General features: G+C 71.7%; 104 protein-coding genes, 3 tRNA genes and 1 pseudogene. 81 read left to right on the top strand and 27 right to left on the bottom strand.

Translation table 11 applies throughout. The annotated features are described in order from the left end of the window. The first annotated feature begins 74 nt into the window (after positions 1 to 74). Positions 75 to 1703 carry an IS1634 family transposase gene (locus AOM05_RS09750; protein ID WP_062521702.1) on the top strand — a complete coding sequence of 543 codons (1629 nt, stop codon included), beginning with the start codon at positions 75 to 77 and terminating at the stop codon, positions 1701 to 1703. Between the two features lie 105 nt (positions 1704 to 1808). Then, positions 1809 to 2228 carry an acyltransferase gene (locus AOM05_RS14730; RefSeq protein ID WP_082097423.1) on the top strand — a complete coding sequence of 140 codons (420 nt, stop codon included), beginning with the start codon at positions 1809 to 1811 and terminating at the stop codon, positions 2226 to 2228. A gap of 41 nt (positions 2229 to 2269) precedes the next feature. Here AOM05_RS14730 and AOM05_RS14245 read toward each other — a convergent pair whose 3' ends face one another. Continuing rightward, positions 2270 to 3256, bottom strand: a complete 987-nt coding sequence (locus AOM05_RS14245; protein WP_156165141.1) for a glycosyltransferase family protein — start codon at positions 3254 to 3256, stop codon at positions 2270 to 2272. A gap of 220 nt (positions 3257 to 3476) precedes the next feature. Between AOM05_RS14245 and AOM05_RS09745 the strand changes: the two genes are divergently transcribed. The 9 genes from AOM05_RS09745 (at position 3477) to AOM05_RS09710 (ending at position 11457) form a co-directional block, all read left to right on the top strand. Then, entirely contained in the window at positions 3477 to 4700 is a 1224-nt protein-coding gene (locus AOM05_RS09745; RefSeq protein WP_062521701.1) for an IS256 family transposase, read from the top strand. A 260-nt stretch (positions 4701 to 4960) separates the two neighbouring features. Continuing rightward, positions 4961 to 6451, top strand: a complete 1491-nt coding sequence (locus AOM05_RS09740) for a tyrosine-protein kinase domain-containing protein (protein ID WP_062521700.1) — start codon at positions 4961 to 4963, stop codon at positions 6449 to 6451. Between the two features lies 1 nt (position 6452). Then, a complete protein-coding gene (locus AOM05_RS09735) occupies positions 6453 to 7850 on the top strand; it encodes an arsenate reductase/protein-tyrosine-phosphatase family protein (RefSeq protein ID WP_062521698.1) in 1398 nt (465 codons plus the stop codon). After that, positions 7847 to 8164 carry a hypothetical protein gene (locus AOM05_RS09730; RefSeq protein WP_062521695.1) on the top strand — a complete coding sequence of 106 codons (318 nt, stop codon included), beginning with the start codon at positions 7847 to 7849 and terminating at the stop codon, positions 8162 to 8164. The genes AOM05_RS09735 and AOM05_RS09730 overlap by 4 nt, the downstream gene beginning before the upstream one ends. Then, complete coding sequence (locus tag AOM05_RS09725) at positions 8161 to 9117, top strand: nucleotidyltransferase family protein (protein ID WP_062521693.1); 957 nt, start codon at positions 8161 to 8163, stop codon at positions 9115 to 9117. Before AOM05_RS09730 ends, AOM05_RS09725 begins: the two co-directional genes overlap by 4 nt. Next, positions 9114 to 9392: a PqqD family protein gene (locus AOM05_RS14415; RefSeq protein WP_062521691.1), complete on the top strand. Its 279-nt coding sequence runs from the start codon at positions 9114 to 9116 to the stop codon at positions 9390 to 9392. The genes AOM05_RS09725 and AOM05_RS14415 overlap by 4 nt, the downstream gene beginning before the upstream one ends. Positions 9393 to 9467: 75 nt before the next feature. Next, positions 9468 to 9617 carry a hypothetical protein gene (locus tag AOM05_RS14240; protein ID WP_156165140.1) on the top strand — a complete coding sequence of 50 codons (150 nt, stop codon included), beginning with the start codon at positions 9468 to 9470 and terminating at the stop codon, positions 9615 to 9617. Positions 9618 to 9734: 117 nt separating this feature from the next. Beyond that, positions 9735 to 10319 (top strand): hypothetical protein, encoded by a 585-nt coding sequence (locus tag AOM05_RS14600; RefSeq protein ID WP_228373254.1) that lies wholly within the window; start codon positions 9735 to 9737, stop codon positions 10317 to 10319. Positions 10320 to 10485: 166 nt separating this feature from the next. Continuing rightward, a complete protein-coding gene (locus tag AOM05_RS09710; protein ID WP_062521686.1) occupies positions 10486 to 11457 on the top strand; it encodes a hypothetical protein in 972 nt (323 codons plus the stop codon). 42 nt (positions 11458 to 11499) lie between these two features. Here the strand turns inward: AOM05_RS09710 and metX (AOM05_RS09705) are convergent, their stop codons facing one another. After that, on the bottom strand, positions 11500 to 12702 hold the full coding sequence (gene metX, locus AOM05_RS09705; protein WP_082097421.1) for a homoserine O-acetyltransferase MetX: 1203 nt from the start codon (positions 12700 to 12702) through the stop codon (positions 11500 to 11502). Then, positions 12699 to 14051, bottom strand: a complete 1353-nt coding sequence (locus AOM05_RS09700) for a bifunctional o-acetylhomoserine/o-acetylserine sulfhydrylase (protein ID WP_062521684.1) — start codon at positions 14049 to 14051, stop codon at positions 12699 to 12701. The genes metX (AOM05_RS09705) and AOM05_RS09700 overlap by 4 nt, the downstream gene beginning before the upstream one ends. A 583-nt stretch (positions 14052 to 14634) precedes the next feature. Between AOM05_RS09700 and AOM05_RS09695 the strand changes: the two genes are divergently transcribed. The 4 genes from AOM05_RS09695 (at position 14635) to AOM05_RS09680 (ending at position 17844) form a co-directional block, all read left to right on the top strand. Continuing rightward, positions 14635 to 14979, top strand: a complete 345-nt coding sequence (locus AOM05_RS09695) for a hypothetical protein (RefSeq protein ID WP_062521682.1) — start codon at positions 14635 to 14637, stop codon at positions 14977 to 14979. 231 nt (positions 14980 to 15210) lie between these two features. Further along, positions 15211 to 15981 (top strand): hypothetical protein, encoded by a 771-nt coding sequence (locus AOM05_RS09690; protein ID WP_156165137.1) that lies wholly within the window; start codon positions 15211 to 15213, stop codon positions 15979 to 15981. Positions 15982 to 16321: 340 nt separating this feature from the next. Beyond that, complete coding sequence (locus AOM05_RS09685; protein WP_062521678.1) at positions 16322 to 17074, top strand: SGNH/GDSL hydrolase family protein; 753 nt, start codon at positions 16322 to 16324, stop codon at positions 17072 to 17074. After that, positions 17071 to 17844: an SGNH/GDSL hydrolase family protein gene (locus AOM05_RS09680; protein WP_062521676.1), complete on the top strand. Its 774-nt coding sequence runs from the start codon at positions 17071 to 17073 to the stop codon at positions 17842 to 17844. Before AOM05_RS09685 ends, AOM05_RS09680 begins: the two co-directional genes overlap by 4 nt. 134 nt (positions 17845 to 17978) lie before the next feature. Here AOM05_RS09680 and AOM05_RS09675 read toward each other — a convergent pair whose 3' ends face one another. The 4 genes from AOM05_RS09675 to AOM05_RS09660 form a co-directional block, all read right to left on the bottom strand. After that, complete coding sequence (locus AOM05_RS09675; protein WP_062521674.1) at positions 17979 to 18299, bottom strand: DUF2283 domain-containing protein; 321 nt, start codon at positions 18297 to 18299, stop codon at positions 17979 to 17981. Between the two features lie 141 nt (positions 18300 to 18440). Beyond that, positions 18441 to 19457, bottom strand: coding sequence for an acyltransferase family protein (locus AOM05_RS09670; RefSeq protein WP_062521672.1), 1017 nt, complete (start codon positions 19455 to 19457; stop codon positions 18441 to 18443). A 208-nt stretch (positions 19458 to 19665) separates the two neighbouring features. Then, complete coding sequence (metX, locus tag AOM05_RS09665) at positions 19666 to 20862, bottom strand: homoserine O-acetyltransferase MetX (protein ID WP_082097420.1); 1197 nt, start codon at positions 20860 to 20862, stop codon at positions 19666 to 19668. Between the two features lie 69 nt (positions 20863 to 20931). Beyond that, entirely contained in the window at positions 20932 to 21708 is a 777-nt protein-coding gene (locus AOM05_RS09660; RefSeq protein WP_062521670.1) for an SGNH/GDSL hydrolase family protein, read from the bottom strand. Between the two features lie 251 nt (positions 21709 to 21959). On the opposite strand from AOM05_RS09660, the gene AOM05_RS09655 reads away from it, so the two are divergent. Continuing rightward, positions 21960 to 23357, top strand: coding sequence for a C40 family peptidase (locus AOM05_RS09655; protein WP_156165136.1), 1398 nt, complete (start codon positions 21960 to 21962; stop codon positions 23355 to 23357). 280 nt (positions 23358 to 23637) lie between these two features. Here the strand turns inward: AOM05_RS09655 and AOM05_RS09650 are convergent, their stop codons facing one another. Then, the gene (locus AOM05_RS09650) at positions 23638 to 24162 is read right to left on the bottom strand and encodes an inorganic diphosphatase (protein ID WP_062292687.1); all 525 of its coding nucleotides are present in this window, start codon (positions 24160 to 24162) and stop codon (positions 23638 to 23640) included. 110 nt (positions 24163 to 24272) lie between these two features. Between AOM05_RS09650 and dacB the strand changes: the two genes are divergently transcribed. From dacB to AOM05_RS09575, 15 genes are all read left to right on the top strand, one after another. Then, entirely contained in the window at positions 24273 to 25673 is a 1401-nt protein-coding gene (dacB, locus tag AOM05_RS09645; protein WP_062521665.1) for a D-alanyl-D-alanine carboxypeptidase/D-alanyl-D-alanine endopeptidase, read from the top strand. A gap of 46 nt (positions 25674 to 25719) precedes the next feature. Then, positions 25720 to 26682 carry a tRNA lysidine(34) synthetase TilS gene (gene tilS / locus AOM05_RS09640; RefSeq protein ID WP_228373253.1) on the top strand — a complete coding sequence of 321 codons (963 nt, stop codon included), beginning with the start codon at positions 25720 to 25722 and terminating at the stop codon, positions 26680 to 26682. 30 nt (positions 26683 to 26712) lie between these two features. Beyond that, the gene (hpt, locus tag AOM05_RS09635) at positions 26713 to 27249 is read left to right on the top strand and encodes a hypoxanthine phosphoribosyltransferase (RefSeq protein WP_062522017.1); all 537 of its coding nucleotides are present in this window, start codon (positions 26713 to 26715) and stop codon (positions 27247 to 27249) included. Positions 27250 to 27490: 241 nt separating this feature from the next. Beyond that, entirely contained in the window at positions 27491 to 28318 is an 828-nt protein-coding gene (locus AOM05_RS09630) for an endonuclease domain-containing protein (protein WP_082097419.1), read from the top strand. A gap of 195 nt (positions 28319 to 28513) precedes the next feature. Beyond that, positions 28514 to 30580 (top strand): ATP-dependent zinc metalloprotease FtsH, encoded by a 2067-nt coding sequence (gene ftsH, locus AOM05_RS09625; RefSeq protein WP_062521661.1) that lies wholly within the window; start codon positions 28514 to 28516, stop codon positions 30578 to 30580. Next, positions 30577 to 31149 carry a GTP cyclohydrolase I FolE gene (folE, locus tag AOM05_RS09620; protein ID WP_062522015.1) on the top strand — a complete coding sequence of 191 codons (573 nt, stop codon included), beginning with the start codon at positions 30577 to 30579 and terminating at the stop codon, positions 31147 to 31149. The genes ftsH and folE overlap by 4 nt, the downstream gene beginning before the upstream one ends. A gap of 10 nt (positions 31150 to 31159) precedes the next feature. Next, a complete protein-coding gene (gene folP, locus AOM05_RS09615; protein ID WP_228373251.1) occupies positions 31160 to 31978 on the top strand; it encodes a dihydropteroate synthase in 819 nt (272 codons plus the stop codon). A gap of 5 nt (positions 31979 to 31983) precedes the next feature. Next, a complete protein-coding gene (gene folK, locus AOM05_RS09610) occupies positions 31984 to 32997 on the top strand; it encodes a 2-amino-4-hydroxy-6-hydroxymethyldihydropteridine diphosphokinase (protein ID WP_062521659.1) in 1014 nt (337 codons plus the stop codon). Positions 32998 to 33028: 31 nt separating this feature from the next. Further along, the gene (locus AOM05_RS09605; protein ID WP_062521657.1) at positions 33029 to 33505 is read left to right on the top strand and encodes a DUF3180 domain-containing protein; all 477 of its coding nucleotides are present in this window, start codon (positions 33029 to 33031) and stop codon (positions 33503 to 33505) included. A 241-nt stretch (positions 33506 to 33746) separates the two neighbouring features. Beyond that, the gene (locus tag AOM05_RS09600) at positions 33747 to 34223 is read left to right on the top strand and encodes a PH domain-containing protein (RefSeq protein ID WP_062521655.1); all 477 of its coding nucleotides are present in this window, start codon (positions 33747 to 33749) and stop codon (positions 34221 to 34223) included. A 15-nt stretch (positions 34224 to 34238) separates the two neighbouring features. Then, positions 34239 to 35777 (top strand): PH domain-containing protein, encoded by a 1539-nt coding sequence (locus tag AOM05_RS09595; RefSeq protein WP_062521653.1) that lies wholly within the window; start codon positions 34239 to 34241, stop codon positions 35775 to 35777. Continuing rightward, positions 35770 to 36699: a Rossmann-like and DUF2520 domain-containing protein gene (locus AOM05_RS09590; RefSeq protein WP_062521651.1), complete on the top strand. Its 930-nt coding sequence runs from the start codon at positions 35770 to 35772 to the stop codon at positions 36697 to 36699. The genes AOM05_RS09595 and AOM05_RS09590 overlap by 8 nt, the downstream gene beginning before the upstream one ends. After that, positions 36699 to 37571, top strand: a complete 873-nt coding sequence (gene panC / locus AOM05_RS09585; RefSeq protein ID WP_156165134.1) for a pantoate--beta-alanine ligase — start codon at positions 36699 to 36701, stop codon at positions 37569 to 37571. Before AOM05_RS09590 ends, panC begins: the two co-directional genes overlap by 1 nt. 37 nt (positions 37572 to 37608) lie before the next feature. After that, positions 37609 to 38076 carry an aspartate 1-decarboxylase gene (gene panD, locus AOM05_RS09580; RefSeq protein WP_062521649.1) on the top strand — a complete coding sequence of 156 codons (468 nt, stop codon included), beginning with the start codon at positions 37609 to 37611 and terminating at the stop codon, positions 38074 to 38076. Positions 38077 to 38239: 163 nt separating this feature from the next. Continuing rightward, complete coding sequence (locus AOM05_RS09575; RefSeq protein WP_062521647.1) at positions 38240 to 39934, top strand: L-aspartate oxidase; 1695 nt, start codon at positions 38240 to 38242, stop codon at positions 39932 to 39934. A gap of 4 nt (positions 39935 to 39938) precedes the next feature. On the opposite strand, the gene AOM05_RS09570 is transcribed toward AOM05_RS09575, so the two are convergent. The 3 genes from AOM05_RS09570 to AOM05_RS09560 all read right to left on the bottom strand — a co-directional run bounded on the left by AOM05_RS09570 (position 39939) and on the right by AOM05_RS09560 (position 43155). Continuing rightward, the gene (locus AOM05_RS09570) at positions 39939 to 40715 is read right to left on the bottom strand and encodes an alpha/beta fold hydrolase (RefSeq protein WP_062521645.1); all 777 of its coding nucleotides are present in this window, start codon (positions 40713 to 40715) and stop codon (positions 39939 to 39941) included. 356 nt (positions 40716 to 41071) lie between these two features. Next, positions 41072 to 42754 (bottom strand): FAD-dependent oxidoreductase, encoded by a 1683-nt coding sequence (locus tag AOM05_RS09565; protein WP_062521643.1) that lies wholly within the window; start codon positions 42752 to 42754, stop codon positions 41072 to 41074. Between the two features lie 140 nt (positions 42755 to 42894). Continuing rightward, positions 42895 to 43155 carry a metal-sensitive transcriptional regulator gene (locus AOM05_RS09560; protein WP_082097458.1) on the bottom strand — a complete coding sequence of 87 codons (261 nt, stop codon included), beginning with the start codon at positions 43153 to 43155 and terminating at the stop codon, positions 42895 to 42897. A 105-nt stretch (positions 43156 to 43260) separates the two neighbouring features. Here AOM05_RS09560 and nadC point away from each other — a divergent pair, with 105 nt between their 5' ends. From nadC to AOM05_RS09545, 3 genes are all read left to right on the top strand, one after another. Further along, positions 43261 to 44217 (top strand): carboxylating nicotinate-nucleotide diphosphorylase, encoded by a 957-nt coding sequence (nadC, locus tag AOM05_RS09555; protein ID WP_062521640.1) that lies wholly within the window; start codon positions 43261 to 43263, stop codon positions 44215 to 44217. 260 nt (positions 44218 to 44477) lie between these two features. Further along, positions 44478 to 45941: a lysine--tRNA ligase gene (lysS, locus tag AOM05_RS09550; protein ID WP_062522009.1), complete on the top strand. Its 1464-nt coding sequence runs from the start codon at positions 44478 to 44480 to the stop codon at positions 45939 to 45941. A gap of 10 nt (positions 45942 to 45951) precedes the next feature. Next, positions 45952 to 46161 carry a hypothetical protein gene (locus AOM05_RS09545; protein WP_062521638.1) on the top strand — a complete coding sequence of 70 codons (210 nt, stop codon included), beginning with the start codon at positions 45952 to 45954 and terminating at the stop codon, positions 46159 to 46161. Positions 46162 to 46185: 24 nt separating this feature from the next. On the opposite strand, the gene AOM05_RS09540 is transcribed toward AOM05_RS09545, so the two are convergent. After that, positions 46186 to 46503 (bottom strand): hypothetical protein, encoded by a 318-nt coding sequence (locus tag AOM05_RS09540; protein ID WP_062521636.1) that lies wholly within the window; start codon positions 46501 to 46503, stop codon positions 46186 to 46188. Between the two features lie 162 nt (positions 46504 to 46665). Between AOM05_RS09540 and AOM05_RS09535 the strand changes: the two genes are divergently transcribed. After that, positions 46666 to 46989: a histone-like nucleoid-structuring protein Lsr2 gene (locus AOM05_RS09535; protein WP_062521634.1), complete on the top strand. Its 324-nt coding sequence runs from the start codon at positions 46666 to 46668 to the stop codon at positions 46987 to 46989. Then, positions 46986 to 48062 (top strand): lactonase family protein, encoded by a 1077-nt coding sequence (locus tag AOM05_RS09530; RefSeq protein ID WP_062521632.1) that lies wholly within the window; start codon positions 46986 to 46988, stop codon positions 48060 to 48062. The genes AOM05_RS09535 and AOM05_RS09530 overlap by 4 nt, the downstream gene beginning before the upstream one ends. A gap of 130 nt (positions 48063 to 48192) precedes the next feature. Here the strand turns inward: AOM05_RS09530 and AOM05_RS09525 are convergent, their stop codons facing one another. Then, positions 48193 to 49251, bottom strand: coding sequence for an IS110 family RNA-guided transposase (locus tag AOM05_RS09525; RefSeq protein WP_062521630.1), 1059 nt, complete (start codon positions 49249 to 49251; stop codon positions 48193 to 48195). A gap of 359 nt (positions 49252 to 49610) precedes the next feature. Between AOM05_RS09525 and AOM05_RS09520 the strand changes: the two genes are divergently transcribed. Next, positions 49611 to 50357 carry a phosphoglyceromutase gene (locus tag AOM05_RS09520; RefSeq protein ID WP_062521628.1) on the top strand — a complete coding sequence of 249 codons (747 nt, stop codon included), beginning with the start codon at positions 49611 to 49613 and terminating at the stop codon, positions 50355 to 50357. A 115-nt stretch (positions 50358 to 50472) separates the two neighbouring features. Here AOM05_RS09520 and phoU read toward each other — a convergent pair whose 3' ends face one another. Further along, positions 50473 to 51132 (bottom strand): phosphate signaling complex protein PhoU, encoded by a 660-nt coding sequence (gene phoU, locus AOM05_RS09515; RefSeq protein WP_062521626.1) that lies wholly within the window; start codon positions 51130 to 51132, stop codon positions 50473 to 50475. 140 nt (positions 51133 to 51272) lie between these two features. Between phoU and AOM05_RS09510 the strand changes: the two genes are divergently transcribed. The 6 genes from AOM05_RS09510 (at position 51273) to pstB (ending at position 57838) form a co-directional block, all read left to right on the top strand. After that, positions 51273 to 52385: a sensor histidine kinase gene (locus AOM05_RS09510; RefSeq protein ID WP_062521624.1), complete on the top strand. Its 1113-nt coding sequence runs from the start codon at positions 51273 to 51275 to the stop codon at positions 52383 to 52385. Beyond that, positions 52382 to 53077, top strand: coding sequence for a response regulator transcription factor (locus tag AOM05_RS09505; RefSeq protein WP_062521623.1), 696 nt, complete (start codon positions 52382 to 52384; stop codon positions 53075 to 53077). Before AOM05_RS09510 ends, AOM05_RS09505 begins: the two co-directional genes overlap by 4 nt. A gap of 766 nt (positions 53078 to 53843) precedes the next feature. After that, on the top strand, positions 53844 to 54974 hold the full coding sequence (gene pstS / locus AOM05_RS09500) for a phosphate ABC transporter substrate-binding protein PstS (protein ID WP_062521621.1): 1131 nt from the start codon (positions 53844 to 53846) through the stop codon (positions 54972 to 54974). Positions 54975 to 55071: 97 nt separating this feature from the next. Beyond that, positions 55072 to 56070: a phosphate ABC transporter permease subunit PstC gene (pstC, locus tag AOM05_RS09495; RefSeq protein WP_062521619.1), complete on the top strand. Its 999-nt coding sequence runs from the start codon at positions 55072 to 55074 to the stop codon at positions 56068 to 56070. Further along, on the top strand, positions 56070 to 57041 hold the full coding sequence (pstA, locus tag AOM05_RS09490; protein WP_062521617.1) for a phosphate ABC transporter permease PstA: 972 nt from the start codon (positions 56070 to 56072) through the stop codon (positions 57039 to 57041). Before pstC ends, pstA begins: the two co-directional genes overlap by 1 nt. A gap of 17 nt (positions 57042 to 57058) precedes the next feature. After that, on the top strand, positions 57059 to 57838 hold the full coding sequence (gene pstB, locus AOM05_RS09485) for a phosphate ABC transporter ATP-binding protein PstB (RefSeq protein ID WP_062521615.1): 780 nt from the start codon (positions 57059 to 57061) through the stop codon (positions 57836 to 57838). A 149-nt stretch (positions 57839 to 57987) separates the two neighbouring features. On the opposite strand, the gene AOM05_RS09480 is transcribed toward pstB, so the two are convergent. Continuing rightward, a complete protein-coding gene (locus tag AOM05_RS09480; RefSeq protein ID WP_062521613.1) occupies positions 57988 to 58452 on the bottom strand; it encodes a hypothetical protein in 465 nt (154 codons plus the stop codon). A gap of 219 nt (positions 58453 to 58671) precedes the next feature. Between AOM05_RS09480 and AOM05_RS09475 the strand changes: the two genes are divergently transcribed. The 5 genes from AOM05_RS09475 to rlmB all read left to right on the top strand — a co-directional run bounded on the left by AOM05_RS09475 (position 58672) and on the right by rlmB (position 62949). Beyond that, positions 58672 to 59154 (top strand): CarD family transcriptional regulator, encoded by a 483-nt coding sequence (locus tag AOM05_RS09475; protein WP_062292602.1) that lies wholly within the window; start codon positions 58672 to 58674, stop codon positions 59152 to 59154. After that, a complete protein-coding gene (locus tag AOM05_RS09470; RefSeq protein ID WP_156165133.1) occupies positions 59151 to 59837 on the top strand; it encodes an IspD/TarI family cytidylyltransferase in 687 nt (228 codons plus the stop codon). The genes AOM05_RS09475 and AOM05_RS09470 overlap by 4 nt, the downstream gene beginning before the upstream one ends. Next, a complete protein-coding gene (ispF, locus tag AOM05_RS09465) occupies positions 59834 to 60307 on the top strand; it encodes a 2-C-methyl-D-erythritol 2,4-cyclodiphosphate synthase (protein WP_062521609.1) in 474 nt (157 codons plus the stop codon). Before AOM05_RS09470 ends, ispF begins: the two co-directional genes overlap by 4 nt. Before the next feature lie 218 nt (positions 60308 to 60525). Then, entirely contained in the window at positions 60526 to 61950 is a 1425-nt protein-coding gene (gene cysS, locus AOM05_RS09460) for a cysteine--tRNA ligase (protein ID WP_062521608.1), read from the top strand. A 36-nt stretch (positions 61951 to 61986) separates the two neighbouring features. Further along, entirely contained in the window at positions 61987 to 62949 is a 963-nt protein-coding gene (gene rlmB / locus AOM05_RS09455; RefSeq protein WP_062521606.1) for a 23S rRNA (guanosine(2251)-2'-O)-methyltransferase RlmB, read from the top strand. Between the two features lie 415 nt (positions 62950 to 63364). Here the strand turns inward: rlmB and AOM05_RS09450 are convergent. Together AOM05_RS09450 and AOM05_RS09445 are read right to left on the bottom strand one after the other, a co-directional pair. After that, positions 63365 to 64561: pseudogene (locus AOM05_RS09450) on the bottom strand (DUF4032 domain-containing protein); the annotation flags it as partial. A 222-nt stretch (positions 64562 to 64783) separates the two neighbouring features. Further along, positions 64784 to 65950, bottom strand: coding sequence for an ABC transporter ATP-binding protein (locus AOM05_RS09445; protein ID WP_062521604.1), 1167 nt, complete (start codon positions 65948 to 65950; stop codon positions 64784 to 64786). Between the two features lie 188 nt (positions 65951 to 66138). On the opposite strand from AOM05_RS09445, the gene AOM05_RS09440 reads away from it, so the two are divergent. The 4 genes from AOM05_RS09440 to AOM05_RS09425 all read left to right on the top strand — a co-directional run bounded on the left by AOM05_RS09440 (position 66139) and on the right by AOM05_RS09425 (position 69409). After that, positions 66139 to 67737 (top strand): serine/threonine-protein kinase, encoded by a 1599-nt coding sequence (locus tag AOM05_RS09440; RefSeq protein ID WP_062521602.1) that lies wholly within the window; start codon positions 66139 to 66141, stop codon positions 67735 to 67737. A gap of 111 nt (positions 67738 to 67848) precedes the next feature. Then, positions 67849 to 68358: a MauE/DoxX family redox-associated membrane protein gene (locus AOM05_RS09435; protein ID WP_062521599.1), complete on the top strand. Its 510-nt coding sequence runs from the start codon at positions 67849 to 67851 to the stop codon at positions 68356 to 68358. Between the two features lie 51 nt (positions 68359 to 68409). Continuing rightward, positions 68410 to 69213 (top strand): DsbA family protein, encoded by an 804-nt coding sequence (locus tag AOM05_RS09430; protein WP_062521598.1) that lies wholly within the window; start codon positions 68410 to 68412, stop codon positions 69211 to 69213. Between the two features lie 120 nt (positions 69214 to 69333). Next, positions 69334 to 69409, top strand: a tRNA-Thr gene (locus tag AOM05_RS09425). Between the two features lie 202 nt (positions 69410 to 69611). On the opposite strand, the gene AOM05_RS09420 is transcribed toward AOM05_RS09425, so the two are convergent. Then, complete coding sequence (locus tag AOM05_RS09420; RefSeq protein WP_062521596.1) at positions 69612 to 70307, bottom strand: uracil-DNA glycosylase; 696 nt, start codon at positions 70305 to 70307, stop codon at positions 69612 to 69614. 98 nt (positions 70308 to 70405) lie between these two features. Here AOM05_RS09420 and AOM05_RS09415 point away from each other — a divergent pair, with 98 nt between their 5' ends. The 3 genes from AOM05_RS09415 to groL all read left to right on the top strand — a co-directional run bounded on the left by AOM05_RS09415 (position 70406) and on the right by groL (position 73163). Continuing rightward, positions 70406 to 70678: a DUF3263 domain-containing protein gene (locus tag AOM05_RS09415; RefSeq protein ID WP_062521594.1), complete on the top strand. Its 273-nt coding sequence runs from the start codon at positions 70406 to 70408 to the stop codon at positions 70676 to 70678. 9 nt (positions 70679 to 70687) lie between these two features. Then, positions 70688 to 71293: a LytR C-terminal domain-containing protein gene (locus tag AOM05_RS09410; RefSeq protein ID WP_156165132.1), complete on the top strand. Its 606-nt coding sequence runs from the start codon at positions 70688 to 70690 to the stop codon at positions 71291 to 71293. A 244-nt stretch (positions 71294 to 71537) separates the two neighbouring features. Then, on the top strand, positions 71538 to 73163 hold the full coding sequence (gene groL / locus AOM05_RS09405; RefSeq protein WP_062521589.1) for a chaperonin GroEL: 1626 nt from the start codon (positions 71538 to 71540) through the stop codon (positions 73161 to 73163). A 317-nt stretch (positions 73164 to 73480) separates the two neighbouring features. On the opposite strand, the gene AOM05_RS09400 is transcribed toward groL, so the two are convergent. The 3 genes from AOM05_RS09400 to AOM05_RS09390 form a co-directional block, all read right to left on the bottom strand. Then, positions 73481 to 73747, bottom strand: a complete 267-nt coding sequence (locus tag AOM05_RS09400) for a DUF4031 domain-containing protein (RefSeq protein WP_062521587.1) — start codon at positions 73745 to 73747, stop codon at positions 73481 to 73483. Between the two features lie 66 nt (positions 73748 to 73813). Next, on the bottom strand, positions 73814 to 74101 hold the full coding sequence (locus AOM05_RS09395) for a WXG100 family type VII secretion target (RefSeq protein WP_062521584.1): 288 nt from the start codon (positions 74099 to 74101) through the stop codon (positions 73814 to 73816). A gap of 82 nt (positions 74102 to 74183) precedes the next feature. Beyond that, positions 74184 to 74894, bottom strand: coding sequence for an HD domain-containing protein (locus tag AOM05_RS09390; protein WP_062521582.1), 711 nt, complete (start codon positions 74892 to 74894; stop codon positions 74184 to 74186). 235 nt (positions 74895 to 75129) lie between these two features. On the opposite strand from AOM05_RS09390, the gene AOM05_RS09385 reads away from it, so the two are divergent. The 3 genes from AOM05_RS09385 to AOM05_RS09375 are packed head-to-tail and all read left to right on the top strand — an operon-like array spanning position 75130 to position 77643. Then, positions 75130 to 75510, top strand: a complete 381-nt coding sequence (locus tag AOM05_RS09385; protein WP_062522007.1) for a cold-shock protein — start codon at positions 75130 to 75132, stop codon at positions 75508 to 75510. Further along, complete coding sequence (locus tag AOM05_RS09380; RefSeq protein ID WP_062521580.1) at positions 75510 to 76442, top strand: DUF3027 domain-containing protein; 933 nt, start codon at positions 75510 to 75512, stop codon at positions 76440 to 76442. The genes AOM05_RS09385 and AOM05_RS09380 overlap by 1 nt, the downstream gene beginning before the upstream one ends. A gap of 28 nt (positions 76443 to 76470) precedes the next feature. Next, positions 76471 to 77643: an MFS transporter gene (locus AOM05_RS09375; RefSeq protein ID WP_062521578.1), complete on the top strand. Its 1173-nt coding sequence runs from the start codon at positions 76471 to 76473 to the stop codon at positions 77641 to 77643. On the opposite strand, the gene AOM05_RS09370 is transcribed toward AOM05_RS09375, so the two are convergent. Beyond that, entirely contained in the window at positions 77640 to 78422 is a 783-nt protein-coding gene (locus AOM05_RS09370; protein WP_062521577.1) for a CAP domain-containing protein, read from the bottom strand. The two genes, AOM05_RS09375 and AOM05_RS09370, sit on opposite strands and share 4 nt — an antisense overlap. Further along, a complete protein-coding gene (gene serC, locus AOM05_RS09365) occupies positions 78419 to 79543 on the bottom strand; it encodes a phosphoserine transaminase (protein WP_062521576.1) in 1125 nt (374 codons plus the stop codon). The genes AOM05_RS09370 and serC overlap by 4 nt, the downstream gene beginning before the upstream one ends. Positions 79544 to 79583: 40 nt before the next feature. Here serC and manA point away from each other — a divergent pair, with 40 nt between their 5' ends. The 13 genes from manA to AOM05_RS09300 all read left to right on the top strand — a co-directional run bounded on the left by manA (position 79584) and on the right by AOM05_RS09300 (position 99486). Next, on the top strand, positions 79584 to 80789 hold the full coding sequence (manA, locus tag AOM05_RS09360) for a mannose-6-phosphate isomerase, class I (protein WP_228373250.1): 1206 nt from the start codon (positions 79584 to 79586) through the stop codon (positions 80787 to 80789). Between the two features lie 21 nt (positions 80790 to 80810). Continuing rightward, entirely contained in the window at positions 80811 to 82163 is a 1353-nt protein-coding gene (locus tag AOM05_RS09355; RefSeq protein ID WP_062521573.1) for a UDP-glucose dehydrogenase family protein, read from the top strand. Positions 82164 to 82175: 12 nt separating this feature from the next. Further along, the gene (locus tag AOM05_RS09350) at positions 82176 to 82856 is read left to right on the top strand and encodes a metal-dependent transcriptional regulator (RefSeq protein WP_062521571.1); all 681 of its coding nucleotides are present in this window, start codon (positions 82176 to 82178) and stop codon (positions 82854 to 82856) included. A gap of 171 nt (positions 82857 to 83027) precedes the next feature. Further along, positions 83028 to 83726, top strand: a complete 699-nt coding sequence (locus AOM05_RS14700; protein ID WP_062521569.1) for a C40 family peptidase — start codon at positions 83028 to 83030, stop codon at positions 83724 to 83726. Between the two features lie 238 nt (positions 83727 to 83964). Next, positions 83965 to 84951, top strand: a complete 987-nt coding sequence (locus AOM05_RS09340) for an aldo/keto reductase (protein ID WP_062521567.1) — start codon at positions 83965 to 83967, stop codon at positions 84949 to 84951. Between the two features lie 62 nt (positions 84952 to 85013). Beyond that, a tRNA-Arg gene (locus AOM05_RS09335) sits at positions 85014 to 85089 on the top strand. 70 nt (positions 85090 to 85159) lie between these two features. Next, positions 85160 to 87472 carry a heavy metal translocating P-type ATPase gene (locus tag AOM05_RS09330; protein ID WP_062521565.1) on the top strand — a complete coding sequence of 771 codons (2313 nt, stop codon included), beginning with the start codon at positions 85160 to 85162 and terminating at the stop codon, positions 87470 to 87472. Beyond that, positions 87469 to 88677 carry a lycopene cyclase family protein gene (locus tag AOM05_RS09325; RefSeq protein ID WP_062521562.1) on the top strand — a complete coding sequence of 403 codons (1209 nt, stop codon included), beginning with the start codon at positions 87469 to 87471 and terminating at the stop codon, positions 88675 to 88677. Before AOM05_RS09330 ends, AOM05_RS09325 begins: the two co-directional genes overlap by 4 nt. A 37-nt stretch (positions 88678 to 88714) precedes the next feature. After that, complete coding sequence (locus tag AOM05_RS09320; RefSeq protein WP_062521560.1) at positions 88715 to 89980, top strand: ROK family protein; 1266 nt, start codon at positions 88715 to 88717, stop codon at positions 89978 to 89980. Between the two features lie 205 nt (positions 89981 to 90185). Further along, positions 90186 to 92108, top strand: a complete 1923-nt coding sequence (locus tag AOM05_RS09315; protein ID WP_228373249.1) for an oxidoreductase — start codon at positions 90186 to 90188, stop codon at positions 92106 to 92108. 164 nt (positions 92109 to 92272) lie between these two features. After that, entirely contained in the window at positions 92273 to 93568 is a 1296-nt protein-coding gene (locus AOM05_RS09310; protein ID WP_062521557.1) for an MFS transporter, read from the top strand. A gap of 203 nt (positions 93569 to 93771) precedes the next feature. Then, positions 93772 to 95109, top strand: a complete 1338-nt coding sequence (locus AOM05_RS09305) for an MFS transporter (RefSeq protein ID WP_062521556.1) — start codon at positions 93772 to 93774, stop codon at positions 95107 to 95109. 222 nt (positions 95110 to 95331) lie between these two features. Then, positions 95332 to 99486 (top strand): PDDEXK-like endonuclease domain-containing protein, encoded by a 4155-nt coding sequence (locus tag AOM05_RS09300; RefSeq protein ID WP_062521554.1) that lies wholly within the window; start codon positions 95332 to 95334, stop codon positions 99484 to 99486. A 17-nt stretch (positions 99487 to 99503) separates the two neighbouring features. On the opposite strand, the gene AOM05_RS09295 is transcribed toward AOM05_RS09300, so the two are convergent. Further along, positions 99504 to 99707: an FmdB family zinc ribbon protein gene (locus AOM05_RS09295; protein WP_082097414.1), complete on the bottom strand. Its 204-nt coding sequence runs from the start codon at positions 99705 to 99707 to the stop codon at positions 99504 to 99506. Between the two features lie 10 nt (positions 99708 to 99717). After that, complete coding sequence (locus AOM05_RS09290) at positions 99718 to 100347, bottom strand: 5-formyltetrahydrofolate cyclo-ligase (protein WP_062521552.1); 630 nt, start codon at positions 100345 to 100347, stop codon at positions 99718 to 99720. Positions 100348 to 100437: 90 nt separating this feature from the next. On the opposite strand from AOM05_RS09290, the gene AOM05_RS09285 reads away from it, so the two are divergent. The 3 genes from AOM05_RS09285 to AOM05_RS09275 are packed head-to-tail and all read left to right on the top strand — an operon-like array spanning position 100438 to position 103290. After that, positions 100438 to 101649, top strand: coding sequence for a molybdopterin molybdotransferase MoeA (locus tag AOM05_RS09285; protein ID WP_062521551.1), 1212 nt, complete (start codon positions 100438 to 100440; stop codon positions 101647 to 101649). Then, the gene (locus AOM05_RS09280; protein WP_228373248.1) at positions 101649 to 102227 is read left to right on the top strand and encodes a GNAT family N-acetyltransferase; all 579 of its coding nucleotides are present in this window, start codon (positions 101649 to 101651) and stop codon (positions 102225 to 102227) included. Before AOM05_RS09285 ends, AOM05_RS09280 begins: the two co-directional genes overlap by 1 nt. 52 nt (positions 102228 to 102279) lie before the next feature. Beyond that, positions 102280 to 103290, top strand: coding sequence for a hypothetical protein (locus tag AOM05_RS09275; protein WP_156165129.1), 1011 nt, complete (start codon positions 102280 to 102282; stop codon positions 103288 to 103290). Between the two features lie 214 nt (positions 103291 to 103504). Here AOM05_RS09275 and AOM05_RS09270 read toward each other — a convergent pair whose 3' ends face one another. Then, positions 103505 to 104845: a glycosyltransferase gene (locus AOM05_RS09270; RefSeq protein ID WP_082097412.1), complete on the bottom strand. Its 1341-nt coding sequence runs from the start codon at positions 104843 to 104845 to the stop codon at positions 103505 to 103507. Further along, a complete protein-coding gene (locus AOM05_RS09265) occupies positions 104842 to 107061 on the bottom strand; it encodes a glycoside hydrolase domain-containing protein (RefSeq protein WP_062521548.1) in 2220 nt (739 codons plus the stop codon). Before AOM05_RS09265 ends, AOM05_RS09270 begins: the two co-directional genes overlap by 4 nt. A gap of 231 nt (positions 107062 to 107292) precedes the next feature. On the opposite strand from AOM05_RS09265, the gene AOM05_RS09260 reads away from it, so the two are divergent. The 7 genes from AOM05_RS09260 to AOM05_RS09230 all read left to right on the top strand — a co-directional run bounded on the left by AOM05_RS09260 (position 107293) and on the right by AOM05_RS09230 (position 113312). Further along, a tRNA-Ala gene (locus AOM05_RS09260) sits at positions 107293 to 107368 on the top strand. Beyond that, complete coding sequence (locus AOM05_RS14750) at positions 107330 to 107743, top strand: FitA-like ribbon-helix-helix domain-containing protein (RefSeq protein ID WP_439644562.1); 414 nt, start codon at positions 107330 to 107332, stop codon at positions 107741 to 107743. Before AOM05_RS09260 ends, AOM05_RS14750 begins: the two co-directional genes overlap by 39 nt. Further along, positions 107740 to 108156 carry a type II toxin-antitoxin system VapC family toxin gene (locus AOM05_RS09250; protein ID WP_062521546.1) on the top strand — a complete coding sequence of 139 codons (417 nt, stop codon included), beginning with the start codon at positions 107740 to 107742 and terminating at the stop codon, positions 108154 to 108156. The genes AOM05_RS14750 and AOM05_RS09250 overlap by 4 nt, the downstream gene beginning before the upstream one ends. A gap of 28 nt (positions 108157 to 108184) precedes the next feature. Further along, on the top strand, positions 108185 to 108976 hold the full coding sequence (locus AOM05_RS09245) for a transglutaminase-like domain-containing protein (RefSeq protein ID WP_062521544.1): 792 nt from the start codon (positions 108185 to 108187) through the stop codon (positions 108974 to 108976). 58 nt (positions 108977 to 109034) lie between these two features. Further along, positions 109035 to 111386: an AAA family ATPase gene (locus AOM05_RS09240; protein WP_062521541.1), complete on the top strand. Its 2352-nt coding sequence runs from the start codon at positions 109035 to 109037 to the stop codon at positions 111384 to 111386. A gap of 54 nt (positions 111387 to 111440) precedes the next feature. Further along, positions 111441 to 112175, top strand: coding sequence for an SDR family NAD(P)-dependent oxidoreductase (locus tag AOM05_RS09235; protein ID WP_062521539.1), 735 nt, complete (start codon positions 111441 to 111443; stop codon positions 112173 to 112175). A gap of 186 nt (positions 112176 to 112361) precedes the next feature. Beyond that, positions 112362 to 113312, top strand: coding sequence for an FKBP-type peptidyl-prolyl cis-trans isomerase (locus tag AOM05_RS09230; protein WP_062521537.1), 951 nt, complete (start codon positions 112362 to 112364; stop codon positions 113310 to 113312). Positions 113313 to 113346 lie beyond the last annotated feature (34 nt).

The raw sequence follows: 113346 nt of genomic DNA, 5'->3' as shown, positions 1-113346 counted from the left end.
CCGGTGTACCTGGGGTGATGGTTGGTGCTTAGTGCGTTTTCACGCACTAAGGCGTGGGCGTCTAGGGTCTCGGTGTGGCGTTCATCAGGCGGGTGCGGACCGCGTCGGGAGCGACGGCGGTCCAGATCGCCGAGTACGCCGGCGGGCGGCAGCGGATTGTGCGTCATGTCGGGTCGGCGCATACGGAAGCCGAGCTGGGGATCCTGCTTGAGCAGGCCGGCCAGCTGCTCGGCGATCCCGATCAGGGCGCGCTCGAGTTCGACGTCACCCCCACCCCGCTGGTCGCGGACCTCGTGAGTCCGCGACGCGACGACCTTGTTGACGTGGAGCCGCGCAGCACGGCGGCGCGTCGTGATGGGTCTGGTCGGGTCGTCGGCACCGACTCGCGCCTGCTGTTCGACGTCCTGGCCCGCGTGTACGCGTCCTTGGGGTTCGACGCCGTCGACGACGACGTGTTCCGCGACCTGGTGATCTCACGAATCGTGGAACCGACCTCGCTGCTCGATACCGGGCGCGTGCTCACGGACTTGGGGCGCACGCCGGCGTCGTACGCGACGATGAAGCGCACCCTAGGTAGGTCGATGGCGGGCGCCTACCGCGACACGATCGCCGCCGCCTGCTTCACCCACGCGATGAACGCCGGCGACATCTCGCTGGTGCTCTATGACGTCACGACGTTGTACTTCGAAGCAGAGAAGGAAGACGGCCTCCGCAAGGTCGGCTACTCGAAAGAGCGTCGCGTCGACCCGCAGGTCGTCGTCGGACTCCTCGTCGACCGCAACGGCTTCCCGCTCGAGATCGGATGCTTCGAAGGCAACAAGGCCGAGACCCTCACCCTGGTGCCGATCGTGCGCCAGTTCCAACAGCGCCACGGCCTGGCCGAGATCGTCATCGTCGCCGACGCCGGCATGCTGTCCGCGACGAACCTGCGCGAGCTCGACGACGCAGGGCTGAACTTCATCGTCGGGTCCCGCGTCACGAAGGCACCAGTGGACCTGGAGTCCCACTTCCGGTGGCACGGCGACGCCTTCGTTGACGGGCAGGTCATCGACACCATCACCCCACGCACCGGGCATGCTCGCAAGGACGGCGCATCGAACCCGCTGGTCAAGGCCGAACCCATCTGGAACGCCGACCACCACGAGCGGTCGTGGCGGGCCGTGTGGGCGTACTCCGCCAAGCGCGCCGTGCGCGACAACCGCACCCTGACACTGCAAGAGCAGCGCGCTCGTGACGTCGTGTCCGGTGACAAGGCCACACGTACGCCCCGCTTCGTGAAGACGACCAACGGCGCACGCCGACTCGACGAAGCGTCGCTAGCTCGTGCACGGCGACTGGTCGGACTCAAGGGCTACGTCACGAACATCCCCGCCGAGCTCATGCCCGCCCGTGAGGTCATGACCAGCTACCACGCGCTATGGAACGTCGAGCAGTCGTTCCGGATGTCGCAGACCGACCTGCGCGCCCGGCCCATGTTCCACCACACCCGCGATGCGATCGAAGCGCACCTGACCATCGTGTTCACCGCCCTGGCCGTCAGCCGCGAGATCCAAGCCCGCAGCGGACTCGCGATCCGCAACGTCATCCGTCAACTACGGCCGCTACGGTCCGCGACCATCGCGATCAACGGCACCGAACAGACCTTCACACCCGAGATCCCCGAAGCCGAGCAAGCCATCCTCGACGCCCTCGAGCGAGCCTGAACTCACGCACTAAGCGAATGAGCCAACTCAGGGGCGTTCTTTGAGAACATTGGCCGAGACTTTGTCCTCAATATCCTCGTGAGTTCGCCATTGCTGCCGAGGCCCATGCGGCCGCGTGCGTTGCGGCTGCTTGGCATGGAAGTAGGTGACTGCAAGATCTCGCCTCGTTGTTGGTTTTCCGGTCGCGATGTCTCTATCGGTCGTGAAACGTTCATTAACTACAATGTTCGCTTTGACGCTACAGCTCGCGTTGGCATAGGCGATAAGGTTCTCGTCGGAATGGGTGTGAGCTTCATTACGGCTACGCACGAAATCGCTGATTCGTCTTGCCGCGGGGGTCGGGTAGTTAGTGCGCCCGTGACCATCGAGGATGGTTGTTGGATCGGGGCAAATGTGACAATTCTGCCTGGTGTGACAGTTGGCGCGGGTTCGGTAATAGCGGCTGGTGCCGTCGTGGTCTCGACTCTTGCACCTAATGGATTGTACGGGGGAGTGCCCGCAAGGCTAATTAGGGAACTGCCCTGACGCGGTTGCGGGTTCCTGGGGTCCCGTTGAAAGTCGAGATACTAGTTCCCCACTTCCAGGGCCTTCTCGTAGAAGCGTGCGTGAGCCGCCGCCACGGACTGCCAGTTCCGTGCTCGAGACGTTGCTCCGAAGGTTGGCTGACTGTGGTTGAGTATTTGAGAGGCCTGCTGATGATCAAGGTTGCCGTCCCAAACTCGGATCCAGTCGCTGCCGAACTCACGTACGAGCGCATCTGCGTAGTTTCCTGATTTCAGCGCTACGGGACGCTCAAGCGTCAGCGCAAGAAAGATGATCCCCGAGTTGTATAGGTTCGTGTACGGTACAAACACCACATCGGCGTCATTTACTAGCTTCGCAAGCTCCGGATCGCTTAGGCGGTGCCCCGTGATCTCAATTCGGGCTTGCTGATTGTGCGCTTGGATCTCAAGTTCACGTTGGTACACGGCGTCGGTCGCTGCCCCCGCGATTTTGAGTTCGGCTTTGCTCAATTCTCCAACCCCAGCAATGACTTCCTCGAAGTTGCGGTATCGCGTTAGTGACCCGAGGCAAAGCGCGCGGGACTGGCCCGGCGGATCGCTCGGCGTATGACCGATTCGCTCCATCCACGGTCGGTAATCTGGGTGTCCGATAACCGAATCTCTGGGCCCCATATTTTCGCGATCCAACTCGTTGAGCCAGATTCTCGCTGTAGTTATCGAATCTAGGCGCGCAATGGCCCGGCGAACGGAAGCGGAGGAACCGTTGTGCGGCTCGAGATTGTGAACCGTCCGGACGACGGTCTTGGACCTGGCACGCAGTGCTAGGAATCCTAACGCGAACAGAATCCGTATCGCGATCTGCGCGGCGCTATTTCGGTGAACGACTAGCCATTCCGGCCAGTGCACATGAAAGATGTCATAGCGGCCGAAGATAAGAGTCCGCCAGCTAAAAGGAATATATTCGACTTCCGCTGACTGCTGCGTTAGATCGAAGATATAGGGGTTCTGCTCGTAGTGGCGCTCACGGGTATCGAGTAGAACACTTAGCATGCCGAAGATCCTACTCACCGGATTGGCCCAAGGTCCGCATCGATGTCTGGCCGGCCGAACGTTCGGTCCAGTCAAGGGAGTGCGCTTGGTGCGCAACCGGTGACGTCCCGTGGGGTGGTGGACTTTCCGGCGGGGTCTTCGGTGTCGTAGACGCTGAGGAGCCATCGTGCGATGGTCAGTGAGAACTGTCTAGGAATCTCACGGAAGGACACAACGCACGATGGCTCTTGACCAGTCTGCCCTGCTCGAGCTGCTCGGGGAACTCAAACTCACCGAGGTCAGCGACCGGATTCGCGTCGCGACCGAGACGCTCTATCAAGAATTGATCGATGCGGAAGCGGCCGCGTTCATCGGTGCCGCCCCGTACCAGCGCACCGAGGCCCGCACCACGCAACGCAACGGCTCCCGCATGCGCACCCTGACCACGACCGCCGGTGAGCTCGATCTGCGGATCCCGAAGCTGCGCACGGGCTCGTTCTTCCCGTCGCTGTTGGAACGCCGCCGCCGGATCGACCAGGCCCTGTTCGCGGTCGTGATGGAGGCCTACGTCCACGGCGTATCGACCCGCAAGGTCGATGACCTGGTCAAGGCCCTCGGCGCGGACACCGGGATCTCGAAGTCCGAGGTGTCACGCATCTGCGCTGATCTGGATGAGGACGTCGCCGCGTTCCGCGACCGACCCCTGTCGGATCAGGCTTATCCGTACGTGTTCCTCGACGCGACGTACTGCAAAGCCCGGGTCGGCCGGCGGGTCGTGTCCCAAGCGATCGTGGTCGCGGTGGGTGTGGCCGCGGACGGACGGCGTGAGGTGCTCGGCTTCGACGTCGGCGATACCGAGTCCCAGCCGTTCTGGACCGAGTTCCTGCGCTCATTGAAGGCCCGCGGGCTGGGCGGGGTGCAGCTGGTGATCTCTGACGCGCACACCGGGCTCATCGCGGCGATCCACACTGTGATGCAGGGCGCGAGCTGGCAGCGATGCCGGGTCCACTTCATGCGCAACGTCCTCGCGAATGTTCCGAAGGCGGCGGGGTCGATGGTCGCGTCCATCATCCGCACGATCTTCGCCCAACCCGACCGTGAGCACGTCCACGCCCAGTTCGACGAGGTCGTGACGATGCTCACCCGTTCGCATCCCAAGATCGCCGACATGCTCGAGGCGGCCCGTGACGACTTGCTCGCGTTCACGGCGTTCCCGTTTCCGCACTGGCGTCAGATCTGGTCCACGAACCCGCTCGAGCGGGTCAACAAGGAGATCAAGCGCCGCACCGACGTCGTCGGCACGTTCCCCAACCCCGCCGCGCTGCTTCGCCTGGCCGGGCACGTCCTGATCGAGCAACACGACGAATGGGACGGTGCCGACCGCCGCTACTTCAGCGAGCACTCCATGGCACTGCTCCTAGCCGAACCCGAGGAGGTAGCCATCCCCGAACTCACCGCTGCATAATCAGAACGACTGACCCGCACGGTGTCGAGAAACTCCACCACACAGCGGGACGTCACCTGCGCAACCTAGCGGTCTGGGTGAGTCCCGAGCTCGCCCGTTCGTGGCGGCGCTGACATGCCCAATGTGTGTGCAGTGGCAGCCATCGGTCGCAACTCCGTGACCTGTGAGTGGTCGCACCGGCCCCCGGTTGAGCGCTTGCACGAGGTGCTTCGCATTGCGCCTACACTTGCTCCCACTGCGACTTTAGGGCGAGGGAATTGATGGAACTCGACGACTATCTTCGCGTGCTCCGCACGCATTGGGTCGCGATACTGCTCGCGGCCGCGTTGGGCGGGGCGGCTGCGTTCGGCTGGACCCTCACACAGCCCAAGGTCTACGCCGCCACAGGTTCGGCCATCATCACGACCGGTGCGAGCCAGGACCTCGGCAGTGCGCTGGTAGGTGACAACTATGCGAAGTCCCGGGTCAAGAGCTACCTCGACATCGCGAAGTCCCGCAAGGTCGCCGAGTACGCAGTCGCGGAACTCGATCTCGATTCGAGCCCGGACGGACTGGTCGCCCGTGTGACGGTCTCTAACCCGCTCGACACGGCCGTCCTTCGCGTGGCGGCGAACGGCTCGACCCCAGAAGAGGCGCGTGACCTGGTTGAGGCCTGGATCTCCGGCATGACGCAGGCTGTCGCTGACATCGAGAACTCCGGGGCCGGCGGGGGTGACGCTGAGTCGGTTGTCGCTCTCCAGACTCTCGACAGCGCAGTGCTTCCTGGCGCGCCCTCCAGCCCCAACGTCAAGCTCGCCGTGGCACTCGGGTTGCTTGTCGGCCTCGCTCTCGGCGTCGGCTATGCGCTGATCAAGTCCACGCTCGACCGGCGTCTGCGCAAGCCTGAGGACGTGGAGCGCGAGTTTGACATCCCCGTCTTGGGGGCGCTGCCTTACGACGACGCGATCGCCAAGAACGGCGTCGCGAACGCGAAGTCCGACTTCGCCATGTCCGAGGCCATTCGCCAGGTCCGCACCAACTTGCAGTTCATGGACGTCGACAATCCGCCGCGCGTGATCGTCGTCACCAGCTCACTCCCTGGCGACGGCAAGTCGACCACCATCATCAAGCTTGCCGAGGCCGTCGCCGAGTCCGGCCGTGACGTCGTGCTGATCGATGCTGACCTGCGCCGTCCCACGGTCGCAAAGAACCTCGGCCTCGGCGCGGACGCAGGCCTCACCGACGTGCTCGTCGGTCGCGCTCGCGCCCAGGACGTGCTTCAGCCGTACGGCGACACCGACCACTTCTACGTGCTCGCTTCGGGGGCGATCCCGCCGAACCCGTCCGAGCTGCTCGCCTCCGATGCGATGCACAAGCTCCTCTACAGTTTCCCGACGGACGCGCTGATCCTCATCGACACGCCGCCGCTTATCCCTGTGACGGACGCCGCAGTGCTCACCGCGCGCACCGACGGCGCGCTCGTGGTCGCGGCCTCGGGGCGCACCACCATCGACGTGCTCGACCGCGCGCTGCAGAACTTGGACCGTGTCAATGGGCGTGCGCTCGGCATCATCGTCGATGCAATGCCGCGCAAGGGTGCCTACAAGGACGCTTACGCGTATGCGTACGACTACTCAACCGAGGGCGACCGCAAGCGCGGCAAGAACGACACCGATGCACAGTCCAGCGTGACGCCCCCACCCGCGCGGGGCGACCTTGCCTGGGACCACGTCGCCAGCGCAGACGCACCCGCCGAACACCCGCGAGCCTGACATGCCGTGGGAGTCCGGGATCGCATTCCGCGTCCTGATCGTCGACGCCACCAACACCGGGCGCTCGGTGGTGGGGGAGCGGCTGCTGCGCAAGCACCTCTGGGCGCGCGGCGTGGGAGCAGACCGGATCCGCATCACCTCGGCTGGGCTCAACGCCGAAGACGGCGCGGCCATGCAGGACCTCGCGCGCGAAGTCATCCTCGAGCAGGGCGGCAGCGTCCAGGGTTTCAGGGCGCGCTCGCTCAGCGACGCGATGGTCGAGTCGACCGATCTCTTCGTGGTCGGTACGGGCATCGAGCGTGACGAGCTGGTCCGCCGGCACCCGCGCGCACTGGGCCGTTCCTTCACCATGTCCGAGTTCGCGCACCTCTATGATGGCCTGAGCATGATCGCGCCGCTGCGCGAGCACGCCGCCATCCTCGAGCGCACGCGGCGTCGTCATGACCTGCCCTCCGACTGGGAGCTGCCGCCGTGGGAGCGGCTCGAGGACCGCGCCCACGCGGTCGGCGAGCGGATCAACGAGGCGACCATGTGGATCGCCGACCTCTGGGCGGCGATGGCGCCGCCACATCAGGTGGTGGCGTCCGGCTCGGATGGCGACTCGGCGACGTGCCTGGTCGACGCGTTCGGCGTGACGGTCGCGGTCCATTGCGAGGGCTCGGAGCGCGAGGCGCTCGCAGCGGCGGGCCACCGCGCCTGGGGACGGTGCGTGATCCCGGACGGCGAGCCCGAGGCCCGCGTCGACGTGATGGTCGACCGTGATCCCGAAGTGCTCGCTGAGGCCCGCAGTCGCGGTGTGCTGGCGTATCCCGACGTCGAGCGGGCGCTGCACTACCTGTCCTCCGCGGTGACGGTGCGGGCGATCGAGCAGCGCGTGGGATCGCTTGTGATGCTCCATGCGGCCGGACTCGCCTCGCCCGACGGCGACGTCGTCGGCTTCATCGCACCCTCGGGCACGGGCAAGACCACGTTGTCGCGCACTCTCGGTGCCCACTACGGCTATGTCACCGACGAGACCCTCGCGATCGATGTGGGCCGCACCGTGCTGCCGTACCCGAAGCCGCTGTCCGTGCTCGACGGTACGAGCCCCACCAAGGAACAGTGGGGGCCCGAGTCGCTCGACCTCATGTCTCCGCCATCGGGGCGGCTGCGTTTGGTGCGCCTCGCCCTGGTGGAGCGGGATGCCTCGGTCGGGTCGGACCCGGTGGTTGAGGAGCTGCCGCTGCTGCACGGTCTCGCTCACCTGGCCGAGCAGGTGTCCTACCTGTCCCGGCTGCCGCAGAAGCTGCACACGCTCGCGGACCTGGTCGAGTCGATCGGTGGCCTGGTCCGGATCCGATACGCCGAGTCGCGCGACCTTCTGCCGCTCATGCCGACCCTTTTCGAAGGGGCGCGATGACCGACATGCTGGTGGACGAGGCTACCGACCCGTACAGGCTTCCGGACGATGCGGTGGTCCGGTCCGCATGGGATGACGCCCTTGAGCGAGGCGGCGAGATGCTCGTCCTGGCCGGTAACGACGTCACGCTGCTGTCGCCGGTGGCGACCGAGGCGGTGCTTGCGTCGCGACGCGGGATCACGGTCGCGGACCTGGGCCGACGGCTCGTGCTCGAGTTCGGGGAGCCCGGCGCGGTCGACCCGAGCGACATGGCCCGCGACATCATCACGGTGCTGGTCTCGCGAGGCGTGATGACGGTGGACTCGCCCGAGTGAACGCCGCGCTCGCGACCGCGGATGCCGTGCCGCTTGCGCACGCGCTCGCGGTCGAGGTCGCGCGGCGGGCCGGGATCCGCGTGCTGGTGATCAAGGGCCCGAGCGCCGCCGCGCATGGCCTCCGAGCGGAGCGCGTCAGCGCCGACGCCGACGTGATGGTGTCTCCAGATGGATTCGGCACGTACGTCGAGGCGCTGCAACGGTACGGCTGGCATGAGCGGCCAGCCGGGGACGGCATCGGTCCGAAGGCGATTCACTCGGTGACGTTGATCCACGACGCGTGGCCATGCGACATCGACGCGCACGTCCAGTTCCCCGGCTTCCTTGCGCAGCAGCAGCAGCAGGTGTTCGACGAGCTCTGGTCCCGGCGCCAGCCGTTGACGCTCGCGGGCGTCGAGATCGACATGGTCGACCGGTCCGGCGCGATCCTCATCGCCGCACTACACGCGCTGAGGACACCGGCGCAGACGCCGCGCCACGCTGCCGAGATCCGGCGACTCGTGGATGAGGTGCTGCCGGGGCTCGACGACCATGACCGTGCCGACGTGGTGGCGCTCGCGATCGCGGCGGGCGCGGCGGACACGGCGCGGCCAGTGCTGGAGCGCCTCGGGGTCGACTTGCCAACGGCGACGCCTTACGGCGCAGACCCCGCGCTCGACGCCTGGCGCGCACGTGTGGGTGGGCGTGGGGAGACCACGGCTCAATGGATGATCCTGATCGGTCGAACAAGATGGCGGGCGAAGCCCGGCATGGTTGCCCGCATGATCTGGCCGCGCGAGGCCGAGTTTCGACGCGTCCATCCCGAGGTTCCCCCCGGCCGCGGTTCGGCTATCCACGGCCGGTGGGCGCGCATCGTCCGCGGCCTGCGTGCCGCCCCGCGCGCTCTCTGGGGCCGCGTGCTGGCCCGTCGTGGTGTGACGGACGCGTCGATCCTCGACGGAGACCTGCGATGACCGGCGAACTCAGCCGCGCGTCCGGGATCGCCGAGGTGCTCCATGACGAGTACGCGGTGGTGCTGAACCTCCCACGCATCGAGGCGCAGCAGGTGCCGCACCTGTTCGAGGGGTCGTCGTTCGAGATCTGGGCACGGATCGACGGCACGCGGGACGTGGACGCGATCGTGGACGAGCTCGCGGAGGCGTATGGGATCGACGCCGGCGAGATCGCGGCCGATGTCGAGGCGTTCGTCGTCGCGTTGATAGAACTGGGACTCGTCTCCCGAGACTGATATGCGTGGCTCTTCACAGATCGCATGTCGCTCGCTAGCCTCCATGACAGCGTCTGGGTTACTGGGGGGTCACTCATGGCAAGACGGCGTCAGCGCTCCTACACGCCGATGGGGCATCGTCACTGGCTGGTGCGCGAGCACGGTGGGATGCCGGGCTGGGCGATCATCGTCTCGATCACGGTGGTGGTGGTGATGCTCACCTACGCGGCGATGAACGCCGCATGATTCCTGCGCGTTGAGTAACTTCCGCGTTAACTGTGTGGTCAATGGCGCCGGGTGCCGCTACTCTCAGGGCAAACGCGTCCGCTGAGGGGCGCGCTCATGAGCACTGAGGGGTACTTCATGACTGTCGAGTCGACCAACGCTCGGTCGGGTGCGGGGATCTCGCGTCGCCGCCTGGTGCAGGGTGCCGCGTGGGCCACGCCTGCGGTACTTATCGCTACCGCGGCGCCGGCGTTCGCCGGTTCGGACCCCCTGATGACGCCGCTCTTCGGTGTTGTCGGGAACTCGGGAAAGCAAACGATTACAGGTTCGGGTGGCACTGCGGCCTCGGCCCGCACCGTAACTGCGACAGTTCAGCGCGTGGACAACAACTCGACGTACGCCATCACCCGCACGGAGATTCGGATCGAATTCCAGCGATTCAACCGCAACGGCAACACCTGGGTGGCGCCTTCGTGGGTGATTGCGGGCGACGGCTGGTCCGAGGTGACAACGGAGACCCGCCAGGCCTCGGATGGCAAGCAGACAGCGCCAGTCGACGGCGTCCTGATTGTCCGCTACAACGGTCCTCTGGCAGACGACGCCGTGACGAGCGGTGTTTCGGTCGCCTTCACCAACGTCGGCACGATTGCTCTCGCTCGCGTGCAGGGACAGTACGGCGGCACCAACACCATGCCGTCCGTGAACCTCTCGCCCGCCACCTAACGTAGCCAGCTCGGTGCCCTTGCCGCGTCGAACACTCGTGGAACGGCGCCAACGCGTACACCTCGCGCACGTTTGGTGCGCCTCGTATCTCCTATGACGCTGTAATCTAGCCTTCCGCGGTGCTCGCTGAGGGGCGCCGCTAGTTGAGGAAGATAGGTCGCCCCCCATGACCATTCAGAAGGACTCCGTGCGCTCCGGCGCTGTCTCGCGCCGCCGCATCGTCCAGGGCATGGCGTGGTCCGCGCCTGCGGTGCTCATCGCGACGGCCTCGCCCGCTGCTGCAGCCTCGCCCGCCGTCACCGGCGGGCTGGTGCTCGCGGGAGTGTCTGCGATCCAAGACACGACCACCTTCACAGTTAGGGCGACCGCCGCGTATGTCGGCGACGGTGCACCTCAGGCGGACCACCCTGTTTCGCTGGTGAAGGTGCGTATCGCTGTCCCGGCGGCGCGGCTCGGCTCCGGTACGCCGTCGACCTCGAGCGCCGGCTGGGCATACGAGTCCACCGAGGCGCAGGTCGGCGCCACGCGCACGGTCGTATTCGCGTGGACGGGTGACGTCACCGCCGCTGCACCCACCGCGCCTCTCGTCGCAAGCATCCCCAAGACGACCGACCGCACCGCCACGTCGCTCACCGTGCGCGCGGCGGGCACGTCCAACACCGCCTCGGTGCAGTCGAGCGACACGACCGCTCCGGTCGGTGCCTACTCGGTCCTTGCTTGGAACTACGGGCCCCAAGGCGATGTCGGGGGAAGCGGGAACACCCGCTACACGAACCTCCAGGGCGCGATCCTCGCGAACCCCTCGGACAACACTGCCAGCATCGTCGGTCTCGCTGCTTACGTCACCGTGGCGACCAACACGCTCGGTGCGGGCACCCCGCAGGTGGCGGCGTGGACCAGCGCGTGGTCCTACGCGGACTCGACGGTCGACACCGCCGCAGGTACCACCACCTTCCGATTCCCGCTCGTTGCAGGCACCCTGGCTCCGTCGTACAACGCGACGCAGTTCGTGTTCATGATTCCGAGAGTCGCGAACGCGAACAAGAACAACCCGGTCGCCTTCACGCTCAAGTTCCGTGGTACCTCGCCGACCGCGAGCGGCGCGGTCACCGAGCTCCCTGGGACCACCTCGGTCTAGCAGACTGGCGGCGGCCCCACGGGGCCGCGCCGCCTCGCGCGCTTACCGAACCACCGCCACGCCCTCCTCGACCTTCGCGAGGATGGCGCGCACCGCATCGTCCAGGCCTGACCCCTCGACTAGGAAGCCGTCGTGGCCCACCTCCGAGTGGAGCAGCGTGACGCCCTCGCAACGGGGGAGCGCCGCGGCCAGCCGCTCCGAGTCGCTGAGCGGGTAGAGCCGGTCGGAGTCGATCGCGACCACCAGCGCCTCGCCCTCGTAACGGGACAGCGCGGCCTCGACGCCGCCGCGGCCGCGGCCCACGTCGTGGGTGTTGATCGCGTGCAGCATCCGCAGGTAGGTGTTCGCGTCGAAGCGGCGCGCGAGCTTGTCCGCGTGGTGGTCCAGGTAGGACTCGACCGCGAAGATCCCCTCCGGTCGCAGCACGTCCCCGTCCTGCGCGTCGCGCCCGAACCGCGCGTTGAGCTCCGGCCCCGACCGGTAGGTGGTGTGCGCGATCGCCCGCGCGATCCCGAGCCCCGTGTGCGGGCCCTCGCCGGGAGCGGCGTCGTAGTAGTCGCCGTCGCGGAAGTGCGGGTCCAGCCGGATGGCCGCGCCCTGCGTCGCGTGCCACGCGATCTGGTCCGCCGTGGTGGCGGCCGTCGCGCCGATCGCTCCGATCGCGCGCACGCGCTCGGGGAAGCTGGCGGCCCACTCGACCGCGCGCATCCCGCCCATCGACGGCCCGATCACCAGCGCCCACGCGTCGATCCCGAGGTGGTCGGCGAGGCGGGATTCGGCGACCACCATGTCGTGCAGCGTGACGTACGGGAACTGCGAGCCCCACGGCCGCCCGTCCTCCGGGTGCGGGTGCGCCGGCCCCGTGGAACCCTGGCATCCACCCAGCACGTTCGCGCTCACCACGAAGTACCGGTCCGTGTCGATCGGCTTGCCCGGGCCCACGAGCCCGTTCCACCAGCCGCCCGTGAGGTGGCCCTCGGCGCGCTCGCCGGCCACGTGGCTGTCGCCCGTGAACGCGTGCGCCACGTAGACCGCGTTGGTCGCGTCGGCGTTGAGGGTGCCCCACGTCTCGTACGCGAGGGTCGCCTCGATGCCGCCGCGCGGGTCAGCCTCGAGCGGCAGCCACCCCAGGTCCAGGAACCTCCGGTTCCCGGGGTGGTCGCCCGGGCGCCAGGCGGACGATGCGGGGATCGGCTTGGGCGTCCGGCCCACCGGATCCCACGCGGTCTCGACGTGGTCGCTCACGAGGCGACCGCCGCATCGTCCCTCTGGGCGGCCGTGGCCGCCGCGGCCTCGAAGCCGGTGCCGAGGTCGCCGAGGATGTCGTCGATGTGCTCGATCCCGACGGCGAGGCGGACCAGGCCGGGGGTGACGCCGGCCGCGCGCTGCTGCGACTCCGTGAGCTGCGAGTGCGTGGTGGTGGCGGGGTGGATGGCGAGCGAGCGGACGTCGCCGATGTTCGCGACCAGGGAGTGCAGCTCGAGCGCGTCGACGAAGGCCTGGCCCGCCTCCTTGCCGCCGCGGATCTCGAATGCGAGGACCGCGCCGCCGCCCTTGGGCGCGTACTTGCGCTGGAGGTGGTGCCACGGGCTGCTGCTCAGCCCGCTGTACGCGACCGATTCGACCTGGGGGTGGCCCTCGAGGAAGTCGGCGACCTTCTTGGCGTTCTCGACGTGGCGCTCGACGCGGAGGGAGAGGGTCTCGATGCCCTGCGCGATGAGGAACGCGTTGAACGGGCTGATGGCCGCGCCCGTGTCGCGCAGGAGCTGGACGCGGGCCTTGAGGATGTAGGCGAGGTTGGCGCCGAGGGGGCTTTCTACGCCGAGGTCGCGCGCGTAGGTGAGGCCGTTGTAGCTCGGGTCGGGGGAGTTGAAGCCCGGGAAGCGGTCGGGGTGCTGCGCGTAGTCGAACGTGCCCGCGTCGACGATCACGCCGCCGATCGCGGTGCCGTGCCCGCCCAGGTACTTGGTGGCGGAGTGGGTGACGATGTCGGCGCCCCACGCGATGGGGTTGATGAGGTACGGGGAGGCGACGGTGTTGTCGACGATGAGGGGGATGCCGTGTGTGTGGGCGACGGCGGCGACGGCCTCGATGTCGAGGAGGTCCTGCTTGGGGTTGGAGATCGACTCGCCGAAGAAGGCCTTGGTGTTGGGGCGGATTGCTCGGGCCCATTCCTGCGGGTCGTCGGGGTTGTCGACGAAGGTGACCTCAATGCCGAACCGGGGGAGCGTGTGCTGGAACAGGTTGTACGTGCCGCCGTAGAGGGACGGGCTGGCGACGATGTGGTCTCCGGCCTGCGCGAGGTTCTGGATCGCGAGGGTGTTGGCGGCGGATCCGGAGGCGACGAGGAGGGCGCCGACGCCTCCCTCGAGTGCCGCGATGCGATTCTCGACGGCCTCGGTGGTGGGGTTGCCCAGGCGGGTGTAGATGGGGCCGAGCTCGCCGAGCGCGAAGCGGGCCGCCGCCTGGTGGGTGTCCTCGAAGACAAAGCTCGTCGTTTGGTAGATGGGGAGGGCGCGGGCGCCGGTCTCCGCGTCGGGGGTCTGGCCGGCGTGGATCTGGAGGGTCTCGAAGGCGTAGGCGGGGTTGGTCATGATGGCTCCTGGGTGTCTGGATCTTTGTCTGGGTTGGACTCGGATCCGCATCCCGGAGTCAGGTGGCACCGGCCGCCGGGCGTGCAAGCGCGCCGACCGCCCGCAACCCTCAGGGATGCGGTGCGACACGCGCGGTGTGTGCTGCGGGGGCTCCTAGGGCCTCACTCGCAGGCTGCCCCCGTGTGGAGGCACGCCGAACGTGCGCTGGTCAGCGACACATTCGACGGAACATGGGTGTGACCCTAGGGCGAGGTGGGGGAGGAGCGCAACCCCACCCTCCAATCCGTTCCGCACGGTCTGGTGGGCGACGCGCGGGGCCCGGCCCGCGCATCGTCCCTTCTGGGCGGCGTGTCGCGGCGCGGACCGTGCGCAGCGAACTGCCTGCTAATGTCCGCAGCAGGCGCTCGCGGTCGCGGGCGCGCGGCGGTCGGGTCATCTGGGGGCGGATGTGATGCTTGCTGGTCTTGGTCGAGTGGCTGTGGGTGGTGCCGCGTGCGTCGCCGCCGCCGCGCTCGCGGGGTGCGCGCCGACCGCGTGGGTCGGACCGGCGTCGACCAGCGCGCCGGCGGCGGCACCCTCGTCGATGCCGTACGTGACCCACACCTCGGATGCCGGTGTCACGGTCCGCGGCCCGGTTGAGATTCGCGGCGTGGAGCGTGGGTGGAACTTGGCGGGCGACGACGGCGCCGCCGAGCCGCGCGCCGATTCTGTGATGACGACGGTCGCATGCCAAGGAGACCCCGTGCTCACCGCCGTCGAAACCGCGACGACGATCACGTTGACGCTCATCAGCACCGAGGTGCTCGAGGGGCCCGAGCTCATGTGCGCGAGAATTACGACCGTAGAGCTTGACGCTCCGGTCGGTGATCGGACCATCATCGACGCGTTCACGGGGGAGGCGGTACCGGACATCCGCGGTTTCGATTGACCCGCGGCGGGCGACGGGGAGTGAGCGGCGCTTACTGGAGCGCAAGCGACGCCGTCGTTGAAGCTCGCGCACCGAGAGCGACTCTCATGCGCAACAGGCGAGTGATGTGCTAGTGCCGGCAGGGGCATCTCGCTACGCTGACGATCAGCCAGGTAAGGCCTGGACAACGAGTCATTCGCGGTAGCGAAATCTGCTGGGGGATCAATGCAATCGAAGACGATGTGGCGACACGTGGCCGTCGCCACTTTGATGGCTACCGCGACGATCGCGGCTGTCGCACCAGCGAGTGCAGCGACACCGGATCCGGACACTTTCGTGATGTCCGTCGCGAAAGCCGCAGCAGCGGAAGTGAAGCGCGTCACCGGTGAGACGCTGCCACTGGTGCTCCAGAGGGGAAGCGTCGCCGCCAAGGTCCCGACGATGCAGTCTTACGTTCAGGTGCCCGGATACGCGGTGACAAGCGAGGGCTGGGGCGGCTCGCTGTCGACGAAGGCGAATAGCGTTTACGTCTCTACGCTCGACAAGAAGCTGCGCGCGCGAGGCCTGACCAGGATTGTGACCAAGGTCGGCGCCAGAGAGACTTCGCTGTACAAGGGCAACGGGCTCGTGTGTGGCATCAATGCCCCTTTGCCTATCGCGTGCGCCACGGCGAAGCGTGCGACATCGGTCATCAAGGGTGTGAAGCCACTGCTGCAGAAGATGCACGAGCAGCGAGGCATGTTGTACGCAAGAGAGTGGATCCTTGATTCGACCACCCGCGCGAGCTCCTACCAGGGGTACGCGTCACGTGACCTGCGCATCATGGCTCTCGGCGCGTACAGCGGCTCGTCCACGGCGCTGTACTACAAGTCACCGACATCCGTGTGGCGCTTCGCATGGGCAGGCAAGGCCGAGTTCCCTCCGTGCGAGAAGATGTGGGCCCCGAATGCGAGGTACAAAGCCTTTTACGGCGAGGCGTGCGAGTACAACGGCAGCACGTACATCGTCGGCGCAGTCGCCTGATCAGCGCACCAAGAACGAAGCCCTGAACCGGCGCCGGTTCAGGGCTTCGTTCTTGGTGCTTGCTGAGTCGCCTTGGTGGCGGGGTGGCGGATCTCAACCCGTGCGCAGCGAACTCGGGGACGGGGCTGAACCCGCGCATCGTCCCGCTGCCGCGGCGTGTCGCGGCGCGGACCGTGCGCAGCGAGCTCGGGGCCCCACTCCGCACGAACCGTGCGTCGCGCACCCCCGCGGCGTGTCGCACGCACCCCTGAACACCCACCCCGGCGACGATTGTCACGAATCGGACATTTGCACGGGCCCACCCGCTTTGTAGGCTGGCGGCGGGGGCGAGGGGGACGCCATGGCCGGACGAGCCGCACACCGCGAGTCCTGGCTCACGCGCACGTGGGGCGGGCTGCCCGTGTGGGGCGCGCTCGCGATGGCCATGGTGCTGGTCGCGGTGGGCGCGTTGTGGATGGTGAATTCGGCGGCGAGCTCGCGCGCGGCGGCCTCGGCGGCGGCGAGCCCCGCGGACACGGCGGTGGAGGCGCTGTTCATCGGGGACTCGTACACGGTGGGCACCGGCGCGTCCTCCGACGCGAAGCGTTGGACCACCCTGGTCGCGAAGGAGCAGGGCTGGGAGGAGATCAACTACGGGCTCGGCGGCACGGGCTACTCCGCGACCTCGGGCGTCGAGGGCTGCGCCGAGGAGTTCTGCGACACCTTCGCCGGCACCGTCGAGGCGGCCGCCGCGGACGGCGTCGAGCCCGACGTGGTGGTGATCTCCGGTGGCCAGAACGACACGGTTCTCTGGTGGGATGACCCCGACGCCGTCACCCTCGACATCGACGAGACCTACCGGATCGCGCGCGCGACGTTCCCCCAGGCGCGGATCATCGCGGTCGGCCCGCACCTGCCGGGCGCGCCGCGCGGCTGGAAGTTCGACTTCGACGCGGCGGTGGCGGCCGCAGCGGAGCCCGTGGGCGCCGAGTTCATCTCCCTGCTCGCCCCCAAGGCCGTCAAGTTCCGCCTCTACGACGCGGGCGACGGCGTCCACGTGAACGACGAGGGCCACCGCCTCATCGCCAAGCGCGTGCTCGAGGGGTTGCAGTGAGCCGTGTGGGCGCGTTCTTCACGCGCGAGTTCGCGGGGCTGCCGGTGTGGGGCGGGCTGCTGGTGGTGCTCGCGGTGGCGGGTGTCCTGGCGGTCGCCCTGGGCGGTCGGGGGGACGATGCGCCGGTCGCCTCCCGCGCCGACGCCACCGAGGACCTCACGGCCGTGGGCGCCGGCTCGCCCTCGCCGACCGCGTCGGGGGCGGTGGCGCTGTTCATCGGGGACTCGTACACGGTGGGGGTGGGCGCGGCGCCGCAGTCCAAGCGCTGGACGTCGCTGGTCGCGGTCGAGGAGGGCTGGGAGGAGGCCAACTACGGCCGCGGCGGGACGGGCTACGCGACCGCCGGGACGTTCAACAGCTGCGGTCTGGACGACTGCCCGCCGTATGCCGACATGATCGCTACGGCGGCGCGCGATGGGGTGGAGCCGGACGTGGTGGTGATCGCCGGCGGGCAGAGCGACACGGACGCGTGGGGTGCGGACGCGGCGGCGGTGCGGGAGGCGATCGACGCGACGTTCGAGGAGGCTGCCGCGCGGTTCCCCGACGCGAGGATCGTGGCGATCGGTCCCTCGTGGCCGTTCTCGGAGGAGTCCTGGCAGCGGGACTTCAACGACGCGGTGCGTGAGGGGGCCGAGGCGGTCGGGGCCGAGTACATCTCGCTGCTCGAGCCGCGCGTGCTCGATGAGAGCTTCGACGCGGGCGACGGGCAGCACGTCAACGACGAGGGGCACGCCGCGATCGCGGAAAGGGTGATCGAGCAGCTCGGCTAGTTCTCTTCGCGTCGCACGGTCTGGCGGGCGACGCGCGGGACTGAACCGGCGCATCGTCCCCCTGCGGCGGCGTGGCGGAACTGAAACCGTGCGGAGCGAACTTGGGGGTGCGTGAGCCTGGGGGCGACGTGGCGCTAGATGGTCTGGAAAGCCTGAGAGCTCGTCGCCTGACCGTTCTCGGTCTCGGTCCCGCTTACCTGCAGGACCGTGGCGCGCATGGGGCTGAGAAGTTCGAGCGCGGCTTCGGGCACGTGGAAGTCCCGAACAAGCGTGGCGACCGGCAATGGCGCAGCGAGGTTAAGCACCTCGACTCCGACCACGACTGAGAATTCGTCGAGATCGACGAGCACGGAGTCCGTCAGCTCGCGCGTCTCTTCGACGGCATTGTTGGTGAGCGTGAGGTAAGCAGCATTGGCGGAGAAGTCGACCGTTACTGCAGGTGCGAGTTCAGCCATTTCGACATCGTATCCACTGGGCGTGCGCGAGTCGGGGCTCTCCGCAGCCTGGACGTTGGAGGCATCGGCACAGTGGTGTCTCGGGCGGCGCGGTCTGGCGACGCGCGCGCGGGACTGAACCCGCGCATCGTCCCTTCTGAACTATGCCGCCTCGGGAACCTTGGCCGGGACGACCGGCTTGCGCCCGCGCTCGCCCAGCATGATGCGCCCGACGGCGACCTTGCGGAGCACGATCACGCCCAGGATCGAGCCGAACAGGCCCGCGATGGTCATGAGGATGAGCGACGGGATGAGCGGCTCGAACCCGACGACCTGCAGCGCGCCGGCCGTCACCACCACGGCGAACGGGTGCAGGAGGAAGATGCCGTACGAGTATCCGCCCACCCACGCGAGGAAGCTGTTCTTGAAGCCGAACGCGATGAACGCCAGCGGGAACGTGATGCCCAGCAGGATCCCGAACGGGTCCTGACGCTGGTTCTCCGCGGCCTCCCAGATGCCGAGCACCGCGAACTGCGTGTACACGAACAGCGCGACGGTGAGCCCTGCGGTGATCCACGCGCCGGTGAGCCCGATGTTCTTCCAGCCGAAGCGCGTGGCCGCGAGGCCCGCGACAAAGAAGAGGCCCAGGTAGACGGCGCTGCTGAACTGCAGGAAGCCGGACGCGTCCTGCATGTTGAAGATGAGGTTCACCGCGAGCAGCGCCCCGAACAGGATGCCGACCTTGAGCTTGGTGTCGAGGAGCTTGTAGGAGTCGGCGAGCGCGACCACCGCGTAGACCCAGAACGTCGCGAGCAGGAACCAGTACGGCGGGAGCGAGTAGAGGAACCAGTCGTAGATGGCGTCCGGCGGCGGGGTGCCGAAGTCGAGCGCGACCTGCGCGAGCCCGATCAGCGGCACGAAGATCACGTACGGGATCAGCAGCCGGCGGACCTTCTTGCCCATGTAGGTGCCGTACGCGGCGGTGCTGGTGAGCGGGCGCCACGCGTAGACCACGCCCGAGAGGAACGCGAACAGCGGCATCCGGATGTAGATGAAGGTGTCGCCGTACCACTCGAGCCAGTCGGCCTCGCCGAACCTGTTCTGCGCGACGTGCAACGTCACCAGCAGGATGCACGCGATCCCCCGCAGCGAATCGACGACCTTATCCCGTCCCCCCATGGCACGCCCCCTCCAGCCGTGTCGCGGTCCTTTCAGAACCGTAGACCCGGCGTGGGGGACATGTCACGCAAAACTGGACATTTGGGTAGGGCGGACACTCCTCCACGCGAGGCGACCGCTGCATCGTCCCTGCGCGCCCTTTGGGGCCGGAAACCCGCGATTCTGGTGGGGGAGCGCCTCAGGCGCGTGGACAGGTGCTCGGTAGCGGCTAGAGGGACTTCTCGAACTCGTCCATGAAGGCGATCATCTGGGCGGCCTCGACCAGGAAGCCGTCGTGGCCTACGGGGGAGTGGACCACCTTGATGCCGTTGGAGCCGGACAGCGCCGCGTCGAGGCGCTGCGAGTTCGCCATCGGGTACAGGCGGTCCGAGTCGATCGCGATCACCAGAGCCGGGTCCGTGTAGCGGGCCAGCGCGGTCTCGACGCCGCCGCGGTCGCGGCCCACGTCGTGCGACTGGATCGCCTGCGCGAGCCGCACGTAGGTGTTGGCGTCGAAGCGGCGGGCGAGCTTGCGCGCGTGGTGCTCGAGGTAGGACTGGACCGCGAACAGGCCACCCTTGCCCAGCGGGTCGGAATCGCCCTGGTAGGAGCGGTTGAAGCGCTCGTTGAGCTCGCCCGCGCTCCTATACGTGGTGTGCGCGATCATGCGCGCGATGCCCATGCCCACGTGCGGGCCATCGCCGTCGGCGGCGTCGTAGTAGTCGCCGCCGCGGAACTTCGGGTCCGCCTGGATGGCGGCGAGCTGTGCCGTCGACCACGCGATCTGGTCCGCGGTGGTCGCGCCCGTCGAGCCCACCGGGGCGATCGCGCCCACGCGCTCCGGCGCCATCGCGATCCACTCGAGCGCGCGCATGCCGCCCATCGACGGGCCGGTCATGAGCCGCCAGCGGTCGATCTCGAGGTGGTCCATGAGCGCGATCTCGGCGCGCGCCATGTCCCGCATGGTGACGTAGGGGAAGCGCGAGCCCCACGGCCGCCCGTCCTCGGGGTGCGCCGACGCGGGCCCCGTGGACCCCTGACAGCCGCCCACCACGTTCGCGGACACGATGAAGTGGCGCTCCGGGTCGATCGGCTTGCCCGGCCCGACCATCGCGTTCCACCAGCCGCCCGTGTGGTGCCCGGGCTCCGCCGGGCCGAACACGTGGCTGTCGCCCGTGAGCGCGTGCGCGACGTAGACGGCGTTGTCCTTCGCCTTGTTGAGGGTTCCCCAGGTCTCGTAGGCGAGGACCGTCTGGGGGAGGACCCCGAGCGGGTCGGCCTCGAGCGGCAGGTCGCCCAGCGCGAAGAAGATGCGCCGGCCCGGGTGGTCGCCCTCGCGCCACGCTGCGCTCGCGGGGATCGGCGCGCCGGGGCCGGGCCCCTGGTCAGCGGCGAGCGCGTCGGTCTCGATGCCGTCGTCATCCATGGCGCTCAGCCTAGAGGTCGTGCGCGCGCGCGAGGCGCGGTGCCGGGAGACCCGGCCGCCGCATCGTCCCTACGACAGTTGATCCACCACCCAGTCGGCGATCGCCTGGTGGCCCAGGTCGTTGACGTGCGCGCCGTCGCCGAGCGCCATGGCCGGGTCGTCGAGCACGGGCGGGCGGGTGAGGGAGATGAAGGTGCCGTCGACCACGCCGGATGCGGCGGAGACGGCGAGGTCGAACTCGGTCTTCCACTCGGCCTCGATGTCGAGCCAAGGCGGGCCGATCGCGATGATCTCCGCCTCCGGGTACGCCTGCCGGGCCGCCAGGTAGGTCGCGTCGATCGCGGCGATGGTCTGGTCGACGTTGTCGTTCCAGCGGGAGCCGTCGTTGTAGCCGCCCGAGATCACCACGATGTCCGGCCTCACCTGGTCGCCCACCGCCTCCGAGATGGACGCACGGTAGTCGCCGCAGAACGTGCGACCGCAGCCGGTGAGGCCCGCGGTGGCCGCGTAGCCGGTGCCGGAGCGGCCGTAGTTGACCTCGCGCCAGCCCAGCTCGCGCGACACGATCGAGCTCCATCGGTCGCTCTCCTCGGTCGCGCCCACGCCCGCCGTGTACGAGTCGCCGATGAACAGCGCGATGGGCGTCACGTGCGACGGCGCGCTGAAGCTCGGGACCGGGGAGGCGGTGGCGCCCGGTTGCGCGGCGGGGGCCGGCTGCGCCTGGGCGTACGCGTACGCGCCGCCGATCCCGATGACCACCAACGCGGCCACCAGCAGCCCCCAGCCGGTGATCCCGCGATGATCGCGGGCGAGCCAGCCCTGTCCCCCCGAGCGATTGCGCGCCATGCCTGCCCCCTCGCGGCCAGAGTAGCCACGGGGCGGGATGGGCGGAAGACCCGGTTTGTCCAGGGTTTGTCCAGGGGGGACGATGCGGGGCTCAAGTCGGGCGGCAGGGTCGCCGATGTCCGGGGAGAGGTCCCCATGTGCCGGCGTGAGATGCGGCACAGGGGGCTTCACGTTTTGCGGGGATCCGCCTAGTATCGGGGCGGACGTGACTCGTGTGACAGATGTGAACTGATGTGACTAGGGCGGTTGATGTGACGGTAGGGCTGAGGCGCATGCTCGTGCTCGCGACCATGTTCGCGGTGGCGAGCGGAGTGGTGGTGGCCGGACCCGTCCACCAGGCGCGCGCGGAGGACTACCCGGGCCAGGCCGAGATCGACGAGGCCCGCGCGGCCGCGAACGACCTCGCCGCCGGCATCGACGAGCTCGACAACGCGATCGCCGCGCTCGCGGACGCGCGCGACAAGGCCGAGGCGAACGCCCTGGTCGCGGGCGAGGACTACGTGCAGGCGCAGGAGGCCTCCGACGCCGCCGCTGACACGTTGGACGCTGCGAACGAGCGCGCCGCCGAGGCGGAGAAGGAGCTCGCCGAGGCGCGCGAGAACCTCGCGTCCGTCGCGCAGGCCGCCTACAGGGACGCCGGCTCGATGAGCCAGATCGGCGCCGTGGTGGGTGCCGAGACCGTCGACGACGTCATCGCCCGTACCGAGGCGTTCTCGCGCGGCTCCGACGAGGCCGACATGTGGGTGCAGCGCGTCAAGGCCGCCGAGCTGGTCGCGACCACCATGCGTTCCTACGCCGACGAGGCCGCGACGTCCGCCGCCGAGGCCGCCGAGGAGGCGAAGTCCTCGTACGCCGAGGCGCAGGACGCGCAGCAGCACGCCGAGGAGGCCGTCGCGATGGCGGCCGAGACCCGCTCCGACGCCGTCAACCGTCTGGCCGAGCTGCGCGGCGTCACCGTCGCGCTCGAGGAGCAGCGCCAGGCCGGCCTCGAGGCCGAGCGCGCCGCCGCCGAGCAGGCGGAGGCCGAGGCCCGCCAGCAGGCCGCCGAGGAGGCCGCCGCCTCGGAGACGCCGCGCCCCCGTCCCACCAAGACCTCGACGCCGGGCTCGACGTCGACCTCGACTCCCAAGCCCACGGCCACCAAGACCTCGACTCCCAAGCCGACCGCGACCAAGACGTCCGAGCCGGAGCCGACCACCACCACCTCGACCCCCAAGCCGACCACCACGTCGACCCCGAAGCCCGAGACGCCCGGCACCACGTGGAACTCGACGGCGGCGCAGGGCGTGAAGGCGGCGCAGCACTCGCTCACGCTGGTCGGACGCGAGTACCTGCTGGGCGGCTCGGGCCCCAAGTACGACTGCTCGGGCGTGACGTCCGAGTCCTGGTCCGTGGCGGGCCAGTGGATCACGCGGTCCTCGCGCAGCCAGTACCTCGCGACCACGCACCTGGCGTACTCGCAGATCCGCGAGGGCGACCTGGTGTTCTACGCGACGGACACCTCGGACCCGTCGACCATCTTCCACGTGGCGATCTACATCGGCAACGGCCAGGTCATGGAGGCGGTCAACTACTCCAAGCCGGCGGGCGTGCGGTCGCTGTACGGCTGGATGGCGGGCAACATGATGCCCTTCATCGGAAGGCCGTAGCCCTCCCCGAATTCGGTCCGCACGCTCTCCCCTCGAATTCGGTCCGCACGGTCAGCCGCGCGACACGCGGGACCCAGCCCGCGCATCGTCCCTCCGGGGCGGCGTGTCGGAGCTCAGACCGTGCGCAGCGAATCAGCGGTGGCTGGCTCTCGGCCCCCGCGCGTCTCTCCACACAACAAGGCCCGGATCGGCCGATGCGCGAGCATCTGCTGCCGAATCCGGGCCTTGCTGGTGGATCAGTGCACAAAGCTGGTGGAGAGGCGCTCGCGGGCGCCGTCCCTCAGTGCTCCTGCGGCGGGTACAGCGGGTTCATGTGCGCGAACGGGGTGCCCTTGGCGCGCTCGAAGGAGGAGCGGATCTCCTCCTCGGCCTCCTCGCGCGACACCCACTTGGCGCCCTCGACGGACTTGCCGGGCTCGAGGTCCTTGTAGACCTCGAAGAAGTGCTGGACCTCGAGGCGGTGGAAGTCGGAGACGTCGGTGAGCTCCTGGCGCCACGTCTGACGCTGGTCGCCGACCGGCACGCACAGGACCTTGTCGTCACCGCCGGCCTCGTCGCGCATGCGGAACATGCCGAGCGCGCGGCAGCGGATCTGGCAGCCGGGGAACGTGGGCTCCTCGAGCAGCACCAGCGCGTCCAGCGGGTCGCCGTCCTCGCCGAGCGTGCCGTCGATGAAGCCATAATCGTCCGGGTAGCGCGTCGAGGTGAACAGCATGCGGTCCAGCACGATGCGGCCGGTGTGGTGATCCACCTCGTACTTGTTGCGCGAGCCCTTCGGGATCTCGATGGTGACGTCGAATTCCATGCCTGGCGTCCTTAAGCGTTAGGTCAGAGGTCCTGGTGAGGAACGGTACTAGTCTGGCGCATGTTCGGAGGTCGTGGGTGCGCGGAATCATCGCAGGGGTAGGCGTCGGCATGCTGGCGCTGGGCGGGGGCTACCTGTTCCTCGACGCGCAGGACGTGGTCCCCGGCTGGATCACCGCGCAGCCCGCCGAGATCCCCCAGGCGCCTTTCATCACGGCCTCCCCGGTCGCGCCCGCGCCCGTGCAGGGGGACGATGCGGCGGCCGGGTTGGACGCCGACGCTCCCCGGCCCTCGGCGTCGGAGGTCCAGGCCCTCGCGGAGGCGGTGCGCGAGGACTCGCGCACCGGGACCTCGACCAACATCTCCGTGGTCGACTACCTCGACGGGACGGTCTACGCGGACGTGGACGCCGCGGACCCGCAGGTCCCCGCCTCCACCACCAAGCTCATCACCGCGGTCGCGGCCGTCTCGCAGCTGGGCGCCGACTACACGACCACCACCGAGGTCACCTGGGACGCCTCGACGCGCACGCTCACGCTGGTCGCGGGCGGCGACGTCATGCTCGCCGCGGACGCCGGCCGCTACGGGGACGTCGCGTCCGCCGAGGACGCCGCCAACGGCTGGGCCGGCCTGGGCGACCTCGCCGACGAGGTGGTCGCCGCGCTCGACAGCGTCACCGGCGACGGCGCGCGGGCCGTCAAGGTGCGCGTCGACGACGACGCGTTCCCCGGCCCGGCATGGCCCAAGGAGTGGCCCGATTACGCGTTCACCATGGGATACGCCGGGCCGGTGTCCGGTCTCGCGGTCAACGGCGCCCGGCTGACCGAGGGCAACTACGTCGCCCGGGCCGAGGACCCGTCGCTGCATGCGGGGTCGCTGTTCGTGGAACGTCTCCAGGAGCGCGGGGTGACCGTGAAGGGGGAGGCGACCCGCGCATCGTCCCGTGCGAGGGCGGTCGAGGTGGCCGCGGTGCAATCCGCGCCGTTGGCGGAGGTCGCGCGACACCTTCTATCTGTGTCGGACAACACGGTCGCCGAGCAGGTGGCGCGGAACCTCGCGCTCGCGAGCGGGGAGCCGGCGACGCCGGCGGGGGAGGCGCGCGCGATCACCGCTGCTTTGGAGGCGCTGGGGGTGACGGTCGACGGGCTCGAGCTGCACGACGGCGCGGGCTTCTCCGACCGCAACCAGATCTCGCCCGCGACCATGACCGGCGCGCTGCTGGCCGCGCGCGACGAGCCGTCGCTGTCGGGCCTGCTCGACTGGCTGCCGCTCGCGGGGCTCGAGGGCACCGTCGCCGAGCGGTACGAGGGCCTGCCGCCCGCCGGGTACTGGCGCGCGAAGACCGGCTCGCTCACCGGCGTCACCGCCATCGCGGGGGTGCTCGTGACGGCGGACGGGCGGCCGCTGGCGGTCGCGATCCTCGCGGACGGCATGCCGTACGGGCAGGATGCGCCGATGGGTGCGTTCGACGACTTCCTGGGCGCGCTGGCAGAATGCGGCTGTGAGGGATGAGGGCAATCCGTTGACGGGACCCCATCCCGCCGTAGCCGCATGCCGGGTGGCCGTGCGCGACGCGCTGGGCGATCTGGAGCTCGGGACGCGCGTGTGGGTAGCCGTGTCGGGCGGGCCGGACTCGCTGGCGCTTGCCGCCGCGGTCGGGTTCGTGGCGCGGAAGCAGGGGCTGTTCGCCGGGGCGATCATCGTGGACCACGGGCTGCAGCCCGACTCCGCGGTGGTGGCGGAGCGGGCGGCTGCCGAGGTGCGTCGGGCCGGTCTCTCGACTGTGTTTGTCGAGCGCGTGGTGGTCGGGCGCGCCGGCGGCATGGAGGCCGCCGCGCGCGAGGCCAGGTACGCGGCGCTCGAGGCGCGCATGGATGCCGAGGGTGGACTCGCGCCGCTGCTGGTGACGGGGCACACCATGGATGACCAGGCGGAGACGGTGCTGTTGGCACTGGCCCGCGGGTCTGGGGCGCGGGCGCTGTCGGGGATCCCGGCGCGGCGCGGGCGGATCGTGCGGCCGTTCCTGACGGTGCGGCGCAAGGACACGGTGGCCGCGTGCCAGGCGCTGGGGCTGGACCCGTGGCATGACCCCACCAACTTCTCCGAGGACGGTCCGCGCCGGTCCGCGCTGCGGGCGCGCGTGATGCCATCTCTGGTGGAGGTGCTGGGGCCCGGCGTGGTGTCGGGGCTGGCGAGGTCGGCGGCGCTGCTGCAGGCCGATGCGGACGAGCTCGACCGCCAGGCGCGGTCCGCGATGTCGGTCTCCGCGTCCACGGTGCGCTCCGACGAGTGGCGCTGCGACATGCTCGCCGCCCTGCCCGACGCGATCCGGACCCGCATGCTCAAGATGCTGGCCGAGAACCGCGGCGCCGGGCCGCTCACCGCGACTCATGTGGCCGCGTTGGATTCGCTGGTGACGTCGTGGAAGGGCCAGGGCGCGATCTCGCTCCCCGGCGGCTACGAGGCCAGGCGTGAATATGGCAGGCTGGTCATCAGCCATCCCGATGTCCCGAACTCCTGAGGAGAGCCGAGCGTGAGCTTCCAGTACGACATGAGCGACTTCTCGGAGGTGCTCGTCTCGGAGAACGCGATCGGGCGCAAGCTCGACGAGATGGCCGCCGCCATCCGCGCCGACTACGAGGGCAAGGACCTGCTGCTCGTGGGCGTGCTCAAGGGCGCCGTCATGGTGATGGCCGACCTCGCGCGCCGCATGCCGCCCACCGTGCAGATGGACTGGATGGCTGTCTCGTCTTATGGGTCGGGGACCAAGTCCTCCGGCGTGGTGCGCATCCTCAAGGACCTCGACGCGGACCTGACGGGGCGTCACGTTCTCATTGTTGAGGACATCATCGACTCGGGCGTCACGCTCTCGTGGCTGCTGGGGAACCTGCGGACCCGTGGCGCGGCCTCGGTCGAGGTGGCGGCGCTGCTGCGCAAGCCCGCGGCCGCGGTGGTCGACGTGCCGGTCAAGTACATCGGCTTCGACATCCCGCCGGACTTCGTGGTCGGCTACGGCCTCGACTTCGCGGAGAACTACCGCACGCTCCCGTTCGTCGCGGTCCTCAAGCCCGAGGTCTACGAAAAGTAGCCCCGCGCGCTCGAGCACCTATCCACGCGGGTGAGGCATTCTCCCACCTGGTGTTGGGCGTGTCGGCGGCGTGTCGCGCTCGGGCTCACCGCAAACACGGCTCTGGAGCCGGGCGGATGTGGAGAGGTGTTCAGGGACGCGCGGGCGGACCGATGTCCCCAGCCGCGAGGTAGGTCCTCACCTGTCCCCAAGTCGGCGGATCGCGCTGGTAGCTGAGCACCGGCGGCGGCATGGTCGAGCCATGGACCCGGTGCGTGTACTGGATACTCTCGGCGGTGCCGCTCGCCTCGGCACCCTGACCGGTGTAGGCGTGAGCCGCCGGGCCTTGGCGCGCGCCGTGGCCGCCCAGCGCATCGTCCGCCCCATCTACGGGTGCTATGCGTTGCCGAAAGCCTCGCGCGCCGACATCCTTCGAGCCGCCTACCGAGCGGAGCTCTGCTGTACCAGCCTGTGCGAAGCGATGGGCCTGCCGGTCATCAAGCGTGACAAGGCGGTCCACCTGGTGGTGCCGCGTGATCGCGGTCGCCGCACCGACGATCGACGCCCGACCACAGACGTCGTGCTCCACCGTCACGGTGACCAGATCGTGCCCGAGGAGGTTCGCGTGCCCGTGGGACTCGACATGCTCGGTCTCTGTGCAGATCGGATGCAGCAGCTCGTCGCGATCGACGCCGCGCTCCGTCAGGGGCTCCTCACGCTTGGCGACCTCGCCGCCTTCGCGATCACCGACGAAGCCCGCCTCCAGTGGCTTCGTGACCATGTGGACCCCGGCGCCGAGTCGCTCCTCGAGACCATGACCCGGGTCAACCTGGTCGGGGAGGGTTGGGCGGTACGGTCCCAGGTGTGGATCGAGGGAGCGGGCCGAGTAGACCTCGTGGTCGAGGGCAAGGTGGTCGTTCAGACCGACGGCCGCGAGCGCCACGACAACCCCGTCGCGTTCGTCGAGGATCGGCGCCGGGACCGCGCGTGTGTAGCGGCGGGATACCGGGTCCTGCGGTTCACCTACCAGGACGTGATGGCGAACATGACGCGGGTGATCGCCGACGTCCGCGCCGCGCTGGCGTACTGACCGCGTGCACCTATCCACGCACGGCGCCGAGGGCGACGTCGTCTCGGGGGCCACAACGGCGACTCGCCGACAACACGCCGACACCCTGGTGGGGGAGTGCCTCAAGTGCGTGGAGAGGCGCTCAGGAAACTCTCGACAAGCCCTGAGCGAAACCTTTACCCAGTGTCAGACCCACCGCGTAGAGTCGGGGTCACGATGAAGAACGTCCTCAACCTCCGCCTCATCCTCTTCTACGTCCTGGCTGCGCTCCTGGTGGGCTGGATGGTGTCCGGCCTGCTGTCGCCGCGGGTCGAGAAGGTGGACACGTCCGTCGGCCTCGAGATGCTCGACCAGCAGCTCGCCGAGCAGGTGAAGATCGTCGACGGGGATCAGCGCGTCGAGATCACGCTGATCGACTCCGCGGACTTCCCCGAGGGCACGCCGTCGGAGTGGGCCGACTACAACGGCCGCGTCGAGTTCTTCTACGTGCAGCCGCAGGGCGAGGAGATCGTCAACGCGGTCAAGGCCGCGGACCCCGCGCAGGGCTACAACTCCGAGGTCCCCCAGACCAGCATCTGGGCGACCCTCGCGTTCACGTTCCTCCCGATCCTGCTGCTCGTGGGCCTGTTCTGGTTCCTCATGTCGAACATGCAGGGCGGCGGAGGCGGCCGCCTCATGAGCTTCGGCAAGTCGAAGGCCTCGCTGGTCACGCCCGACACCCCGACCGTGAAGTTCGAGGACGTCGCCGGCGTCGACGAGGCCGTCGAGGAGCTCAAGGAGATCGAGGAGTTCCTCGAGAACCCCGCCAAGTTCCAGGCCGTGGGCGCCAAGATCCCCAAGGGCGTGCTGCTCTACGGCCCGCCCGGAACCGGCAAGACGCTGCTCGCGCGCGCCGTCGCGGGCGAGGCCGGCGTGCCCTTCTTCTCCATCTCCGGCTCGGACTTCGTCGAGATGTTCGTCGGCGTCGGCGCCTCGCGCGTCCGCGACCTCTTCGAACAGGCCAAGAAGAACAGCCCGGCCATCATCTTCGTCGACGAGATCGACGCGGTCGGCCGCCACCGCGGTGCCGGCCTGGGCGGCGGCCACGACGAGCGCGAGCAGACGCTCAACCAGATGCTCGTCGAGATGGACGGCTTCGACGCCCACACCAACATCATCATGATCGCGGCGACCAACCGCCCCGACATCCTCGACCCGGCCCTCCTGCGCCCCGGCCGCTTCGACCGCCAGGTGGGCGTCGACGCGCCCGACCTCAAGGGCCGCGTCAAGGTCCTCGAGGTGCACGCGAAGGGCAAGCCCATCTCCCCGGAGGTGGACCTCGACGCCCTCGCGCGCCGCACCCCCGGCTTCACCGGCGCGGACCTCGCGAACGTCCTCAACGAGGCCGCGCTCCTCACGGCACGCCGCGAGAAGCAGCTCATCGGCTCCGACGAGATGGACGAGGCGATCGACCGCGTCATCGCCGGACCCCAGAAGCGCACCCGCGTGATGAACGACCACGACAAGCGCGTCACCGCCTACCACGAGGGCGGACACGCCCTGGTAGCAGCGGCGATGCGTCACACGGACCCGGTCACCAAGGTCACCATCCTTCCCCGCGGACGGGCCCTCGGCTACACGATGGTGATGCCGCAGGAGGACCGCTACTCCAAGACGCGCAACCAGCTGCTCGACAACCTCGCGTACGCGATGGGCGGCCGCATCGCAGAGGAGCTCGTCTTCGGCGACCCCTCCACCGGCGCGTCCAACGACATCTCGCAGGCCACCGAGATCGCCAAGCAGATGGTCACCGAGTACGGCATGTCCACCAGGATCGGCTCGGTGCGCCTCTCCGGCAGCTCCGGCGAGGTGTTCCTGGGCCGCGACATGGGCCACGGCCGCGAGTTCTCCGAGTCCGTCGCCTCGACGGTCGACCAGGAGGTCCGCGCGCTCATGGACAACGCCATGGCCGAGGCCACCCTCGCGCTCACCCAGAACCGCGGCATCCTCGACACCCTCGCGGAGGCGCTCCTCGAGAAGGAGACGCTCGGGGAGAACGAGCTCGCCGCCATCTTCGAGCCCGTCGAGAAGATCGCCAACCGCGACGAGTGGATCTCCGGCGCCTGGATCACCGCCGCCCCGGCGGAGGTCAAGGGCGGCGCCATCGCGACGCCCGCCGGCGAGACGGCCAAGCAGGGGGACGATGCACGGGTCACCCCGGGCGCCGAGCCTCACGTCCCCGCGCCCGACCTGGTCGAGCCCGACGTCCTGGAGCGCGACTCGCTCGACCGCGGAGACAGCTGACTGTGTCCGTCGACAAGCCCCGCATCGAGGCGGCGGTCAGGGAGATCCTGGCCGCAGTGGGCGAGGACCCCGACCGCGACGGCCTGCGCGACACCCCCGCCCGGGTGGCGCGCGCCTACGAGGAGTTCTTCGGCGGCCTCCACCAGGACCCCGCGGACGTCCTCAGCGCCGTCTTCGAGCTGGGCCACGAGGAGATGATCCTGGTCAAGGACATCGAACTGTACTCGATGTGCGAGCACCACCTGGTCCCCTTCCACGGCGTCGCGCACGTCGCCTACATCCCCGGCGCGGACGGCCGCATCACCGGCCTGTCCAAGCTCGCGCGCCTGGTCGACGTCTTCGCGAAGCGACCCCAGGTCCAGGAGCGCCTCACCACGCAGGTCGCGGACGCGCTGGTCGACGAGCTCGGCGCGCGCGGCGTCATCGTCGTGGTCGAGGCGGAGCACCTCTGCATGTCCATGCGCGGCGTCCGCAAGCCCGGCTCCCGCACCGTCACCTCCGCCGTCCGCGGCATCATGCGCGACGGCGCGACGCGCGCGGAGGCCATGAGCTTGATCGTCGGCAAGTAGGGGAGGCACCGTGACCCTCGTCATGGGCATCCTCAACGTCACGCCGGACTCCTTCAGCGACGGCGGACGCTACGCCGAGCTCGACGCCGCGATCGCCCGCGGCCTCCAGCTCGCCCGCGACGGCGCGGACCTGGTCGACGTCGGCGGCGAGTCCACCCGCCCCGGCGCCGCCCGCGTGAGCCCCGAGGAGGAGCGGCGCCGCGTGGTGCCCGTCATCCGCGCCCTCACCGAGGCCGGCGTCGCGACCAGCATCGACACCATGAACGCCTCGACCGCGCGCGCCGCAGTCGAGGCCGGCGCGGGAATCGTCAACGACGTCTCGGGCGGGCTAGCGGACCGTGCGATGGCCGGGACGGTTGCCGACCTCGCCTGCGAGTTCGTCGCCATGCACTGGCGTGCTCACTCCACGGAGATGGACGGGCTCGACACCTACGAGGACGTGGTGCGCGAGGTGGGCGCGGAGCTCCAGGCGCGCGTCGACGCCCTGGTGGCGGCAGGCGTGGCCGAGCAGCGCATCGTCCTCGATCCAGGCCTGGGCTTCTCCAAGGTGACCGAATCCAACTGGCCGCTGCTCGCCCGCATGCCCGACTGGGCCGGCGGCCGCCGCGTCCTGGTGGGCGCGAGCCGCAAGCGGTTCCTCGGCGCCGCGATCGCCCGCCCGGGCGTGGACGCCGCCGACCCCGCGGCCCGCGAGGCCGCCACCACCGCCGTCACCACCCTCGCCGCCGCCTCCGGCGCGTGGGCGGTCCGGGTGCACGACGCACGCGCCGCCGTCGACGCCATCCGCGTCGTGTCGGCTTGGGAGAACGCCGCTCGAACGGAAGGATGACAGGCATGACGCAGCCCACGATCAGCCCGTACGTCAAGGACGGGGTCGAGCTCGACCAGATCATCGTGCAGGGGATCCGCGTGACCGGCTTCCACGGGGTCTACCAGCCCGAGAAGGAATCCGGGCAGCTGTTCCTCGCGGACGTGGTCGCGCACGTGTCGACCCGCAGCGCCGCCTCGCGCGACGACCTCGAGAAGACCGTCAACTACTCCGACATCGCCGACCGCGCCGCCGAGGTGCTGGGCGGCGACCCGTCCGACCTCCTCGAGACCGTCGCCGAGCACATCGCGCGCGCGATCCTCGAGATGGAGGGCGTCCACTGCGTCGACGTGGTGGTGCACAAGCCGCAGGCGCCGCTGCACGTCGAGTTCCGCGACGTCATGGTGAAGATCCGCCGCGACCTGAGGTCGGGGGCGCTGTGGGCGGACAAGAGGATCGGCTCCTCGGCGGGGCTGTCCGGCGACCCGTTCGCGCCGCGCGTCCACTCCGACGACCCTGCCGACAACCCGCCCGTCCAGCCGGTGGTCGCGTACCTCGCGCTGGGCGGCAACGTCGGCGACGTCGACACCACGTTCCGCGAGGCGCTGTGGGAGCTGCACCGCATCCCCGGGATCATGGTCCAGCGCGCGTCCTCCCTGTTCAGGACCCGGCCCGTGGGCGGACCCGAGCAGGACGACTTCCTCAACGCCGTGGTCGAGATCATGACCGCGATGGCGCCGCGCGAGCTGCTGGCCGCGTGCCAGGGCATCGAGGTGCTGCACGGCCGCGAGCGTCACGTCGAGAACGGTCCCCGCACGCTCGACCTCGACATCCTCGCGTACGGCGACCGCGCCTTCGCGGCCGACGACCTGGTGATCCCGCACCCGCGCGCCACCGAGCGCGCTTTTGTACTGCAGCCGTGGGCGACGGTCGCGCCGCACTACGACGTGCCCGGCGCCGGGACGGTCGAGTCGCTCGCCGCCGCGGTCGGGTCCGAGGGCGTGGAGCTGGTCCAGGCGCAGTGGCCCGCGCAGCAGTGATCTCGGTGGTCGGCCCGGTGGAGCGCGCGCGATGGAGCCGCTGAGCCGGGTCAGGGTGGCCGTGCTCGCGGCCATCGTGGGCGCGGTCGCGTGGGGCGTGACCGTCACCGCGGTGAACTCGGGCGCCTCGCCCATGGCGGTGCCGTGGACCGTCGCCGCGATCGCGGTGGGCGTGGGGCTGGTGGCGCTGTGGCTCGGCTGGGGCGTGCGCCAGTACCGGCGCGGGAAGAACCCGGGCTTGAGCGGCCTGCGCGCCGCGCGCACCGCGGTGTTCGCCCAGGCATGCGCCTACACGGGATCGATCCTCGCGGGCGCGTTCGCCGGCTACGGTCTCGCGATCGCGCTCGAGTGGTCGCACGCGCCGCGGCGCGAGGTCGCGATCTCCGCGCTCATCGCGGCGCTCGGCGGACTCGCCATGGTGGTCGCCGCGCTGATCGCGGAGCACTGGTGCAAGGACGACTCGTCCTCCTCGGACGAGGGCGGCAAGGCCCCGCAGACCACGCCGTAGCAGCACACCCCCAGCCCGCGCGCGCCATGGGGAGCTGACCGTCGGTTACGCGAGGTTCGAGTCAGCCATGGGGAACTGAGCGACGCTCACTGGAGCGCTCGAGGCGACCGACGCTCAGCTCCCCACAGCGCGCCGCGATCTCTCGAAGCCGACGCTGAGCTACCCAAAGCGCGTCGGGGGTGGGCGGAGCGCAGCGGCGCGGAGCGCGGTGGCCGCGCCCACCCCTGGCAGACTGGACACCATGAGCTGGTACGACAACGCCGCGTGGATCCCCGTGTCACGCCGCCTCATCACGGCCCGCCTGATCACGCTGTGGATCACGCTCGGCATCCTCATCCTCGCCTCCGCCGTCACCGCGCTCCTGACCGGCGCCGTCTGGGTCTGGACCGCCCCCGCGGCCCTCGCGGCGCTCGGCGCCTGGGGCTCCTGGATCATCGTCCGCCAGGTCACTGCCCACGCCTGGGCGGAGCAGCCCGACGACCTCATGGTCAAGAAGGGCCGCATGTTCCGCTCCGTCACGGTGGTGCCGTACGGCCGCATGCAGTTCGTCGACGTGAAGGCCGGCCCGATCGACCGCGCGCTCGGCATCGCGACCGTCCAGCTCCACACCGCGAGCCCCGGCACGGACGCCTCGATCGCCGGCGTCCCCGCGGACGAGGCCGCCCGCCTCCGCGACCGCCTCACCACGCGAGGCGAGGCCCGCCTCGCCGGCCTCTAGGCACACACAAGCACCATGAACAGCCACATCTACCAGGCACCTCGTGAGTGGACCCGCCTCCACCCGGTCTCGCCCTTCCTGGGCGGCTGGGCCATCCTGGGCCTGGTCCTCGCGTACTGGATCCATCAGTACCTGCCCGACTGGGTCGACGGCGGCGACGAGGGCTTCGAGTTCTTCGACCGCTTCCCCCTCCTCGGGATCATCGCCGCCGCGACCCTCGCGTTCGCGATCACCATCGCCATCTCCTACTGGCAGTGGCGGCGCACCGAGTTCCGCATCGGCGACGACGCGGTCTACCTCCGCCAAGGGATCGTCACCACGCAGCAGCGCCAGGCCCGCCTGGACCGCCTCCAGGCCGTCGACGTGGTCCAGCCGCTGCTCGCCCGCATCTTCGGCTTCGCGGCCATCACCATCCAGGTCGCCGGCGGCCAGAAGTCCGGCGTCGAGCTCAAGTTCCTCCGCCTCGGCGACGCCGAGGCGCTCCGCAACGAGATCCTCGCGCTCGCCGCGGGTCTCAAGGCCGGGGACGATGCCCCGGTCGCCCCGGACGCCGACGTCACCCCCGCATCGTCCCCCGGCCTGATCGGCCACCCGCTCGAGCGTCCCCGCACGGCCGTCGCCGCGGCCGAGGAGCGCGAGGTCTACAGCCTCCCCGCGGGCCGGCTCATCGGCTCGATCCTGCTGTCCGGGCCCGCGCTGGTGCTGCTCGCGACGCCGGTGGTCGCGCTCGTCGCGGTGTTCGGCTTCGACTACGACGTGTGGGCCGCGGTCGCCGCGGTGGTGGGCACCAGCGTGGTCGCGATCGTCGGTGCGCTCGCGGGTCTGCTCGGCTTCTTCTGGACCCGGCTCAACGGCGGTTTCGGGTTCACGGCGGGCATCTCCGCGGACGGGCTGCGGCTGCGCCACGGCCTCACGGAGACGCGCAAGCAGACCGTGCCGCCGGGCCGCGTGGCCGCGATCCGCCTGCATCAGCCCTGGCTCTGGCGGCAGAAGGACTGGTGGCGCATCACCATCAACGTCGCCGGCTACGGCGAGGACAACGAGTCCGTCTCCGTTCTCCACCCCGTCGCGACGCGCGAGGAGGCGCTGCGCGCGGTGTGGCTGGTGCTGCCCGACCTGGGCGACCCGGATCCGGCGGGCACGCTCGGCCGCGCGATGTCGGGCCAGGGCGACGAGGGCGGCTTCACCACCAGCCCCCCGGCCGCGCGCCGGCTCGACCCGCTGCAGTGGCGCTTCCGCGGCGTCCGCGCCACCGACCGCGCGCTGCTGATCCGCCGCGGCCGCTGGGAGCGCGAGCTGTTCGTGGTCCCGCACGAGCGCACCCAGTCGCTCGGCCTCACGCAGGGGCCGCTGCGCCGCTCGCTCGGCCTCGCGAACGTGGTGGTCCACTCGACGCAGGGACCCGTCTCGCCCGTTGCCGCGCACCTCTCGGTGGACGATGCGGTGGCCCTGTTGGACGCCCAGGCCCAGCGGGCGCGGGAGGGCAGGCGCCGGCAGTCGCCGGAGCAGTGGATGAGCGCGGTCGGGTTGGAGAAGGAGTCCGCTCATGGATGACGTCCGCGGTCACGCGGTCAACGGCAACACGCGCCGGCCGGGCCGGCTGCGGATCGGCGTGGTGGGGGCGGGGCGCGTGGGCGCCGTGCTCGCGGCCGCGCTGCGGGAGGCGGGCCACGACGTGGTCGCCGCTTCCGGCGTGTCCGACGCGACCGTCGCCCGCATCGAGGCGCTGCTGCCCGGCGTGCCCATCGCCGACCCCGACGAGGTGGTCCGCGCCGCCGAGCTGGTGCTGCTCACCGTGCCCGACGACGCGATCGGGCCGGTCGCGACCGGCCTCGCCAAGGTCGAGGCGTGGCGTCCCGGGCAGCTGGTGGTGCACACCTCCGGCCGCCACGGGATCGAGGTGCTGTCGGAGACGGCGACCCCGGGCATCGTCCCCCTCGCGATCCACCCCGCCATGACCTTCACGGGGACGTCGCTGGACCGGTCGCGCCTGATCGATGCCGTGTTCGCGGTGACCGCGCCGCCTGGGATGCTGCCCATCGCGCAGGCGCTCGTGGTGGAGATGGGCGGCGAGCCCGTGGTGGTCGAGGAGTGGGACCGGCCGCTCTATCACGCGGCCCTGGTGCACGGCGCGAACCACGTGGTGACCGCCGTCGCGCAGGCCAGCCAGGTGCTGTCCCGGATCGGGATAGAGGAGCCCGCGCGGGTGCTCGGGCCGCTCATCCATGCGTCCGTCGATGGCGCGCTGCGCGATGCGCCCGGCGCCGTGTCGACCCTGACCGGACCCGTGGTGCGCGGCGACGCGGGCACCGTCGCGGCCCACCTGCGGGCGTTGGAGGGGCAGCCGGAGGCGCTGTTCGCGTATCGTGCCATGGCGCGCGCGACGGCAGACCTGGCTCTCAGCGGCGGCCGGATCGGCCCCGCCCAGTACGCCGACCTCATCGCGACGCTCGGCACGGAAGGGATGGGGGACTGATGCGCGTAGTCCACACCGCGAGCGAGCTGCGGGGGCCGGCGCTGCGGCCGGCCCGGCGCTCCGGGGACCGGCCCTCGCGCGCCGTGGTCATGACCATGGGCGCGCTCCACGAGGGCCACCTCGCGCTGGTGCGCGCCGCCCGCGAGGCCGCCGACGAGGTGGTGGTCACCATCTTCGTCAACCCCCTCCAGTTCGACGACGCCGAGGACCTCGACACCTACCCCCGCACCCTCGACGAGGACTGCGCGCTCCTCGAGCCGCTGGGCGTCGACGTGGTCTTCGCGCCCGGCGTCGAGGAGGTGTACCCGGGCGGGCCGCCGGTGGTGACGGTGTCCGCGGGGCGGATCGGCGAGGTGTTCGAAGGAGCGCATCGTCCCGGCCACCTCGACGGCGTGCTCACCGTGGTGTGCAAGCTCATGCACCTCACGCAGCCCGACCTCGCGTTCTTCGGGCAGAAGGACGCGCAGCAGCTGATCGCCGTGCGGACCATGGTGCGCGACCTCACCATGGGGGTCGAGGTGGTCGCCGTGCCCACCGTCCGCGACGCCGACGGCCTCGCGCTGTCCTCGCGCAACGTGTTCCTCACCGCGCCGCAGCGCGCGCAGGCGCTCATCCTCTCGGAGGCGGTCATGGCCGCCGATGCCGCGGCCCGCGCCGGCGCGGACCTCGACGAGGCCGTGTCCGCCGCCCAGGCGGCGCTGGCGCGCGAGCCCGGGGTCGCTTTGGACTATCTGGCGGCGCTCGATCCCGTGACCGCCGAGGGCCTCGACGGGGACTACCGTGGAGAGGCAGTGATCGCCGTGGCCGCCCATGTGGGCGAGACGCGGCTCATCGACAACGTGGTGACGCGGATCGGGCCCCTGCTGGGGTGAGCGCGACCCCGCCCCGCCCGCGTCGGAAGGACCCCTCATGACCTCGCTCCAGCGCCCGATGATGATCTCCAAGATCCATCGCGCGACCGTCACCCAGGCGGACCTCCACTACGTGGGCTCCGTCACCATCGACGTCGACCTCATGGAGGCGGCGGACCTGCTGCCGGGGCAGCAGGTCGACATCGTCGACGTCACCAACGGCGCACGGCTCACCACGTACGCGATCCCGGGCGCGCGAGGGTCCGGGGTGCTGTGCATCAACGGCGCCGCGGCGCACCTCATCCACGAGGGCGACCTGGTGATCATCATCGGGTACGGCATGCTCGCCGACGCCGAGGCGCGGACCTTCGAGCCGCACGTGGTGTTCGTCGACGGCGCCAACCGCGTGGTCGAGCTGTCCGACGAGCCGGGCCTGGTCCCCGCCTCCGCTGACGGGTTGGAGCCCTCCGGGCTGCCCGTCCACGAGTTCCACGAGCGCGGCTGGGACGCGTTCCCCGCGCGCTGACCCCCACCCCCCCATCCGTTCCGCACGGTCGGGCGGCCGACACGCGGGCCCCAGCCCGCGCATCGTCCCGGTCGAGCGGCGTGTCGCGGCTGAGACCGTGCGCAGCGAACCGGGGGCGGACGCCCGGTCGGGGTCCCGCATCCGCGCCGGTAACCTGGCGTTCATGACCGCCTTCGTGCGCAGCCTCGCCGCGCCTCAGCCCGGCTGGACCATCGAGACCGACGTCATCGTGGTCGGCTCCGGCATCGCGGGCCTCACCACCGCGCTCGACCTGCGCGAGCGCGTGGACCGCGTGCTGGTGGTGACCAAGGGCGTCCTCAGCTCGGGGAGCACCGTGTGGGCGCAGGGCGGGATCGCCGCGGCGCTCGACCCGGAGGACACCCCCGAGGAGCACCTCGAGGACACCCTGGTCGCCGGCGTGGGGCTGTGCTCCGAGGAGGCCGTGCGCGTCCTGGTGACCGAGGGGCCGCATTCCATCCGCAAGCTGCTGCGCCGCGGCGCACAGTTCGACACCGGCCCCGACGGCGACCTCACCCTCACCCGCGAGGGCGGCCACCACCGCGACCGGATCGTGCACGCGGGCGGCGACGCCACCGGCGCGGAGGTCTCCCGCGCCCTGGTCGAGCAGCTCGAGGCCATCCGCAACGACCCTGGTATCGAGGTCATCGAGCACGCCATGGTGGTCGACCTCCTCACCGGCGCTCCCGACGCGGACGGCCGCCCGGGCCCGGTCTGCGGCGCCACCATCCACGTGATCGGCGAGGGCTCGCGCGACGGCGTGGGCGCGGCGCTCGCGAAGGCGGTGGTGTTCGCGACCGGCGGCATCGGGCAGGTGTTCCGCTCCTCGACCAACCCCGCGTCCTCGACCGGCGACGGCCTCGCGGCGGCGCTGCGGGCGGGCGCCGCGGTGGGCGACGTCGAGTTCGTGCAGTTCCACCCGACCGTGCTGTGGCAGGGCGCGAACGCCCGCGGCCAGCTGCCCCTCATCTCGGAGGCGGTCCGCGGCGAGGGCGCCTACCTTCTCAACGGCGCCGGCGAGCGCTTCATGGTGGGCCGCCACGAGCTCGCCGAGCTCGCGCCCCGCGACGTGGTCAGCCGGAACATCGTCGACGTGATGCGCGAGGACGAGTCCGACTCCGTCTTCCTCGACTGCCGCCACCTGGACCGCGGCTTCCTCAAGCAGCGCTTCCCGTCGATCTGGCGCTCGCTCAAGAACCACGGCATCGACATGTCGCGCGACCTCATCCCGGTCGCGCCGGCGCAGCACTTCCACTCCGGCGGCATCCTCACGGACCTCAACGGCCGCTCGACGCAGCGCGGCCTCTACGCGATCGGAGAGGCGGCCTGCACCGGCGTCCACGGCGCGAACCGCCTCGCGTCGAACTCGCTGCTCGAGGGGCTGGTGTTCGCGCGGCGCGCGGCGCGCGACGCGGCCGCCATGGTCGCCGACGGGGTCCTCACGCAGATCGAGCCCGCCGACCGGCCGGGCGAGTCCGCCCTGGTACCGGCGACGATGCGCCCGCGAGTCCAGGCCATCGCCCACGAGGGCGCGGGGCCGGTTCGCGACGGCGACACGCTGGACGATGCGGTGGCCCGGTTGGATCGCATCCGTGCCCGTTTCCATACGGACCCGGTGACGGCGGTGGTGCCGCAGGTGGCGGAGTGGGAGACCACGAACATCGTCGCGGCGGCATCCGTGCTGGTCGAGGCGGCGCTGCTGCGCGAGGAGTCGCGCGGCGGTCACCAGCGCTCCGACTTCCCCGAGACGGACCCCGCGTGGGCGGTCCACCTCGCGGCGCGGCTGTCGCCGGACGGCGACCTGGAGTTCGCTCAGGCGCCCCTCGAGCTAGGCGAGTAGGCCGCTACCCGACGAACGCCACCACCTTCGCGGCGAGCGCGTCCGGGTGCACCGCGTGGCCCTGGTGTTCGAGGGCCTCGAAGCGCGCACCGGGTACCGTCGCGGCGACCTCGCGTGCGCCCCATTGGAGGAAGCCGGGGGAGTCGCCGCCGGCCAGCGCGAGGGTCGGTGCGGTGATGGTGGCGAGCTCGGCCGGGATCGACGAGTCGCCCATCGCCGCGTCGTCGTATGCCAGCGTGGGCGCGAGCGCGAGGCTGGTGGCCCACCCGGGTGACCGGCGCATCGTCTCCACCGCCTGATCGGGGACGCCCACCCGCGCGAAGAACGCGGCGAGCGCACCCTCGCGATCGCCGCGGTCCAGCGCGGCCGCGAGGGCCGCGGTGTAGGTGGCCGCACCGTCGCGCGCGGGAGGCGGCATGAACGGGGGTTCGTAGACCAGCAGGCGCGTGACCGCGGTGCCCAGTGCTGCCGCGGCCCGCGCGGCGAGGGCGCCGCCCGAGGACATGCCCAGCAGCGCCGCGGAGCCGCCGGCCTCGTCGATGACGGCCGCGATGTCCTCGATCTCGCGTTCGACGGCGTAGGGCAGGGTGTCGCCGCTGTCGCCGCGGCCGCGGCGGTCGTAGAGATGGACCTCGAGGTGCGGCGCGAGCGCGGCGGCGATCCCACGGGCGGGTCCCGATCCGCGGAAGCACATGGCGCCGTCGACCACCACGATCGCGGGCCCGGCGCCCTGCACCTCATGGGCGATCAGGGTGCCATCGGCGGAGGTCACGTGGCTCATGCGTGCCATGCTCCACCCCCGGCGCGCCCGCGTCGAGAGCGGAGGCCGTGGCTCGTGTCGCCACGCTCGCGGTTTTTATGCACTTTGGTGGCGCTCGGGGTGCCCGGCGGTGCCCGGAAGCGTGCACCGGGCGCCACTTCGCTGACATGGGGCTTCCGGGGCGCCCGCGGAAGCGCCGCTCGCTCGGCTGAGCAGGTGAGTGCGCGACGCTCTCGGTATTTATGCACTTTGCCGCACGCGGCCATGCGGTCTATGCCATGCCGCTTCGTGCATAAATAGCGGGAGGAGCGTGCACTCACCGCAGCCGCTGGGCGCCGGGCCCCCGGGGGTCGACGTCCAGCGCCGATTCGCCCGGCTCAGGCCGGCTGGAACGCGCCCGTCGCGAGCTCGACGCCCGGGGCCGCCTCGACCAGCGTGAACATGCCGCCGTCGAACGTCGCCGAGTCGAAGCCGTGCTGGCTCAGCACCCGGTGGGCGTAATACGAGCGCACGCCCGAGGCGCAGATCACGCGCACGGGACGGCCGTCCGCCAGCTGCCTCACGCCCTCGATGTACTCGCGCAGGTGCGTATGCGGCAGGTTGACCGCCTGCGGCAGGTGGCCGCTCGCGTACTCGCGCTCGCTGCGCACGTCGAGCAGCAGAGCGTTGTCCACGACCCACGGGAGGTCGTCCGCCGTCCACAAGGTGGTGGTGCCGTTGATGACGTTCTGCGCCGCGAAGCCCAGCATGTTGATGGGGTCCTTCGCGGATCCGAAGGGAGGTGCGTATGCGAGCTCGAGCTCCGCGATGTCGTCGGCAGAGAAGCCCGCCCGCAGCGCCGTGGCGAGCACGTCGATGCGCTTGTCGGCGCCGTCCGGGCCCACCGCCTGGGCGCCCAGCAGCTCGCCCGTGGGGGAGAACACGCCCATGAGGTGGAGCACCTCCGAGCCGGGGAAGTAACCGGCGTGGTTGCCGGGGTGGGTGTGGACCACGAAGTACTCGATGCCCGCCGCGTCCAGCATGCGGGGCGAGGCGCCCGTCATCGCGGCCGTCAGCCCGAACGCCCGCACGATCGCCGTGCCGAGCACCGGCTGCGCCTTGTCGACGCGTCCCATGATCGAGTCGGCGGCGCGGCGGCCCTGCCGGTTCGCGGGGCCCGCGAGCGGAACCGGACCCACCTGGCCGGTGACGCCGTGGCGCACCGCGGTCGCGTCGCCCGCAGCCCAGATGTGCGGGTCGGAGGTGCGCTGGAGCTCGTCGACCACGATCGCACCGCGGTCGGTGACGTCGAGGCCCGCCTCGGCCGCGAGCGACGAGTTGGGCCGCACGCCCACCGACACCACCACGATGTCCGCCACCACCTCGGTGCCGTCGCCGAGAGACACGGTGACCGCCGCATCGTCCCCGGCGGAGCCGGCGCGCACGCCGGTGGCCGCGACGCCGGTGCGGACGTCGACGCCGTGGGCGGTGAGCTCGGCCTCCACGAGCGCGCTCATCTCGGGCGCGAGCGGCGGCAGCACCTGCGGCGCGAGCTCGACCAGGGTGACGTCGAGGCCGCGGTGGCGGAACGCCTCGGCGGTCTCGATGCCGATGAACCCGGCGCCCATCACCACGGCGCGCCTGGCGGTGGCGGCGCGGGAGGCGAGCGAGCGTGCCTCGTCTACGGTGCGGAGGTGGGTGACGGCGGGGAGGTCCATGCCGGGGATCGGCGGGACGATCGCGTCCGCGCCGGGGGAGAGCACCAGCGCGTCGTAGGCGAGCGTCTCGGTGCCGGCGGGCGTCGCGACCAGGACGGTCTGCGCGACGCGGTCGATGCCGATGACCTCGTGCTCGGTGCGGACGTCGAGGTCGAGCGACGCGCGGAGGGTCTCCGGCGTGTGCAGCAGCAGGTACGAGTCCTGCTCGATCTCGCCGCTCACGTGATAGGGCAGGCCGCAGTTCGCGAACGAGACGTACTTGCCCTTCTCGAGCACGATGATCTCCGCGTGCTCGTCGAGGCGGCGCGCGCGGGCCGCGGCGCTCATGCCGCCTGCCACTCCACCGATCACCAGGATGCGCATGTGAGGTCCTTCCGTCGAGGTTTCGGGAACCAGGCTAACCGATACCCCCGGGGGTATATTCCGACCTTGGTCCCGATCGCGACGGATCGGGCACGATGCGCGGATGGCGGGCCCCTCGCAAGGCTCGCCGAGGTGCCGGTTCAGGCCAGCGACATGAACATCTTCTGGAGGCGCTCCTTGGCCTCCGTGGTGTCCTCGTCGGCGCGGACGCACTGCTCGAGGCCCGTGGCGATCATGGTGAAGCCGGCGCGGTCGATCGCCTTGGAGACGGCGGCGAGCTGGGTGACCACGTCGGCGCAGTCGCGGCCGTCCTCGATCATCTTCAGCACGCCCGCGAGCTGGCCGTGCGCGCGGCGCAGGCGCTTGACCACGGGGTCCATGTCCTCGGCGCTCAGGTGGATCTCGGTCATCGCGTGCTCCTCCGGGTGGTTGACGATCAGCGGCCAGGATACCCCGTGGGGGTATATGCGGGCCAGGCCGGGGGTCCCGACAGGCACAATGTCCCCATGACCGGCCCCGCCACCGACGCGCCCCGCCCGCCGCACCTCGAGGAGCTGCCGCAGGACGCGCCGCTCGACGCGCGCGCCCTCGCGCGCATCGTCGCCACCGCGCTCGACGAGGACCTGGGCGCCGCCCCCGGCCGCGACGTCACTACCCAGTCGACCATCCCCGCCGACGTCGAGGTCGCCGGCGTGGTCGCGACCCGCGAGGAGTGCGTCCTCGCAGGTATCGATGCGATCCAGGAGACGATGCGCCAGGTCGCCGAGCGCCTCGGCCTCGCTGCCCCGACGGTCACCCTGGAGGCCGCCGACGGCGACCGGCTCGCGCCAGGCGCCGTGATCGCGCGCTTCGTGGGACCGGGCCACGTGGTCCTCATCGCCGAGCGCACGCTTCTCAACATCATGTCCCGCGCCTCCGGCGTCGCCACCCACACGCGCCGCTGGGCGGACGCGCTCGAGGGCACCGGCGCGCGCGTGCTCGACACACGCAAGACCACGCCCGGCCTCCGCGAGCTCGAGAAGTACGCGGTCCGGATGGGCGGCGGCGTCAACAAGCGGATGGGCCTGTTCGACTGCGCGATGGTGAAGGACAACCACATCGTGGCGGCCGGGTCGGTGGGTGCCGCGATCGCGCGTATCGGGGAGCGCTTCCCCGACGTCCCCGTCCAGGTCGAGGTCGAGTCCGCCGCGCAGGCGGCCGAGGCGATCGCCGCGGGCGCGCGCTTCCTCATGCTCGACAACATGGGGCACGATGCGATGGCAGCCCTGGTCGCCGACGTCCGGGCGGGCGAGGGGCCGGGTGCGGGCGGGGAGCGCGGCACCGGCAAGGTGTGGCTCGAGGCGACCGGCGGGCTCACGCTCGCGAACGTGCGCGACGTCGCGGAGACGGGAGTCGACTTCATGTCGGTGGGCGCGCTCACGCACTCGAGCCCGATCGTGGACCTGGGGCTCGACCTGGCCTGACCCCGCCCCGAGCGGCCCCGCCGCGCCCGCCGCAATCCGTTCCGCACGGTCGGGCGAGCGACGCGCGGGGCTGGACCCGCGCATCGTCCCTCCGCGGCGGCGTGTCGCCGCGCGGACCGTGCCCAGCGAACCGGGAGCGTGCCCAGCGAACGGGGACCGGCCCCCGCAGCACCCCACGTAGAATCTTCCCCGTGACTGAGCAGACCGCCGCGCCCGCCCCCGCCGACACCGCAACCGCCACGGACGACGTCCCCGAGCAGATGCGCGTGCGCCGCGAGAAGCGCGACCGCCTGATCGCCGACGGCGGCCAGGCGTACCCGGTCACCGTGCCCAAGACGCACGAGATCGCGGACGTCAAGGAGCAGTACGCCACGCTCGAGGACGGCGAGGAGACGCAGGACGTGGTCGGCGTCGCCGGCCGCGTGGTGTTCATCCGCAACACCGGCAAGCTCTGCTTCGCGTCCATCCAGGACGGCGCCGGCGAGCGCCTCCAGATCATGCTCAGCCTGGCCGAGGTGGGCGAGGAGTCGCTCGCCGCCTTCAAGGCGGACGTCGACCTGGGCGACCACCTGTTCGCCAAGGGCCGCGCGATCAAGTCGCGCCGCGGCGAGGTCTCCGTGTTCGCCTCCGAGTGGGCGATCGCCGCCAAGGCGCTCCGCCCGCTGCCGGTCCTGCACAAGGACCTGGCCGAGGACACCCGCGTGCGCCAGCGCTACGTCGACCTCATCGCCCGCCCGCTGGCGCGCGACACCGCCCGCAACCGCGCCACCATGATGCGCAGCCTCCGCGACAGCCTGCACTCGCGCGGCTTCATCGAGGTCGAGACCCCGATGCTCCAGACCCAGCCCGGCGGCGCCGCCGCGCGCCCGTTCATCACCCACATGAACGCCTACGACATCGACCTCTACATGCGCATCGCGCCCGAGCTGTTCCTCAAGCGCGCTGCCGTGGGCGGCATCGAGAAGGTCTTCGAGATCAACCGCAACTTCCGCAACGAGGGCGCGGACAGCTCGCACAGCCCCGAGTTCTCCATGCTCGAGGCGTACGAGGCGTACGGCGACTACTCGACCATCGGCCGCCTGACGCAGGACCTGGTCCAGGGCGCCGCGCAGGACGTGTTCGGCACCCAGGTGGTGACGCTCGCGGACGGCACCGAGTACGACCTCGGCGGCGAGTGGGCCAACATCACCATGTACGGCTCGTTGTCGGAGGCGATCGGCGAGGAGATCACGCCCGCCACCACGGTGCAGCACCTCGAGGCGCTGTGCGCGAAGGTCGACCTCAAGGTGGACCCGAAGCGCGTCAACCACGGCAAGCTGATCGAGGAGCTGTGGGAGCACCACGTGGGCGACACGCTCACCGCGCCCACGTTCGTCCGTGACTTCCCGGTCGAGACCTCGCCGCTCACCCGCGACCACCGCGAGATCGCCGGCGTGGTCGAGAAGTGGGACCTCTACGTGCGCGGCTTCGAGCTCGCGACGGGCTACTCCGAGCTGGTCGACCCCGTCATCCAGCGCGAGCGCTTCGAGCAGCAGGCCCGCATGGCCGCCCAGGGCGACGACGAGGCCATGCGCCTCGACGAGGACTTCCTCACCGCCATGGAGTACGCGATGCCCCCGAGCGGCGGCATGGGCATGGGCATCGACCGCCTCCTCATGGCGCTCACCGGCCTCGGCATCCGCGAGACCATCCTGTTCCCGCTCGTCAAGCCCACCGAGGACTGAGGGCGCGGGCATGGAGACCTGGCAGGCGGTCGCGATCGGCATCATCCCGTCGATCGGCGTGGGCGCGATCTTCTGGTTCGCGATGCGTTCCGTGATCCGCGCGGACAGAAATGAGCGTGCCGCTCTCGCTGAAGAAGATGCCAAAGCGGCTGCCGCTCAGGCGTCGCCGGCAGGGGACGATGCGGCGGCTGAGACCGCCGACGAGCCTCGCCAGGCCTAGGGTCGCGGTGGCGGCGCGGCTCGCTCAGGCGCGGCGCAGCCGGGTGAGCAGAGCCGTGGTGATGGCCACGACCGTGGGTGAGCCGTCGAGGCCGTCGCCGGAGCGGTAGACCCGGCATGCGAATGCGCTGGTATTCGCACCGGTAGGGAGCAGGTCGCTGCCGTCGACAAGGATCGTCGGCGATCCCGCGAAGCCGATCCGGGCGGTGTCAACCCGTGTGGTCACGACCACCGGTTCGACGGCGACGTCACCGAGCCCGAGCCCATCGAGCGCCTCTCGAGTCCGCACGAGCGCCGCGCTCGCGTGCGGACACCCTGCGATCGACACGACCTGCACCTGCATTTCTCGATTCTCCGCCGGGGCGCGCGAGAAATCGCGCGAAGAGGCGCGCCCATTGCTTTCGCCGATAATCGTCCCCCGCTTTTTCCACGGCGCCGCGAGGCGAATTGACGCGCATCACAATGAAATGCGAATATCGCCTCACCTCCCGTGAAAGGAAATGCAGTGGCGCAGAAGGTTCAGGTCGTTCTGGTCGATGACGTCGACGGCTCCGTCGCGACGGAGACCGTCTCGTTCGCTCTCGACGGCTCGTCCTACGAGGTCGACCTCAACGAGGCCAACGCATCCGCCCTCCGCGACGCGCTCGCGCCGTGGATCTCCGCCGGCCGTCGCACCACCACCCGCAAGGTGACCGCGAAGGTGCGCCGCGCATCGTCCGGCGGCGACGCCGCGGCCATCCGCACGTGGGCCAAGGAGAACGGCGTCGACGTCCCCGAGCGCGGCCGCATCCCGGCCAAGGTCCGCGAGGCCTACGACGCCGCACAGTGACGCTCCTCTGGGGCACCTACCCGGCGGCCGGGCTCGGCACGCCGGCGGGGCTGGGCGAGGGGATCTTCCGGTCGGCGGCGCCTGAGTCGCCGCACGCCGAGCGCGTCCTCGAGCTGCCCGCGCCGTCCTTCCTGATCGCGCACCCGACGCTGCCGCTGGTGTACGTCGCGTGCGAGCTCGCCGCCAGCCAGGTGGTGGTGCTCGACGTGCGCCGCCCGGCCGCGCCGCGCATCGTCGCGACCCTGGCGACCGGCGGCGCCGACGCCTGCCACCTGCTCCTCGCGCCCGACGCGCTCACGCTCTACGTCAGCCACTACTCGAGCGGCGACCTCGCGGTCATCCCGCTGGGGATGGACGGGCTACCCAGGGACGATGCGCCGGCCCAGCTCCTCGGTCACGCCGGCTCGGGCCCGGTGGAGGAGCGGCAGGAGGGCCCGCATGCGCACTCGGCACTGTTCGCGCCCGGCGGGCGGCACGTGCTCGTGGCGGACCTCGGGACCGACGAGCTGCGCCGCTACCAGGTGCTCGCCGACGGCCTGCTCGACCCCGACGGGATCGCCGCGACCCTGCCGCCGGGCGCCGGACCGCGCCACGTCGCGGTGCGCGGACACCTTCTCTATGTGACGTGCGAGCTGGACCACCAGCTGCGGACCTTGCGCTGGGATCCGGAGTCCGCGACGGCCGAGATGGTGGCGGAGGTGCCGTCCACGCTGGCGGCACCCCGCAGCGCCGAGCTCCAGGACGCGCACGTGCTGCTGGTGCCGGGCGTCTCGCGCGGAGCCGGCGACGTGCTGTTGGTGAGCGTGCGCGGCGCGGACGTCATCAGCGTGTTCGACGTCGCGCCCGAGGGTGAGCTCACCTACCGGGGCGCGTTCGACGCCGGGCACTGGCCCCGGTACTTCGCGGTGCTGGGCGACCGGCTGGTGGTGGGGGAGGAGCGCGGGCATCGCGCCCGCTCCTTCGCGCTCGCGGACGTGCTGGGGCTGCCGGCGGAGCAGGGGATCGGCGACGTGGTGTCGCTGCCCTACGCGGAGGGCGAGATCGAGAGCCCGGCCTGCGTGATCCAGGTCTGACCCGCGGCCCCCTCTCCTGCCCACCACTTCGCTCAGCACGGTTTCACCGGGTGTGACGAGGCGTGTCGCCCGATTCGGCCCGTGATCGCCGGGGTGTCGCGGGCGAAACCGTGCGACGCTTCTATGTTTGTCAAGCGGCGGCTGCTTGGGTGAGGGTGCGGTAGATCTGGCGGGCGAGGTATCGCTTGAGGCAGCGGCGGATGGCTTTGGTGGAGAGGCCTTCTGCGCGGCGGCGTGCGACGTAGTCCTTGGTGGGCTGGTGGTGCGACATCCGTGTCAGCGTGATCGCGTGCAAGGCGCTGTTGAGTCGTCGATCACCACCTCGGTTGAGCCGATGCTTGCTGGTGTTGCCCGATGACGCGGGGATCGGGCTGACTCCCGCGATGGCGGCGAATGCCGCTTCGGAGTGGATGCGTCCGGCGTGGGACCAGGACGTGAGGATCGTGGCTGCAGTGATCGCGCCGACGCCGGGCATGTCCAGCAGCGGCGCTGCGTCCGACACCGCGACCAGCGCCGCGAGGTCGCGCTCGTTGGCAACGAGGTCGTCTTCGGTGGCGCGGATCACACGTGCCATGCGGCGTGCTTCCCGACGTGCGGTCGCGACAGCGACGTCCTCGTTGCGATCACGCCAGGCATCGATCGTGGCGATCTGGACGGACGTGAGGGGCCGGCGGGCATCGATGCCTAGGTCGACGGTCCGCACCAGCGCGGTCAGAGCGTTGATCGTCGCGATGCGATAGGCGTTGAGTTGCTCACGGGCGCCGACGAGGATGCGTGCCGCCGCACGAACACCCTCGTCCGTGCGGGGTTCACGTAGCCGTTGGACGTCGGCAGCCAGCACGGACCGGGCGATCAGCTCCGCGTCGATCGGGTCAGACTTGCCCCGGCCCGCTCGTAGCCCCTTCGGAGTCGGCAAGGGCTCGACGACGCGCAACTCGGCGTCCCGGCATGCGCGAGCGAGCTGGGCGCCGTACGCGCCGATCCCTTCGATCACCACAAGGGTGAACGTCAGCGACTGGATCCGTCGGATGATCCAGGTCACGGCGCGGGACATCCCGGCGCCGGTCGCGGGGAACGACGCTGATGCTTCGACCGCGCCTGTTGCTGCCGCAACGACGGTGAGGGTGTGAGTCCGGGCATGCGTGTCGATACCGATGACATGGGCGTAGGTGTTTGCGACGATAGCCATGGTGGTGGAGCTCCTTTCGGGTGTGACGTCGCCATCTAGGACCGGCGTCGACCCGGTGGAGTCACTGCGAGGCACTCCTGCAACCAGCCACAACGCTTTGCGGGTTGGGCATGCTTCTATCAAGCCATCGCGGTGGGCGGGACGGCGCCGGTCCCCACACCCGACCGGACATGCCGCACGACAGACACCGCATGCGCGGGTCAGGAGCGAACTGAGTCACGATCAGGCGCAAGCACCAGCATCCGCCCCGCCAGCCAGCCCCGGGCCAGCCACGCCCGAGACTTGCAGGAGCGAACTCGAGAGGGGGCGGCGGGACCTCAGTCCAGCACGCGCCCGCCCGCCCCGACTAGGCTGACCGCATGACCTACACACTGATCCTGCTCCGCCACGGCGAGAGCGAGTGGAACGAGAAGAACCTGTTCACCGGCTGGGTCGACGTCCCGCTCAACGAGAAGGGCACGGGCGAGGCCACCCGCGGCGGCGAGCTGCTCAAGGAGGAGGGCATCCTCCCCGACGTGCTCCACACGTCGCTCCTGCGCCGCGCGATCATGACCGCGAACCTCGCGCTCGACGCCGCGGACCGCCACTGGATCCCCGTGAAGCGCAACTGGCGCCTCAACGAGCGCCACTACGGCGACCTCCAGGGCAAGAACAAGGCCGAGACCCTCGAGCAGTTCGGCGAGGAGAAGTTCATGATCTGGCGCCGTTCGTACGACGTTCCGCCGCCGGAGATCAGCGCCGACAACCCCTGGACCCAGGAGGGCGACCCGCGCTACGCCGGCGAGGCCATCCCGAAGACCGAGTGCCTCAAGGACGTCCTCGAGCGCGCCCTCCCCTACTGGGAGGAGGCCGTGGTCCCCGACCTCAAGGCCGGCAAGACCGTCATGGTCGCCGCGCACGGCAACTCGCTCCGCGCGATCGTCAAGCACCTCGACGGCATCGCGGATGACGCGATCGTGGGCGTCAACATCCCCACGGGCATCCCGCTGGTCTACCACCTCGACGAGGAGACCCTGAAGCCCACCAACCCCGGCGGCACCTACCTGGACCCGGAGGCCGCCGCGGCCGCCATCCAGGCCGTCGCCAACCAGGGCAAGAAGAAGTAGCAGGGAGGACGATGCGCGGGTCGCCCCTCGTACGAGGCCCGGCCCCCGCATCGTCCCCCTGAACCACGAAGCCCCCCGACCGTCCGGTCGGGGGGCTTCGCGTATGCCTGGCGGGTCAGATCTTGGCGTCGGAACCCGAGTGGTCGCCCGTGACCAGGTAGACGATGCGGCGGGAGATCCCCACCGCGTGGTCGCCGAAGCGCTCGAAGTAGCGGGCGAGCAGCGCGATGTCGAGCGTGTTCTGCGCCGAGCCCGTGTAGGTACCGTCGATGAGGCTCTTGTAGGCCTGCTCGTGGAGGGCGTCGAGGGTGTCGTCGTCCTCGACGATCGCGGCGGCGACGTTGAGGTCGCGCGTCTCGAGCAGGCGGATGATCTCGCCGGCGGCCTCGGTGGCGGCCTTGCACATGCCCTCGATGATCTCGCGGTGCGAGTCGGGGATCGCGGACTCGGGGTACGAGCGGCGGACGTCCTTCGCGATGTGCTCGGCGAGGTCGCCCATGCGCTCGAGCGACGCGGAGATCCGCAGCGCGGAGATGATGGTGCGGAGGTCGAGGCCCACGGGCTGCTGCTGTGCGATGAGCAGGACGCAGCGCTCGTCGACCTGGTGCTCGAGCTCGTCGAGGGCCTCGTCGTCGGCGATGACGGTCTGGGCCAGCTCGAGGTTGCCGGTGAGGATGGCCTCCGAGGCCTTGGTGATCGCGGACTCGACGTGGCGGGCCATCGCGACGAGGTCCTCGGCCAGGACCGCCATCTCGGCGTTGAACAGGGTGCGCATGACTCTCCTTACAGACTCAAGGGCTCCAGTCTGGCATCGGGCGGGGGGACGATGCGCGCGTCACCCTCGCGGACAGGTGAACAATCGGGGGTCGCCGTGAACATTGGGTGAACTCCCAGGGCGATGGATACTGTGGCGCCATGAGCCCCGAGGTATGGATCGCCGCCCTGGTGGGACTGGTGATCGGCGTCGGCATCACCGCCGCGCTGCAGTACTTCCGGACCCAGGAGGTCATCCAGGAGAACACCCTGGTCCCGCACCGGACCAGGCAGCTCATGGGGGTGCTCCAGGCGGGCGCCGTGGTGATCCGGCGCGACCGCCGGGCCGCGTTCAGCAACCAGATGGCGGCCGCGCTGGGCGTCTCGCGCCCCGACGGCGCGCTCAACTCCGACCTCGCCGACCTGGCCGAGGAGGCCTGGCGGCGCGGCGAGGCGATCGAGTCGGAGATCGCGGTGCAGCGCGGGGTGCTGCGGACACCGAGGTTCGTGCACGCGCGCGTCACCCCGGTCGACGACGAGCTGTGCCTGGCCCTGGTCAACGACAACACGGAGTCGCGCGCCGCCGAGCAGTCGCGCCGCGAGTTCGCGGTCAACGTGTCGCACGAGCTCAAGACGCCGATCGGCGCGATCAGCCTGCTCGCGGAGACCATCGAGGAGGCCTACGACGACCCGGAGATGGTCCTCAGGTTCTCCAAGAAGATGCGCAAGGAGGCCCGCCGCCTCACCAAGCTCATCCAGGAGATCATCGAGATCACCCGGCTGCAGTCGAGCGGCTCGGTGGCCGATCAGGAGGAGCTGCACCTCGACGGCGTGGTGCACGAGGCGGTCGAGGCGGCGCGCGTGATGGCGGAGGCGAAGGGCATCCGCCTGGTCACCGACGTGCGCGCCCACCCCTCGGTGTACGGCGACCGCGACCTGCTGGTGATGGCGTTCAGGAACCTGGTCGACAACGCGGTCCAGTACTCGGACGAGGGCAGCCCCGTCACCGTGTCCGTCGACTCGCGCGACGGGGTGGCGTCCGTCGCGGTGATCGACCGCGGCATCGGCATCGACTCCACGGACGCCGAGCGGATCTTCGAGCGCTTCTACCGCGCGGACCCGGCCCGTGCCCGCGACACCGGCGGCACGGGGCTGGGACTCAGCATCGTCAAGCACATCGCCCTGCAGCACGCGGGCTCGGTCGCGCTATGGTCCGAACCCGGTGTGGGGTCCACCTTCACCTTCAAGCTGGCAGTTCACCAGGAGGAATCATGACCGAGGCGCGCATCCTCGTCGTCGAGGACGAGGAGTCGTACCGCGACTCGCTGCAGTTCCTGCTCGAGCGCGAGGGCTTCACCGTCGCGCTCGCGGCCACCGGCACCGCCGGGCTCGAGGCGTTCATCCGCGACGGGGCGGACCTCATCCTGCTCGACCTCATGCTGCCGGGTATGTCCGGTCCCGAGGTGTTCCGCGCGGTGCGCGAGCGCTCCGACGTGCCGGTCATCATGGTGACCGCGAAGGACGACCAGGTCGACAAGATCATCGGCCTCGAGCTGGGCGCCGACGACTACGTCACCAAGCCCTACTCCGGCCGCGAGCTGGTCGCGCGGATCCGGTCGGTGCTGCGCCGGTACGCGGCGGGGCAGCGCGACATCATCGACGAGCCCGAGCGGCTCACCGTCGCCGGGATCACGCTCGACCCCGAGCGCCTGCAGCTCACCCGCGACGGCGAGACGCAGTCGCTGCCGCCCAAGGAGTTCGCGCTGCTGCACCTGCTCGCGCAGAACGCCGGTCGGGTGCTTCCGCGGCAGGTCATCATCGACCGCGTGTGGGGATCCGACTACTTCGGCGACACCAAGACGCTCGACGTGCACATCAAGCGGATCCGTTCCCGTGTGGAGGCCGACCCGTCCGAGCCGACGCTCATCCACACCGTGCGCGGGGTCGGGTACAGCTTCGAGGGCTGAGGCGCGTTCCGCCTGACCCGGCCCGCGCATCGTCCCTCGGCCGTGCGGGACCCGGCCCGCGCATCGTCCCTCCGCCGGCGTGCCTGCGCCCCGCTGCCCCATTGATAGCCCCGTGCAGAGGAGTGGCAGCAGATGGGCACTCCCGTATCAACGGAACGCGTGCGCCTCGCCGGGACGCGAGCCGGTGCCGGTCGCGGCCCTCGCCGTTTTCATGCAAGTTCGGCAGGGTCGTGGGCGCTGCGGACGGTCCGCGCTGCTTCGCGCGGTGCTACTACCAGGCACGACGCTTGCGCGGCTGCCGCCGAGCGAGCGTCACGATGTGTGCTGGCACGCGTGGAGGCGCTCAAAGTGCATAAAAACCGCGAGCATCGAGACTTGTACCGCCGCGGTGAGCGCGGAACGGGGAGCGGAGCGGGGGGCGGTGCGGGGAGCGGGGTGGAGCTCGGGCCCGGAACCGGTGTGCCTGCGCCCCGGATGCTGGATTGATAGCCCGGAGCAGAGAAGTCGCCCGGGATGTGCACTCCCGTATCAACGGAACGCGGGGGACCTGCGCGGGACAGCGGTGGCACCGCGCCAGGATCGTAGCGGAGCCCCACCGCGACGCCCGCGCGGACCCCAGGATCGTCACGATTCCATCACGACGGGTCCCGGTTCACCGGATGTTCACCCTGAGTTCAGAATCCCCCCTGCACCCCGTTACCTCGCGTGCCTACCGTGATGGTCATCCGGCAAGCAGCCGGGACCCCATGAACGTGAGGATTCAGAAGTGAAGGCTTTCACCCGTAGCGGCGTCGTGCTGACCGCCGCAGTGCTCTCGCTGTCGCTCGCCGCCTGCTCGGCCTCGAACGAGGAGCCGCCCGCCGGCTCGTCGGAGTCCGCCGCGTCGACCTCCGAGGCGATGACCGAGCTCGCGGGCAACCTCCAGGGTGCCGGCGCCTCGTCGCAGGAGTCCGCGATGGACGCGTGGCGCGCTGGCTTCCAGTCCGCCAACCCCGACGTGACCGTGGGCTACGACCCGGTCGGCTCCGGCGGCGGCATCGAGCAGTTCCTCGCGGGCGCCGTGCCCTTCGCCGGCTCCGACGGCCTCCTGGCCGAGGAGGAGTACACCGCGGCCATCGAGCGCTGCGACGGTGACGGTGGCGCGCTCCACCTCCCGATGTACATCTCGCCCGTCGCCGTGATCTTCAACCTCGAGGGAGTGGGCTCGCTCAACCTCGACTCGGAGACCATCGCCAAGATCTTCAACGGCGAGATCACCAAGTGGGACGACGACGCGATCGCGTCGCAGAACGAGGGCGTCGAGCTCCCGTCGACCAACATCACCGTGGTGTTCCGCTCCGACTCGTCCGGCACCTCGGAGAACTTCACCGACTACCTCGAGCAGACCTCGGGTGGCGCGTGGCCGTACGAGGCCACCAAGGAGTTCTCGACCGAGGCCTCGCAGTCCGTGGGCGCCGACGGCACCTCCGCCGTGGTCGACACCGTGACCTCGACCGACGGCGCCATCGGCTACGCCGACGCCTCGCGCGCCGGTGACCTCGGCACCGTCGCGATCAAGGTCGGCGAGGAGTACGTCGCGTTCTCCCCGGAGGCCGCCGCGAACATCATCGCCGCGTCGCCGCTGTCCGACACCGCCAACGGTGAGAACGACCTCGCGTACGCGATCGACCGCACCACCACCGACTCGACGGCCTACCCGCTGACGCTGGTCTCGTACCACATCGTCTGCGCGCAGTACGACGACGAGACCGAGCGCGCGCTCGTCACCTCGTTCGAGAAGTACGTCGCCTCGGAGGAGGGCCAGGCCGCCTCGGCCGAGGCCGCCGGTTCGGCTCCGCTGCCCGCGGACCTCTCGGCCCAGATCACCGCGATCCTCGACGAGATCGCGGCGGCCTGACAGCCTCGTAGGACCTGAAGGTGGTGGGCTCGCCCTCGACGGGTGAGCCCACCACCTTGCCCATTACGATGGGGCCGCAACCAAGGGAGACCTTCGCGTGACGACCACAGAGCAGTCGCCTGATTCCAAGCCGCCGAGCGACTACGGCACCCACCCCGGCGCAGCCGCCAACCACGCGTTCAAGTGGGTGTCGACCGGCGCGGGCTCGCTCATCCTCATCACCCTCGCGGCCGTGGCGACGTTCCTCCTCATGGAGGCATGGCCCGCGGTGTCGATGCCGGCGGCCGAGCTGGGCGAGTCCGTCTCGTTCATCAAGCCCGAGGACGGCCAGAGCCTTCTCGAGATCATCGGCTTCCTGGTCTACGGCACCATCCTCATCTCGGTGATCGCGCTGCTGCTGGGCACCCCGGTGGCGATCGGCATCGCGCTGTTCATCTCGCACTTCGCCCCGCGCCGCCTCGCGCAGGGCCTCGGCTACCTCATCGACCTGCTCGCGGCCGTGCCCTCCGTGGTCTACGGCCTGTGGGGCGTCGCGGTGCTGGTGCCGTTCCTCCAGCCCTTCTACCAGTTCCTCGCGGACTACCTGGGCTGGATCCCGATCTTCGCGCCGCCGGAGTCCGGCGAGGTCTTCACCGGCCGCGTGGCGCTCTCCGCGGGCATCGTCCTCGCGATCATGATCATCCCGATCATCTCCGCCGTGTCGCGCGAGGTGTTCCTGCAGACCCCCAAGCTGCACGAGGAGGCCGCCCTCGCGATGGGCGCCACCCGCTGGGAGATGATCCGCATGGCGGTCTTCCCGTTCGGCCGCTCCGGCATGATCGGCGCGACCATGCTGGGCCTGGGCCGCGCGCTCGGCGAGACCATGGCCGTGCTGATGATCATCAGCCCCGGGCTCACGTTCTCCTCGCACATCCTGCAGCCCAACCAGCACAACACCATCGCCGCGTACATCGCGCTGCAGTTCCCCGAGGCCAACGCGCTCGGCGTGAACTCGCTCATCGCGATGGGTCTGGCGCTGTTCGTGATCACCCTGCTCGTCAACATGCTCGCCCGCTGGGTCGTCAGCCGTCGTAGCGAATTCTCGGGAGCCAACTGATGACGACCACGACGACCCTGACCTCGACCTCGCCCATGATGGGCCTGTCGCGGTCGCGCCGCCTCAAGAACGCGGGCATGACCGCGGTGGTCTACGGGGCGTTCGCGCTCGCCGTGATCCCGCTGGTGTGGCTCGCCGTCACCGTGGTGGTCAACGGCCTCGACCGCTTCTTCATCTCGGACGCCGAGGGGCTCGACGCGGGCTTCAACCTCGAGTTCCTGCAGCAGTCCATGCGCGGCGTGTTCGGGGCGGAGCCCCCGTTCGGCGGCATCCTGCACGCGGTCTGGGGCACCGTCCTCATGACGCTCGCCGCGACCGTGATCTCCGTGCCGATCGGCCTGCTCACCTCGATCTACCTGGTCGAGTACGGCAACGGCTGGCTCAAGAAGGCGATCACGTTCTTCGTGGACGTCATGACGGGCATCCCGTCGATCGTCGCCGGCCTGTTCGCCTACTCGCTGTTCGCGGTCATCGCGGGGCCGGGCACCAAGCTCGGCATCGTGGGCGCGATCGCGCTGTCCGTGCTGATGATCCCCGTGGTGGTGCGCTCCTCCGAGGAGATGCTGCGCCTGGTGCCCAACGAGCTGCGCGAGGCCTCCTACGCGCTGGGCGTGCCCAAGTGGCTCACGGTCCTCAAGGTGGTGGTCCGCACCGCGATCGCGGGCATCACCACCGGCGTCACGCTCGCCATCGCCCGCGTGATCGGCGAGACCGCCCCGCTGTTGGTCGCGGTGGGCGTCACGGACTCGATGAACTTCAACCTCTTCGACGGCCGCATGATGTCGCTGCCGGTGTACATCATCTCGGAGTACGAGAAGGGCGCCCTGCCCTGCAACACCGCCACCTGCGTCGCGGAGATCACCGAGTACCGCGCGTGGGCCGCGGCGCTGGTCCTCATCCTGATCGTGATGGCGCTCAACCTGATCGCCCGCCTCATCGCACGCTTCTTCTCCCCCAAGACCGGCCGCTAGCCAGAACCGGAGCTCCAGTGTCCAAGCGCATCGACGTCAACAACCTCAACGTCTACTACAGCAACTTCCTTGCGGTGGAGGACGTGTCGCTCGCGATCGAGCCCAAGTCGGTCACCGCGTTCATCGGCCCGTCGGGCTGCGGCAAGTCGACCTTCCTCCGCACGCTCAACCGCATGCACGAGGTCATCCCCGGCGCGCGCGTCGAGGGCGAGGTCCTCATGGACGGCGTCAACCTCTACGCCGACGCCGTGGACCCCGTGACGGTGCGCCGCCACGTGGGCATGGTGTTCCAGCGCCCCAACCCGTTCCCCACCATGTCGATCGCGGAGAACGTGCTTGCGGGCGTCAAGCTCAACAACAAGCGCATCTCCCGCGCCGACGCCGACGACCTGGTCGAGGCCTCGCTGCGCGGCGCGAACCTGTGGGAGGAGGTCAAGGACCGCCTCGACAAGCCCGGCTCCTCGCTCTCCGGCGGCCAGCAGCAGCGCCTGTGCATCGCCCGTGCGATCGCGATCAAGCCCGACGTGCTCCTCATGGACGAGCCCTGCTCCGCCCTGGACCCCATCTCGACCCTCGCGATCGAGGACCTCATCCAGGAGCTCAAGACCGAGTACACGATCGTGATCGTGACCCACAACATGCAGCAGGCCGCGCGCGTCTCCGACCGCACCGCGTTCTTCAACATCGCGGGCACCGGCAAGCCGGGCAAGCTCATCGAGATGAACGACACCCCGACCATGTTCTCCACCCCGTCGGAGAAGGCCACCGAGGACTACATCTCGGGCCGCTTCGGATGACCTGCTGAGACACCTCTCCACACGGAAGCGGGGCCGACGCGTGTGCGTCGGCCCCGCTTCCGTGCATCATCCCTGGTACGGGACTATGCGCTGGTTCCGTTGTGTGGACGGGTGCGCCTTCCGTGTGGAGGGGCGCGCGCGCCGCCGGGCTACAGCGAGTCGAGCTCCGGCTCGTACTCCGGGAGCGTGCCGTCGAGGACGGGCACCGTGTCGGTGACCGTGCCGGCCTCCTCGGAGGTCAGCACCACGTCCTGGATGCCGCCGGGCGCGCCGGAGGCGACGCCGGTGACGTGCGTCTCGCCCTCCTCGCCGCCGAGCTTGACGCTCTTGCCCGCGGGGACCTCGACGGCCACGGCCTCGCCGGTGCCCAGCCCCACGGAGACCTCGACGGGCTCCTCGCCGTAGTTGTGCAGCGAGCCGATCAGCACGGCCGCCTCGCCCTCGCCTTCGGTGATGACCAGGAGGTTGAGGCCCTTCACGTCGCCCACCTCGATGCTGACGCCGTCGGAGGCGTCGTACGCCTGCTGCGTGGTGATCGGGTTGACGGCGGAGCAGCCCGCCGTCGCGAGGGCGACGGCGGCGGCGAGCGAGAGGACGCGAACGGGGTGCTTCACGGCGGGACCTTTCCGGGGTGACAGTCACTGGAAGGATAGTGGCTCGCCGTGACGCGCGGCCACCGCGCGCGGGAGGCCGCGGGGCGCCATTTGTGGCATGCAATGCCGCCAAAACGCCGTTTCGGGGACCATCGGCCCACTGCCAGGCGAAATGCGCCTGTTATTGGGGAAATGCCAAATGGTAGAATGGAGTTCCGTCGAGAAGGGGATTACTCCACCATGAACTTCGTCGTTGGCGAGACCGTCGTCTACCCCCACCATGGGGCGGCCCAGATCCAGGACATCAAGAAGCGCATCATCCGCGGCGAGGAGAAGACCTACCTCAAGCTGAAGGTGGCGCAGGGTGACCTGACCATCGAGGTGCCGGCCGAGAACGTCGACCTGGTGGGAGTCCGCGACGTCGTCGACCAGGCGGGCCTGGAGAAGGTGTTCGGCGTCCTGCGCGAGCCCTACATCGAGGAGCCCACCAACTGGTCGCGCCGCTACAAGGCCAACGTCGAGAAGCTCGCCTCGGGCGACGTGATCCGCGTGGCCGAGGTGGTCCGCGACCTGTCCCGCCGCGACACCGACAAGGGCCTGTCCGCCGGCGAGAAGCGCATGCTGCACAAGGCGCGCCAGATTCTCGTCTCGGAGCTCGCGCTCGCCGAGAAGTGCGACGAGCAGGCCGCGGAGGCCCGTCTCGACGAGGTCCTCGCCTCGTGACCGTCGCGGCCGTGGTCACGGCCGCCGGCTACGGGACCCGGCTGGGTTCCGACCTTCCCAAGGCGCTGGTGCGCGTCGCGGGCGAGCCGCTCGTGGTGCACGCCGTGCGCCGCGCGCTGGCCGTCGCCTCGCGCGTGGTGGTGACGGCGCCGCCCACCCACGTGGACGCCTTCGCGAGCGTCCTCGCGGGTCTGGACGCGCGCATCGTCCCCGGCGCGGACTCCCGCCAGGGGTCCGTGGCCGCGGGCCTCGCGGCCCTCGCGCCGGCCGCGTCCGACGTGGTCCTGGTGCACGATGCTGCGCGCGCCTTCCAGCCCGCGTCCGTGATGCGCGCGGTCGCCGCGGCGGTGGAGGAGGGCGCGGACGGCGCCATCCCCGTGGTCCCCGTGGTGGACACCCTGGTGACCGCGCCCGCTGCCGACGGCGCGCTGGGCGATCCCGTTGACCGCGCCGGCTTCCGCGTGGTGCAGACCCCGCAGGCGTTCCGCGCGTCCGTGCTGCTGGACGCGCACGCGCGCGGCGGCTCTGCGGCGACCGACGACGCGACCCTCGCGCGCTCCCTGGGCTACCGCGTGGTGGCCGTCGACGGCCACGAGTGGGGCGTCAAGATCACCCACGGCGGCGACCTCGCGCTCGCCGAGCACATCGCGGCGGAGTCCGCGCGCGCAGAGGAGACGGTGTGAACCTGCCCCGGACCGGGATCGGCGTGGACGTGCACGCGTTCGGCGGCTCGCGGCCGCTCATGGTGGCGGGCCTCGAGTGGCCGGGCGAGCCGGGTCTCGAGGGTCACTCGGACGCGGACGTCGCCGCGCACGCCGCGTGCGACGCGCTGCTGTCCGCCGCCGGGCTCGGGGACCTGGGCTCGAACTTCGGCACCTCGCGTCCCGAGTGGGCGGGAGCGGCCGGCGTCGCGCTGCTCGCGGAGTCCGCGCGGCTGGTGCGCGATGCCGGGTTCGTGATCGGCAACGTGGCGGTGCAGGTGATCGGCAACCGGCCCAAGCTCGCGCCGCGGCGCGCGGAGGCCGAGGCCGCGCTGTCCGCCGCGTGCGGCGCTCCCGTGACCGTGGCCGGCACCACCACCGACGGCCTGGGGTTGACGGGCCGCGGCGAGGGCATCGCGGCCATCGCGACGGCGCTGATCGTCGCGGGCTGACACCGCGCCTCGCCCCCTTCACCGGGCGGGACACTCACCGTGCTCTTTCGGCGCCCGCCGCGCCGGGCGGGACAGCCCTCCAGGAGCGCGCTGGGCCGAGCGTCCCGCAGGAGACAGGAGCACCTCAAAAAGCACGGTGAGCGTCCCGGAAGCCGAGGCGCGGCGCGAACGGGACCATCGCATCGTCCCTCCAGGCACCCGACCGGTAGCCTGGGCGCGTGACCCTGCACCTGTACGACACCGCCACCCGCGACGAGCGCGCCTTCGCGCCGCTCACCCCCGGCAAGGTGGGCATCTACCTGTGCGGTCCCACGGTGCAGAGCGCGCCGCACGTCGGCCATCTGCGCAGCGCCGTCGCGTTCGACGTGCTGCAGCGCTGGCTCGAGCGGTCCGGCTACCAGGTGACCCTGGTGCGCAACGTCACCGACATCGACGACAAGACGCTCGCCAAGGCCGCCGACGCCGGCTGGGAGTGGTGGGCCTGGGCGCTCAAGCACGAGCGCGAGTTCCAGGCCGCGTACGCCGCGGTGGGCGTCAAGCCGCCGGCCGCGGAGCCGCGCGCGACGGGGCACATCCCGGAGATCGTGGCGCTGGTGCAGCGGCTCATCGACGCGGGCCACGCCTACGAGAACGGCGGCTCGGTCTACTTCGACGTGCGCTCGTACGCGGGCTACGGCGCCCTCACCCGCCAGGCGCTCGACGACCTCTCGCCCGCGACCGACTCGCCCACCGAGGACAAGCGCGACCCCCACGACTTCGCGCTGTGGAAGGCCCGCAAGGACGGCGAGCCCGACACCGCGTCGTGGGACTCGCCGTGGGGGCCGGGGCGTCCGGGCTGGCACATCGAGTGCTCGGCGATGTCGCAGCGCTACCTGGGCGACGAGTTCGACATCCACGGCGGCGGCCTCGACCTGCGCTTCCCGCACCACGAGAACGAGCAGGCGCAGTCCCGCGCGGCCGGCTACGGCTTCGCGCACCTGTGGATGCACTCGGCGTGGGTGACGCAGTCGGGCGCGAAGATGTCGAAGTCGCTGGGCAACGGCCTGCTGGTCTCCGAGGTGCTCGCCGCCCACGAGCCCGCCGCGCTGCGCCTCGCGCTCGCCGCCGTGCACTACCGCTCGATGCTCGAGTACTCGCCGTCGACGCTCGACGAGGCGTCCGCGCAGTGGGCGCGCTTCCAGAGCTTCGTGGCGCGAGCGTCTGAGAAGGTGGGCGCCGTGCCCGCCGCCGCGGTCGCGGAGCCGGCGCTGCCCGACGCGTTCGTCGAGGCCATGGACGACGACCTGGGCGTCCCGCGCGCCCTCGCGGTCATCCACGAGACGGTCCGCGCCGGCAACGCCGCGCTCACCGCGGGGGACGATGCGGCGGTCGCCTCCGCGCTCCTGGCGGCTCGGGCGATGCTCGACGTCCTGGGGCTGGACCCCGCCGCGCCCGAGTGGGCGGGGGAGAAGGCCGGGGCCTCGAGCTCCGCGATGGGCGCGCTCGACTTCCTGGTGAAGGCCGACATCGAGGCGCGCGCCGCGGCCCGCGCCGCGAAGGACTGGGGCACCGCCGACGCGATCCGCGACCGGCTGGCCGGCGCGGGGATCGTGATCGCGGACGCCGCCGACGGCGCCCGCTGGTCGCTCGCCGCGGACGCCTGAGCCCCGCCGCGCCCCGGGGCCCGTACCCTTGTGACCATGGCTGGTAACTCGAAGCGCCGCGGCGCGACCCGAACTGCGGGATCCAAGAAGGGCGCGAAGGTCGGCACCGGCGGCCACGGCCGCAAGGCGCTCGAGGGCAAGGGCCCCACCCCCAAGGCGGAGGAGCGGCCCAACCACAAGGCGTACAAGGCCAAGGTGCGCGCCGAGAAGGAGGCCGCCAAGCGGCCCCAGTCCGCGGCCCGCAGCACCCCGCGCGACCGCACGTCGCGCGCCGTCGACCTCGTGGTCGGCCGCAACAGCGTGCTCGAGGCGCTGCGCGAGGGCATGAGCGCGACCCTGCTGAGCGTGTTCAACCGGATCGACGCGGACGACCGCGTCACCGAGATCGTCTCCCTCGCCGTCGAGCAGGGCGTCGCCGTCCGCGAGGTCACCAAGGCCACGCTCGACGCGCTCGCGGACGGCTCGCCTCACCAGGGCGTCGCGCTCGAGGTGCCGCCGTACGAGTACGCGCACCCGTCCGACCTGCTCGAGGCCCCCGCGCCGGTGCGCATCATCGCGCTCGACGGCATCCAGGACCCGCGCAACCTGGGCGCGATCGTGCGCTCGGCGGCCGCGTTCGGCGCGTCCGGCGTGCTCATCCCCGAGCGCCGCGCCGCCGGCATGACGGTGGCCGCCTGGAAGGTGTCCGCGGGCGCCGCGTCGCGCATCCCCGTCGCGCGCGCCACCAACATGGTGCGCACGCTCGAGGAGTACAAGAAGGCCGGGCTGTTCGTGCTGGGTCTCGCCGGCGACGGCGAGGTCGACCTGCACGCCTCGAGCCTGCTCGACGGGCCGCTCGTGATCGTGGTCGGCGCGGAAGGCGAGGGCCTGTCCCGCCTGGTGCGCGAGACCTGCGACCAGATCGTCTCCATCCCCATCGCCGCGACCACGGAGAGCCTCAACGCCTCCGTCGCGGCCTCGATCGCGCTCTACGAGGCGTCGAAGGCGCTCACCGCGTAGTCCTGCTGGGCACCTATCCACGCGGGACGATGCCTGGGCCGGCCTTCGCGGGCATGTGCCCGTTCACATCGGATCTCGTGGGTGGAGGAGCGCCCCGCGCGCGTGGAGGAGTGCCCGCGGGCCCCTAGAACCCGGCCTCCTCCGAGGCCGCCGCCTCGTCCTCCTCGGCGACCGCCGCATCGTGCGCCCGGCGCTTGCGCTCCTCGATCTCGCCCGACAGGGGCGAGCGCTCGGGGGCGGGGACGCGCGTGGACTCGCGGCGGACCGAGGGCGGCGGGGTGGTGCCCGGCTCGGGGGCGGGGACCTCGCCCCACGCGTACGTGTTGTCGTTCTCGAACGGGTCGCGCGGCACGAACTCGGTGCCCACCTCGTCGGTGAGCGCCGGCAGCTCGGCGGTCATCTCCGCGAGCGAGCGGCCCAGCACCGCGCGCTCGTCGGGGCGCAGCGGCAGCACGTTCTTCACGTACGAGGCGGTCGCGACGGGCATCGGCACGTCCTGGCCCGCCGACTCGGCGAGGTACCAGCGGTGGTCGAGCACCTCGTGGAACACCTGCGCCGGCTCGAGCTTGCCGCGCAGCTCGCGCGGCACCGCGCGCACCGTCGGCTCGAAGATGGTGGTGAGCCACTCGTGGGCGGCGAAGGCCTCGTCGTCGTAGTGACCGGCGCGCACGGCGCGGAACTCGTCGAGGTCGTTGAGCAGGCGTCGTGCCTGGTTCTCCTGCACGTCGAGGCCGGTGAGGCGCATGAGGCGGCGCGAGTGGAAGCCTGCGTCCACCACCTTGGGGCGGATGCGCAGGCCCTGGCCGTCGGGGGTGGAGAGCATGTCGAGCTCGCCCACATCGAAGCCCAGCTCGTTGAGCTCGCGCACGCGCTCCGCGACCTTGAACGGCACGTTCGCATCGAACGTCTCCGTCTCGGTGAGGGCGGCCCAGAGGCGCTCGTACTTCGAGGTGAGCCGGTCGCCGATCGCGAACGGGTCGATCCCCTCGTCGAGGTCCTCGTTGGCCTGCAGGTCCAGGATCTCGCCGATGATGTTGGTGGTCGCGATCTCGAGGTCGTAGCCGCGCTGACCGTCGGTGAGGCGCTCGTGCAGGTCGCCGGTCTCGGCGTCCACCAGGTACGCGCTGAACTCGGACGCGTCGCGGCGGAACAGCGCGTTCGACAGCGACACGTCGCCCCAGTAGAAGCCGTTGAGATGCAGGCGGACCAGCAGCACCGACAGCGCGTCGATGAGGCGGTTGAGCGTGCCCTTGCGCAGCGCGGTGGAGAACAGCGCGCGGTAGGGCAGCGAGAACGCGAGGTGCTCCGTCACCAGCGCGGCGGACAGCTCCTCGCCGCCGGGCGTGCGCCGCTGCGTCACCACCGCGACGGCGTGCACGCACGGCGCCTCCATGCGCTCGAGCTCGCGCAGCATCTGGAACTCGCGGTACGCGATCTCGCGGTTGGTCTCCTTGACCGCGAGCACGTTCGCGCCGTGCCGCACGAACCTCACCACGTGCCTCGACAGTCCGCGCGGGAGGGCGGCGATGCGCTCCTCGGGCCACGCGGACAGCGGGATGTCCCACGGCAGCTCCATCAGAGCAGGATCGGCGGCCCCGGTGATGTGCGGCATGGGTCCAGCGTAGCGAGCGGCCCCCGGGACTTGGTGCGACGCGTGCACCTCTCCACACGGAACGTGCACTCCTCCACCGACAACCTGGGACGATGCGCGGCGAGCGTTCGCATGGAACGTTTCAGGGCCGCTCGCGTGTGGAGAGGTGCACGGGGGCGTCTCGCCAGGGAAAGCCGAAGGGCGGCCCCGGCCGAAGCCGGGACCGCCCTTCAGGAGCGCGGACTAGTTCGCGAGCGAACGCGACGCGGCGGTCTGTACCGGGTGCGTCGAGATGCGCTGCTGCGTGGCGGCCGAGAACACGTGCTGCTCGCCCGGGCGGATGGTGACCCACACGGTGTCGCCCTTGCCGGGGACGTCGCGGGGGTCGACGCGGACGATGACCTGGCCCTGGTTGTTGACGGCGTCGCCCGACGGGTCGTGCGCGAGGCTTGCCGGCAGCTGGCCGTAGACGAACGCGTCCGAGCCGAGCTCCTCCACCACGTTGACCTCGACCGGGATGGCGCCCTCGGTGTTCGGGGCGACACGGTCGAGCGACTCGGGGCGGAAGCCGAGGACCACGTCGCCCTTGTCGGCCTCGGTCATGTTGGCGACGGTCTCGCGCTCGAGCTGCACCTTGGCGGGGCCCACGTGGGCGAAGCCGTCGTGGACCTGGAAGGTCGAGAGGTTCATCGCCGGCGAGCCGATGAAGCCCGCGACGAACACGTTCGCCGGGGTGTCGTACATCTCGCGCGGCGTGCCGACCTGCTGGAGGAGGCCGTCCTTGAGGACCGCGATGCGGTCACCCATGGTGAGTGCCTCGACCTGGTCGTGGGTCACGTACACCGTGGTGGTGCCCAGGCGACGCTGCAGCGCGGCGATCTGGGTACGGGTCTGGACGCGCAGCTTGGCGTCGAGGTTCGACAGCGGCTCGTCCATGAGGAACACCTGCGGCTGACGGACGATCGCGCGACCCATGGCGACGCGCTGACGCTGACCACCGGAGAGGGCCTTCGGCTTGCGGTCGAGGTACTCGGTGAGGTCCAGGATCTTCGCGGCGGCCTCGACGCGCTCGCGGATGGTGGCCTTGTCGACCTTGGCGATCTTGAGGGCGAAGCCCATGTTGTCGGCGACGGTCATGTGCGGGTACAGCGCGTAGGACTGGAACACCATCGCGATGTCGCGGTCCTTGGGCTGGACGTGCGTGACGTCGCGGTCGCCCACGTAGATGGAGCCCTTGTCGACGTCCTCGAGGCCGGCGAGCATGCGCAGCGAGGTGGACTTTCCGCAGCCGGAGGGGCCGACGAGGACCAGGAACTCGCCATCGGCGATCTGCAGGTCGAGCGCGTCGACAGCGGGACGCTCGGTGCCGGGGTAGATCCGCGACGCCTTGTCATAGGTAACGGTGGCCATGGCCGTGTTCTCCTTCACCGGCAGGTACGTGCCGGACGATCCGTAGTGAAGTGTGCCGTTGTGTGTCCACATTGACACGCCAGGCAGGTGCCCGGCCCGCCCATCATGGCACATCCGGCTCGGGACCCGGCACCCCTGGCGACCGCCGGGAGCCGCGGACGGGACGATGCGCCAGGTAGGTTGGGCGCATGGCGGGGCTTCGGCGCGAGGTGGGTGACATCGTCGGCGGCTATCGCGTCCTGGGGCGCCTGGGCGCCGGCGGCTCGGGCTCGGTCTACCGCGTGGCCGACGAGGCGGGCCACGAGGCCGCCCTCAAGCTGGTCGACGCCCGCGAGGACGAGGTCGCCGCGGCGCGCCTGGCCCGCGAGGTCCGTGCCCTGCAGTCGCTGCGCCACCCCGCGGTGCCGCACATCCTCGACGCCGAGCTCGACGAGGACGAGACGTTCGTGGTCTTCGAGTTCGTGCCCGGGCAGACCCTGTTCGACCACATCCAGCGTCACGGACCGCTCGCGGGCGACGCGCTCGCGTCCTTCGCGGACCGCACCGCCTCCGCGCTCGAGGCGGTGCACGCCGCCGGTGTGGTCCACCGCGACGTCACCCCGTCCAACGTGATGATGAGCCCCGCCGGTCCCGTGCTCATCGACTTCGGGCTCGCGCACCGGACCGACGACTCGCGCCTCACCCGCGAGGGCCTGGTGAGCGGCACCCCCGGTTACGTGGCGCCCGAGGTGATCGACGGCGCGGACCCCGGCGTCGCCGCCGACCGCTGGTCCTGGGCCGCGACCGTCGCCTTCGCGATGACCGGCCACGGCCCGTTCGGCTCGGGCGCGGGCGCGATCTCGCGCACCCTCGAGGGCGACCTCACCCTGCCCGACGTGCCCGGCGCCGACGCGCTCCGCGCCGCGCTCGGCCGCGACGTCCGCGCCCGCCCCGGCATGCGCGACGTGGTGGCCGCGCTGCGCGGAGCGACCGCGATCATGCCCACGCTGCCCGCCACCACGATCGCCCCGACCGCCGTCGCGCCCACCGCCGTCATGGAGCGCCCGTGGGAGGACCCCGACGCGACCACCGTGCTTCCCAGCGGGGAGATGCCGGTGGACGATGCGCGGGACGACTGGGTACCCGACCTCCCGTGGGAGGGCGGGCCGGGGGAGGACGAGGAGGCGCCTGAGTCCGAGGAGCTCGAGGCGTGTCCCGTGGCCCCCCGCCGCCGCTGGCTGCTCGCGCTCGCGGGCGCCGTGGTGGTGGTGGCCGCGCCGCTCGCGCCGATCGTGACGTTCCTGGTGATGGTGGGCGTCGCGATCCTCGCGCGCGGCGTATACCGCCGCGCCGTCGCGCTCGAGGCCGCCGTGGTCAAGCGCGGCCGGCGCCGCACCACGGACACCGTGGTGCAGACCATCGGGCTGCCGTGGCACGTGCTCCGTGCGGCCGGTGAGTCCGTGCCCGCGGTGCTGATGGCCGCCGTGCTGGGCGCGGGCCTGACGCTCGCGGCGTGGCAGCTGATCGACGCGGGCGTGCTCGACGTCGCCGGCACGGACATCGAGGACGCGCTCGCGCTGTGCGCGGGCATGCTGGTCGCGGAGCTGATCCTCGCGTTCGGCCCCTACATGTCCGGCACGCGTCAGGGCGCGCACCGCATGGCGGCCGCGGTGACCCCGACCGGCGGGCTGCGGGTGGCGTGGGCGCTGGTCGCGGTGACCGCGATGCTGGTGTGCGTGATCGCCCTGTGGGTGGGAGCCGAGACGTGGTGGTGGCCCCTCGCCGAGGCGCCCGTCCAGGGAGCCTGAGCCACCGCATCGTCCCCTTCCGGAACAACCGCGGGTACCGGGACGTTGGGCGGGCAGGCGGAGCGCGGCGCGAGCGATACCGTGAGCGTGCGCGAGACTGAGGAGAACGATGTGACCAGCGAGGCTGTCGAGTCCGAGACCGAGGCGCCCGCGCGGCGCTGGGACACCGTCCAGCCGTGGCTGAGCCTGCTGGTGCGCCTGTCGATGGCGGGCACCCTCATCGCGGCCGCGATCCCGAAGATGCTGGACATCCCGCAGTCGATCATCGCGGTGCGCGCGTACCGGATCCTGCCGGAGGCGGTGGTGCCGTTCGTGGGCACCATGCTGCCGTTCGTCGAGCTGATCCTCGCGGTGTTCCTGCTCGCGGGCCTGTTCACGCGGATCTCCGCGATCGTGTGGCTGCTGATGATGGCAGGGTTCGTGATCGGCGTGATCTGGGCATGGACGCACGGGCTGTCGATCGACTGCGGCTGCTTCGGCGGCGGCGGCGAGGTCGCCGAGGGCACCACCAACTACCCGCTGCACATGCTCGAACGCGCCGGGTTCGTGCTCCTCGGCACGTACCTGCTGATCTGGCCGCGGTCCAAGTTCTCCGCCGACGAGTGGATGAAGGCAGCCTGACGGCTGTCGAGTAGATTTCTGCCGTACCCCGACGACCCCCTGGAGAGATCGATGGCGAGCAAGACCCCCAAGCCCGACGCGCGAGCGGCGGCGAAGGCCAAGGCCCAGGCGCAGGTGCGCGCCCAGGAGCGCAAGACCACGATGATGATCGTCGCGGGCTCCGTGGTGGGTCTGGCGCTGTTCGGGGCGCTCATCTTCTTCATCGTGAACCAGAGCAAGGTGCCCGAGCTCGGCTCGGACGGCGCGACCGCCCCCGCGGCGGCCGACGCGACCGGCGGCATCCCCGTGGGCACCACCGGCGTGGTCGGCGAGGCCGTCCCCACCGACGTGCCGCGCGTCGACATCTACCTCGACTTCATGTGCCCCATCTGCGGCACGTTCGAGGCGATCAACGCCGAGGACCTCGACGAGCTCCGCGAGGCCGGCGACATCTCGCTGTACTACCACCCGATCTCGATCCTCGACCGGTACTCCTCCGGCACCGAGTTCTCGACCCGTGCGGCCGGCGCGGCCGGCGTGGTCGCGGACCAGGCCCCCGAGCAGTTCCACGACTTCGTCGCGACCATGTTCGCCAACCAGCCCGAGGAGAACTCCACGGGCCTGTCGGACGAGGAGATCGCGGACCTCGCGATCGCCGTGGGCGTGACCGAGGGCGTGGCCGCGAACCTGGCGGACGACGACTTCAAGAAGTGGGCGACCGCCGCGACCCAGCAGGCGTCGGTGGACGGCATGCAGGGCACCCCGACGGTGCGCGTGTCCGAGTCCGGCGAGTTCGCCGACGGCGCGATCCTCGAGGACGTCGACTACTTCACCGAGGGCTCGCTCAAGGCCTACCTGGAGAGCCTGGGTTCGTAACCCGCGTCACTCGCGTGCGTGAGGCGAGCGCCGCATCGTCCCCTCGGGGATGGTGCGGCGCTCGTGCGTGCGGGGGCGTGTGTGGGGCGCCGGGCGCGGCCGGTATCCTGGCCGCCGCAGGCTGGCATGGCGCAATCGGTAGCGCAGCGCTCTTGTAAAGCGAAGGTTGCGGGTTCGAGTCCCGCTGCCAGCTCCACTTCCGCCGGGCACACGCGTGCTCCCGCCCGGCTCCCTCACTCGCCGGGACACTCACCGTGCTTTTTCTGAGGTCTGTGCGTCGGGCGGGACAGCCGACCGGGATGGTCGGGAGCGCGGACCGAGCCGCTGTCCCGTGCGACGCACGTCGAGCCCAGAAAGCACGGTGAGTGTCCCGCAGGAACGGGGCCCGGTCAGAGAACTCAGAAGAGCGCGGCCGGCGGTCCCGCGCTGAGCCCCACGTCCGGCTCCGTGCTCCAGCGGATGGGCGCCGCGCCCTGCTCCTCCAGCAGCGCGTTCACGCGCGAGAACGGCCGCGACCCGAAGAACCCGCGGCGGGCGCTCAGCGGCGAGGGGTGCGCGCTCGCGATCACCGGCACGTCCCCGAGCAGCGGCGCGAGCGACTGCGCCTCGCGCCCCCACAGCACCGCGACCAGCGGCCCGCCGCGCGCGGCCAGCGCCTCGATCGCGCGCGCCGTCACCTGCTCCCAGCCCCGGCCGCGATGCGAGCCCGCCTCGCCGGGCGCGACGGTCAGCACGCGGTTGAGCAGCAGGACCCCCTGTGACGCCCACCCCGACAGGTCGCCGGAGCCCAGCTCCTCGCCGGTGTCCGCGGCCAGCTCAGCCGCGATGTTGCGCAGGGACCGCGGCATCGGTCGGCCCGGCGCGACCGAGAAGCTCAGCCCCACCGCGTCGCCCGGCGTGGGGTAGGGGTCCTGGCCCACCAGGAGCACCCGCACGTCGGCGAGCGGCGCGGCGAACGCCCGCAGCACCTGCGCGCGCGGCGGGAGGAACTCCGAGCCGTCCAGGGACGCGAGCGCGGCGTCGAGCGCCGGGCCCGCCGGCGCCAGCGCCTCCGCCCAGTCCGCGGCCACGCCGGTCCGCCAGTCGACATCCACGGCGCCACCCTAGCGAGCCCCGGAGCGCCTGGTCGGGACGGCCCTCGCGCGCACTTACGCTGGTCCCACCCACGGGGAAGCCACGGGAAGGAGGACGGATGGACGCCGGCGCGGCACACGCGGTCGAGCAGCCCGCGCTGAGCGAGCGCGATGCGGACATCCTCGCCTTCGAGGGCACGTGGTGGCGCTTCGCGGGCGCCAAGGAGGACGCCGTGCGCGACCGCTTCGGGCTGTCCGCGACGCAGTACTACCAGGTGCTCAACGCCCTGATCGACACCCCCGCGGCCCTCGCGCACGACCCGGTCCTGGTCCAGCGCCTGCGCCGCACCCGCGCGACGCGTCGCCGAGGACGTACGCCACTGGAACGGTAGGGTATGGCCGTGACCGACGAGTATCCGCGAGACGAGTTCGACGAGATCGCCGAGGGCTCCGGCCCGGTCGGCGTGCACCGCGCGCCGCGCCCGTGGTGGACCATCCTGGTGGTGCCCGTCGTGGTGTTCGTGGTCGCCGGCCTCGCCGCGTTCGGCGTCGCGAAGTTCCTGTGGAGCACGGGCGACGGCTCGGAGGCGAGCGCCTCGCCGTCCGCGACCGCCACCGTCGAGACCAGCGAGAGCGCGACGCCCGAGCCGTCGGAGACCGCCTCCGAGGCCGCCTCCCCGGAGCCGAGCGAAACTGCCTCGCCCGAGCCGTCCGTCACTCCGTCGCCGGAGCCTGTGATCTCTTACGACGCCCCGATCGCGGTCCTCAACGGCACCGGCATCTCCGGCCTCGCCGCCGAGGACGCCGCCGTGCTGACCGACGCCGGCTTCACCGACGTCAGCGCCGCCAACCTCACCGGCTCGCCCGCCTCCAACGTGGTCATCTACGACAGCGAGGAGCGCGCGGACACCGCCCAGGAGGTCGCGGACCTGCTCGGCATCGACACCGTCCAGTTCGGCGATACCGAGACCCTCGCCGACATCGAGGCGCAGATCGTCACTCAGTGAGCCCGCGCATCGTCCCTTGGTAGGGGGACGATGCGGTTCTCGCCCTCGGCGAAAGGCCTCCAGGGCGTTTGCACTCGACGGGGGAGAGTGCCAGAATCGGCGTTAGCACTCGGCGTGTCCGAGTGCTAAGAGACCTAGGGTTCTCCGCCGAGGTGCGGGGTGCGGCGTGACAGGAACGCCGGGCCGCGCACCGTCCGTCGCGGGCGGTGGGGGACCGACATCCATCGGAAGAGGTACTACCCCCATGGCAAAGATCATTGCCTTCGATGAGGAGGCCCGCCGCGGCATGGAGCGGGGCATGAACGCCCTCGCCGACGCCGTCAAGGTCACCCTTGGACCCAAGGGTCGCAACGTCGTGCTCGAGAAGAAGTGGGGCGCCCCCACGATCACCAACGATGGTGTGTCCATCGCCAAGGAGATCGAGCTCGAGGAGCCCTTCGAGAAGATCGGCGCGGAGCTCGTCAAGGAGGTCGCCAAGAAGACCGACGACGTCGCCGGTGACGGCACCACCACCGCGACCGTGCTCGCGCAGGCGCTCGTGCAGCAGGGTCTGCGCAACGTCGCGGCCGGCGCGAACCCGATCGCCCTCAAGAAGGGCATCGAGAAGGCCGTCGAGGCCGTGACCGCCGAGCTGCTCGACGCGGCCAAGGAGGTCGAGACCAAGGACGAGATCGCCGCGACCGCTGGCATCTCCGCCGGCGACCCCGCGATCGGCGAGCTCATCGCCGAGGCGATGGACAAGGTCGGCAAGGAGGGCGTCATCACCGTCGAGGAGTCCTCGGCTCTGGGCCTCGAGCTCGAGCTGACCGAGGGCATGCGCTTCGACAAGGGCTTCCTCTCGGCCTACTTCGTCACCGACCCGGAGCGCCAGGAGGCCGTCCTCGAGGACGCCTACGTGCTGCTCGTCGAGTCGAAGATCGCGTCCGTCAAGGACCTGGTCCCCGTGCTCGAGAAGGTCATGCAGACCGGCAAGCCCCTCGCGATCATCGCGGAGGACGTCGAGTCCGAGGCCCTCGCGACCCTCGTGGTCAACAAGATCCGCGGCACCTTCAAGGCCGTCGCCGTCAAGGCGCCCGGCTTCGGCGACCGCCGCAAGGCGATGCTGCAGGACATGGCGATCCTCACCGGCGGCACCGTGATCTCGGAGTCGGTCGGCCTCTCGCTCGACAACGCGGGCCTCGAGCTCCTCGGTCAGGCGCGCAAGGTCGTCGTGACCAAGGACGAGACCACGATCGTCGAGGGTGCGGGCGCGCCCGAGCAGCTCGAGGGCCGGGTCCGTCAGATCCGCGCCGAGATCGACAACTCGGACTCGGACTACGACCGCGAGAAGCTCCAGGAGCGCCTCGCCAAGCTCGCCGGCGGCGTCGCCGTCATCAAGGCGGGCGCGGCCACCGAGGTCGAGCTCAAGGAGCGCAAGCACCGCATCGAGGACGCCGTCCGCAACGCGAAGGCCGCCGTCGAGGAGGGCATCGTCGCCGGTGGTGGCGTCGCCCTCATCCAGGCCGGTACCAAGGCGTTCGCCGAGCTCGAGCTCGAGGGTGACGAGGCCACCGGTGCCCGCATCGTCGAGGCCGCGATCACCGCGCCCCTGCGCCAGATCGCGATCAACGCCGGCCTCGAGGGCGGCGTCGTCGTGGAGAAGGTCAAGGGCCTCCCGGTCCACTTCGGCCTCAACGCCGCGACCGGCGAGTACGTCGACCTGCTCGCCGCGGGCGTCAACGACCCGGTCAAGGTGACCCGCTCGGCTCTGCAGAACGCCGCGTCGATCGCCGCGCTGTTCCTCACCACCGAGGCCGTCGTCGCCGACAAGCCCGAGCCCGAGCCGGCCATGCCGGCCGGCGGCCCGGACATGGGCGGCATGGGCTTCTAAGCCCGGCCCTCAGCGGTTCAGCTGCATCGAAGGCCCCCTTCCCCGGTTCGCGCCGGGGGAGGGGGTCTTCTGCTGTGCCTGGGGTGGACGCGGCGGCGTCGAGTTCCAATGGCGGATGTGACACGGGTGTTCTCGCGTGAAGGATGTGACTGTCACAGGGGACGATGCGCGTCCCACCCTTCACAAGCGTCATTGGCTTTCGACGGGGCGGGCGGGGTCAGATGGGGCAGGCGTGGCGCGCGCTCGGCGAACTGATAGGGCGGAGCAGAAAAGACCGCGCGGATCTGCACGATCGGATCAATCCGCCGGGGAGCGCCTCACCCGCGCCGCTGCGCCGCCGTCACCCGCAGCCCCGAGGCGCGCAGCCGCGTGATGAGCTCCCGCGTCGACACCTCGACGGCGCCGAGCGCGACCAGCTCCGCGCGCCGCTCAACCGGGTAGTCGTAGTGGTCGCGGTCGAACGCCCGCTCGGGCATCCCGGCACGCGCCGCGAAGTCATGGAGCTCCGCCAACGACGAGTCCGAGACCAGGTGACCCCACACGCGGCCGTGCGCGGGCCACAGCGGCGGGTCGATGAGGATCATCCCCCGAGCGTAGGCCGCCCGCGCCCGCGCCCGCGGCCCGCGCGGCCCCACCGCGCGGCCCACCGCCTACCGCGAGAACAGCCGCGACGCCGTCGCCTCCGCCTCCTCGTACGACTGCGCCGCATGCGCCAGCGCGCCCGTGATCGCGTCCAGCGCGCTCTCGACGTGCGCCTGCGCGCCCCGCCACTGCTCGCGCACGTCCGCGAACGCCGCCGCGGCGGTGCCCTGCCACGTGGTGTCGAGCGCCACCAGCTGCGCCATGAGCCCCGCGACCTCCGCACGGATCGCCTCGGCGGAGCGTCCCGCGCGGGCGGAGGCGGCCGAGACCTCGGCCGCGTCGACGTGATACTGCATGATTCCCCCTCGATGTCGGTGCATCGAGGCTAGGTAGGGCCCCTCAGCCCGCGCATCGTCCCTTCCGGGAACGGGGGATAACTCAGCCGGCGTCGGTGGCCGGGGACATCGCCGCGATCTTCTTGTCGAGGCGGGCCGCCTCGGCGGCGAGGTTCTGGCGCGCCTGCGCCTCCCACGTGGCGCCGAGCGGCGTGGTGTAGAGCCGGGGCCGCGACAGCAGCTTGCCGACGATCGCGCGCCGGCTCAGCATGAACCGGTCGTCGGGGACCTCCGCGTACTCCTCGCGCACGTCCGCGAGGTACGTCTTGTAGCGCTGCGGGTCCGCCGCGAGGATCGCGAGGTCGGCGTCGGAGAGCACCTGCGCGTCGGGGGTGTCCGGCGTCGCCGAGTGGCGCGACAACCCCTTCACCATGGTCGCGACGGCGTCGATCTTGATGTCGGGCACGCCCAGGTCGCGCAGCTCCATGCGGGCGTACTCGGCGCTCGCGTCCTCGTCCTCGCCGCCGCGGTTCGCGTACGCCGCCTCCGAGTCGGAGGAGAACACCGCGCCGTGATACCAGGCGGCGAGCCGCACGCAGTGGGGCAGGCGGGTCTCCTGCTGGAGCTCGTCGACCCGGGTGAGGAGCTCGACCAGGTGCCGCACGTCGTGGAAGCGCCGGGCGGGGTTCTGCCAACGCTGGAGCAGGCGGGCGCCGGATTCGGCGATCTGCTCCTCGGGTACGGTCGCTCCCACCGCGACCGCCTCCCTTACGAAGGCCGGCAGCAGCCAGGCTGGCGTCGTGGCCGTGGGCATACACACTCCGACTGGTTCCGGGTTCCCAACCCCTCCAGTCTGCCCACATCACCCGCCCCTGCGCAAAGACCCGCTGGGAACGCTCCCGATTCGTGGGGCGTCCGCGCGGCCGGCGAGGGGCCCGGCGGGCCCCAGGGGGGACGATGCGGTGCGCGCTTCGGTCGGGTGTCGCCGGGTCCGGCTAGAATCGTGCGGGGCATCGATCCGCGGTGTCCGCATGACGAACGAGGTAGATGTGCCCACTGGAAAGGTGAAGTGGTTCGACTCCGACAAGGGGTTCGGATTCATCGCGAGCGAGGACGGCTCGGAGGTCTTCCTCCACGCATCGGCCCTGCCCGCCGGCACCACCGTGAAGCCGGGCGCCAAGGTCGAGTACTCGGTGGCCGACGGCCGCCGCGGCCCGTCCGCCCTCAACGTCAGCGTGCTCGAGTCCGCGCCGTCGATCGCCGCGAACATGCGCAAGCCCGCGGATGAGATGACCGTGATCGTCGAGGACCTCATCAAGATGCTCGACGGCGTCTCGAACACCCTGCGCAAGGGTCGCTACCCCGAGCCCGCCAAGGCCAAGCCGGTCGCCGCCGTGCTGCGGGCCGTCGCGGACCAGCTGGACGTCTGATGGCCAAGGACGCCGTGCTCGTCGAGGCCGTGGACCTCGCCAGGGACGCCGCCGTCGAGACGGCGGGCGACGATTTCATGGTGGGCGACCACCTCAGCACCGTCGTCAACGAGGACCGCCTGGTCACCCACCTGTTCGCCTGCACCATGCCGGGCTACCGCGGCTGGGTGTGGTCCGTGACGCTGTCGCGCGCGCCGCGCCAGAAGGTCGCCACGGTGTGCGAGGCGCACCTGGTCCCCGCCGACGACGCGCTGCTGGCGCCCGCCTGGGTGCCGTGGGCGGACCGCATCCGCCCCGGCGACCTTGAGCCCTCGATGGTGCTGCCGTACATCCCCGACGACGCGCGCCTGGTCCAGGGCTACGAGTCCACCGGCGCCGAGGACGAGGACGCGATCGCCAACTGGGAGCTCGGCCTGGGCCGTCCCCGCGTGCTCGGCCCCGACGGCCGCGCCGACGTCGCCGACCGCTGGTACCGCGGCTCCCACGGCCCCACCGCGGCCGCCGCGATGGCGTCCGCCTCGCCGTGCTCGACCTGTGCCTTCTTCATCCCGCTCACCGGCTCGATGCGCCTGCGGTTCGGCGCCTGCTCGAACGAGTGGTCGCCCGACGACGGCCGCGTGGTGAGCGTCGACCACGGCTGCGGCGCGCACTCCGAGACCGACACCGAGCGCGGCGCCACCCAGTGGCCCGACTCGGACCCCGTCTTCGAGAACGAGGTCGCCACTCCCGTGGAGCCCGACCCGGAGCCGGAGCCCGAGGCGGCCGCTGAGGAGACCCCCGAGCACGTCGCCGAGGAGACCTCGGTGGACGATGCGCCGGAGACCCCCGCGGAGGACGTCGCCGAGGCCCCGGTCGCCGAGGCTTCAAGCGAGGACGCCCCGGTCGAGGACGCGCCCGCCGAGGAAGAGGTCCGGGAGCCCCAGGCTGACTGAGGCGCCCGCACCGGCGTCCCCCCGACGCGTGGCACGCGCGCTCGCCGCGCGCGTCTACGTCCCCACCCTCCTCGCCGAGCTCGGCATCGGCGCCATGCTGCCCGTGCTCGCGCTCAGCGTGGCCGCGATGGGCCACACGGCCACGTTCGCCTCGCTCGCCGTGGTCGCCTACCAGCTGGGCCGCATGCCCGGCTCCGCCGTGGGCGGCGGGCTGGCCCACCGCATCGGCTCGGCACACGCGGCGCTGGTGACCCTCGGCGTGCTCGCGATCGGCTCGATCACCGCGGCCGTCGCGCCCAACCTGGCGGTGTTCATGGCCGGCGCGGTGCTGGTCGGGCTCGGGCACGCCTCGTATCACGTGGCCCGGCAGGACCAGATCCTCGGCGTGGTCGCACCCGAGGTGGTCGCCCGCTCGCTCACCACGCTCGCCGGCGTGTGGCGCGTCTCGAACTTCGCTGGCCCGCTGATCGGCGCCGCCCTCATCGCCGCGATGGGGCTCGACGCGACCTACTGGTTCGGCGCGGCCTGCGTGCTCGCGGCGATGATCGCCCTGGCGGCGTTCGGGATGCGCGGCGACCGGCGCATCGTCCGTCCCAGACATCGCGCCCCGCTCCTGCAGGTCGCCCGCGAGCAGCGCCACGTCCTGTCGACGCTGGGCCTCACGGTGGTCGCGACGGGCGCGCTGCGGCAGGCGCGCATCGCCGTGATCCCGCTGTGGGCCACGCACGTGGGCCTGAGCCCGGAGGTCGCGACGCTGATCTTCTCGATCTCCGCGGGGATCGACATGCTCCTCTTCTATCCCGCCGGGATCGCGATGGACCGCCGTGGACGCCTGTGGACCGCGATCCCGTCCTCGCTGCTGCTCGCAGCCGGGTTCATCGCTCTGCCGTTCACCGAGGGCGTCGTACAGGTCACCGCCGCGGCGCTGATCCTCGGGATCGGCAACGGGTGGGGCTCCGCGCTCATCATGACCCTCGGCGCGGACGTCGCGCCCGAGCGCGGGCGCGCCGTGTTCACCGGCATCTGGATGATCCTGCAGGACATCGGCGGGCTGCTGGGGCCCGCGCTGGTCTCGCTCGGCGCGCTGGTGGCGCTGCCGGTGGGGTTCTTCGCGGTCGGCGGGATCGGGCTCGCCACCACCGGGGGCTTCCTCGCGTGGGTGCCGCGCGGCCGCCCCGCGCACGCCCACGAATCCGACTAGCGGAAGTTCTCCGTCGCGTACCAGGTGGTGCCGTCCGCGGTGGTCGCGGCGCCGGCGCCCATCTGCGTGTACGCGGGGTTCATGAGGTTCGCGCAGTGGCCGTACGAGTACACCCAGCCCGAGTGCAGCGTGGCCATCGCGGAGAACTCGGCCATGCCGGGCGAGCGGTAGACCACGCCCACGTTCTCGGCTCCCGGGCGGCCGGGGTTGTGCGACAGCGCGTCCGCCACCGCGTCGGTCGCGGAGTCCCGCGCGGCCATCTGCTGCGACCAGGACGTCGCCGCGGCCGCGAGGTCCGACGCCCACGTCAGCGGAGCGATGCCCGCCTTGGCGCGCTCGGCGTTCGTCGCCGCCAGCAGGCCGCTCACGCTCGACGCGCTCGACGGTGCCTGCGGGCTCGCGCAATACGCCGCGAAGTCCACGGACGGCGCGGAGGCGACCGGCGCATCGTCCCCCTGCACGGTGGTGGGGACGGTCCCGGTGGACGATGCGGGGGCCGGCTCGGGCGTGGGCTCCGGCTTGGGCACGGTGACGCGCACGCGGTGGAGGTCGGAGGCCGGCTCGGCGGTGGCGGCGGCGCGGATCGAGGCCACGGGCGCGGCCGACGCGGGCGTCTCGGGGAAGGCGGCCTGCGCGTAGGACGGCGCGGCGGGGACGAAGAGGTACGCGCCGGCGAGGGCGGTGGACGCCACGATCACCGGCAGCCCGCCGAGCAGGATGGCCGGAGCGTGACGACGACGTCGGCGGCTGCGCTCCAGCACATCCTGCTCTTCGGTCATGTCAGCAATCTCTCCACGAGGTAGTCCAGGGACCGCACCAGGCGCTCCACGTCCTCCGGATCCACGGCGGGGTAGACGCCCACACGGATCTGGTTCCTGCCGAGCTTCCTGTACGGGTCGATATCGACAACCCCTTGAGCGCGGAGGTGCCGGCGGAGCTCGGCGCTGTCGACGCGCTGGTGCAGATCGATGGTCGCAACCACGGGGGAGCGCAGGCCAGGGTCTGTGACGAAGGCCTCAGTCCACTCGGTGCGTGCCGCCCAGTCGTAGAGCATCTGCGACGAGCGCGCCGAGCGGCCCGCGGAGAACTCCAGGCCGCCGCCCGCCAGCATCCACTCGAGCTGCGCCTTCATCATCACGAGCGTCGCGACCGCGGGGGTGTTGAGCGTCTGGTCGGCGCGCGAGTTGTCGAGCGCGACCTTGAGCGACAGGGACTCGGGGATCCAGCGGCCGGACGCCGCGACCTCCTCGATGCGGGCGATCGCCGCGGGGGACACGATCGCGAACCACAGGCCGCCGTCGGAGGCGAAGCTCTTCTGCGGCGCGAAGTAGTAGACGTCCGCCTGCGCGATGTCGACGGGCACGCCGCCGGCCGCCGAGGTGGCGTCCACCACGGTGAGGGCGTCGCCGATGCCCGCGGGGCGGAGGACGGGCACGCGCACGCCCGTCGAGGTCTCGTTGTGCGGCCACGCGTAGACGTCGATGCCGGCCTCCGCCTCGGGCAGGATCGCCTGGCCGCCGGGGGCGGTGCGGATGGACGATGCGCCGAGGTGCGGCGCGAGGTCCGTCGCCTTCGCGAACTTGTTGCCGAACTCGCCGAACGCGCAGTGCTGCGCCCGCTCGCGCACCAGCGAGAAGGCGGCGGCGTCCCAGAACATGGTCGAGCCGCCGTTGCCGAGGATCACCTCGTAGCCCTCGGGGAGCGCGTAGAGGTCGCCGAGCATGGCGCGGATGTCGCGCACGAGGCCCTTGACGGGGGCCTGGCGGTGCGACGTGCCGAGGATGCCTGGCTGGCTCTCTACCAGGGCCTTCACCTGGGCGTCGCTCACCTTGGAGGGACCGGAGCCGAACCGGCCGTCCCGCGGCAGCAGGTCCGCGGGGATCACGATGGTGTCCGTCATGGCATCACTGTAGTGGCGGGCTGCTGGCATCATTGCGGGCGTGTACCGCCTTCAGCCTGCCCTTCAGAACTACGCGTGGGGGATGACCGAGGTCCTCGAGGACCTGACCGGCCGCCCCGTCTCCGGCGACCCCGTCGCTGAGGCCTGGTGGGGCGCGCACGCGTCCGCCCCCGCGGTCGCGACCGCCGCGCACCACCACGGCGCGGACGAGGCGGGTCTGCACGCGGGCGAGTCCCTGGGGCTCGACGCGCTGATCGCGCGCGCCCCGGGCGCCACGCTGGGGCCGGTGCTCGCGGAGCGCTGGGAGCGCCTGCCCTACCTGCTCAAGGTCCTCGCGATCGCGAAGCCGCTGTCGCTGCAGGTCCACCCGACGCTCGACCAGGCGGAGGCCGGCTTCAAGGACGAGGAGGCGCGCGGCGTCCCCGTCGACGCGCCCACCCGCACGTTCAAGGACCGCTCGCACAAGCCCGAGATGATCGTGGCGCTCACCCCCATGACGCTGCTCGCAGGCTTCCGCCCGGCGAACGCCGTGGCGCAGGACCTGGTGTGGCTGGGCCAGCCCTGCACGCGCCGCTGGGCCGAGGAGCTCGCGAACGCGACCGAGCCCACCATCGCGCTGGGGGAGTACGTGCAGAAGGTGCTGCGCGACCCCGAGGCTCCCGCCGCGCTCGAGGCGCTCATCGAGGTGGGCGGCCGTTCCGGCGTGCCCGAGGCGCTCGCGGTCGCGTCCGCCGCCGCGCTCGAGTTCCCCGGCGACCCGGGCGCGCTGGTCGCGCTCGCGCTCAACGTGGTCCGCCTCACGCCCGGTCAGGCGTGCTACACCGGCGCCGGCGTCATCCACTCGTACCAGTCGGGTGTGGGCGTCGAGATCATGGCGAACTCCGACAACGTGGTGCGCGCCGGCCTCACGCCCAAGGCGGTCGACATCGACCTCCTGGTCGAGCTCACCGACGGCACGCCCACGCCGCCGCCGCGCGTCCTGGCCGAGCGTGACGGCGCCGTGACGCGCTACCCGACGCCCTGCGCCGAGTTCTCCCTGTCCATGGTCGAAAGGGGCACCGCGACGTTCCCCGCCGGCCCGCGCATCGTCCTGGCCGTCGACGGCACGGCCGCCGTCCACGGCGAGCGCGGCTCCGTGTCGCTGCAGCGCGGCCAGGCCGCCTTCGTGCCCCACTCGGACGGTCGCCTGGTGGTGGAGGCCGTGGGGTCGGCGTTCGTGGTCGAAGTGCCTACATCGGCGGTCTGAGCCTCCACTAACCTGGGGGCCATGTCACTTCGTATCTCCGTTTTCGGTACCGGTTATCTGGGGGCCACGCACGCGGCCGGTATGGCGGAGCTCGGTCATGAGGTCATCGGTGTCGATATCGACCCGGCCAAGATCGAGCGGTTGTCGCGCGGCGAGGTCCCCTTCTACGAGCCTGGGCTGCCCGAGCTGCTGCGCAAGCATGTCGAGTCGGGTCGGCTGCGGTTCACCACGGATGCGGCGGAGGCTGCCGCGTTCGCGGACGTGCACTTCATCGGGGTGGGCACGCCGCAGAAGAAGGGCTCGTATGCGGCTGACATGACGTTCGTGGACTCCGTGATCGAGACCCTCGCGCCGCTGCTGGAGCGGCCTGCGGTGATCCTGGGCAAGTCGACGGTGCCGGTGGGGACCGCGGCGCGTCTGGCGGCGCGGGTGCGTGAGCTCGCGCCCGTAGGCGATGACGCTCAGCTGGGGTGGAACCCGGAGTTCCTGCGGGAGGGCTTCGCGGTGGAGGACACGCTGCGTCCGGACCGTCTGGTGATCGGGGTGGACAAGGACCGTCCTGGCCGCATCGAGGAGGTCGCGCGTGAGGTGTACGCCGACGCGATCGCGAGGGACACGCCGTTCCTGGTGACGGATCTGCCGACCGCGGAGCTGGTCAAGGTGTCCGCGAACGCGTTCCTGGCGACCAAGATCTCCTTCATCAACGCGATCGCGGAGGTGTGCGAGGCCACGGGCGCGGATGTGGCGGAGCTCGCGGACGCGATCGGTCACGACGCCCGCATCGGACGGAAGTTCCTCGGTGCCGGGCTGGGCTTCGGTGGGGGCTGCCTGCCCAAGGACATCCGGGCGTTCATGGCCCGTGCGGGCGAGCTGGGCGTGGATCAGGCGCTGACGTTCCTGCGTGAGGTCGACGACGTGAACATGCGCCGTCGCTCCCACGTGATCGGGCTGGTGGAGAACGAGCTCGACGGGCGTCTGCAGGGTGGCAAGGTCGCGGTGCTGGGAGCGGCGTTCAAGCCCGAGTCCGACGACATCCGTGACTCGCCGGCGCTGGACGTCGCGGGGCGGCTGCACCTGGAGGGTGCGGACGTGCGGGTGTTCGATCCCGAGGCGATGGCGAACGCGGCCACGGTGTGGCCCACGCTGACGTTCGCCGAGTCCGCCACCGAGGCGCTCAAGGGTGCCGAGGTGGTGGTGGTCGCCACCGAGTGGAAGGAGTTCCGCTCGCTGGACCCGCACGCGGTCGCGGAGCTGGTAGCCGCGAAGGTGGTCATCGACGGCCGCAACTGCCTGCCCGCGCAGCAGTGGATCGACGCGGGCTGGCGCTACATCGGACTGGGACGCCACGCGGCGTCGGTGGCCTCGACGGCCTGAACGGAGCCAGCCATGACGGACCTCATCGACACCACGGAGATGTACCTCCGGACCATCTACGAGCTGATCGAGGACGGCGTGACCCCCATGCGCGCCCGCCTCGCCGAGCACCTGGGTCACGCCGGCCCCACGGTGTCGCAGACCATCGCGCGCATGGAGCGCGACGGGCTCGTCGTGGTGAGCGAGGACCGTCACCTCGAGCTCACCGAGGAGGGCGAGGCGCGCGCGATGCGCGTGATGCGCAAGCACCGCCTCGCCGAGCGGCTGCTCACCGACGTGATCGGGCTCGACCTCGCGCACGTCCACGACGAGGCCTGCCGGTGGGAGCACGTGATGTCCGAGCGGGTCGAGCGGAGGCTGCTCGAGGTGCTCGACACCCCCACCGTCTCGCCCTACGGCAACCCCATCCCCGGACTCGCCGAGCTGGGGGTCGAGAACCCCTCGCCCGCGCCCGGGGAGCGCCGTCTGACGGACCTCGCGGACGCCGGTGTGGCGCAGGTCACACTCACCCGCATCGGGGAGCACCCGCAGGCGGACCTCCAGCTGCTTGGCGAGATGGTCGAGAACGGGGTGCTTCCAGGGGCGACGGTGGGGCTCGCGGGGGGTGCCGAGACGGTCACCATCACGGTGGGTGCCACCCGGGGTGTCCTTGGCCGAGATGAGGCGCGCCACATCTTCGGCTTGCCATCCTGAGGATGTTTGATAAATTTTCGATAACAACGAACGGCCGAGACGGCATGGAGATCTCCTCCACGGCGCCCCGAACAAGAGGAAACGCCCGAAGATGACGCGGGCGCTGAGGGTGCAGAAACAACGACGCGCACGGGGCGCGGAAGGAACGAAAATCACTTGAAGTACGGATACATGCGCGCCAGGACGCGCGCGGTGGCGGCAGCCACCGGTGCCGCCCTCGTGGTGGTCCCCCTCACGGGAGCTGCCGCGGCGGCCTTGGTCACCGACGAGTCCGGCGTCGCCGGCACGTCGCTCGACGCCTCGGCCTACACCGCCTACAGCAACGACGTCGCGGACATCCCCGAGGTCACCTCGGCAGCCAAGAAGGCGTCGTACACCATCGAGACCCCGACCGTGAAGGTCAAGGTCCCGCCGCCGCCGGAGCCCGAGCCCGTGGTGGTCGAGGAGACCACCACCGAGGTGTACGAGTCCACCGACTCCGCCGCGACCGAGGTCTCCAGCGTCCAGACCACCACCCCCTCGGCCGACGTCCAGGCCGCGATCTCCGGCTCCGCCGTGATCGCCGAGGCGTCGAAGTACGTGGGCGTGCCCTACGTCTCGGGCGGCTCGACCCCGTCGGGCTTCGACTGCTCCGGCTTCGTGTCCTACGTCTTCGGCCAGCTCGGCATCTCGCTGCCGCGCTCGTCGGGCTCGTACTACTCGGTCGGCACCCAGGTCTCGACCCCGCAGCCGGGCGACATCATCGTCACCCCGGGCCACGTCGCCATCTACGCGGGTCCGAACCTGCAGATCGACGCCGCGACCCCCGGCACCACCATCCAGTTCCGTGGGATCTGGCAGACCGGCGCCACGTACGTCCGCGTCACCTGATCGATCGCGCTCCGCGCGTCGCGAAGGCCGCCGCTCCATTCGGAGCGGCGGCCTTCGTCGTGTACAGGGGCCTGCGCGCTCCGCTGATCGGATCGCGCAGAGAAACCGTCCTCGATCTTCACGATCTGATCAATTGACGCTCGCGCCGACGCCCGGGGCGCGCGGCCAGGAGGACCCGGCCGCCGCATCGTCCCCCGCCCGTCCTCCCGCGCGCCCGGGCGACGCTACGGTGGAACCCATGAGGACTGCGATGGTGCCGAACCTGGGACGTGAGATCTCGCTGGTGGGTCTGGGGACCTGGCAGCTGGGTGGCGACTGGGCCACCGTGGGCGACGAGGCCGCGCAGGAGGTGCTCAACGCCGCCGCCGACGCCGGCACGCGGCTGTTCGACACCGCGGATGTGTACGGCGACGGTCGCTCGGAGAAGGCGATCGGGCGGTTCCTGGCCGGGCGTGAGGACCGCGAGGAGTTCGTGGTGTTCACCAAGATGGGCCGCCGCGCGAACCCGCACACTCCTGAGGAGTACACCCTCGACAACTTCCGCCGGTGGACGGACCGCTCGCGCGAGAACCTGGGCGTCGAGACGCTCGACCTGGTGCAGCTGCACTGCCCGCCCACGCCGGTGTTCTCGGACGGTCGGGTCTACGACGACCTCCGCACGCTGGTCGCCGAAGGACGGATCGCGCGCTGGGGCGTCTCGGTGGAGCTGGTCGACGAGGCCCTCGCGGCGCTGGAGCAGCCGGACCTGGCGACCATCCAGATCATCGTGAACATCTTCCGCCGCAAGCCGCTCGAGCGCGTGCTGCCGCTGGCCGCCGAGCGTGGCGTCGGGATCATCGCGCGCCTGCCGCTCGCGTCGGGGCTGCTGTCCGGCAAGTACGACGAGCACACCACCTTCGCGCCCGAGGACCACCGGACGTGGAACAGGGACGGCTCAAAGATGAACATCGGCGAGACGTTCTCGGGCATCCCGTTCGAGGTGGGCGTGGCCGCGGCGCGCGAGGTCGCGGCGCTCACGCCGTCCGGCTGGACCACCGCGCAGATGGCGCTGGGCTGGCTCGCCCAGGTGGGGGTCGCGACCATGATCCCCGGCGCCTCCAAGGTGTCGCAGGCGCGGTCGAACGCGGCGGCCGCGGAGTTCCCCGAGCTGTCGCCCGAGGTGATGGACGCCCTCGAGGCCATCTACGAGAAGTACTGCCGGGAGCACGTGCACGGAGTGTTCTGAGCCGTGACGATGCGCGGGTCGCGTCGCGTGCACCGGTACCCTTATGCGGTACCCCGGTGCAGGCGCCTGTAGCTCAGGGGATAGAGCACCGCTCTCCTAAAGCGGGTGTCGACAGTTCGAATCTGTCCAGGCGCACCAGCGAGCTTGCCGGCTCCGCGCCCGACCATCGTCCCGCCCCGATGTCGGCGGGCGGGCATAACGTGGACATATGGTCGGGACGGTCCGGCGCCATCTCGAGATGATCGTGCTGGTCACCTCGGGTGTCCTGCTGGGCGGGGGCGCCGTCGCCTGGTGGATCTCCGCCCCCGACGCCGCGACCGTGCTGTGGGTCGCCGGCACCGTCCTCGGCCTCGCCTTCGCGCTGTCCGCGACCATCGACGCCGCCCGCCACCGGCGCCCCACGGTCGACGTCATCGCCGTGCTCGCGCTCGCGGGCGCCCTCGCGATCGGGGAGCCGCTCGCCGGCGCGATCATCACCCTCATGCTCGCCACCGGCCAGGTGCTCGAGGCCCGCGCGGACGCACGCGCCCGGCGCGAGCTCAGCCTCCTCACGGAGCGTGCGCCCCGAACCGCCCGCCGCCTCACGCCCGCCGGCATAGAAGAGGTGCCGGTGGACGATGTCGGGGTCGGGGAGCACCTGCTGGTGCGCCCTGGCGAGGTGGTCCCGGTGGACGGGCGGCTCACGGCGGCCGCGACATTCGACGAGTCCGCCCTCACCGGCGAATCCGTCCCGGTCGAGCGCGCCGGCGGCGAGGACGTGCGCTCGGGCGTGGTCAACGCCGGCCCGCCCGTCGAGATCGTCACCACCACCACGGCTGCGACCTCGACCTACGCCGCGCTGGTGCGGCTGGTCGAGGAGGCGCAGGCGACCTCGGCGCCGTTCGTGCGCGCCGCGGACCGGTGGGCCATCCTCTTCGTGCCGCTCACGCTCGCGCTCGCCGCCGCGGCGTGGTGGGTCTCCGGCGACGCGACCCGCGCGGTCGCGGTGCTCGTGGTCGCGACGCCGTGCCCGCTGCTGCTTGCCGCGCCCATCGCGATCGTGTCGGGGCTGTCCCGCGCGGCCCGGCTCGGCGTGATCGTCAAGGGCGGGGCAGCGCTCGAGCGGCTCGCGGTCGGCCGTGTCATGGTGGTCGACAAGACCGGGACGCTCACCCGCGGACGCCCGGCCGTCACGGACGTCATCGCGGCGGGCGACGGGGACGCGGACCAGGCGCTGCGGCTCGCCGCGAGCCTCGACCAGCTGTCCGCGCACGTGCTCGCCGGGCCCATCGTGGAGGCGGCGCTCGCCCGCGGGCTCACGCTCGCGATGCCGGGATCCGCGGAGGAGGTCCACGGCCAGGGCGTCGCCGGTATGGTCGACGGCCGCACCGTCCGCGTGGGCCGTCCCAGCTGGATCACCGGCCCCGAGCCCGACCGGTGGGCGCGCCAGGTGCGCCGCCGCGCGGACCTCGACGGCTCGATGAGCGTCCTCGTCGAGGTCGACGGCACGGTCGCCGCCGCGCTGCTGCTCCACGACCCGATCCGTCCCGACGCCCCCCGCATGGTCCGGGCGCTGCGAGCGGCAGGCGTCCGGCGCATTGTCCTCGCAACGGGGGACCGTGCTGACGTCGCCCAGATGGTCGGCCGGGTGGTCGGCGTCGACGAGGTGCTGGCGGAATGCACGCCCGAGGACAAGCTCGCGGCGCTCGCGCTCGCCCGCGAGCACGGCACCACGGTGATGGTGGGCGACGGCATCAACGACGCCCCCGCGCTCGCCGCCGCGGACGTGGGCGTGGCGCTGGCCGCCCGCGGCGCCACCGCATCGTCCGAGGCCGCGGACGTGGTCCTCACCGTCGACCGCGTCGAGGCGCTCGCGGACGCCATGCGCGTCGCGCGCCGGTCGCGCGCCATCGCGCTCCAGGCCGTCGCCGTCGGCATGGGGCTGTCCCTGGTCGCGATGGCGGCGGCGGCGCTCGGCTACCTCCCGCCCACGCTCGGCGCGGCGCTGCAGGAGGTCATCGACCTGCTCGCGATCGCGATCGCGCTGCGCGCCGTCCTGCCCGGCCGCACGCGCGCGCCCGCCCTGAGCCCCGCCGATCTCGACGCCCTCGAGAGCCTGCGCGAACAGCACGATGGCCTCGCCCCGCTGGTGGAGCGCGTGGCGGCCGTCGCCGACGGGCTGTCCGCCGCCGCGCCCGACCTGGACCCGGCGCGCGACCTGCTCACGGCGCTCGAGACGCAGCTGGTCCCGCACGAGCGCGCCGATCAGGAGACCCTCGTGCCGCTGGTCGCCCGCGCGCTCGGCAGCCACGACGCGGTCGCCGCCCTCACCCGCACGCACGCCGAGATCGAGCACCAGGTGGTCCGCCTGCGGCGCCTCCTCGACGCGGTCGGGGAGGGCGCGGACGCCGCGGGTCCCGAGGACGTGGTCGAGCTCCGCCGCCTGCTCTACGGCCTGTACGCGGTCCTGCGCCTGCACAACGCTCAGGAGGACGAGGACGCGCTCGGCCTGGTACCGGCCGGGATGGGAGGTCGACCATGACCGACACCTTCGACGCCGTCATCCTCGGCGGGGGAGCGGCGGGGCTCACCCTCGCCGCGCGGCTCGCCGGCTCGCGCTGGCGCGGCACTCTGCTGATGGTCGACGACGGCGCCCACGCGCTCGCCGACCGCTGCTGGGCCTGGTGGAGCACCGGCGGAGGCCCGCTCGACGCCGCCGCGACCACCACCCTCGCGCACGCGAACGTCGCCGGTCCCGGCTGGCAACGCCGGCTCGACCTCGCGCCCTACGCCTACCGCGCCATCACCGGCGAGGCGCTCGGCGGCCTCGCGTTCGACGCCATGGAAAGGCGCGGGTGGACCCGCGAGACCGCCACCGCCCGCTCCCTCACCAGGGACGATGCGGGGGTCGCCGTCACGCTCGAGGGCCCGTCGGGCGCGGGCCGGGTGGTGCGCGCCCGGTGGGTCTTCGACAGCGTGGGACCGGGCGCCGCCCGCACCCACCTGGCCGAGGGCCCGCACCTCGACTTCCTGGGCGTGGGCGTCGACTGCGATGAGGACGTGTTCGACCCCGACGCCGTGACCTTCATGGACCTCCGGACCGACCAGGAGGACGGGCTCGCGTTCATGTACGTGCTCCCCACCTCCGCCCGCAGCGCGCTGGTGGAGCGGGTGCGGTTCGTGGTGCCCGGCGCCGAGCCCGACCCCGTCGAGAAGGAGCGCGAAGCCGACGAGACCCTGCTGCGCCCCACCCAGCCGCACGCCCACCAGCTCACCTCCTACCTGCGCGAGGTGCTGCGGGTGGGTGACCACCGCATCGTCCACCGCGAGCACGGCCTCATCCCTCTGCTCACCCAGCCGCCCGCGCACCCGGCGGGCGGGGTGATCCCGATCGGCGCCCGCGCCGGGATGGTGAAGGCGAGCACCGGCTACGGGATCGCGCGGATGGACCGGCACGCCGCCGCGATCGCCGCGGCGCTGGCGCGCGGTGCGGACCCCGGAAGGGCGGCGCCGCACCGCCGCGGGGCCCGTGCGCTCGACGCGGCGCTGCTGCGCGTGATCCGCGACGACCCGCGCGGGGCCGCGGACATCCTCGCCGGGCTCCTCACCCGCCACCCGCCGGCCCGGGTGCTCGCGTTCCTCGACGAGCAGGCCTCCGCGGGCGACCAGGCGCGCATCATCGCGTCGCTGCCGGAGTTCGCGCGGTCGCGCGCACGGTCATGGTTCGCGCCCGTCGCGCGATGGTGAACGGGGACCGGCCGGGGCGGCGCGTACCCTGCTCCCCATGGGAGCCATGATCGGGGCCGGCCGCGACGCCGCGGCGGACCCGTCCTCCCTGCGCTCGCACAACCTCGGCATCGTGATGCGGATGCTGCGCGACCACGGCAGCCTCAGCCGCAAGGAGATCGAGCACAACACGGGCATGGTCGCCGCGTCCGTCACCAACCTGGTCGCCGACCTGCACGACCGCGGGCTGGTGCGCGACGTCCGCGGCGGCGTCGGGGAGGCCCGACGTCGCGGCCGCCCGCGCATCCTGGTCGAGGCCGTCCCCGACCGCTGCGTCGCGCTCGCGGTGCGCGTCGCGCGCACCCGCGTCACCGCGGAGCTGCACTCGAGCGCGGGGCTGCTGCTCGACTCGTCGTCGCGCGGCGTCACCCTCGCGTGGGGCCAGCCCGGCGACATCGCGCACGCGATCGCGGACCTGGTCAAGCGCGCGGAGGCGCGCGCCGCCGAGCACGGCGCCGTGCTGCTCGCATGCGTGGTCACCATGCCCGGCCCGGTCGGCAGCGACAACCGCATCGCGGACACCGCCGAGTTCGGCTGGGGCCACCTCGAGCTGGTCAACCTCATCCACACCGCCGGGGTGCGTCGCGACCTCGCGGTGGACGTCATCAACGACTCGAACGCCGCCGCGCTCGCCGAGCATGCCGCGCTGCCCGTCCCGCGCCCCCCGGTGATGCTGTACATCGAGGGCAGCGTCGGGTCCGGGATCGGCGGCGGGGTGGTCGCCGACGGGCGCATCCTCACCGGCGGTCGCGGGTACGGCGGCGAGCTGGGCCACGTGACCGTGGACTGGCGCGGCCGCGCGTGCGTGTGCGGGGCGAACGGCTGCCTCGCGGCGTACATCGGCCCCGACGCGCTGCTCACCTCCGCGCGCCTCACGGACCTCGCGCAGATGGCCGGGCCTCAGGCCGCGCTCGACGAGTTCCGCGCCCGCCTGGACCGCGGCGAGAAGCGCGCGGTCGACGTCGCGATCCGCGCGGGCGACATCCTGGGCGCCGCGATGCGCTCCGTCTACGACGTGGTGAACCCCACCGCCCTGGTGCTGGGCGGCTACCTCGCAGGCATGCGCCGCTGGCTCGAGCCGGGCCTGCAGCTGCAGCTCGCCCCGCGCACGGAGCGCCTCGCGCCGCTCGCGATCGAGTCCGGCCGCCTGGGACGGCGCGCGGGCCTGGTGGGCGCCGCGCGCCACGGCCTCACCGCGATGTTCGACGACCCGACCCTGGTGCCGGTGCTGCGCCGTGAGGCCGCGGTGTCCGAGCCCGCCTGACGCTCCCTTCGCTGCGCACGGTCCGGGCGGCGGCGCGCCGGGGCGACCCGCGCATCGTCCCGCCACACGCGGCGCGTCGGTGCGCCGACCGTGCGCAGCGAACCTGCGGGGACGATGCGCCGGTGACCTTGGTCCCTCCGGCGGGACTTTTATTGGGCATATGTTCAATAGCGTCATCGACGACCGCGAACCCCCAGGAGTCCCAGTGCCTGCCACCGCCTTCCCCCACGTCCTCGAGCCCGTTCGGCTCGGCAGCCTCGCGCTGCGCAACCGCGTCATCATGGTCCCGATGGGGACCGAGATGGGCGACCACGACGGCCACCTCACCGACCGCGAGATCGCGTACTACGCGGAGCGCTCCGCCGGCGCCGGCCTGGTCTGCACCGGCATCAACGCCGTCACCGACGACTACGAGGTCATCAACGCCGGCCTGGGCCGCGTCGACACCGACGCCGCCACGCCCGGTCTCAAGAAGCTCGCCGAGGCGTTCCACGCGCGCGGCGGCGCCGTGTCCGTCCAGCTCACCGCCGGGCTGGGCCGCAACATCAACACCATCGACCCCGAGCGCCTGCCCATCTCCGCCTCCGACAACACCCACTGGCTCGACCCGAACGTGCGCTGCCGCGCCCTCGACACACACGAGATCCGGGTGATCGTGCAGCGCTTCCGCGAGGCCGCCGCCCGCTGCGCGGAGGCCGGCATCGACGCGATCGACATCCACGGCCACACCGGCTACCTCATCGACCAGTTCATGTCGCCCGTGTGGAACCGCCGCACCGACTCCTACGGCGGCTCCGTCGAGAACCGCTGCCGCTTCGCCGCGGAGATCATCGCCGCGGTCAAGGAGGGCGCGCCCGGCCTGCCGGTGAGCTTCCGCCTGTCCGTCGACCACCGCTTCGAGGGCGGCCGCACCCCTGCGGAGTCGCTCGAGATCGCGAAGGTCCTCGAGGCCGCCGGCCTGGACCTCCTCATGATCGACGAGGGCTCCTACGAGGCCATGGACTACGTGTTCCCGCCCTACTACCTGGGCGACAACTGCATGATGGGCTCCGTCAAGATGTTCAAGGACGCGCTCGACATCCCCGTGCTCGGCTGCGGCAACCTCACGCCCGAGCGAGCCGAGGAGGCCATCGCCACCGGCGAGATGGACTTCGCCGGGATCGGCCGCGCCCTCATCGCGGACCCCGAGTGGGCGCTCAAGCTCGCCGAGGGCCGCCGCGCGGACATCCGCCCCTGCATCCGCTGTAACCAGCTGTGCGTGGGCAACGCCTTCGTGGGCCAGCCGCTCGGCTGCGCCGTCAACCCGACCGTCGGGTTCGAGCGCGAGCGCGTCCTCACCCCGGCGGCGACCCCCAAGCGCGTCGCGATCGTCGGCGCCGGACCGGCCGGCCTCGAGGCCGCACGCGTCGCGGCCCTGCGCGGTCACACGGTCGACGTCTACGAGAGGGGCGAGCAGCTCGGCGGCGTCCTGTGGCCCGCCGCGACCCCGGAGTTCAAGAAGGAGCTGCGCTCCATGATCTTCTGGTGGGAGCGCCAGCTCGCGGACCTCCCCGTCACCGTCCACCTCGGCGCCGAGATCACCGCGGACTCGCCCGAGCTCGACGCCGCCGACGTGGTGATCGCCGCCATCGGCGCGGACCCCGTGGTCCCGCCCATCCTGGGCCTCGACGGCCCGAACGTCGTCGAGGTCGTGGACGCCCACCTGGGCGCGACGCTCGGCCACCGGATCGTGGTGTGCGGCGGCGGCCTGTCCGGCGCGGACTTCGCGCTCGAGGCCGCCCAGGACGGCCATGACGTCACCGTGATCGAGATGGCCGACGGCATCGCGCCCGACCTGCTCATGATCAACCGCATCACCCTGCTGCGCGACCTCGCGCAGGCCGGCGTGACGCTGCTGACGGGCCACAAGGTGGTGTCGGTGGACGCTGCGGGGGTCGCCGTGGACGGCCCCGACGGCCCCGTGCACATCGCCGCGGAGACCGTGGTGAGCGCGTTCGGCGTGCGCCCCGGCGCGGCGCTCGTAGAGTCGCTCACCGCGCGCGGCGCGGTCGCGATCGGCGACTGCGTCAAGCCCGCCAAGGTGGGCGACGCGATCAACGCCGGCTTCGCCGCCGCCTTCGCGCTGTAGGCCACCGGATCCTGGGGGGACCGGGGAGGGGGGACGATGCGCGGGTCACCCGGCCCGCGCATCGTCCCGTGTCCTGGGGCCGCCGCCGGCGGGTGGATACTGGCCAGGCGAGGTCCGGCAGGACCGGCCGACGGAGGGCCTCGACCCGAGCCCCCGGAGGAGAGATGAGCGACAGCGAGCGCGCGCCGCGCGCCGCCTGGATGGTCTACGGCGCGGCGGTGGTCGCGTACTTCGTGGCGATCGTCAACCGGACGGCGCTGGGCGTCGCCGGCGTGGAGGCGCTCGACCGGTTCGCGGTCCAGGCGACCGGGCTCGCGGTGCTGTCGGTCGCGCAGGTCGCGGCGTACGCGCTGCTGCAGATCCCGGCCGGGCGGCTGCTCGACCGCTACGGCGCGCGGGTGGTGATGACCGCCGGGCTGATCGTGATGGCGGCGGGGCAGACCATGCTCGCGTTCACGCACGAGATCGGGCTCGCGATCGTCGCGCGCGTGCTCATCGGCGCGGGCGACGCGCCCATCTTCATCGGCGCGACGCGCCTGATCTCGCTGTGGTTCCCTCCGCGGCGCGCGCCCATGCTGGTGCAGGTCACCGGCCTGATCGGGCAGGCGGGCCAGCTCGCGACGGCCATCCCGGTGGCCGCGCTGCTGCACGCCGCCGGCTGGTCGACCACGTTCGCCGTGATCGCCGCCATGAGCGTCGCGGTGGGCATCGCCGCCGGGCTGGGGCTGCGCAACCCGCCCGCCGAGGGCGCGGTGGTCGCGCCCGAGGGCATGTGGAGCGCGGTGCGCGGCACCGCGACCACGGCGGGCGCACGGCTGGGGTTCTGGGCGCACTTCGTCACGCTGTTCCCGGTGAACACGCTCGCGCTGCTGTGGGGCGTGCCCTTCTTCGTCACCGCGCAGGAGAAGACCCCCGCGCAGGCGAGCCTCCTGCTCACATGCCTCACGCTGTCCGCGATGGCGGGCGGCCCGGTGATCGGCTGGCTGACCGGGCGGCACCCGCTGCGGCGGTCCTGGCTGGTGCTGGGGTCCGCCATGCTGACGTTCGTCGCGTTCGCCACGTTGCTGTCCTTCGACACGCCGCGGCCCATGTGGCAGCTGGTGCTGTTCGCGCTCGCGGTGGGCCTGGGCGGACCCGCGTCCGCGGTGGGCTTCGACTTCGCGCGCACGTTCTCGGAGCGGCACCGGATGGGCACCGCGAGCGGGTTCGTCAACGTCGGCGGCTTCGGCGCGACCATCCTGTCCGTCCTGGTGGTCGGGCTGGTGCTCCAGCTGACGTCGCCGCCCGGCGCGACCACGTACACGCTCGACGAGTACCGCCTCGCCTTCGGCGTCCTGGTGATCCCGTGGGCCGTGGGCGTGGCCGGCGTGATCGCGTCACGGCGGCGCACGCGCACCGTGCTCGCCGAGGGCGGCGTGGTGGTGCCGCCGCTGCGCGAGGCCCTGCGCCGCAAGCGCTGACCCGCAACCCTCTCGCCCCGAGCACCCCTCCACACGCCAGCGCCGCTGGAAGCGCAGATCCGGTCATGTGCCCGTTCACATCCGTGAATCCGGTGGAGGAACGCCTTTTCTGTGTGGAGGGGTGCACGCGCGGGGGGCCTGGGTCCGAGGTCCGCCGCGCCCGCCCCCGCCGCCACGTACCGTGAACCGACCCTGGGAGGACCGTGACCGCGCAGCCGAGCCCCGCCCGCGCCCCCGCGCGAGCCCCGCGCGGCGCGTGGCTCATGCTCGTGTCGGGGATGGCGCTGTACTTCGTGGCGATCGTCAACCGGACCGCGCTGGGCGTCGCCGGCGTGGACGCGCTGGACCGGTTCGGCATCCAGGCGGGCTGGCTGTCGATCCTCGCGATCGCCCAGGTCGCGACCTACGCCGCCCTCCAGCTGCCCGCGGGAGCCCTGCTCGACCGGTGGGGCGCGCGCCGGCTCATGATCGGCGGCGCGCTGCTCATGACGGTCGGCACGGTGCTGCTCGGCGTCACCACCAGCCTCCCGGTCGCGATCCTCGCGCGCGTGCTCATCGGCGCCGGCGACGCGCCCATCTTCATCTCCGCGTGCCGGCTGATCCCGCTGTGGTTCCCCGCGCGCCGCGTGCCGGTCCTGGTGCAGGTCACCGGGCTGGTGGGCCAGGCGGGCCAGCTCGCGACGTCCATCCCGGTCGCGTGGCTGCTGCGCGACCTCGGTTGGAGCGCCACCTTCGGCGTCCTCGCCGCCGCGACGCTCGCGACCGCCGCGCTCGCGGCCCGGGGGATCCGCACCCCGCCCGGCCCGCCGGGAACCGCCACGGCCGCCGCGAACCCGGCCCGTGCATCGTCCCTCCGCGCCTCCATCCGCCTGGCCGCCCGCCCGGCGGGCACGCGCCTGGGCTTCTGGACCCACTTCCTGTCGCTGTGCTCGGCGAACACGGTGGCGCTGCTGTGGGGCGTCCCGTTCTTCGTCACCACGCAGGGGCTCACGCTCGCCGAGGCGAGCGCGCTGCTCATGGTCATCACGCTCACCAAGATGGCCGCCGGACCGCTCGCGGGCGCGTTCACCGCGCGCCATCCGCTGCGGCGCAGCTGGCTGGTGCTCGGCTCCGCGGTCGCGACGGCGGTCGCCTGGGTCGCGATCCTGGTGCCCGACACCCCGCGCCCGGTGTGGGAGCTGGGGATCCTCATGGCGGTGATCGGCGCGGGCGGCCCGGTGTCGCTCGTCGCGCTCGACTACGCGCGCACGTTCGGCCCCGAGGAGGCGATGGGCACCGCGACCGGGTTCGTCAACGTGGGCGGCTTCGTGTCGACCATCCTCGGGATCGTGCTGGTGGGCGTCACCCTGCAGGCGGTGTCCCCGGAGGGCGCGACGGCCTACACCCTCGACGAGTATCGGATCGCCTTCGCCACCCTCCTCATCCCGTGGGCCATCGGGATCGCGGGGGTGCTGCGGAACCGGCGCCTCGCTCGCGCCGACATGGCCGCCGCCGGCGTGCTGGTCCCGCCCCTGCGCGACGTCCTCAGGCGCTACCGCTGACACCGGATGTCGTCCGTTCACACGCGTTCTGCGAGCCGGTTTGACGCGGGGGCCACGGTGGTCCCACAATCCTGCCAACAGTGCGTGTCGGCTGCACAAGTCGGCGCGCACTGTCTCTTTGTCCGGCGCCGTTCGCGCAGGGGGACGATGCGGGGGCCGGGGGCCCCTGGACGGGCGGCGTGGTGTCTCGGGGGCCCGTGACCGAACCGTTACCGTAGGACGGTGGTCGACTACATCGGGCGCGCGCTCGTCGCGGACGCCTTGCGCGAGTGGAGGGAGCAGCTCCAGGAGCTGGCGACCGTGTCGCCGCTGCGGGACCTGTCGCTGAGCGAGACCACCACGGTGGACCTGCGTGGCTCGCACCCCGGCGGGCTCGCCCCGCTGTTCGCCGGCCGCGCCACCTCGTTGGGCAACCTCATCCGCGACCCCGAGCAGTACGCGCAGGCGCTGCACCGCGTGCGCCTCATCCGCGAGAGCGCCGACCGCGTCAAGGCCGCGACCGGCGTGTGGACCGCCGCCATGGTGATCGGCACCGTCGCGTGGCAGGAGGACGGCCGCCGCCGCGAGATGCCGCTGGTGATGCGCCCCGTGCACTTCGAGCCCGCGCGTCAGGGCGACGTGCTGCTCACCATGCTCGACCAGGTGGCCGTCAACCCCGTGTTCCAGACCGAGGCCCGCGACCGCGGTGTGGTCGAGGGTCTCGCGGCCGTCGCGCCGCACGCCGGTTCGGGCGTCGAGTTCGACCCGCGGCCGCTGTGGGAGCACGTGCGCTCGCTGGGCGACGCGTTCCCGGGCGTCGAGGTGGTCGACCGCCTGTTCGTGGGCGCGTTTGACGACCCGGAGCAGCGCTTGCTCGACGACCTCGACGACATGGACGCCGTGATCGGCGCGTCCGACATGCTCGCCGCCACCGCGGGCGACTCCGATGCGCAGGCGCTGCTCGCGCAGCCCCTGCCCGCGTTCCCCGTGGGCGACCGCGACCCGTTCGCGGAGCGCGGCGTGGGCGACCTCGACGACGCCCAGTTCGCGGCGCTCGATCTCATCGCCACCGGCCGGTCGGTGTTCCTCCAGGCGCCTCCCGGCTCCGACCCCGTGGGGACGGTCGCGGCGATCTTGGCCGACGCCGCCGCGTCCGGCCGCGCCGTCATGGCGGTGGGCGGCACCGAGCACGCGGTCCGCGCCGTCGCGAAGCGGCTCGACCGCGTGGGGGTGTCCGACGCGTACGTCTCCGGCGCTCAGGGCTCGTGGAACGAGACCGCCCGCCGCCGCCTCCTCACCTCCATGACCATGGGCGTCGAGGACGTCGACGACGACTCGCTGCGTCAGGCCGGCGAGTCCCTGCTCACCGCCCGCCACGAGCTCGAGGTGCGCTTCGACGCCCTCCACCGGGCGCATCGTCCCTGGGACGTGAGCGCCTACGACGCGGTGCAGGCGGTGGTCCGCCTCATCTCGACGCGGCCGGCTCCCCAGACCCAGCTGCGGCTGGGCGCGGAGGCCGCCTCCCTGGTGTCCGAGCACGGCTTCGCGTCCGTCGCGCACGCGATGGTCGAGCGGCTGCGGCCCGAGGCGGACGCGGACGAGCAGCCCCAGCCCGAGCCCGAGCCCGTCGCCGTCACGCTGGTGCCCTGGTGGTCCACCGTGACCTCGGACGCCGAGGAGGGCGCGCGCCTGGACGAGGCGCTCGCGACCCTGGTGGTGCGGCACCTACCCAAGATGCGGGCCGAGGCGCAGATCGCGGCGCACGAGACCGGCATGGACGAGGCCCCGACCATGGTCGCGTGGGCGGATCAGGTGACCCTGTTCACCGACCTGCGCGCGACCCTCGAGATCTTCTCCCCGGCGGTGTTCCACCGCTCGCTGCACGACCTGGTGGCCGCGACCGCGCCCCCCGGGACCCCTCAGGCGGGCACGCTCGCCCGCCGTGACCGCCGCGCCCTGCGCCGCCGCGCGGTCGAGCTGCTGCGTCCCGGCCGCACCAAGGACGAGCTCCACGAGAACCTGGTGGCCGCGCACGCGCAGGCGCTGCGGTGGCGCGCGCACTGCTCCGCCGGCGGCTGGCCGCTGGTGCCCGACGACTTCGACCTCTACGCGGACCGCGTCGAGAACGTCATCCGCCTGTGGGGCCGCCTCGAGGCGCCCATCGCTCAGGTCACCGGCGAGGACGAGCTGCTGGACCAGCCGTGGGAGCACGTCCGCGACGTGCTCGAGCGGCTCGCCGAGGGTGTGCCCGGCACACTCGACCACGAGGAGGCGCTCCCCGTGGAGCGCGACCTCGAGGCCGCGGGGCTGGGGCCGCTGCTCGACGAGCTGCGCGAGCGGGACGCGTCGCAGGAGCAGGTGCGCCGCGACCTCGAGTTCGCGTGGTGGGCGTCCGCGTTCGACGCGATCGTGTCCGCGGACCCGCGCCTCACCGACGAGGGCGCCATGGGCCGCGTGGTCGAGCAGTTCCTGGTGCGCGACCGCGAGTTCTCCGAGGCCCGCGTCGGGCCGCTCATGCGTGCGGTCGCCGAGCGACGCCGCATCGCGATCGCCCGCCACCCCGATTTCGCTCGCGACCTGTTCGCCACGCTGGTCGAGGGCGCGGACGCGCCGTACCGCGAGCTGTGGCGCGACTACGCCCCCCTGGTGACGGCGCTGCGCCCCATCACGCTCGCGACCGCCGAGCAGGTCTCGCGCCTTGCGCCGCCCGCGCGCTGCGTCGACGTGGCGGTGGTGTTCGGCGCCGAGTCGCTCGCGCTCGCGGAGACCGTGCCCACGCTCGCCCGGGCACGCCAGGTGGTGGTGGTCGGCGACGCCGCGTCCGCGACCCGCAGTGCCGTGTCCGTGTTCGCGCGCCTGCTGCCGCACATGCCGCTGCACGCGCTTCCGCAGCCGCGCGACCCCCGCGTCACCGGCGTGCTCGGCACGCTGGCGTACGGCCGCTCGCTCGGCTCGCTCCCGTCCGCGGGGGTGCCGCACGCGCTCGAGGTGACGGTCCTCGAGGCGACCGGCTCTCCCGCCGTGGGCGCCGACGCCGTCGAGTCCACGCACGCCGAGGTCGCCGCCGTGATCGACCACGCCGACCGCCTGGTCCACTCGATGCCGCGCCGCTCGCTGGCGCTGGTCGCCGGCAACGAGCTGCATGCCGCGCGCCTGCGCGACACGCTCGAGGAGCGCGGCGCGCGCCTCGCGGAGTCCGTCGAGGTGGTGACGCTCGGCAACGCCGCCGGCCTCGACGTCGACCAGGTGATCCTCACCCCCGGCTTCGCGCGCGACGCCGAGGGCAACCTGCCGGCCCGCCTGGGCGCGCTGTCCGAGGAGTGGGGCGCGCAGGCGCTCGCCCAGGCGGTGGTCGCGAGTCACGAGACCCTCACCCTCGTGACCGCGCTCGGGGCCGAGGATCTGGCCGCGATCGCCGAGGGCGCGGAGCTCGACGGCGTCGACGGGCTGCGCGAGCTGGTGCTCGCCGCAGACGGCGATCCCGTGCCCGCCGAGCGCGCCGAGCCCGCGCCGGGCGACTGGCTGCTCGCGGACATCGCCTCCCGCCTGCGTGCCGAGGGCTACGCCGTGCACGTCCGCTACGGCACCGGCGCGGACGCGATCCCCCTGGTGGTGGGCGGACGCCACGACCGCGGCTACCGCGTCGCGGTGGTCACCGACGAGGCCGCCCGGGGCGGCAGCGCGAGCGTGCGCGACCGCATGCGCCACCAGTACGCGGGCCTCGAGGCGCTCGGCTGGACGGTCGTGTCGCTGTGGACGCTCGACGTGTTCATGGATCCCGAGACCGCCGTCGCGGCGATCGTCGACGCCGTCGAGCGGGACAAGGCCCCGCTGGTGTGGGAGCAGCCCACGCTCGACCTGGGTGTGGAGACCTCGGAGATCCGCGTGCCCGCCGAGGAGGTGTTCGACCTCGACGCGGTCGGCGAGGTCACCGGCGCGATACCGGCGCTGCGCGCCGAGGAGCCCGCGGAACCGGAGCCCGAGCCGGCGCCCGAGTTCGAGGAGGCGCCCGACGTCACGCTCGGCATCTCCGTCATGCTCGCGGAGCAGATCCTCGCCGACAAGGTCTCGACGCGCGCGCTTCAGCAGGTGCAGGCCGAGCTCGACCTCGACGGCGGCGCCGATGACGACGTGGACGAGGATGAGGACATGACCGACGAGAACCCCGAGGCCGAGCCCGAGCAGCCCGCCGAGCCCGAGGCCGAGGAGGCCTCCGAGGAGGACCCGGCCGACGCATCGTCCCTTCCCTCGCCGCCGCCCATCCGGCCGGCGTCGCGAGGCTCAGGCCGCCCGCTCATCCCGACGCGGGCGAGCGAGGACCTGGACGAGGGCTGGGGCGGTTCGCACGGCTCCAGCCGCGACGACGAGATCAAGCGGGAGCGTCCGCCGCACTGGTGAGCGGGCGCTCGCGGGGGTCAGGAGGCGCTGGACGCCTTCGACTCCGAGCGGGAGTCGGTGCGGTAGAAGCCCGAGCCCTTGAAGGTGACGCCCACGGAGCCGAAGCGCTTGCGCACGGGTGCGGTGCACTCGGGGCACTCGGTGAGGGCGGCGTCGTGGATGGACTGCACCGCATCGAACGCGTGGTCGCACGCGGTGCACGCGTAGGAGTACGTAGGCATGCCGCACATTCTACGCGGGCAGCGGGAGTGCCCCCTCGGGCGTGATGACCATGTCCACGCCCAGGTCGTGGCGCTCGCGGGGGAGCGGGTGCTGCGAGGCGTCGTGGACCTCGTTGGCGAAGGTCAGCGCGACCACCGGCGAGCTGGGGCGCGCCTCCATGAGGGCGCGGTCGTACCAGCCGCCGCCCTGGCCCAGGCGCGTGCCGGTGGTGTCGACGGCGAGCGCGGGCACCACGATGACGTCGGCCTCCGCGAGTGTCGCCGAGCCCAGGAAGTCGCCGCTGGGCTCCGGCGGGCGGCCGGGGGCCCGCTCGATCAGGTCCTCGATGCCGCGGTAGACGCCCCAGCCGCGCTGCAGGCCGTCGCCCAGCAACGGCACCAGCACCTTGATGCCGCGCCGGTGCAGCGCCTCGATGAGGGGGCCGGTGCCGGGCTCGTGCGGGCGGGAGGCGTAGACGGAGACGCAGCGCGCCTCCTGGATCGACGGGAGCGAGAGCACGTGGTCGCGAAGGGCGGCGGCCGCCTCGTGGCGCCGCCGTTCGCTCCGCTGGAGCCTCTCGCGTCGGATGCTCGCCCTCAGGTGCGCCTTCGCCTCGTCCGGTTCGAGGGCGCGAAGAGAGCTGTCGGACATCGGCGTCATGGGCTCCATTGTGCCAAAGTTCGGTAAATCTTTGTTCCACCCTCGGGCATGTCTTTAGGCTCTGCACATGTGTCGATCAGGAGGCCGCCCGTGCTGACCCGCACCCTCGAGGAGCACCGGACCGCGGTCACCCGCGCGCTGGCCCCCATCCCGCCGCTCACGGTGCTGGTCGGGGACGCCGCCGGCGCCACGCTCGTCGAGCCCCTGGTCGCGGCCGCCCCGCTGCCCGCCCACGACGTCGCGGCCTTCGACGGCTACGCCCTGCGCGTCGCGGACCTGTCCGCGGCGGGCACCCTCCCCGTCGCGCACGACGTCTCCTTCGCGGACCGCGGACCGCGCCACCACCTCGCCGGCACCGCGGCGCGCGTCGCCTCCGGCATGCCGGTGCCCACGGGGGCCGATGCGGTGGTCCCGCTCGCCTCGACCGACGGGGGCGTCGCGCGGGTGGCCGTGCACGCGCCGGTCGCGCCCGGTTCCGGGATCCGGCGCGCGGGCGCCGACGCCGAGGCGGGGCGCAGCCTGGTGCCCGCCGGCCGTCGCCTGGGCGGACGTGAGCTCGCGCTCGCGGCGTCGCTCGGGCACCCGCGCCTCACCGTGCGCCCGGTGCCCCGCGTGGTGGTGCTCGCCACCGGCGGCGAGCTGGTCGACCCGGGCGCCGGCCGCGCCGGCGTGCCCGAGGCGACCGGCCACCTCATCGCGGTCGCGGCGCGCAACGCGGGCGCGCACGCGTTCCGCGTGGGCCCCGTCCCCGACGACCGCCCCACGCTCCGCACCGCCATCGAGGACCAGCTGGTGCGCGCCGACCTGCTGATCGTGACCGGCGGCCTCAGCGACGGCGGGCAGGACACCGTGGTGTCCGTGCTGTCCGACCTGGGCGCGGTGGACGATGTGGCGCTCACCTTCACGCCCGGCCCTCACCACGCCTTCGCGATGCTGGGCGAGGAGGGTGCGCGGCAGGTGCCCACCATCGCGCTGCCCGGCTCGCCCGTCGCGGCCGCGCTCGCGTTCGAGGCCTACGTCCGCCCGGCCCTGCGCCAGATGTGCGGCTTCACCGAGGTGATCCGTCCCGGCGTCCGCGCCCACCTGTCCCGCGGCTGGCAGTCGCCCGCCGGCGTCACGCAGGCGGTGCCGGTGCGGCTGGGCCTCGACGCCGCGGGCGCCGTGACGGCCACGCCGGCGTGCGAGCCCGGCGACGTCACGCTCGCCTCGCTGGGCGACGCGGACGGCATCGCGTGGGTGGACGCCGCGACCACGGAGGTGCGTTCCGGCCAGGTGCTGCGCTGCACCGTCTGGGACGACTGATGCCGCGACCGCTGGTGCTGGCCGCCGATGGCGTGCGCCTGCGCCCGCTGGTCCCGCGCGACGAGGACGAGTGGATGAACCTGCGCGCCGCCAACCGCGACTGGCTCAAGCCGTGGGAGGCGACCGTCCCGCCCGAGGCGCGCGCGACGGACATGACGTTCCGGGCGTTCGTGCGCCAGGAGCGTCGCCAGCGGCGCGACCTCGAGGCGCTGCCGCTCGCTATCGAGGTGGACGGCGCGCTCGTGGGGCGCGTGGTGATCGCCGGGATCCAGTGGGGCGCGCAGCGGTCCGGCTCGCTGGGCTACTGGATCGCGCGCGACCGGGCCGGACAGGGCCTGGTGACCCGCGCATCGTCCCTGCTCACCACCCATGCCTTCGACCTGGGCCTCCACCGCGTCGAGATCGCCATCCGGCCGGAGAACGCCGCGTCGCGCCGGGTCGCGGAGAAGCTCGGGTTCACGGAGGAGGGGGTGCGGCGCTCGTACCTCTACATCGACGGCGGGTGGCGGGACCACGTGATCTTCGCCCGGACTCAAGATGAGCCTCGTATCGGACGATATTGGGGTGTGGGCGGCTGACACGCCGCGAGTCCTCCCGGGCTCGGGGTGGCGGCGGCCTTAACGTCGTGCCATGTTTCCCGCTGGATTGCTCGCGATCATCGCCCTCGGCATGGTGCTCGCCTACGTGATCCCCCAGCGGATCAAGGAGCGGGCGGACTACGCGCTGGTCCGGACCGAGGACCGGTACTCCGCGGAGATGCGAGTGGTGAAGACCACCGCCTCGCGGGTCGCCCGTCCCGTGGACCGTGCCTCCACCGACTCCGGCGAGGTTCCCCTGCTGGCGACCGGCGCGGCCCGCGCCTCGATCGCCCGCCTGGGCGCGGACGCGATGTCCCGTCCCGCCGGCCCGATCGACAAGGCCGCGACGGCCGCGCAGCGCCAGCTGATCGCGCTGCGCAGCGACCGTGCGGTGGCGCTCGCCGAGCGTCGGGCACGGGCGCGTCGCCGTGCGCGCGTGGCGCTCGGCGTGACCCTGCTCGCCGGCGCGGCGTGGGTGCTGGTGGCGTTCGGCCTGGTGCACGCCGTGGTGGGTGCGGTCGCGACCGCGCTTCTCGCGGGCGTGCTGGTCCAGGGTGCGCGTGCCGCGGCAGCCCAGCGCCGCGTGGACGCGCGGCTCGCGCTGGTGGCCCGCGAGGTGGGCGCCGCGGCGACCGCGACGCAGGCGCTGCGCAAGGTCACGGCTGAGCGCGCGGCCGGCCGCGAGTCGCAGCCGTCCGACGTCGAGACGCAGGCCATCAAGGTGGTCACCTCCGCCGACCTCGCGCCGCTCGCGGCGCCCGCGCCGATCTTCGCGCCCGTCGCGCAGGCGCCCGCGTCGCCCGTGCAGCGCGTGGACGCGGCGCCTGCTGCGGCGCCCGTCGAGGAGTCCGCCGCGTGGAGCCCGCGCGAGATGCCGGCTCCCAGCTACACGCTCAAGGCCGAGGTCCGGCCCGGGCAGGCGCGACTGCTCGAGACGCAGGACATCGCGGCGGCGTCCTACCGTGCGCAGCCGTCCGCGGCTCCGAGCGCCGCCGAGGCGGCGCCCGCCGCCCCGGCCACGGGGTCGCTCGACGCGATCCTCGCCCGCCGCCGCGGGGCATAGCGCGAGGCTCAGGGCGGGGCGCCTCGGGCGTCGCCGGCGTCACCGCGGGCATCCGCGCGGGCTCGACGGGTATCCGTGGAGATTCCTTGCCATGGCAAGGAATCTCCACTAGTCCCCTTTCGCCCCGCGCAGCCCTGTCGGAAGGGACGATGCGGTGGCCCGGTCGCGCTCGCACGCCCGGGCCACCCTCGCGTCGCCTACGTCCTCGCGCCGCCTACGCCCTCGCGCGCACCTTCCGGCGCGCACCCGCCGCGCCGGCGCCCGCACCCGCGTACCCCGGCACCATCGCGAACAGCCGGTCGAACACGTTGACGCGGTCGAACTGCATGGCGTGCTCGCGGGCGCGGCCCTGCCACCACTCGCGGTCGGCCTCGTCGAGCCCGGCCGCGCACACGTTGAGCGCCACGGTGAGCGCGGAGGGATCGCCCGAGGGCACCACCACGGCGGCGTCGCCCACCGCCTCGAGGATGCCGCCGGTGTCGCACGTGATGACGGGCCCGCCGCCGGCGAGCATCTTCTCCACCAGCGCGATCCCGAAGGTCTCGGTGAACTCGGGGGCCGGCTTCGACGGCAGCGCGTAAGCGGTGCACGCGGTCATGAGGTGCGGCTTCTCGTCATCGCCCACGTCCTGGAGGAACACGATCCGGTCGCGCGCCGCGGTCCGTGACGCGACCTCCTGGAAGTACGGCAGGTCCGGCCCGCGCCCCGCGATCACCAGGGTCTGGTGCTCGCACGCCTCCGAGGCCGCGAAGCCGCGGATGAGGTCGTCGACGCCCTTGGCCTTCTGCAGCCGCGACAGGTAGAGCACGTACTCGCCGCGCCGCAGGCCACGTGACGCCAGCACCTTGTCCGTCTCCGCGGGGTCGAGCCCCAGGTAGGCGGACGTGTCGATCGCCGGGTAGGAGATGGTCACGCGCTCCTCGCACTGCGCCGCGAAGGCCGTGCCGTACATCGCGTCGAGCTCCGCCGCCGAGGCCACGATCACGTCCTTGGTGTACTGCGACACGGCCACGCACACGTCCTGCGACAGGTAGGTGGACAGCACCGCGGCGGCGGCGCCGAACTCGCCGTGGTCCACCGCGGAGCGGACCACGTCCGTGATGTCGGAGCCCACCGCCTCGGCGATGGTCGTGACGTTCACCGGCAGCCCCGTCGACTGCGCGATCCGTAGCGCGTCCGCGACCGCGGTGGTGTGCGGGTGGAGGTACAGCGACATGGCCACGGTGGGGGTGCCGTCCGTGAACAGCTCGACCAGGCGCCCGACCATGCCCGCGAGGTAGCGGCCATCGGGGATCTTGTATCCGCCCACCGGGCCGGGCCGCTCCACCGTGATCCCGGGGGAGTACGGCAGCACCGTGTCGAGCGGCTTGAGCGGCAGGCCGGTCTCCTCGAGACGGTCGAGCGGCCACGTGACGATCCGCACGTCGTCGAAGCCGCGCGTCAGCGCGACCTCGGCAAGGTTGCGTGCCTCGCCCGAATGCCCGCAGATCACCGGATCCGCCCGGACGACGATCACCAGACGGCGCTGCTGCTTCGTGAGGTTCGTGGGGGTCATGATGCCTCCTTCGCGGGGATTGCCCAGGGCCGGGGGGTGGAGGGGGGACGGTGGGTCCGTCCCCAGTCGCTCGGCGTGTCGCCGAGGATGAAGCGGAGCTCGCCTCCGCGGTGCAGGTCGGATCCGGAGATCCACGAGCCGGTGACGGGTTCTCCGTCGAAGGTCACCGACTGGACGTGCTGCACGGGCCCGCCGGGGATCGGCTCGACGAAGCCCTCTGCGACGATGGTGAGGTCCCCGCGCGCCACGCGCAAGCGCGCTGTGGAGAATGCCGGCGGGTGGAGCAGGAACAGGTTCTGTCCCGCGACCGGGAACAGGCCCAGGCACGCCCACACGTACCAGGAGGAAAGCCCTCCCGAGTCGTCGTTGCCCGGCAGGCCGCCGCGGCCGGGCCCGAACATCTGGTGGACGATGCCGTGGACCACCTCCGCGGTCCGGTCGGGCCTCCCCGCGTAGTGGTAGGCCCAGGGGGACTCCATGTCCGGCTCGTTGTTGAGGCCCTCGAAGCGGCCCAGCGCGTAGCCCGCCGCCATCTCGGCGGCGCCCGGGCGCTCGCCCGGCTGCTTCACCGGCTCCGCGCCGAAGCCGAAGAACCGGTCGAGAAGCCGCACGAACGCATCGTCCCCGCCCGCCAGCTCGATCCTGGCCGCCATGTCGTGCATGAGCCGGAACGAGTAGTTGTAGCGGGTGCCCTCGTAGTAGGTGGAGGAGTGGAGCAGGCCGGTCTCGGGGTCGAAGGCGTTGCGCCAGCGGTCCGCGAGCGGCGCGTACTCGTCGCAGATGGCGCGGTCGCCCAGCAGTGCCGCGACCTGCGCGGTGCACCAGTAGCCGAACGCGATGTCGAGGGTGTGGCTGAGCGGCTCGGCGTAGCCCTGGAGCAGGAACTCCTCGCCGTAGGTGCGGCGCAGGTCGGTCTGCATGTGGACCAGCGCCCAGTCCCAATCGATGCCGGGGATGCCCAGCTGCGCGAGGTCCGCGAGCAGCGTGTGGACCAGGGCGCTGCCCTGGCGGGAGAAGCGGTCGGAGCCGCGTGCCATGCGGTAGCCGATGGGCAGGTTGCCCTCCTGCTCGCAGATGCTGAGCAGCGCGTTCGCGAGCTCGGCGGCGCGGTGGGGCAGCAATGCCGTGAGCAACGGCAGCTGCGTTCGGTAGATGTCCCACATGGTCGCGATGTCAAAGACGAACGGGCCCTTCTGCTGCCAGAACGGGCTCTCGTCGGCCGCGAAGCACGGCTTGATGAGTGAGTGGTAGAGCGCGGTGGCGAACACCTCGCGGCGCTCGTCGCTCTCGGTCTCCACGGTGATCGCGTCGAGCAGCCCTCGCCAGGTCTCGCGCGTGCCGGCCCGGCGGGACTCGAACGTGCCCAGCTCGCCCAGGTCCCGGTGGAGGTTCTTGCGCGCCTGCTCGACGCCGCGCAGCGAGAACCCGATCCGCAGCTCGACCGCCTGGCCCTCCTCCGCCGGGCCCGCCCACATGAGCCCGAAGGAGCGCAGCGTGGTGGGCCGGATCGAGTCGAGGTCCAGGCGCTGGCCTGCGGGCATGAGGCGGTGGTCGTACCAGAGCATCTGCCGCCAGGACTCGGCGTCGCACTCCATGTAGACGGCCAGCGGCACGCCCTCGACCACGATCTCGCCCTGCGCGATGCCGGGCTCGACGGACTCGAGGCTCGCGCGCAGCGGGATGGTCGCGCCGTAGGGGATGGTGAGTCCGCCCATCGACATGTCGACCACCACGCGCGCGTTCGGGTGCGCGGGGAAGCGGTAGCGGTGGATCACGCTCTTGGGGCCGGCGACCAGCTGCGCCTCGATGCCGTTGTCGAGCGTCGCGGAGTACATGCCGGGCTCGGCGTGCTCGTCGACCAGGTCCCAGGTCTTCCCCAGCTCGTCGAGGCGCTCGATCATCGGGGTCACGCGGAAGTAGTTGTAGTACTTGCGGATCGCGCCGGTGCCGGACTGCTGGAAGTGCGTGAAGCCCGAGGTGAGGGCGCGGTCGTGGATGCGGGTGGGGACGCCCTCGGTGGAGAGGTCGTACAGCCCATAGCCGGTCGGGTAGGCGCCCGAGTAGGCGCACGCGGACACCATGCCGAGCGGGTAGCAGGCGCCCGGGTGGGTGTTGCCGACCTGCGGCTTGGGCCACCACCAGGTCGCGGCCAGGCCGGAGGGTGCCGGGAGCGAGGTGGCCTCGGTCCCGATGAACGGATCGACGTCGTCGTACACGGCGGCACCTCCTTCCCGAAGCCTGCTCCTGACGAGCGGGGGCCGCACCTCGGCGTGCGGCCTTGGAGCGACGGTAGGCGGCGCGAATGTCGGCGTTATTGCGCGATTGTGACGAACTCTTTAACTTTCCAACGCCGTCGGGAGGGGACGATGCGGGGGAAGGGGCCCCGCGCATCGTCCCCGGGGGTGTTCTGCCGGGCCCCGGGAAGGTGCTAACCTATTCGAGCACTTGGGGCTGTGGCGCAGTTGGTAGCGCGTCTCGTTCGCAATGAGAAGGTCAGGGGTTCGATTCCCCTCAGCTCCACCAGTGAGAGAAGGGCCCGCCGGAAGGCGGGCCCTTCTTCATGTCCGGGCGGCGTCGCCGCGGACCCCTCGACCGAATGCATGCACCTGGCTAAAATGCTGTCATCGATGCGGGAGGTGCATGATGGCGGTGCTGACGGTTCGAGGCGTGCCTGACGAGGTTCACCGGGCCTTGCGGGCCCGGGCGGCCGAGCACGGCCGCAGCGCGGAGGCCGAGGTGAGGGCGATCCTCGCCGCGGCGCTCGTCCCGCCCCACCGGCTCCTGCTCGGCGACGCGCTCGTGGCGCTGGGCCGCGACCTCGAGCTCTCCGATGCCGACGTGGACGCGCTCGAGGCAGGCGGCGATCGCGCTCCCGCGGAACCGCTGGCGATGCCGTGATCGTGCTCGACACCAACGTCGTGTCGGAGGCGATGCGGCCCGCTCCAGACCCTGCCGTCATCAGTTGGCTCAATGCTCAGGCGGCGGACACCCTGTACCTCTCCAGCGTGACGCTCGCCGAGCTGCTGTTCGGCATCGGAGCGCTGCCGGACGGCGCCCGCAAGGACAGGCTCGCCGCGATGCTCGACCGGCTGCTGGGCCTGTTCCCCTCGCGGATCCTGCCGTTCAACGAGGACGCCGCACGCCGCTATGCCCACATGGCTGTGAGCGCGCGTGCGGCCGGGCGACCGCTTCCGACCGTGGACGGCTACCTCGCCGCGACCGCGGCGGCACATGGATGCGCCGTCGCCACCCGCAACGTCAAGGACTTCGCGGACACAGGCTTGTCGCTCATCGACCCCTGGAGCGACTGACGCCCGTCCGCCGTGCGACGATTCCCGCATGCGACGCGACGTGACCGCCTCCCTCACCCTCGACGCGACGGGCCCGGCCCGCATGGTGCTCGCCATCGCCGTCGCTGACGGCCGCGCCGCCGAGGAGACCCTCACCGTGACCCAGGACGGCACGCCGCTCGCGCCTGTCGAGATCGCGGACCAGCACGGCACGCGTCTCCACTCGGTGGACGTCACCGGCGGGCGCATCGAGGTGCGCTACTCGGCGCGGGTGGACGGGCGCGGCGAGGCGGCCGTCGTCGACGAGATCGACCCCATCCGCTACCTGCGCCCGAGCCGCTACTGCGAGTCGGACACGCTGGCCGCGGTGGCCACGGCCGAGTTCGGCGGCCTCGAGGGGGTCGCGCTCCTCGACGCCGTCTCGAGCTGGGTCGGCACCCGGCTCGTGTACGACGGCTGGTCGACGGACCCCACGGACGGCGCCGTCGCCACGCTGCTGTCCCGCCGCGGCGTGTGCCGTGACTTCGCCCACCTGGTGGTCGCCCTGCTGCGCGCACGCGACATGCCGGCGAGGGTGGTCGCGGTCTACGCGCCAGGGCTCGAGCCGATGGACTTCCACGCCGTCGCGGAGGCGCTCGTCGACGGTCGGTGGCTCGCGGTCGATGCGACCACCCTCGCGCCCCGGTCCACGCTCGTGCGGATCGCGACCGGCCGCGACGCCGCCGACACTGCCTTCCTCACCACGATCGGGGAGCCCGTCGAGCTGGTCGAGATGCGTGTCTCCGCGACCGCCGATGCGCTCCCTGACGACGACGTGAGGGAGCCCGTCGCCCTCGGCTGACGGGACGATGCGGCGGCCGCGTTCCCGTGTCGGCCGCGCTGGGTAGGCTCTCCCCACCATGAGCGAGCAGCGCGCGCGGCGCCCCTGGGAGGGCATCACCCTCACCGAGGACTTCGAGCGCGCCCTGGAGATCCTCCACGGCGGCGGCCACCTGTTCCTCACCGGTCGCGCGGGGACGGGAAAGTCCACCCTCATCAGGCATTTCCTCGCCACCACGGGCCGCACGGCGGTCACCGTCGCTCCCACGGGCATCGCGGCGCTCAACGTCGACGGCTACACCATCCATCGCCTGTTCTCCTTCCCCATGGGCGTGAACGAGGACATGGTGCGCGGGGCCGGCTACTACCCGGGCCGCTTCGCGAGCACACTGGCCGGCCTCGACACGCTCATCGTCGACGAGGCGTCGATGGTGCGCGCCGACCTCTTCGACGCGTTGGTCGCCGCGCTCGAGCGGTTCGGTCCCCAGCCCGGCGAGCCCTTCGGCGGCGTGCAGCTGGTGCTCGTGGGCGACCTCCACCAGCTCCCGCCCGTGGTGCGCGACGACGAGGTCGACTTCTTCGACGAGCGCTACGGCACCCCCTACTTCTTCTCGGCACGCCGCTTCGACCGCGACCACTTCGCGGTGGTCGAGCTCTCCACGGTCTTCCGCCAGCTGGGCGACACCCAGCTGGTCGACATCCTCAACGCGGTGCGCGACGGCGCCCTGCTCGAGAGCGCGCGGGCGGCCCTCAACGCGCGCACCCACCCCGGCTTCGAGCCTCCTCACGACGAGTTCTGGCTCACGCTCGCCACCACCAACCGGATAGTCCGCGCCCGCAACCGGCGCGAGCTCGAGCGGCTCCCGAGCCCGATCCTCACCTACGACGCGCGGGTCTCCGGCGACACCGACGGCTTCGAGATGCCGGCCGAGGCCAGCCTCGACGTCGCCGTCGGGGCGCAGGTGATGCTGCTCAACAACGACCCCGCCGACCACTGGGTGAACGGGACGCTCGGCCGGGTGCTCATGCTGCGACGGGACCAGGACGGCCCGGTCGCGACCGTGGCGCTTCGCGATGGCCGGCAGGTCGACGTCCGCCCCTACACCTGGGACATCACCCGTCCCGTGATGGAGGGCGGAAGCCTGCATCGGCAGGTGGTCGGCTCCTTCACGCAGCTGCCCATGAAGCTCGCGTGGGCCATCACCATCCACAAGGCCCAGGGCCAGACGCTCGACCGAGTGGTGGTGGACCTCACCGGCGGCACGTTCGCGAACGGCCAGCTCTACGTCGCGCTCAGCCGCTGCACGTCGCTCGAGGGCCTGGTGCTGCGCCGGGACGTGCTGCCGCGCGACCTCAAGTCGGACGGCCGGATCCGCCGGTTCCTGGCCGCCGCCCGCACGGATCGGGGGGACGATGCGCCGGTCGGGCATGTCTACCTCAGCGCCCTGACCGTGGGCACCGTGGGGGACAGGTACCGGCCGCGTCCCGTCGAGATCGCCGTGGTGACCGACGAGGGCGACGAGGCGACCACCGTGGTCAACCCCACCAGCGACCTCTACGCGGCGCAGACGGAGTTCGGGCTCACCACGCGCGACGTGCAGCTCGCGCCCGTGCTCGCCGAGGCGTGGGCGTGCCTGTCGCCCCTGCTCGCCGGCCGGATCCCGGTGGGCACGGGCATCGACCGCACGCTCGGGTGGATCGACTTCGAGCTCAAGCGCAACGGCGTGGTCGAGCCCATGGCGCTCGGCGCCGAGCTGCCCGCGCCCGCCTTCGACGCCGGCGAGCGCGTCGCTCTCTCCGCACCCACGGCGCTCGAGCGGGCACGCGCGCTGCGCGACGCCGGCGAGCGCTGGATCGCACGGCGAGGGGACGATGCGCTGGCCGGGGGCACGCCCTTCGCCTCCTGGCCGCGGGGCCGGGGCTTCCTCCAGGCGAGGATCGCGACGGGCGGCGCGGAGGTCTTCGTGGTGGGCGGGAACCTGTCCGCGGACGACGACCCGAGCGCCGTGCTCGCCGAACTGCTGGTCGGGGCGTGGGACCGGGTGATCGACAAGGACGCGGCGGCGCTGGCGCGCGTGCGCGCCGCCGAGCAGCACTTCGGCGTCGACGTGCTCCCGGTCGACCTCGTGATCGAGGGGCCGGTCGAGGCCTCCGCCGTGCTCGTGCCGGGCGCGCGGGTGTGCTTCACCGGCACGGTGGTGGCTCCCGGCCGGGGTGTGATGGAGCGCGAGCGCATGATGGCGCTCGCCGAGGACGTCGGGCTGATCCCGGTCCCGAGCGTCACCAAGACGCGCACGGACGTCCTGGTGGTCGCCGAGCGCGGCACGCAGTCGGGCAAGGCACGCAAGGCGCTCGAGTGGGGCAAGCCGGTGATCGCGGCCGAGGACTTCCTCGCGTGGGTGGACGCGCGCGGCGCTACCCCAGGGGCTTGAGCCGCAGCGCGGACCAGGCATGCTTGAGCCATCCATCGGACAAGGAGCACAGGCATGGCACAGCGCACGGCGGTCGTCACGGGAGCGAGCAGCGGGATCGGCGCGGCCAGCGCGCGGGCCCTCGCGGCGGACGGCTGGAACGTGGTCATCGGCGCGCGTCGCACGGACCGCATCGAGGCCCTCGCGGCGGAGGTCGGCGGGACGGCGATCCCGCTCGACGTCACGGACCAGGAGTCCGTCGACGCCTTCTGCTCCCGGGTCGAGACCTGCGACCTGCTGCTCAACAACGCCGGCGGCGCGTTCGGAACCGCGTCCATCGCGGAGGCGGACGTCGACCAGTGGCAGGCCATGTACGACGTCAACGTGCTCGGCACCCTCCGGGTGACCAAGGCGCTGCTGCCGAAGCTCGTCGCGTCCGGCGACGGCCAGGTCATCACCATCGGCTCGATCGCCGCGCGCGAGCCCTACAAGGGCGGCGGCGGGTACAACGCCGCCAAGCACGCGGTCGCGGCCCTCACCCGGGTGCTCCGGCTCGAGCTGCTCGGCCAGCCCGTGCGGGTGTCCGAGATCGACCCCGGCATGGTCGAGACCGAGTTCTCCCTGGTGCGCTTCGACGGCGACGCGGAGAAGGCCGCGAAGGTCTACGAGGGCGTCACGCCCATGACGGCGGAGGACATCGCGGAGGCGGTGCGCTGGGTGGCGTCACGTCCCCGGCACGTCAACATCGACCAGATCCTCATGCTGGCGACCGCGCAGACCTCGGCGCAGAGCGTGCACCGGGAGCTCTGAGCGGCCCGCCTCACAGCGACCTCCCAGGATCGACGGGTACGCTGAACGGGCACTCGCGCGCGAGGTCACGGTCGCATAAGGATGCGGCGGTACCGGGAACCCGTGCGGCTGCCCATCGGTTACCGGGTCGACCCCGCGTGCCGCGCCATGCCGCGCGCGTCGCGGACGACCCCCGTGAGGAGATCCATGAAGAAGAACGCGCTCACCGCCGTCGTGCTCGGCTCCATCGCCGTGCTCGGCCTCGCGGCGTGCAGTCCCGCGTCGGAGTCGGACGCGTCGCCGTCCGCCTCGGCGTCCGCCGCCACCGCGGTCGATCCCGCCGCGGACGCCGCGGCGCTGGAGTCCATCGAGTGGGCGGACAAGGACGGCGTCCCGGCGCTGACCTTCGACAGCCCGCTCGTGGTGACCGACGTCGCCACCCGCCACATCGCCGACGGCGACGGCGCGGAGATCGAGGACGGCCAGAACGTCACGCTCGACTACATCGTCTACTCGGGCGCCGACGCCTCGCAGCTGTACTCGACCTACGACGCGGGCACCCCCGAGGTCGTCACCATGACGGACGGCCAGGTGGTCGCGGATCTCTACGACGCGCTCGTCGGCCAGAACGTGGGCACCCAGATCCTGTACGCGTACCCCGACACCTCCTCCGAGGACGGCTCGGCGGTCATCATGGCCGTCACCGCGACCAGCGCGGTCACCCCGCTCGAGCGCGCCGAGGGCACCTCGGTCAAGCCCGAGGACGGCCTTCCGACCGTCACGCTCGACGCGGACGGCAAGCCGTCCGTCGACTTCTCCGACGCGGGCAAGAAGCCCTCGGAGATGGTGGTCCAGCCCCTCATCGAGGGCACGGGCGACACGGTCGAGGAGGGCGACCAGATCACGGTGCACTACACCGGCTGGCTGTGGAAGGGCGACCAGTTCGACTCGTCGTGGGACCGCGGCGCCTCGACCTCGTTCACCCTCTCCTCCGGCTCGCTGATCGACGGCTGGGTCGAGGGCCTCGTGGGTCAGACCGTCGGCAGCCAGGTGCTGCTGGTCATCCCGCCGGACCTCGGCTACGGCGACCAGGAGTCGGACACCATCCCGGCGAACTCGACGCTCGTGTTCGTGGTGGACATCCTCGCGGCGAGCTGACCCGCTCCCGCTCAGCACGAAGGCCCCGGCGCAA

The sequence above is a fragment of the Demequina silvatica genome, from assembly GCF_000971215.1.
Taxonomy (GTDB): Bacteria; Actinomycetota; Actinomycetes; order Actinomycetales; family Demequinaceae; genus Demequina; species Demequina silvatica.
The sequence above is the reverse complement of the archived record's forward strand: the minus strand, read 5'-3'. Positions and strand labels throughout refer to the sequence as shown.

What these genes read in the sequence shown, in the direction of transcription:
- AOM05_RS14730 (WP_082097423.1), top strand. Translation starts at nt 1,809, where the DNA reads ATGCGGCCGCGTGCGTTGCGGCTGCTTGGCATGGAAGTAGGTGACTGC.
- AOM05_RS14245 (WP_156165141.1), bottom strand. Translation starts at nt 3,256, where the DNA reads ATGCTAAGTGTTCTACTCGATACCCGTGAGCGCCACTACGAGCAGAAC.
- AOM05_RS09745 (WP_062521701.1), top strand. Translation starts at nt 3,477, where the DNA reads ATGGCTCTTGACCAGTCTGCCCTGCTCGAGCTGCTCGGGGAACTCAAA.
- AOM05_RS09740 (WP_062521700.1), top strand. Translation starts at nt 4,961, where the DNA reads ATGGAACTCGACGACTATCTTCGCGTGCTCCGCACGCATTGGGTCGCG.
- AOM05_RS09735 (WP_062521698.1), top strand. Translation starts at nt 6,453, where the DNA reads ATGCCGTGGGAGTCCGGGATCGCATTCCGCGTCCTGATCGTCGACGCC.
- AOM05_RS09730 (WP_062521695.1), top strand. Translation starts at nt 7,847, where the DNA reads ATGACCGACATGCTGGTGGACGAGGCTACCGACCCGTACAGGCTTCCG.
- AOM05_RS14415 (WP_062521691.1), top strand. Translation starts at nt 9,114, where the DNA reads ATGACCGGCGAACTCAGCCGCGCGTCCGGGATCGCCGAGGTGCTCCAT.
- AOM05_RS14240 (WP_156165140.1), top strand. Translation starts at nt 9,468, where the DNA reads ATGGCAAGACGGCGTCAGCGCTCCTACACGCCGATGGGGCATCGTCAC.
- AOM05_RS14600 (WP_228373254.1), top strand. Translation starts at nt 9,735, where the DNA reads ATGACTGTCGAGTCGACCAACGCTCGGTCGGGTGCGGGGATCTCGCGT.
- AOM05_RS09710 (WP_062521686.1), top strand. Translation starts at nt 10,486, where the DNA reads ATGACCATTCAGAAGGACTCCGTGCGCTCCGGCGCTGTCTCGCGCCGC.
- AOM05_RS09700 (WP_062521684.1), bottom strand. Translation starts at nt 14,051, where the DNA reads ATGACCAACCCCGCCTACGCCTTCGAGACCCTCCAGATCCACGCCGGC.
- AOM05_RS09695 (WP_062521682.1), top strand. Translation starts at nt 14,635, where the DNA reads ATGCCGTACGTGACCCACACCTCGGATGCCGGTGTCACGGTCCGCGGC.
- AOM05_RS09685 (WP_062521678.1), top strand. Translation starts at nt 16,322, where the DNA reads ATGGCCGGACGAGCCGCACACCGCGAGTCCTGGCTCACGCGCACGTGG.
- AOM05_RS09675 (WP_062521674.1), bottom strand. Translation starts at nt 18,299, where the DNA reads ATGGCTGAACTCGCACCTGCAGTAACGGTCGACTTCTCCGCCAATGCT.
- AOM05_RS09670 (WP_062521672.1), bottom strand. Translation starts at nt 19,457, where the DNA reads ATGGGGGGACGGGATAAGGTCGTCGATTCGCTGCGGGGGATCGCGTGC.
- metX (WP_082097420.1), bottom strand. Translation starts at nt 20,862, where the DNA reads ATGGATGACGACGGCATCGAGACCGACGCGCTCGCCGCTGACCAGGGG.
- AOM05_RS09660 (WP_062521670.1), bottom strand. Translation starts at nt 21,708, where the DNA reads ATGGCGCGCAATCGCTCGGGGGGACAGGGCTGGCTCGCCCGCGATCAT.
- AOM05_RS09650 (WP_062292687.1), bottom strand. Translation starts at nt 24,162, where the DNA reads ATGGAATTCGACGTCACCATCGAGATCCCGAAGGGCTCGCGCAACAAG.
- dacB (WP_062521665.1), top strand. Translation starts at nt 24,273, where the DNA reads ATGCTGGCGCTGGGCGGGGGCTACCTGTTCCTCGACGCGCAGGACGTG.
- hpt (WP_062522017.1), top strand. Translation starts at nt 26,713, where the DNA reads ATGAGCGACTTCTCGGAGGTGCTCGTCTCGGAGAACGCGATCGGGCGC.
- AOM05_RS09630 (WP_082097419.1), top strand. Translation starts at nt 27,491, where the DNA reads ATGGACCCGGTGCGTGTACTGGATACTCTCGGCGGTGCCGCTCGCCTC.
- ftsH (WP_062521661.1), top strand. Translation starts at nt 28,514, where the DNA reads ATGAAGAACGTCCTCAACCTCCGCCTCATCCTCTTCTACGTCCTGGCT.
- folK (WP_062521659.1), top strand. Translation starts at nt 31,984, where the DNA reads ATGACGCAGCCCACGATCAGCCCGTACGTCAAGGACGGGGTCGAGCTC.
- AOM05_RS09605 (WP_062521657.1), top strand. Translation starts at nt 33,029, where the DNA reads ATGGAGCCGCTGAGCCGGGTCAGGGTGGCCGTGCTCGCGGCCATCGTG.
- AOM05_RS09600 (WP_062521655.1), top strand. Translation starts at nt 33,747, where the DNA reads ATGAGCTGGTACGACAACGCCGCGTGGATCCCCGTGTCACGCCGCCTC.
- AOM05_RS09595 (WP_062521653.1), top strand. Translation starts at nt 34,239, where the DNA reads ATGAACAGCCACATCTACCAGGCACCTCGTGAGTGGACCCGCCTCCAC.
- AOM05_RS09590 (WP_062521651.1), top strand. Translation starts at nt 35,770, where the DNA reads ATGGATGACGTCCGCGGTCACGCGGTCAACGGCAACACGCGCCGGCCG.
- panC (WP_156165134.1), top strand. Translation starts at nt 36,699, where the DNA reads ATGCGCGTAGTCCACACCGCGAGCGAGCTGCGGGGGCCGGCGCTGCGG.
- panD (WP_062521649.1), top strand. Translation starts at nt 37,609, where the DNA reads ATGACCTCGCTCCAGCGCCCGATGATGATCTCCAAGATCCATCGCGCG.
- AOM05_RS09575 (WP_062521647.1), top strand. Translation starts at nt 38,240, where the DNA reads ATGACCGCCTTCGTGCGCAGCCTCGCCGCGCCTCAGCCCGGCTGGACC.
- AOM05_RS09570 (WP_062521645.1), bottom strand. Translation starts at nt 40,715, where the DNA reads ATGAGCCACGTGACCTCCGCCGATGGCACCCTGATCGCCCATGAGGTG.
- AOM05_RS09565 (WP_062521643.1), bottom strand. Translation starts at nt 42,754, where the DNA reads ATGCGCATCCTGGTGATCGGTGGAGTGGCAGGCGGCATGAGCGCCGCG.
- nadC (WP_062521640.1), top strand. Translation starts at nt 43,261, where the DNA reads ATGACCGGCCCCGCCACCGACGCGCCCCGCCCGCCGCACCTCGAGGAG.
- lysS (WP_062522009.1), top strand. Translation starts at nt 44,478, where the DNA reads ATGCGCGTGCGCCGCGAGAAGCGCGACCGCCTGATCGCCGACGGCGGC.
- AOM05_RS09545 (WP_062521638.1), top strand. Translation starts at nt 45,952, where the DNA reads ATGGAGACCTGGCAGGCGGTCGCGATCGGCATCATCCCGTCGATCGGC.
- AOM05_RS09540 (WP_062521636.1), bottom strand. Translation starts at nt 46,503, where the DNA reads ATGCAGGTGCAGGTCGTGTCGATCGCAGGGTGTCCGCACGCGAGCGCG.
- AOM05_RS09525 (WP_062521630.1), bottom strand. Translation starts at nt 49,251, where the DNA reads ATGGCTATCGTCGCAAACACCTACGCCCATGTCATCGGTATCGACACG.
- AOM05_RS09520 (WP_062521628.1), top strand. Translation starts at nt 49,611, where the DNA reads ATGACCTACACACTGATCCTGCTCCGCCACGGCGAGAGCGAGTGGAAC.
- phoU (WP_062521626.1), bottom strand. Translation starts at nt 51,132, where the DNA reads ATGCGCACCCTGTTCAACGCCGAGATGGCGGTCCTGGCCGAGGACCTC.
- AOM05_RS09510 (WP_062521624.1), top strand. Translation starts at nt 51,273, where the DNA reads ATGAGCCCCGAGGTATGGATCGCCGCCCTGGTGGGACTGGTGATCGGC.
- AOM05_RS09505 (WP_062521623.1), top strand. Translation starts at nt 52,382, where the DNA reads ATGACCGAGGCGCGCATCCTCGTCGTCGAGGACGAGGAGTCGTACCGC.
- pstA (WP_062521617.1), top strand. Translation starts at nt 56,070, where the DNA reads ATGACGACCACGACGACCCTGACCTCGACCTCGCCCATGATGGGCCTG.
- AOM05_RS09475 (WP_062292602.1), top strand. Translation starts at nt 58,672, where the DNA reads ATGAACTTCGTCGTTGGCGAGACCGTCGTCTACCCCCACCATGGGGCG.
- rlmB (WP_062521606.1), top strand. Translation starts at nt 61,987, where the DNA reads ATGGCTGGTAACTCGAAGCGCCGCGGCGCGACCCGAACTGCGGGATCC.
- AOM05_RS09445 (WP_062521604.1), bottom strand. Translation starts at nt 65,950, where the DNA reads ATGGCCACCGTTACCTATGACAAGGCGTCGCGGATCTACCCCGGCACC.
- AOM05_RS09440 (WP_062521602.1), top strand. Translation starts at nt 66,139, where the DNA reads ATGGCGGGGCTTCGGCGCGAGGTGGGTGACATCGTCGGCGGCTATCGC.
- AOM05_RS09430 (WP_062521598.1), top strand. Translation starts at nt 68,410, where the DNA reads ATGGCGAGCAAGACCCCCAAGCCCGACGCGCGAGCGGCGGCGAAGGCC.
- AOM05_RS09415 (WP_062521594.1), top strand. Translation starts at nt 70,406, where the DNA reads ATGGACGCCGGCGCGGCACACGCGGTCGAGCAGCCCGCGCTGAGCGAG.
- groL (WP_062521589.1), top strand. Translation starts at nt 71,538, where the DNA reads ATGGCAAAGATCATTGCCTTCGATGAGGAGGCCCGCCGCGGCATGGAG.
- AOM05_RS09400 (WP_062521587.1), bottom strand. Translation starts at nt 73,747, where the DNA reads ATGATCCTCATCGACCCGCCGCTGTGGCCCGCGCACGGCCGCGTGTGG.
- AOM05_RS09395 (WP_062521584.1), bottom strand. Translation starts at nt 74,101, where the DNA reads ATGCAGTATCACGTCGACGCGGCCGAGGTCTCGGCCGCCTCCGCCCGC.
- AOM05_RS09390 (WP_062521582.1), bottom strand. Translation starts at nt 74,894, where the DNA reads ATGCCCACGGCCACGACGCCAGCCTGGCTGCTGCCGGCCTTCGTAAGG.
- AOM05_RS09380 (WP_062521580.1), top strand. Translation starts at nt 75,510, where the DNA reads ATGGCCAAGGACGCCGTGCTCGTCGAGGCCGTGGACCTCGCCAGGGAC.
- AOM05_RS09370 (WP_062521577.1), bottom strand. Translation starts at nt 78,422, where the DNA reads ATGACCGAAGAGCAGGATGTGCTGGAGCGCAGCCGCCGACGTCGTCGT.
- serC (WP_062521576.1), bottom strand. Translation starts at nt 79,543, where the DNA reads ATGACGGACACCATCGTGATCCCCGCGGACCTGCTGCCGCGGGACGGC.
- AOM05_RS09355 (WP_062521573.1), top strand. Translation starts at nt 80,811, where the DNA reads ATGTCACTTCGTATCTCCGTTTTCGGTACCGGTTATCTGGGGGCCACG.
- AOM05_RS09350 (WP_062521571.1), top strand. Translation starts at nt 82,176, where the DNA reads ATGACGGACCTCATCGACACCACGGAGATGTACCTCCGGACCATCTAC.
- AOM05_RS14700 (WP_062521569.1), top strand. Translation starts at nt 83,028, where the DNA reads ATGCGCGCCAGGACGCGCGCGGTGGCGGCAGCCACCGGTGCCGCCCTC.
- AOM05_RS09340 (WP_062521567.1), top strand. Translation starts at nt 83,965, where the DNA reads ATGAGGACTGCGATGGTGCCGAACCTGGGACGTGAGATCTCGCTGGTG.
- AOM05_RS09330 (WP_062521565.1), top strand. Translation starts at nt 85,160, where the DNA reads ATGGTCGGGACGGTCCGGCGCCATCTCGAGATGATCGTGCTGGTCACC.
- AOM05_RS09325 (WP_062521562.1), top strand. Translation starts at nt 87,469, where the DNA reads ATGACCGACACCTTCGACGCCGTCATCCTCGGCGGGGGAGCGGCGGGG.
- AOM05_RS09320 (WP_062521560.1), top strand. Translation starts at nt 88,715, where the DNA reads ATGGGAGCCATGATCGGGGCCGGCCGCGACGCCGCGGCGGACCCGTCC.
- AOM05_RS09310 (WP_062521557.1), top strand. Translation starts at nt 92,273, where the DNA reads ATGAGCGACAGCGAGCGCGCGCCGCGCGCCGCCTGGATGGTCTACGGC.
- AOM05_RS09295 (WP_082097414.1), bottom strand. Translation starts at nt 99,707, where the DNA reads ATGCCTACGTACTCCTACGCGTGCACCGCGTGCGACCACGCGTTCGAT.
- AOM05_RS09290 (WP_062521552.1), bottom strand. Translation starts at nt 100,347, where the DNA reads ATGACGCCGATGTCCGACAGCTCTCTTCGCGCCCTCGAACCGGACGAG.
- AOM05_RS09280 (WP_228373248.1), top strand. Translation starts at nt 101,649, where the DNA reads ATGCCGCGACCGCTGGTGCTGGCCGCCGATGGCGTGCGCCTGCGCCCG.
- AOM05_RS09275 (WP_156165129.1), top strand. Translation starts at nt 102,280, where the DNA reads ATGTTTCCCGCTGGATTGCTCGCGATCATCGCCCTCGGCATGGTGCTC.
- AOM05_RS09270 (WP_082097412.1), bottom strand. Translation starts at nt 104,845, where the DNA reads ATGACCCCCACGAACCTCACGAAGCAGCAGCGCCGTCTGGTGATCGTC.
- AOM05_RS14750 (WP_439644562.1), top strand. Translation starts at nt 107,330, where the DNA reads ATGAGAAGGTCAGGGGTTCGATTCCCCTCAGCTCCACCAGTGAGAGAA.
- AOM05_RS09245 (WP_062521544.1), top strand. Translation starts at nt 108,185, where the DNA reads ATGCGACGCGACGTGACCGCCTCCCTCACCCTCGACGCGACGGGCCCG.
- AOM05_RS09240 (WP_062521541.1), top strand. Translation starts at nt 109,035, where the DNA reads ATGAGCGAGCAGCGCGCGCGGCGCCCCTGGGAGGGCATCACCCTCACC.
- AOM05_RS09235 (WP_062521539.1), top strand. Translation starts at nt 111,441, where the DNA reads ATGGCACAGCGCACGGCGGTCGTCACGGGAGCGAGCAGCGGGATCGGC.
- AOM05_RS09230 (WP_062521537.1), top strand. Translation starts at nt 112,362, where the DNA reads ATGAAGAAGAACGCGCTCACCGCCGTCGTGCTCGGCTCCATCGCCGTG.